Genomic DNA, 115343 nt, shown 5'->3' on the forward strand with positions numbered 1-115343 from the left:
GCGGACAAGGACGCCGACGGCATGCGCGAGCTGCGCTTCGAGACCGTGCCCGGCCTCGCGCTGCCCCCCGAGCTCCTCCCCCACCTGCACCAGCGCGAGGACGAGCCCGGACAGTACGTCCTGCGGGGAGCGCTCACGGCCTCCGACGTCGCCCAGTTGGCCTCCTGGTGGGACACGCAGGGCGTCATGCCGACGGCCATCTCCATGGCGCCGCGCTCCCTCGAGGACGTCTTCCTCGACATCTCCGGACGGAGCATCCGATGACGCCGGGCACGGTCCTTCCCGGTCGGCCGGGAACGGCGGCACCTCTCGTGGCGCGCGTCCTGCGGCACGGGGGCTACGAGGCGCTGGCGATGCTGCGCAACGGTGAGCAGCTCGTCCTGGCGATCGTGCTCCCGCTCCTGGCACTGACCGCCCTGGTCATCACGCCGCTGCTCGATGCGTACGGGCCCAACCGTATCGACGTCGCCGCTCCCGGCGTGCTCGCCCTCTGCACCATGTCGACAGCCTTCACGGGGCAGGGCATCGCGACGGGCTTCGACCGCCGGTACGGCGTCCTCCGCTTCCTCTCGACCACGCCGCTCGGCCGGTCGGGGCTGATTCTCGGCAAGGCCGTGGCCGTCGCCGCCGTCCTCGCCGTCCAGCTCGTGGTGATCGGCGGCGCCGCCCTGCTCATGGGCTGGTCGCCGCGGGTCGAGGGACTGCTCCCGGCGGCACTGCTGCTGCTCGTCGGGTCCGCGGCGTTCACGGCCCTCGGCCTGCTGGTGGCCGGCACGCTGCGCCCCGAGGCCACCCTGGCCGTCACCAACCTCGTGTGGATCCTGCTCGCGGCCGCGGGCGGGGTCATCATCCCGGCAGCGAGCCTGCCCGCCGCGGCCGAGCCGTTCGTCTCGGTCCTCCCGTCCGCCGCACTGGGCGACGGGCTGCGGAGCGCCCTCGTCGGCGGCACCCTCGATCCCATCGCGTGCCTGGTGCTCCTCGCCTGGGCCGTCCTCGCCAGTCTGGCGGCCATCCGCTGGTTCAAATGGAGCTGACCGTATGACCTTCCCCGTCCTCTCCCGCATCCCGGCCGCCCTCCCGCGCACGACGACGCCGCTCGTGCGCCGCCTGGCGGTCGCCTCCCTGGTCTCGCAGATCGCCATCGTGGTCACGGGTGGCGCGGTCCGGCTGACGGCATCCGGGCTCGGCTGCCCCGAGTGGCCGCGCTGCACCCCCGACTCGATCACCACCACGCCCGAGATGGGCCTCCACGGCGTGATCGAGTTCGGGAACCGGCTCCTGACCTTCGTGCTGGTGATCATCGCCGTCGCGATGATCGTCGCCGTGCTCGGCATGCGACGGGACCGCAAGGACCTCTTCCGCCTGTCGGTCGGACTCTTCCTCGGCATCCCGGCGCAGGCCGTGATCGGCGGTATCACCGTCTGGACGGGCCTCAACCCCTGGGTCGTGGGACTCCACTTCGTCGTGTCCATGGTCCTCGTCGCCCTCGCCACGGTGCTGCTCAACCGCGCCCGGCTCACCACCGAGGAGTACAGGGCGCACCGCGCGCCGGCCGCGCCGCTGCTCCTGCGCCGGTTGCTCGTCAGCGCGACGGTCCTCACCTCGGTCGCGGTGCTCCTGGGGGTCGTCGTCACGGGGTCGGGCCCGCACGCCGGGGATCACGGGGCCGCACGGAACGGACTGGACGCGCTCCTCGTGACGCGCCTGCACGCCCTCCCCGTGTACCTGCTCGTCGCGACCGTGGCGCTCGCCGTCGTCGTCGCCCACCGCGGCCGCGTCCACGAGAAGCTGCGCAAGGCCCTCGGCATGCTCGCCGTCGTCGTCGTCGTGCAGGGTGCCATCGGGTACACACAGCACTTCCTGCACCTGCCCGTCGCCCTCGTGGCGCTGCACATGCTCGGGGCGTCGCTCCTCATGGCGGCGGCGGTCCACGCGCAGTACACCGGCACGACGACGAAGCCGCCGCCGGGCACGAGCGCTCGCGCCGGCCTGCGGGAGTCCGTGGCGTAGGACCTGGTCCGGGCGTCCTGTCCTGCTCCGCCCGGCGGGTGCGTGGTCAGCGTCGTTCCCGGGGTTCGGTCGCAGTCACGGCTCCCGGCCGGCGTGTCGAGGATGGACACGCCGGACGGCCTGCGTCAGTCGTCGTGGAACTCCGCCTCGAGGAGGTCGAGGAGGCGCCCGAGTTCGCGCAGTTCGGAGCCCGGGCTGGGGAGCAGGGGCGGCCGCGGATCCCCAGCGGCGACACCGCAGGCACGCGCCAGCAGGTGCAGCCCGCTGATCTTGCGCAGTCCCGCCACGTGGTCCACGAGGGGCGCGAGGACGGAGCGCACGCGCTCGATCCCCGCCCGGTCCCCGGCGACGACGGCGGCACGGAGGCGCCCGTAGTACTCGGGCAGGAGCGCGGCGGGTCCGCTGTGCCAGGCATCCGCGGCGACCTCCCCGGTCATCATGAGCAGATCACCGCTCACCCCATGGCTGAAGCCGTCCGGTACCAGGGGTGCGAGCTCGGCATGCCGCGCGTTGAACGTCGCCGCGTCGGCTGCCGTGTCCTTGAACGCGACGACCTGCGGCAGGGCCGACAGTTCCGCGACGACGCGCAGCGAGTAGTCGAACTGCGTGGTGCCGGGGTTGTTGTAGAGGCAGACCGGCAGATCGGTGACGGCGCACACGGCGCGTACCTGCGCGAGGACCTCGTCATCGGTGAGGGGCACGTAGGAGACGGGCGAGAGCACGAGGCCGTCGGCGCCCGCCGCCTGCGCGTCCACTGCCGCGTCGAGGACCTCGCGCGTGCCGACGGAACTGATGCCCACGGCGACCGGGAGCCGTCGGTCCACCGCCTCGATGGCGGTCCGTGCCACCAGCGCGCGCTCCGACCGGTCGAGGTAGGCGAAGCTGCCCGACGAGCCGAGCATCGTGACGGCGTCGACGCCTGACGTTGCAAGACCGTCGACGAGTGCCCGGAGGTCGTCCTGGGCGACGGAGCCGTCGGCGGCGAACGGGGTGATGGGATAGGCGATGAGGCCGGTGAAGTCCATGCCAGCAAGCCTAGAGGGAGCAGGCTGCGTCTGCCGCCGCGCCGGGCGCCCATCCCCGGGGGAACGCCGGCCCGGGCCTGGGCTGCCGCGCCGGGTGCGTGATTCCGCCGGTTCGACCGCCGCGCCGGGCGCCCATCCCCGGGGGAACGCCGGCCCGGGCCTGGGCCGCCGCGCCGGGTGCGCGCCCGAAGCAGGAGGACACTCCGGGTTCAGGCGGTGGGAGGGCTCGGGCAGTCGCAGGGCTCAGGCGAGGACGGCGGATCCGACGAACGGGTCGATCGCGAGGGCCAGGAAGAGCACCGTCAGGTAGCTGATGGAACCGTGGAACACCTTCATCGCGGCCTTGCTGCTCAGTTCGCCCTGCTGCGCCAGCGAGTGCAGCCGGTGCGACTCGCGGATGAACCACGCGCCGCCGACGAGCGCGGCCACGGAGTACACCCAGCCGGCACCGGCGGGGATGAGCAGGAGCGAGCACGCCACCATGGCCCACGCGTAGAGGACCACCTGGACGGACACCACGCGGGCACCGGCGATGGCTCCGAGCATGGGGACGCTGGCGGCCCGGTAGTCGTCGCCGTACTTCATGGACAGCGGCCAGTAGTGCGGCGGCGTCCACAGGAAGATGATGAGGAACAGCACGACGGCGGGCCACTCGATCGAGTTGGTGACAGCGGCCCAGGCGATGAGGACGGGCATGCACCCGGCGGCTCCGCCCCACACGATGTTCTGGGACGTGCGGCGCTTGAGCACCAGGGTGTAGACCACCACGTAGAGGAAGATCGCGCCGACGCCGAGCATCCCGGCCAGCGGATTAGCCCCGAACCACAGGACGGCGATCGCCACGACGCCGAGGATCCAGGAGAAGACGAGGGCCTCACGCGGGGTGACCTCTCCCGTGACGAGCGGACGGTTCTCCGTGCGGTGCATGAGCTTGTCGATATCACGGTCGATGTAGCAGTTGAAGGCACCTGCGCTCCCGGCCGCGAGTGCGCCACCGACCATGGTGGCGAGGATCAGCCCGAGCGGCGGGAAGCCGCCCTGCGCGAAGATCATCGTGGGAAGAGTGGTCACCAGGAGGAGCTCGATCACGCGGGGCTTCGTCAGCGCGAGGTAGGCCTTCGCCTTGCGGCCGAAACCCTGACGGGCCTGCGGGGAACGTGCCGGAGCAGGAGCCTGCTGGGTCTTCACGAGGCAACACTTTCGTTTCTTCCGGAGTAAAAGACAACGCCATCATACCCTTTTACGGCGTGTAGAAATCGGCGCCGGGTCCTGTCCCCGCAGGCCTTGTGGCCCGCGAGGGGCAGCGTCGACTCCCGCATGTCCCGCGTGCGACGCCGAAGACGACCAGGACGACCGAAGACGACCAGGACGACCGAAGACGACCGGGACCGCCGGGACACCCGGACCTGCCTGAAGGATCCCGGTCGTGCGAGATCCCCCTGCCGCCCACCTGCTGTCGAGCCCGGCCGGCCGAAGTCGAGGGGCCGGGTGCCCGCCGCGCAACCCCTGCGGGGAAGGGATGACATTCTTCGCCACCCACGGTGCATCGCAGTCCGGAAGGGATAGTGTGGATTCGAAAGCCCGCTGTGGAAGCGCCTCCGGACCATGTCGTCCGGATTCAGTGCTGTCCCCGGTCGGGGCCGAACTTCGCAATTCAACGGTGAACGGCCAGCCCGACGGCGTGCCCAGAGGTACGCCGTCGCCAGCTAGGGTGCCGTTCCGGACAGAGAGGGGCCCGGAAACGTGGCGCAGACCCAAGAGCAGGAACTGACCTGGACCGAGCTCGACCAGAAGGCCGTGGACACGGTGCGCATCCTCGCGGCGGACGCCGTCGAGAAGGTGGGCAACGGACACCCGGGGACGGCGATGAGCCTCGCCCCCGCCGCCTACCTCCTGTTCCAGAAGCTCATGCGGCACGATCCGTCGGACCCCGAGTGGACGGGCCGCGACCGCTTCGTCCTCTCCCCCGGCCACACCTCGCTGACCCTCTACATCCAGCTCTACCTGTCCGGCTACGGACTGGAGCTCGATGACCTGAAGGCGCTGCGCACGTGGGGCTCCCTCACACCGGGCCACCCCGAGTACCGCCACACCAAGGGCGTCGAGATCACCACCGGCCCCCTCGGCCAGGGACTCGCGACGTCGGTCGGCTTCGCCTACGGCCAGCGGCGCCAGCGCGGCATGTTCGACGCCGACGCCCCCGCGGGCACAAGCCCGTTCGACCACACCATCTGGGTCATCGCCTCCGACGGCGATCTCCAGGAGGGCGTGACGGCCGAGGCGTCCTCGCTCGCCGGACACCAGGAGCTCGGCAACCTCGTGGTGATCTACGACGAGAACCACATCTCCATCGAGGACGACACGGACGTCGCCTTCACGGAGGACGTCCTCAAGCGCTACGAGGCCTATGGCTGGCACACGCAGCGCGTGGACTGGACGAAGACCGGTGAGTACGTCGAGGACGTCGCCGAGCTCTACTGCGCCCTCGTGGCGGCGAAGAACGAGACGTCCCGGCCGAGCATCGTCTCCCTGCGCACCATCATCGGCTTCCCGGCGCCGACCAAGCAGAACACCGGCAAGATCCACGGGTCGGCCCTCGGCAAGGACGAGGTCGCGGCACTGAAGGAAGCCCTCGGCTTCGACCCGCAGAAGCACTTCGACGTCGACCCGGAGGTCCTGGAGCACGCGCGCGGCGTGGTGCAGCGCGGCGCCGACGCGCAGAAGGCCTGGCGCGAGGGCTTCGACGCCTGGACGGCCGCACACCCCGACGAGACGGCCCTGCTCGAGCGCATCCAGGCGCGCACGCTCCCCGAGGGCTGGGAAGCGTCCCTGCCCACGTTCGAGGCGGGCAAGGACATGTCCACCCGCGCGGCATCGGGCAAGGTCCTCACGGCCATCGGCCCCGTGCTCCCGGAACTCTGGGGTGGCAGCGCGGACCTCGCGGAGTCGAACAACACGACCATCGAGGGCTCGCCGTCGTTCATCCCCGAGAGCCGGCAGACCAAGGCCTGGTCGGGCAACCAGTACGGGCGTGTCCTGCACTTCGGCATCCGCGAGCATGCGGCGGCGGCGATCGTCAACGGCATCGTCATGCACAGCAGCACGCGCGCCTTCTCGGGCACCTTCCTGATCTTCAGCGACTACCAGCGCCCGGCCGTGCGGCTCGGCGCCCTCATGGGCGTCCCGGCGATCTACGTATGGACGCACGACTCCATCGGCCTCGGCGAGGACGGGCCCACCCACCAGCCCGTCGAGCAGCTCTCCTCGCTGCGCACCATCCCCGGTCTCGACGTCGTCCGCCCGGGTGACGCCAACGAGGTGGCCGTCGCCTGGCGGACCATCCTGGAGAACACCGACAATCCGGCCGGCATCGTGCTGACGCGCCAGAACATCCCGACCTACGCACGCGGTGAGGGAGCAGCCGACGGTGACACGTTCGGCTCGGCCGAGGGCGTCGCGAAGGGCGGCTACGTGCTCGCCGAGGCGAAGAACGGCACGCCCGACGTCATCCTGATCGGCACCGGGTCCGAGGTGCAGCTCGCCGTCGAGGCGCGGGAGGCCCTCGAGGCCCAGGGCATCGCCGCGCGCGTCGTCTCGATGCCGTGCCTCGAGTGGTTCAACGCCCAGGACGCCGCCTACCGCGACAGCGTGCTGCCGCGCACGGTCCGGGCCCGCGTGTCCGTCGAGGCCGGCGTCTCGCAGAGCTGGACCGGGATCGTGGGCGACGCCGGACGCAGCGTGTCCCTCGAGCACTTCGGTGCTTCCGCCGACTACAAGACGCTCTACCGCGAGTTCGGCATCACCGCCGACGCCGTCGTGACAGCCGCCAAGGACTCCCTCGAAGCGGTCGCCGTCGATCCCCTGGCGCCCAACGGCACGGCGGCCCTGGGCTCGGGGCAGCGCGCCACCGAGACCGGCGACCAGCAGTAGCCGGCACTCCGCCCGGGCCGGGCACCGGCCCGGGAGGAGTCCCCTCCGTCCGACCCGTCCAGTACACATTCCGCGGAAGCGGAAAAGGAGCACACCATGACCGCATCACCCACCGCCGACCTCTCGGCCGCCGGCGTTTCCATCTGGCTCGACGACCTCTCCCGTGAGCGCATCAACTCCGGCGCCTTCAAGCACCTGATCGAGGACCTGGACGTCGTCGGTGTGACGACGAACCCGAGCATCTTCGCCGCGGCGCTGAAGAAGGGCGAGTCCTACGCCTCCCAGGTCGGGGCGCTCGCCGAGGCCGGCGCCGACGTCGACCAGGCCGTCTTCGACATCACCACGCACGACGTCGCCCAGGCCTGCGACATCTTCGCCGCGGAGGCCAAGCGCACGAACGGTGCCGACGGCCGCGTCTCCATCGAGGTGGACCCCCGCCTGTCCCGCGACACGCAGGGCACGATCGAGGAGGCCAAGCGCCTGCACGCCAAGGTGCAGCGCACCAACGTACTCATCAAGATCCCGGCCACCGTCGAGGGCCTCGAGGCCATCACGGAGACCCTGGCCGCCGGCATCAGCGTCAACGTCACCCTGATCTTCTCCCTCGAGCGCTACCGCGCCGTCATCAACGCCTTCCAGCAGGGCATCGAGCAGGCGAAGGAGAACGGCCACGACCTGACCAAGATCACCTCCGTCGCCTCGTTCTTCGTCTCCCGCGTCGATGCCGAGATCGACGGCCGGCTCGACGCGCTCGGGACCGAGGAGGCGACCGCGCTGAAGGGCAAGGCCGGGCTCGCCAATGCGCGCCTCGCCTACCAGATCTTCGAGGAGCAGTTCGCTACGGAACGCTGGCAGGTCCTGAAGGCGGCCGGTGCGAACGCCCAGCGTCCGCTGTGGGCGTCGACGGGCGTCAAGGACCCGAACCTCCCCGACACGCTGTACGTCACGGGCCTCGTCGCCGCGGACGTCGTCAACACCATGCCGGAGAAGACCCTCCTGGCCATGTCCGACCACGGCGTCGTCGAAGGGGACACGGTCACCGGGACGTACGACGAGTCCAACGAGCTCCTGAACCGGCTCGACGCGCTCGGGATCTCCTACGACGAGGTCGTCGACCAGCTCGAGACCGAGGGCCTCGACAAGTTCGTGGCCAGCTGGTCCGAGCTCCTCGAGACCGTCCAGACCGCCCTCGACGCCGCGAAGGGCTGATTCCCATGGGTTCATTCGCTCTCACCGCATCCGGCGATGCCCTCGCGGCCGTCGAATCAGCCGTACCGGCGCTCGTGCACGACCGCGTCGCCTCCCGCCTCATGGCGAAGGACCCCACCCTGTGGGGCGCCGACGCCGAGTCCGAGGCCTCGAAGCGCCTCGGCTGGATCGACCTCTTCGAAGGCTCCCGGGCCCTCCTGCCGGAGATCGCCGGGCTCCGTGCCGATCTCCAGGCCGAGGGCGTCGACCGCATCGTGCTCTGCGGCATGGGCGGTTCCTCGCTCGCGCCCGAGGTGATCACCAAGGAAGCCGGCGTCCGGCTCGTCGTGCTCGACGCGACGGATCCCGAGCAGGTCCGCGCGGCCCTCGAGGAGGACCTGCAGCGCACCGCCATCGTCGTGTCCTCGAAGTCGGGCTCCACCGTGGAGACGGATTCGCAGCGGCGCCTCTTCGAGCAGGCGTTCACCGACGCCGGCATCGATGCGGCCTCGCGGATCGTCGTCGTGACGGATCCGGGCTCGCCCCTCGAGGAGGCGTCCCGGAAGGCCGGCTACCGGAAGGTGTTCACCGCGGACCCGGAGGTGGGCGGCCGCTACTCGGCCCTGACTGCCTTCGGTCTCGTGCCGTCCGGCCTCGCCGGCGCGGATGTCGCCGCACTCCTCGACGACGCCGAGGACGCCGCCGAGTTCCTCGGTGACGACGTCGACGACAACGTGGGACTGCAGCTCGGCGCCGTGCTCGGAGGCACCACGCCCCTCCGCGACAAGATCGTGTTCGCCGACGCCGGTTCCGGCCTCCCGGGCTTCGCCGACTGGGCCGAACAGCTCATCGCGGAGTCGACGGGCAAGCTCGGCACCGGCCTGCTGCCGGTGGTCGCCTCCACGGGTGCTCCCGAGCTCGCCGACGTGGCCGACGACGTCCTCCCCGTCTTCCTGGCGCCGTTCGACGAGGCTCCCAGCGACGAGATGACGCGTGGCACGCGCGTCTCGGTCAGCGGCACGCTGGGCAGCCAGCTGTTCGTCTGGGAGTACGCCGTCGCCGTCGCGGGACGGCTCCTCGGCATCAACCCGTTCGACCAGCCCGACGTCGAGGCGGCGAAGACGGCCGCCCGCGGCCTGCTCGACGCCCAGCCGGAGCCCGTCCCGGCGGCCTTCGTCGACGGTGCCATCGAGGTACGCGGCGACGCCGGCCTGCTCGGCTCGTCCACCACGGTCGCCGACGCGCTGGAGGCCCTCCTCGCGGCCCTCCCGGCGAACGGCTACCTCTCCGTCCAGGCCTACCTCGACCGCCACCGCCAGGCGGCCCTCGAGGAGATCCGCTCGCCGCTCGCCCAGGCCACCGGCCGCCCGGTCACGTTCGGCTGGGGCCCGCGCTTCCTCCACTCCACCGGCCAGTACCACAAGGGCGGCTCGCCCATCGGCGGATACCTGCAGCTCACCGGGGCCGGCAGCACGGACCTCGCCATCCCCAACCGGCCCTTCACGTTCGGGGAGCTCATCTCCGCGCAGGCCGCCGGCGATGCACAGGTGCTCGCGGACCACGGCCGGCCCGTCGTCCGCCTGCACCTCACGGACCGGGCGGCGGGCGTGGACCAGCTACGCCGCGTCGTCGCCTCCCTCGCCTCGTCCGGGCAGTCCCAGCACGGGAACGGGTGAGCATGGCTGACGGTACGACGGCGCGGGCGGCCAACCCGCTCAGGGACCCCCGGGACAGGCGCCTGAGCCGGATCGCCGGGCCCTCCTCCCTGGTCCTGTTCGGCGTCACGGGCGATCTCGCCCGCAAGAAGCTCATGCCCGCCATCTACGACCTCGCCAATCGCGGGCTCCTGCCGCCGAGCTTCGGCCTCGTCGGCTTCGGCCGGCGCGAGTGGACCGACGAGGAGTTCGTGGAGCAGGTCCGCGAGTCCGTGACCCAGTACGCCCGGACGCCGTTCAACGAGACGGTCTGGGAGCAGCTCTCGGCGGGCATCCGCTTCGTCACGGGCAACTTCGACGACGACGAGGCCTTCAAGAAGCTGAAGGAGACCCTCGACGGCCTGGACGGGAGCAGGGGCGCCCGCGGCAACCACGCGTTCTACCTCTCGATCCCGCCCAACGCGTTCGAGGCGGTGTGCCAGAAGCTCTCCGAGCACGGTCTGGCGCAGCCCGACGACGGCCAATGGCGCCGCGTGGTCATCGAGAAGCCCTTCGGGCACGACCTCGAGTCCGCGCGCGAGCTCAACAGCATCGTCGAGGAGGTCTTCCCCCCGGACGCCGTGTTCAGGATCGACCACTACCTGGGGAAGGAGACGGTGCAGAACATCCTCGCGCTGCGCTTCGCGAACCAGCTCTTCGAGCCGCTGTGGAACGCCAACTACGTGGACCACGTGCAGATCACCATGGCGGAGGACATCGGGATCGGCAGCAGGGCCGGGTACTACGACGGCGTGGGCGCGGCCCGCGACGTCATCCAGAACCACCTGCTCCAGCTCCTCGCGCTCACCGCGATGGAGGAGCCCATCTCGTTCGACGCCGAGCACCTCCGGTCCGAGAAGGAGAAGGTCCTCGCGGCCGTCACCCTCCCGGCGGACCTCACCGGGCGCTCCGCGCGCGGACAGTACGAGGCCGGCTGGCAGGGCGGTGAGCGGGTCAACGGCTTCCTCGACGAGGACGGCATCCCCGCGGACTCCACGACGGAGAGCTTCGCCGCGCTCCGGCTCGACATCAACACCCGCCGCTGGGCCGGTGTCCCGTTCTACCTGCGGGCGGGCAAGCGCCTCGGACGCCGCGTCACCGAGATCGCGGTCGTCTTCAAGCGGGCCCCCAACCTGCTGTTCCGCGCCCACGACGACGGGGACTTCGGCCAGAACGCCGTCGTCATCCGCGTGCAGCCCGACGAGGGTGTGACCATCCGGTTCGGCTCCAAGGTGCCCGGCACCCAGGCCGAGGTCCGCGACGTCACCATGGACTTCGGCTACGGCCATTCCTTCACCGAATCCAGCCCGGAGGCCTACGAGCGGCTCATCCTCGACGTGCTCCTCGGAGAGCCGCCGCTGTTCCCGCGGCAGCAGGAGGTGGAGCTGTCCTGGAAGATCCTCGACCCGTTCGAGGAGCACTGGGCCACCCTCGACGGCCAGCCCGAACCCTACGTACCGGGCAGCTGGGGTCCCGCCTCCGCGGACGCACTGCTCGCCGCCGACGGACGCACCTGGAGGCGACCATGATCGTGGACCTGCCCGACACCACCACCTCGAGGGTGTCCAAGGAACTCATGGCCCTGAGGGACCGCGGGGGCGTGGTCGCGCTCGGACGGGTCCTGACGCTCGTCGTCATCACCCGGTCGGGCCACGAGGAGGAGGCCATCGACGCCGCCAACGAGGCGAGCCGCGAGCACCCGTGCCGCATCATCGTCCTCGCCGAGGGATCGGCCGACGAGCCGACGCGGCTGGACGGCCAGATCCGCGTCGGCGGCGACGCCGGGGCCTCGGAGGTCGTCGTCCTGCACGGCTACGGGGAGCTCGCCGACGAGAACGAGTCGCTCGTGTCGGCCCTCCTCCTCCCGGACGCCCCCATCGTCGCCTGGTGGCCGCACGGTGTCCCCCCGGCCGCCTCGCAGACCTCGATCGGCGGGATCGCGCACCGGCGGATCACGGACTCCGCCAACGAGGCCGATCCCACGGCCGCGCTGTTCAACATCAGCAGCACGTACACGGCCGGGGACACCGATCTCGCCTGGACGCGCCTGACCAACTGGCGCATCCAGCTCGCCGCGGTCCTCGACCAGCTCGAGGGGAACCAGCCCATCACCGCGATCATGGTCGAAGGCGCCTCCGACTCCCCCAGTACGGTGCTGCTCGCGGCCTGGCTGACGGAGGCCCTCGACGCCCCCGTCACCATCGTGGCCGGCCCGGCCGGCACGGGGCTGAAGCGCGTCCGCCTGACGAGGAGCGGCGGGGACATCGAGCTGCACCGCCCCGACCAGGACGTCGCGGAGCTGTACCAGCCGAACCAGCCGGTCCAGCACATCTCGCTGCCCCGTCGGGGCCTGCGGGACTGCCTCGCGGAGGAGCTGAGGCGCCTCGACCCCGACGAGGTGTTCGGAGAAGTGATCACGGAGGGCCTGGCCCGTACCAACCTGAGGAGTGTGCGCACGAGTGAGCGCTGAGCCGAAAGTCAGCATCCATCCCTCCCAGGCGTCCCTCGCGGCGGCCGTGGCGGCGAGGCTCATCACGCGCCTCGTCGACGTGCAGAGCGACCGCGGGACGGCGACCGTCGTCCTCACGGGGGGCTCGATCGGCACGGCTGCGCTGCTGGCGGTGGCCGAGTCGCCGGCGCACACCGCCGTCGACTGGGCCAACGTGCACTTCTGGTGGGGGGACGAGCGCTTCCTGCGGGCCGAGGACCCCGACCGCAACGCCGTACAGGCACGCGCCGCCCTCCTCGACCGTATCGGCGCCGACCCGGTGAAGATCCACGAGTTCGGGTCCAAGGACGAGTTCCCGGACGAGGACACGGCCGCCGTCGACTACGCGGAGCAGCTGTCCGCCGCGGCGCGGGCCGAACTCGTGGCGGACGCGGACGCCGCCCAGGTGGACCCGCGGCTCCCACGCTTCGACGTCCTCCTGCTCGGGGTGGGACCGGACGCGCACGTCGCCTCGCTGTTCCCCGAACTGGCGGGCATCCGGACCAAGGGCGCGACGACGGTGGGCGTACCCGACGCCCCGAAGCCGCCGCCGCAGCGCATCTCCCTGACCCTCGAGGCCATCAACACGGCGCAGGAGGTGTGGCTCTCGGTCAGCGGCAGCGACAAGGCCGGCGCGGTGGGTCTCGCCCTCGCGGGAGCGGGCCACGTGCAGGTGCCGGCTGCCGGCGCGAGGGGCGTCAGGAAGACCCTGTGGCTGATCGACCAGGACGCTGCGCAGAAGCTGCCCGGCCGCCTCATCGACCACGACGACGACGAGTCGTCGGACTGACGGCTCGGGCCGCCCGGCGGTCCCACGGAGAAGCCCCCGGTCCCTGCAGGGACCGGGGGCTTCGTCGTACGGGGTGCGGGGTCAGGCCTCGCCGGCGAACCGCTGGATGAGGCCGAGGGCCACGATGACGACTCCCCAGGCGAGCCCGAGGGCCACGGTGAACCGGTTGAGATTCCGCTCGGCCACGCCCGAGGACCCCATGCTCGAGGTCATGCCTCCACCGAACATGTCCGACATACCGCCACCACGCCCCTTGTGGAGCAGGATCAGCAGGGTCAGCAGGAGGCTGGTGATCCCGAGCAGGACGAGCAGGATGATACGAAGGATTTCCACGGGGCCCTTTCAAGGCTCGGTAGCCGCGGCCTGAAGCGGCCGGCGCACGGAACTAGTCTGTCACCAGATGCTGTTCGAACCTGACAATACTAGCAAACTCGGACACGTCGAGGCTCGCACCGCCGACGAGGACGCCGTCGACGTCACGCTCACGGAGGATGCTCGCGGCGCTCGCCGCCTTGACCGAGCCGCCGTAGAGGAGGCGGGTCCCGGACGCCGTGGCGTCGTCGAACAGCGCGCCGAGTTCCGCGCGGATGGCGGCGCACATCTCCTGCGCGTCGCCGGGGCCCGCGACCTCGCCGGTGCCGATGGCCCAGACGGGCTCGTAGGCGATCACGAGCGACGCGGCCTGCTCGGGCGTGAGCCCGGCGACCCCGCGACGCACCTGCTCGAGCGTGTGGTCGACGTGCGTCCCGGCCTGCCGGATCTCGAGGCCCTCGCCGACGCAGAGCACGGGCACCAGGCCGTGCCGGTAGGCCGCGTGCACCTTCCGGTTCGCCAGCTCGTCGGACTCGGAGTGGATGGTGCGGCGCTCGGAGTGCCCCACCAGCACGTACGTGCAGTCGAGCTTCGCGAGGAACTGGCCGGAGATGTCGCCGGTGTAGGCGCCGGAGTCCTCGGGCGAGAGGTCCTGTCCGCCGTGGACGAGCTGCAGGTCGTCGCCCTTGACGAGGGTCTGGACGCCGCGGAGGTCGGTGAACGGCGGGAAGACCGACACCTCGACGCGGGAGAAGTCGTGGCCCGCGTCGTCGAGGGTCCAGGCGAGCTTCTGCAGGAACGTGATGCCCTGCATGTGGTCCAGGTTCATCTTCCAGTTGCCCGCGATGAGCGGTCGGCGGTCGAAGGCGCCGTTGGTCGAGGTGGTCATCGTCCTACTCCATCTGTTCGTTCCAGGACGCGTCGGTCCTTGGCTGGTGGTCGTACGGCGGCGGGACCGGCGCGGCCTCGGCCGTGCGGGTCCCGCCGTTCCGGTGCGCGGGCTGCTAGTCGCGTGCGAGGGCTGTCAGCCCGGGCAGTTCCTTGCCCTCGAGGTATTCGAGGCTCGCGCCGCCACCGGTCGAGATGTGCCCGAACTGGTCGTCGGCGAAGCCGAGACCCCGCACGGCCGCGGCGGAGTCGCCACCGCCCACCACGGTCAGGGCGCCGTCCGCCTGCGCCTCGGTGAGGGCCTGGGCGACGGCACGGGTGCCGTCGGCGAAGGCGTCGAACTCGAACACGCCCATGGGGCCGTTCCAGAACACGGTCCGGGCCTCGGCGATGTTCGCGGCGAAGTCCGCACCCGTCACGGGACCGATGTCGAGCCCGATACCCGAGGCACCGTACGTCCCGGCAGCGATGGCGTCGGCGGCGACGACGCTGTGCCCGGCGTCGGCGGCGAACTTCTCCGCCACCACGATGTCCGTCGGCAGCACGAACTGCGTGCCGTCCCGCGGTCCGCGTTCGAGGTAGCCGCGGACCGTGTCGATCTGGTCCTCCTCGAGCAGGCTGGCGCCGACCTCGTGTCCCTGGGCGGCCAGGAAGGTGAAGACCATGCCGCCCCCGACGAGGATCCGGTCGGCGGTGCCGATCAGGTTCTCGATCACGGCGAGCTTGTCGGACACCTTCGAGCCGCCGAGGACGACGACGAACGGCCGCTGCGGGTCGGTCGTCAGCCGTTCGAGGACCACGAGCTCGGCACGGACCAGGTCGCCCTGGTAGGCGGGCAGCAGCGAGGCGATGTCGTACACGCTCGCGTGCCGTCGGTGGACCGCACCGAACGCGTCGTCCACGTACGCGCCGTCGTCGCCGGCCAGCTGGGCCAGCTCACGGGCGAACGCGGAGCGCTCGGCGTCGTCCTTGCTCGTCTCGCGGGCGTCGAAGCGCACGTTCTCGAGGACGAGCACCTCGCCGTCGGCGAGGGCCGCCGCTGCGGTCCTCGCCCCCTCGCCTGTGGTGTCGGGGGCGAGGGTCACCGGGAAGTCGGCGAGCTCCCGGAGCACATCCACGGCCGGCTCGAGCGAGTACTTCTCCTCGGGTGCGCCCTTGGGCCGCCCGAGGTGGGCCAGGACGATGACGGCGGCGCCCGCCTCGCTCAGCTTGCGCAGAACGGGGAGGGACGCGCGCACGCGGCCGTCGTCGGTGACCTTCAGCGAGGGCACCTCGCCCTCGAGGGGCACGTTGAGGTCGGAGCGCACGAGGACGCGGCGTCCCCGGACCCCTTCGGCGAGCAGATCGTCGAGCGTTGCGTAAGCCACGGGCGGGCCCGCCTAGGAGAGCTTGGCGGCGACGATTTCCGTCAGGTCCACCAGGCGGTTCGAGTAGCCCCACTCGTTGTCGTACCAGCCGACGACCTTGACCTGGTTGCCGATGACCTTCGTCAGGCCGGAGTCGAAGATGCACGACGCCGGATCCGTCACGATGTCCGAGGAGACGATCGGGGCCTCCGTGTAGGAGAGGTAGCCCTCGAGGGAGCCTTCGGCGGCGGCAGCCTTGTAGGCCGCGTTGACCTCGTCGACGGTCACCTCGCGCCCGACGGTGACGGTCAGGTCGGTGGCGGAGCCCGTGGGGACGGGCACGCGGATGGCGTAGCCGTCGAGCTTGCCCTTGAGCTCGGGCAGGACGAGGCCGATGGCCTTGGCCGCACCCGTGGAGGTGGGGACCATGTTGATCGCGGCCGCGCGGGCGCGGCGGAGGTCCTTGTGGGGGCCGTCCTGCAGGTTCTGGTCCGCGGTGTAGGCGTGGACCGTCGTCATGAGGCCGCGCTCGATGCCGAAGGAATCGTTGAGCACCTTCGCCAGGGGGCCGAGGCAGTTCGTGGTGCAGGAGGCGTTGGAGATGATGTGGTGGTTCTCGGGGTCGTAGTCGCCGTCGTTGACGCCCAGGACCACGGTGAGGTCCTCGTCGGACGCGGGAGCGGAGATGAGGACCTTCTTGGCGCCGGCGTCGATGTGCTTCTGCGCGTCCGCGGCCTTCGTGAAGAACCCGGTGGACTCGATGACGATGTCGACGCCGAGATCCGCCCAGGGCAGGTTCGCGGGGTCGCGCTCGGCCAGCACGCGGACGCGCTTGCCGTCGACCACCAGGTCGCCGCCGTCGACCTCGACGGAGGCCTTCAGGCGGCCGGTGACGGAGTCGTACTTGAGCAGGTGCGCGAGTGCCTCGGGGCTCGTGAGGTCGTTGACGGCAACGATCTCCAGGTCGGCGCCCTGCTCGAGGGCCGCGCGGAAGTAGTTGCGACCGATGCGGCCGAAGCCATTGATTCCAACACGAGTAGTCACTGGTTTCCATCTCCTTCATAGGTGGTGCCGCCTCGTGGACCCTTCTCGGGCGACTCCGGCGACGAATACATCTGGTACCGGGCACACCTTCGTGCCGAAATCGATCGGGTCCTGCAGGCTCCCCTGGGAGCTGTGGTGCGGGGCGGGAGCAGCGCGAGGGGTGCTCCCGGCTCCAACCTTACTCAGCACGCCCGGGCGGCACGCATCCCGGACGGCGGTTGCCGCGGACGGGTGGCCGTGGTGCCCGCCCTGTCCGCCCGCGGCGCGCGCTACGCTCCGGGCGTGAGGAGGACGGAGGCGCCGGTGCGTGCTGCCTGGAACCGGGTCTGGACGTCGGCCCAGTTCACGAGGTTCCACCACGCCTTGACGTAGTCCGGCTTCACGTTGACGTAGTCCAGGTAGAAGGCGTGCTCCCACATGTCGAGCATGAGCAGCGGGATGGTGCCCACCGGCACGTTGCCCTGCTGGTCGTAGAGCTGCTCGATGACAATGTTCTTGCCCAGCGGTTCGTAGGCCAGGACGGCCCAGCCCGACCCCTGCAGCGAGGTGGCGGCGGCCGTGAAGTGCGCACGGAACGCATCGAAGGAGCCGAAGGCGTCGTCCAGCGCCGCGGCGAGCTCGCCGTCGGGCTTGTCGCCTCCCTCGGGGGACATGTTCTTCCAGAAGATGCTGTGGTTGATCACCCCGCCGACGTGGAAGGCGAGGTCCTTGGAGAGCTTCGGGATGATCCCAAACTCGCCCTTCGCGCGGGCCTCGGCGAGTTGCGCGAGGGCGTCGTTGGCGCCCTTGACGTAGGTGGCCTGGTGCTTGGAGTGGTGGAGCTCCATGATCCGGCCCGAGATGTGCGGCTCGAGGGCCGCGTAGTCGTAGTCAAGATCCGGCAGTACGTATTCGCTCACGTAGTCCTCCATGTTGGTATCTCAGGTGCCCGCGCGGTCCGCCGCCCCCGTGGTACGGAGGGCAGACGGCTCGCTCGATGACAAGCGGGCTTGCTGTTCCATCCTATGCATTTCTTCACTCGTCGAGCATGTCCGCGGTCACATTCGCATCGGTCCCCGGGATCCCGATGTCGGACGCCCGCTTGTCGGCCATCGCGAGCAGCCGGCGGATGCGCCCGGCGATCGCGTCCTTGGTCATGGGCGGGTCGGCGAGGCGCCCGAGTTCGTCGAGGCTCGCCTGCTTGTGGGCGACGCGCAGCTCGCCGGCGTACCGCAGGTGCTCGGGGACGGTCTCGCCGAGGATCTCGAGGGCGCGCTCCACGCGCGCCCCGGCGGCGACCGCGGCCTGCGCGGACCGGCGCAGGTTCGCGTCGTCGAAATTGGCGAGGCGGTTGGCCGTCGCCCGCACCTCCTTGCGCATCCGGCGTTCCTCCCACACCATGAGCGCGTCGTGGGCGCCCATCCGCGTCAGGAGCGCGGCGATGGTGTCGCCGTCACGGATGACGACGCGGTCGATGCCGCGGACCTCGCGTGCCTTCGCGGAGATGTCGAGGGGCCCCGCTACACCGACGAGCGCGAGGGCCGACTCCGGGCCGGGGCAGGTGACCTCGAGGGAGGAGGACCGCCCGGGTTCCGTGAGCGACCCGTGCGCGAGGAAGGCCCCGCGCCAGACGGCCTCGGCGTCCGCCGTCGACCCGTTCACGACGGCGGACGGCAGCCCCCGGACGGGGCGGCCGCGGCTGTCGAGGAGTCCCGTCTGGCGCGCCAGGGATTCGCCGTCGCGCACCACGCGGACCACGTACCTGTTGCCCCGCTTCAGACCGCCGCCGGTGACCACGATGATCTCGCTGTTGTGGCCGTACACCTCGGCGATGGCCGCGCGCAGCCGGCGGGCGGTCGACGCGAGGTCCACCTCGGCCTCGATGACGATCCTGCCCGAGATGATGTGGAGGCCCCCGGCGAACCTCAGCAGCGCGGACACCTCGGCCTTGCGGACCGAGGACTTCTTGACGTCGAGGTGCGAGAGCTCCTCTTTGACGTCGGCGGTCAGGGCCACAGATGCACTCCTAGTTCTCCCCAAACATGTCGTTGTAGGACGTCGCCAGCCGGAGCGGGTCGTGGACGGGCTTTCCGGTCGAAGCTCCCACTGTACCGAAGACGGCGCGTCCCCCCATCCCGGCGACGGTCCGCTCGAACTCGTCCCGGTCGGCGATCACGGCGGGGTCCGCGAGCACGACGTCGACCGTGAAGTCGGGGGCGTACCGCGAGATGACGTGGAGGTGGTCCACGGCGCTCATGCCCTGGGTCTCCTTCGTGTCGTTGCTGAGGTTCATCGTGAGGCACCGTCTGGCCGAGGTGCGGCACAGGGCGTCCCTGAGCTCGGGGAGCAGCAGGTGGGGCAGCACGGACGTGTACCAGGAGCCCGGGCCGAGGATGACCCAGTCGGCCAGCTCGATGGCCTCCAGCGCGTCCTCGCACGCGGGGGCGGCGGGCGGCAGGAGCCGGACGTTGCTGACGTTGCCGGTCTCGGAGGCGACGGCGAGCTTCGCCTGGCCGGTGACGGTCGTGACCCGCAGCGCACCCTCCGCCTCGCTGAGGAGGTCCCCCTCGATGGTGAGGGGCACGCTGGCCATGGGGAGGACCCGCCCGCGGGCTCCGAGGAGGGCGCCGGCCCACTGGAGGCCTGCCACGGGATCCCCCAGCAGCTCCCACAGGGTGACGATCAGCAGGTTGCCCATGGCGTGGTCGTCCAGGGGGCTCTCGACGCCGTGGCGGGAGGTGAACCGGTGCTGCATCACGTCACGCCAGGTCCGGCCCCAGTCGGTGTCGTCGCACAGCGCGGCGAGGGCCATGCGCAGGTCCCCGGGAGGCAGGACCCCGAGTTCGTGGCGGAGCCGTCCGGAGGACCCCCCGTCGTCGGCGACCGTGACCACGGCGGTCAGCTCCTGCGTCAGGAGCCGCAGGGCGGAGAGGGACGCCGAGAGTCCGTGGCCGCCGCCGAGGGCGACGACGGCGGGCCCGCCGCCCGCATCACCCTGCCGCCGTGCGGACGGCGGGACGAGGGGAAGGGGCCCGGAGAGGACTCCCATCACTCACGTCCGAGGTCGCGGTGATGCGCGGCGACCTGCACTCCCGGCAGCTGGGCCAGGCGCTGCGCGATCTCCTCGGTCACGGCCACCGAACGGTGCTTGCCGCCCGTGCAGCCGACCGCGATGGTGGCGTAGTGCTTGTTCTCCCGGCGGTACCCGTCGAGCACGGGGACCAGGGCGTTGACGTACCGCTCGATGAAGTCGCCGGCCCCCTGCGCCCCGAGCACGTAGTCGCGGACCGGCGTGTCGAGGCCCGTCTGCGGACGCAGGACGGGCACCCAGTGGGGGTTCGGGATGAACCGGACGTCCGCCACGTAGTTGGCGTCCGCCGGGAGGCCGTACTTGAAGCCGAAGCTCATCACGTTGAGCCGCAGGACGATCGGGCCGGAGTCGGAGAACAGCTCGGTGACCTTGGTGGCCAGGGCGTGCACGTTGAGGTCCGTCGTGTCGATGACGTCGTCCGCCGAGTGCTTCAGCTCCTTCAGCACCTCGCGTTCGGCGGCGATCCCGTCGAGGATGCGGCCGTCGCCCTGCAGGGGGTGCGGGCGGCGGCCCTGCTCGAAGCGTCGCACCAGCACGGCGTCGTCGGCGTCGAGGAACAGCACCCGGTAGTTCACGCCGGCCGAGCGGAGGCCCTCGAGGGACGCCCGGATGTCACGGAAGAGCTCCTTGCCGCGCACGTCGACGACGACGGCCAGCTTGGGGATGGTCTCGGGTGTCCGCGCGACGAGTTCGGTGAGCGTGGTGAGCATCTGCGGGGGCAGGTTCTCGACGACGTACCAGCCGTGGTCCTCCAGGGCGTTCGCGGCGGTACTGCGGCCGGCCCCCGACATGCCGGTCACCACCAGCAGCTCGGATTCGGCGGGTTCGACCGGAGTCAGGCTCGTGGCCTCAGTCATCGTGGTGCATCCGTTCCGGATCGACGGGGCGTCCGGTCTCCCGGCCGGCCCTGGTGTGGTCTCCGCGACGCCTCCGGCCGCGCCTTCAGCCTAGCTAATCTTCGATGATCTCGCCCGTGGTCATGTTCACGGCCGGGGCGGGGGCGTCCTCCGGGGCGACCGCGAGCGAGGTGCGGATCGTCTCGGCCAGGGCGGGACCGACGCCCGGCACCTCGACGAGCTCCTCGACGGAGGCCGCCCGGATCTTCTTCACCGACCCGAAGTGCTTGAGCAGGGCCTTGCGCTTGGCGGGGCCCAGTCCTGCGACCTCGTCGAGCGCCGAGGCGGTCATCGACTTGCCGCGTTTCTGGCGGTGGAAGGTGATGGCGAAGCGGTGCGCCTCGTCGCGGATGCGCTGCAGCATGAACAGCCCTTCCGAGGCGCGCGGGAGGATCACCGGGAACTCGCTGTCCTGGATCCACACCTCCTCGAGCCGCTTGGCGAGGCCGATCACGAACACGTCGTCGATCCCGAGGTCCTCGAGGGCCCGGGAGGCAGCGGCCACCTGGGGCGGTCCGCCGTCGACGACGACGAGGTTCGGCGGGTAGGCGAACCGGTTGCGGGTGATCGCCGTCGTCGTGTCCTTCAGCGGCCCCCCGTCCGCGCCGGGCGGGTCGTCCACGGCCGGGTGCGGGAGGACCGACGCCTCGTCGTCGACGGGATCGACCTCCGGGTCGGGGGCGGCGGCGTCGCGCGCCGGGCCCGTCTTCCCGGCGAGGTAGTTGCGGAACCGGCGGTGGATGACGTCGTACATGGACGCCGTGTCGTCGCGTGCGGCGTCACCCGTGATCGAGAACTTGCGGTACTCGGACTTGCGCGGCAGGCCGTCCTCGACGACGACCATCGAGGCCACCACGTTGGTCCCCTGCACGTGCGAGATGTCGAAGCATTCGATGCGCATGAGCGGCTGGGGCAGGTCGAGGGCCTCCTGCAGCTCCTGCAGGGCGGTGGACCGCGTGGTGATGTCGCCGGCGCGGCGGCTCTTGTGCAGGCGCAGCGCCTCGGCGGCGTTCTGCTCCACCGTGCCCATCAGCGTGGCCTTGTCGCCGCGCTGCGGGACGCGCACGTCCACGCGGGCTCCGCGGAGCCCGCGCAGCCACTCGAGCATCTGGTCGGAGTTGCTCGGCAGCACCGGGACGAGCACCTCGCGCGGGATCTGCTCGTTGCTGCTGCTGCCCTCGCCGTAGACCTGCTGGAGCAGGTGCTCCACGAGGTCCGGGGTGTCCATGTCCTCGACCTTCTCGACGACCCAACCGCGCTGCCCGCGGATGCGTCCGCCCCGGACGTGGAAGACCTGGGCGGCGGCCTCCAGCTCGTCCTCCTTGAGTGCGAAGATGTCGGCGTCGGTGTCCTCGCTCAGCACGACGGTGTTCCGCTCGAAGACCCGGCGGAGCGCGGCGATGTCGTCGCGGAGGCGTGCCGCCGATTCGTAGTCGAGCTCCCGGACCGCCTCGGTCATCTTCCGTTCGAGCCCGGAGATGAACTTCTTGGCCTCGCCGGACATGAACTCGCAGAAGTCGCCGGCGAGGGCCCTGTGGTCCTCGGCGCTGATGCGGCCGACGCACGGGGCCGAGCACTTGTCGATGTAGCCGAGGAGGCAGGGCCTCCCGCTGCGTTCGGCGCGCTTGAACACACCGGCGCTGCACGTGCGGACGGGGAAGACGCGGATCATCGTGTCCACGGTCTCGCGGATGGCCTTCGCGGGGTAGAACGGCCCGAAGTAGCGCGTGTCCTTCTTCTTGTCACCGCGCATCACCTGGACGCGGGGGTACTTCTCCCCCATGGTGACGGCGAGGTAGGGGTAGGACTTGTCGTCGCGGAACATGATGTTGAACCGCGGATCGAACTCCTTGATCCAGGTGTATTCGAGCTGCAGCGCCTCGAGCTCGCTGCCCACCACGGTCCACTCCACGCTCGCGGCGGTGAAGACCATGCTGCGGGTCTTGGCGAGGAGGCCCTGCGGGTTCGCGAAGTAGGAGTTGAGGCGGGAGCGGAGGTTCTTCGCCTTGCCGACGTAGATGACCCGGCCGTGCTCGTCGCGGAATCGGTACACGCCCGGATCGAGAGGGATCTCGCCGGTCTTCGGACGGTACGTCACGGGGTTTGCCACGCCTCCAATCCTAGGTCCGGGCGGTGACATGCCCCGACCGCGGCGGCGCGGTTCCGCTCACCGCTGACGCCCGCCGCGGCGTCGGACGCGGACTACTCGGCAGCGGGGCTCTGGTTGTAGTGCGGCGCCCGTTCCTGGCCGGTGAGGGCGGCGATGCTGTCCATGATGGTGTCCGTGGCGTCGCGCCGTGCGGGCAGCGGATGCCCCGGTCCGGTCTTCGCGAACACGAGGGGGCGCCCGACGCGCAGGGTGAAGTGCTGGGGCCGGACGCCCTTCCTGCCCGCCGGCTGCAGCGCGTCCGTGCCGAGGAGTCCGACCGGCACCACGGGGGCGCCCGTGGTGAGCGCGAGCCACCCCACGCCGGTCCGGCCGCGGTAGAGCCTGCCGTCCCGTGAGCGGGTCCCCTCCGGATAGATGCCGACGCCGTCGCCCTGCTCGAGCAGGTCGAGGAGGGTCTTCAGCGCCTGCACGCTCGCGGCCTGCTGTCCCCGTTCGACGGGGATGGAGCCCACGCCCTCGAAGAACGACTTCATGAGGGCGCCCTTGATCCCCGTGCCCGTGAAGTACTCGGCCTTGGCGAAGAAGGCGACGGGCCGGGGCATGAGCGCCTGGACGAGGACGCTGTCGAGGAACGAGAGGTGGTTCGCGGCGACGATGAACGGGCCGTCCGCGGGCACGTGGTGCAGTCCCTCGACGGTGGGCCGGCAGAGCCCTGCGATGAGACCCCGGGTGGTGCTGCGCGTCAGGTCATAGACTCCCACCGAGCACCTCCAGGAGCTCGTCGGCGGACTGCACGACGGCGGCGGCGCCCGCGTCCTCCAGCTCGCCGGGGGCGGCGAACCCCCAGCCGACGCCGATGCACGGCAGGCCGTTCGCGGAGGCACCCTCGACGTCGTGGCGGCGGTCGCCGACCATCACGGCGGATCCGGCGGCGTCCGGGTGGCGGTCCAGGGCCGCCCGGATGATGGCTGCCTTCCCGTCCGCCGCCGTGGATTCGTCCCGCGGGGACCCGTGGACGGAGGCGAAGAGGTGCCGGAGCCCCTGCACGGCGAGGAGCTCCTCCGCGAGCCATTCGGGCTTCTGGGTGGCGACGGCCACCACGGCGCCCCCGCGGCTGAGTGCGTCGACGCACCGGGCGATCCCCGGGTAGGGCCGGCTCCGGGCCATGCCCGTGTCGACGTAGCCCGCGCGGTAGGTGTCGAGGACGTCCTGCACGCGGGTGCCGGGCACGCCGGCGAGCGAGGTGAGCGACCGCACGAGCGGAGGACCGACCATGGCCTGGAGGACGGCCTCGTCGGGCACGGGGAGCCCGTGGCGGCGCAGGGCCTCGCGTATGCCCCCCGTGATGGCTCCCGCCGGGTCGACCAATGTGCCGTCGAGGTCGAAGAGTATCAGCGAACGCATAGGTGCCACCGGGCAAGCTTGCCATAGCACCGGGAGGCCGGAGGGCATGCATGCCCTCCCGGGCATATCCGGGAGGGCGACGCCGGACTACACGGCCTTGGCGAAGATCTCCTTGAGGAAGGTGCCGGTGTAGCTCCCCTCGTTCCTGGCGACCTGCTCGGGCGTGCCCGTCGCGATGATCTGTCCGCCGCCGGACCCCCCGTCCGGTCCGAGGTCGATCACCCAGTCGGCGCTCTTGATCACGTCGAGGTTGTGCTCGATGGTGATGACGGTGTTGCCCTTGTCCACGAGTCCCTGCAGGACGAGCAGGAGCTTGCGGATGTCCTCGAAGTGCAGACCGGTCGTCGGCTCGTCGAGCACGTAGATGCTCCGGCCGTTCGACCGCTTCTGCAGTTCGCTGGCGAGCTTGACGCGCTGCGCCTCACCACCGGACAGGGTGGTCGCGGGCTGCCCGAGCCGCACGTAGCCGAGCCCCACCTCGACCAGCGTGTTCAGGTGCCGAGCGATCGGGCTGAACGCGGCGAAGAACTCGGCGCCCTCCTCGATCGGCATGTCGAGCACGTCGGCGATGGTCTTGCCCTTGTAGTGCACCTCGAGCGTCTCGCGGTTGTAGCGCGCACCGTGGCACACCTCGCAGGGCACGTACACGTCCGGGAGGAAGTTCATCTCGATCTTCAGGGTGCCGTCGCCGGAACAGGCCTCGCAGCGGCCGCCCTTGACGTTGAAGGAGAAGCGGCCCGGCAGGTAGCCGCGGACCTTGGCCTCCGTCGTCTCCGCGAAGAGCTTGCGGATGTTGTCGAAGACGCCCGTGTAGGTGGCGGGGTTCGACCGCGGCGTGCGGCCTATCGGGCTCTGGTCGACGTGGATGACCTTGTCGAGGTGTTCGAGGCCGTCGATCCGCTTGTGCCGGCCGGCGACCTGCTTCGCGCCGTTCAGCTTGTTGGCGAGGACCTTGTAGAGGATGTCGTTCACGAGGGTGGACTTGCCGGAGCCGCTCACGCCCGTCACGGCGGTGAGCACCCCGAGCGGGATCGTCGCGTCCACGTTCACGAGGTTGTGCTCGCGGGCGCCGACGACCTTCAGCTGCCGGGACCGGTCGATCTTGCGGCGCTTCGCCGGGATCTCGATCCTGCGGCGTCCCGAGAGGTAGTCGCCGGTCAGGGAGTTCTCGTTCGTCAGGAGGTCCTCGAGGAGCCCCGAGTGCACCACCTGGCCGCCGTGCTCCCCCGCGCCCGGCCCGATGTCGACGATCCAGTCGGCCTCGGCGATCGTGTCCTCGTCGTGCTCGACGACGATCAGCGTGTTGCCGAGGTTACGCAGCCGCGTGAGGGTCTCGATGAGCCGGCGGTTGTCGCGCTGGTGCAACCCGATGGACGGTTCGTCGAGCACATAGAGCACGCCGACGAGACCGGACCCGATCTGCGTGGCCAGGCGGATGCGCTGGGCCTCGCCACCGGACAGCGTGCCGGAGGCCCGCTCGAGGTTGAGGTATTCGAGGCCGACGTCGAGGAGGAAGGTCAGGCGCGCCTGGATCTCCTTGAGGACCTGGTTGGCGATCTGCGCCTCGCGTCCCGTCAGGACGAGGGTGTCGAGGAATTCCGCGCAGTCGCGCATCGGCATCGCTGCGACCTCGGCGATGGAGCGGCCGTTGATGAGCACGGAGAGCGATGCCGGGTTGAGCCGTGCGCCGCCGCAGGTGGGGCACGGGATCTCCCGCATGTACTCCTCGTAGCGGTCCCTCGCGTTGTCGGACTCCGTCTCCAGGTGCTTGCGCTGGATGTACTGGATGGCGCCCTCGAAGCCGGTGCTGTACTTGCGCTCGCGGCCGAAGCGGTTCTTGTACTGCACCACGACCTTGTGGTCCTTGCCGTACAGCGCGGCCTCGCGGGCGCGGTCGGGCAGCTTCCGCCAGGGGGTGGTGACGTCGAACTTGAGCTCGGCGGCGAGCCCTTCGAGCAGGCGCGTCCAGTACTCGGTAGTCGCCGTGCCGAGCGACCACGGGGCGATGGCACCCTCGGCCAGGCTCAGGTCCTGGTTGGGGACCACGAGCTCCTCGTCGACCTCGAGCTTGCTGCCGATCCCGGTGCAGGCCGGGCACGCGCCGAACGGGTTGTTGAAGGAGAACGAGCGCGGCTCGATCTCGTCGATGGCCAGCGGGTGCTCGTTCGGGCAGGCGAGGTGCTCGGAGAAGGCGTGGAGGCGCTTGGCGTCGTCCTCGGGGAGGTCGACGAACTCGGCGAGGACGCGTCCGTCGGCGAGCTTGAGCGCCGTCTCGACGGAGTCGGTGAGGCGCTGCTGGATGCCACCCTTGACGACGAGGCGGTCGATGATGACCTCGATGGTGTGCTTGTACTGCTTGCCGAGCTTCGGCGGATCGCTCAGCTGGATGAGCTTGCCGTCCACGCGGGCCCGCGAGTAGCCCTTGGCGGTGAGCTCCTGGAAGAGGTCCACGAACTCACCCTTGCGGGCGCGGACGACGGGCGCGAGGACCTGGAAGCGCGTGCCCTCGTCGAGCTCCAGGAGCTGGTCGACGATCTGCTGCGGCGTCTGCTTCGCGACGGGCTCCCCGCAGACGGGGCAATGGGGGCGGCCGACGCGCGCCCAGAGCAGGCGCATGTAGTCGTAGATCTCCGTGATCGTGCCCACGGTGGACCGGGGGTTCTTGCTCGTGGACTTCTGGTCGATCGAGACGGCGGGTGAGAGGCCCTCGATGAAGTCGACGTCGGGCTTGTCCACCTGGCCGAGGAACTGCCGGGCGTAGGCGGACAGGGACTCGACGTAGCGTCGCTGGCCCTCCGCGAAGATGGTGTCGAAGGCCAGCGAGGACTTGCCCGATCCCGAGAGGCCGGTGAAGACGATCATGGCGTCGCGCGGGAGGTCGAGGTCGACATTGCGCAGATTGTGCTCGCGTGCGCCCTTGACGATCAGCCGGGACAGGTCCTGGGGGGCCGGCGCCGGATTGTGGGCGTGCTGCTCGAGAGACTTTGCTGTAGACACCCATCCACTGTAGGTGAAAACCGCTTCGAAGACATATTCGAATAAGCGCTTTTCCGCGCTATCGTGGCGCGCCTGACGGCGCCGTTCACGCTCGGCGCAATGCCGCCCTGACCATGGCTACGGCCTCGCTCTCGGCCAGGCCCGTCGAATCCACCACGGCAGCGAACTCGTCCGCCGCCGCCGCCACCCGACGGCGTGCATCGTCTCCCCCGGCGGTGATGATCGTCCCGGCACGGCCTTTCGTCTCCACGGCCCCTGCCTGCTCCAGTTCGCGGTAGGCCCGGGCGACGGTGTTCGCCGCGATACCCAGGTGCGACGCCAGGCCGCGGACGGGTGGCAGCCGCGTGCCGACGGCGGCCTTCCCCGAGGCGGCCGCGGTGAGGATTGCCTGCTTGATCTGCTCGAAGGGAGGTGTCCTGCTGGCCGGATCGAGCTGCAACCACCGGGGGATGTCCTGCTCCACGCCCTGTGCCCCTTCCGGGAGGATCCGAACCGGCCGGGTGGCCGCGACGTACTCGAACCCTACCCGCCGTCCTGCCGGCGCGCGCCTACACTGTGCCCATGACCCAGCCCCTGCACGACCTCAGCGAACTCACGATCCGCAGCCTGTCCGTGTCCGAGATGGACAACAACGTGTACCTGCTGACCTCGAAGTCGACAGGCGCGCAGGTGCTCGTCGACGCCGCCGACGACGCCCCGGCGATCCTCGGCCTCCTCGCGGACGCGCAGGAGGACACGGACGCGGAGGCCCGCGTGGCCCTCATCATCACGACGCACTCGCACTGGGACCATGTGCGCGCGCTCGCCGGAGTCGCGGACGCGACGAAGGCGCGCACCGCCGCGGGGGTGGACGACGTCGAGGACATCGCCGTGGCGACGGACGTCCCGCTGCGGCACGGCGACGTCGGGTCCTTCGAGGGCTTCGAGCTCGAGGCGATCCACCTCCGGGGCCACACCCCCGGCTCCGTCGCGATCCTGTACCGGGATCCGCACGGCCCCGCGCACCTGTTCACGGGGGACTCGCTGTTCCCGGGCGGTATCGGCAACACGCAGGGCGATCCGGGGCGGTTCGCGTCCCTGTTCGACGACGTCGTCACCCGGGTCTTCGACCGCCTGCCCGACGACACCCTCGTGCACCCCGGGCACGGCAGGGGCACGACGCTCGGCGCGGAGCGGGGCTCCCTGGCGGAGTGGAAGCAGCGCGGCTGGTAGGACGGCCGGTAGGACGGACGGACGGACGGCACGGAGCGGCCGGTCGGAGGAACCTCTGCTCAGGCGGGCCGGTGCCCGACGGCGAAGATCCGGCGGAAGCCGAACACGGTGCCGTGCCCGCCCCTCGGGTACGCCCTCCGGAGCAGCTCCCCGTACCCGGCCTCGAACTCGGCGGCCTCCTCGTCCGACAGCACCTCCAGGACCGGCCGCAACGCGGTCCCACGCACCCAGCCCAGCACGGCGTCCTCCCCCGGCAGCACCTGCTGGTACGTCGTCTCCCAGACATCGGCCTCGAGGCCGGCAGCCAGCAACTGCGCCAGGTAGTCCGCGGGTTCCCCGACGGCGTCCTCGTGGCGGAGCACGCCGCGGAGCCTGTCCGCCCACCGGGGGCTCGCCGCGTGCTCGCGCATCAGGGCGTGGGACGGGGCCGAGAAGTTGCCCGGGACCTGGAGCGCGATCCACCCGCCCGCGGGGAGGGCTTCCGCCCAGGTGGTCAGGAGGTCCCGGTGGCCGGGTATCCACTGGAGGGCAGCGTTCGTGACGACGACCTCGTCGGAGCCCGGCCGGTAGTCGCGGAGGTCTCCCACGTCGAAGGCCAGGTTCGGGGGCGCCGGGCGGCGGCGGGCGGCCTCGATCATGTCCGCGCTGGAGTCGACCCCCCGCACCGTCGCGTCGGGCCACCGCTGCGCGAGCGCCTCGGTCAGGTCCCCGGGTCCGCAGCCGAGATCGACGACGCTCCGCGGGGAACCATGCTCGATCCGTCCCACGAGGTCGAAGAAGGGCCGACCGCGATGACCGGCGTGGCGGGCGTAGAGTCCGGGGTCCCAGCGCATGGTCCACCCTAACGCCCCCACCGGTAGGCTGAACGGACCATGAGGATCCAAGAGCACCTGCCCCGGCACGACGACGGCCGACTCACCGCGGACGCGGTCTACGAGGCCTTCACGGCCTGGGCGGTGTCCCGCGGCCTGGCCCTGTACCCCGCGCAGGACGAGGCCGCCATGGAGCTGGTCTCGGGCAACAACGTGATCCTGGCGACCCCGACCGGCTCGGGGAAGTCGCTGGTCGCCGTCGCGGCCCACCTGAAGTCCTTCGCGGAGGGACGGACGAGCTACTACACGGCACCGATCAAGGCGCTCGTGTCCGAGAAGTTCTTCGCGCTCTGCGACATCTTCGGGCCGGAGAACGTGGGCATGATCACGGGCGACTCGGGGGTGAACCAGGACGCGCCGATCATCTGCTGCACCGCGGAGATCCTCGCGAACCTCGCCCTGCGGGAGGGCGCCCTGGCCGACGTCGACACCGTGGTCATGGACGAGTTCCACTTCTACTCCGACCCTCAGCGGGGCTGGGCGTGGCAGGTCCCGCTGCTGGAACTGCCCCAGGCGCAGTTCCTCCTGATGTCCGCGACCCTCGGCGACGTCACGCGGTTCGAGAAGGACCTCACGGAGCGCACGGGCCGCCCGACGGCGACCGTCACGTCCGTCGAACGGCCCATCCCCCTGCACTTCTACTACGTCGAGACGCCCGTGCAGGAGTCCCTCGAGGAACTGCTGTCCACCCGGCAGGCGCCCGTGTACGTGGTGCACTTCAGCCAGGCGGAGGCGATCGAGCGGGCGCAGAACCTCATGAGCGTCAACGTCTGCACGCGCGAGGAGAAGGACCGCATCGCCGACCTGATCGCGACGTTCCGGTTCTCCGCGGGCTTCGGGAAGACCCTCAACCGGCTGGTCCGGCACGGCATCGGCGTGCACCACGCCGGCATGCTGCCCAAGTACCGGCGCCTGGTCGAGCAGCTCGCCCAGGCCGGGCTGCTCAAGGTCATCTGCGGGACGGACACGCTCGGCGTCGGCATCAACGTGCCGATCCGCACGGTGCTCCTCACCGCGCTCAGCAAGTACGACGGCGTCCGCACGCGGCTGCTCAACGCGCGCGAGTTCCACCAGATCTCCGGCCGGGCCGGCCGGGCCGGGTACGACACCGCGGGGACCGTGGTGGTGCAGGCGCCCGACCACGTGGTCGAGAACACCAAGGCCATGGCCAAGGCCGTCACCAAGTTCGGCGACGACCAGAAGAAGCTGCGCCAGGTGGTGCGCAAGAAGCCGCCGCAGGGTTTCGTCTCCTGGGGTAAGCCTACGTACGAGCGGCTCGTCGAGAGCGTCCCCGACCCCCTGACGTCGTCGTTCTCCGTCAGCCACTCCATGCTCCTGAACCTCCTCGAGCGGCCCGGGGATCCCTTCACCGCCACCAAGCGCCTCCTGACCGAGAACCACGAGACGCGCGCGTCGCAGCTGCGCCTCCTGCGCCGTGCCATCGGCATCTACCGTGAGCTCATCACGGCGGGCATCGTGGAGAGGCTGCCCGTCCCCGAGCCGGACGGCCGGCAGGTGCGGCTCAGGGTCCACCTGCAGGCCAACTTCGCGCTGAACCAGCCGCTCTCCCCCTTCGCCCTCGCCAGCCTCGAACTCCTCGACCCCGAGGCCCCGGGCTACGCCCTCGACGTCGTCTCCGTCATCGAGGCGACGCTCGAGAAGCCCCGGCAGGTGCTGAACGCGCAGGAGAAGAAGGCCCGCGGGGAGGCGGTCGCGGCCATGAAGGCCGAGGGCATCGACTACGACGCACGCATGGCACGCCTCGAGGAGATCGGCTACCCCAAGCCGCTCGAGGAGCTGCTGCAGCAGGCGTTCGACGTGTACCGCGCGTCGGCGCCCTGGCTGGGCGATTTCGAGCTCGCGCCCAAGTCCGTGGTGCGCGACATGTACGAGCGGGCCATGAGCTTCGGCGAGTACGTGGCGTTCTACTCCCTGACGCGCTCCGAGGGCATCCTCCTGCGCTACCTCGCCGACTGCTACAAGGCCCTGCGCCACACCGTGCCGGTCGAGGCCCTCCGCGAGGATCTCAGCGACATCATGGAATGGCTCGGCGAACTGGTCCGGCAGGTCGACAGCAGCCTCCTCGACGAGTGGACCCAGCTGTCCGCCGGGATCGCGCCGGGAGTCGCGGTCGACGCCGTGGAACTCCCCGAGGAGCCGCCGTCGGTCACGTCGAACGAGCGGGCCTTCCGCGTCATGGTGCGCAACGAGATGTTCCAGCGCGTGAAGCTGTTCGCCGACGAACGGGACGAGGCGCTCGGTGCGCTGGACGCGGACTCCGGGTGGACCGCGGACCGCTGGGCCGAGGCCCTCGACGGGTACTTCGGGGACTACGAGGACATCGACGACGGCCCCGAGGCCCGCGGACCTGCCCTGCTGCTCATCACCAAGGCCCCGGGCCTCTGGAGGGTGCGGCAGATCCTGAAGGACCCGGAAGGGAACGGTGACTGGGGCATCAACGCGGAGATCGACCTCCCGGCGTCGGACGAGGCGGGCACCCCGGTGGTCCGGATCCTCGGCGTGGGGGCACCGGTCGCCGCCTGAGCGGCTGCTCCGGCTTCGCTAGTCTTGGGTCATGTCCTCGATTCGCGCAGCACGCCCGGCGGACGTGCCGGTCATCCTCCAGCTCATCCACGACCTCGCCCTCTACGAGCGGGAGCCCGACGCGGTGAAGAACACCGTCGGGTCCCTGCAGGACGCGCTGTTCGGTGAGAAGCCCACGATCTACGCGCATGTGGCGGAGGCCGGCGGGCAGGTGCAGGGCTTCGCGCTCTGGTTCCTGAACTACTCCACCTGGGAGGGCGTCAACGGCATCTACCTCGAGGACCTGTACGTGCGCCCCGAGGCGCGCGGCGCAGGGCACGGCAAGGCCCTGCTGGCCGGCCTCGCGAGGATCGCCGCGGAGCGCGGGTACGCCCGCGTGGAGTGGTCGGTCCTCGACTGGAACGAGCCGTCCATCCGCTTCTACGAACAGCTCGGCGCACGGCCGCAGTCCGGCTGGAGCACCTTCCGGCTCACGGGCAGCGCGCTCGCCGACGTCGCGGCCCTGTGACATCCGCGCCTCCGCCGGGCACCGCGCCCGACGACGGTGACCACGTCGTCGGCAGGACCGCCGTCATGCGCGGTCTGCGGGCGACCGGCCACACCTTCCGCGTGCCGCTCGACCACGGGGACCCGGCGTCGGAGCCGATCGAGGTCTTCGCCCGCGAGTACTCGTCGCTCGAGCACAGCGACGAGGCTGCCGCCCGCCTGCCCTGGCTCCTGTTCCTGCAGGGAGGCCCCGGCGGCCGCGGTGTCCGGACCACGCAGCTCTCGGGCTGGATGAAGGCCGCCGCGAAGGACTTCAGGATCCTCATGCTCGACCAGCGGGGCACGGGACGCTCGACGCCCGCCGACGCCGCGACGCTCGCGGCACTGCCCTCACCGCAGGCCCGCGCGGACTACCTGGCCCACTTCCGGGCGGACGCGATCGTGGCGGACGCCGAACTGGTCCGCGCCCGGCTGCGCAGCGGCCCCTGGACGGTCTTCGGGCAGAGCTACGGCGGCTTCTGCACGCTCACCTACCTGTCGAAGGCGCCCGAGGGCGTCGAGCGTGCCCTCGTCACGGGCGGCCTCGCTCCCCTGACCGGCCATCCCGACGAGGTCTACCGGGCGACGTTCGCCCGGGTCGAGGAACGCAACCGGGAGTACTTCTCGTGGTACCCCGAGGACCGGGAGCTGACGACACGCGTCGCCCGCCACCTCGCAGCGGTGGAGGAGTTCCTCCCCAGCGGGGAACGCCTGACGGTGCGGCGCTTCCAGATGGTGGGCTCGTTCCTGGGCGGGAACACGAGGGTGCACGGCCTGCACTACCTGCTGGAGGACGCCTTCACCGCCGCACCCGACGGGCCCCGGCTGTCCGCGACGTTCCTCGAGCAGGTCCAGGGCATCGTGAGCCGGGCGTCGCAGCCGCTCTACGCCCTGATGCACGAGTCCATCTACTGCCAGGGCTTCGCGTCGGGCTGGTCGGCCGGGCGCGTGCTCGACGAGTACCCGCAGTTCCGCGACGACGCCGCGGAGATCCTGTTCACCGGCGAGATGGTGTACCCCTGGTACTTCGAGGAGGATCCCGCGCTGCGGCCGCTCCGCGACGTCGCGCACGTGCTCGCGGCGAAGGACGACTGGGGCAGCCTGTACGACGGCGATGTCCTCGCGACCAACACCGTGCCGGTCGCCGCCGCCGTCTACCGCCACGACATCTACGTCGACAGGGATCTGTCCCTGGCGACCGCAGCAGCGGTCCGCAGGCTCGAGGTGTGGGAGACGGACGAGTTCCACCATGACGGGATCGCCGACGACGGCGAGGCGATCTTCGAACGGCTGCTCGGGATGACGCGCGCCTGACCCACCGCGTCCGGTCGGTTCCGCAGGTCGGGCCGGAGGCCGGCGGGGCCGCCGACCCTGCGGGCGGACGGGTTGGTCGACCGTCGGGCGGTCGGGGCGGGCCGGCAGGTACGTTCGGCCGTCATACGCGGAAGGACCCCGCGTGGTGCGGGGTCCTTCCGGTGTGCGCTTCCCGGCCGGGGCCGGGAGCTAGCGGCGGGGTTCCTTCGCGCCGGCCTCGTCGGCCGCCTCGTCGAGTCCGTCGTCGACCGCGGAGGGCGTCCCGGTCGACGTGCCGGAACGCACGGCGGCCTTCTCGTCGGCCTTGGACTTGACCAGGCTGGCGATGACGGCGACCACGATCGTCGCGATGATCACGGCGAGGGACACGAACGTCGGGATCTCGGGGGCCCACTCGATGTGCTCGCCGCCATTGATGAACGGCAGTTCGTTGACGTGCATCGCGTGGAAGACGAGCTTCACCCCGATGAAGGCGAGAATCACCGAGAGGGCGTGCTTCAGGTAGATGAGGCGGGTCATCAGGCCACCGAGGAGGAAGTAGAGCTGGCGCAGGCCCATGAGGGCGAAGATGTTCGCGGTGAACACGATGAACGCGCTCTGCGTCAGGCCGAAGATCGCCGGGATGGAGTCGACGGCGAAGAGCAGGTCGGTGAGCCCGATCGTCACGAAGACGATGAGCATGGGGGTGAAGACCTTCTTGCCGTCGACGACGGTGCGTACCTTGTTGCCGTCGTAGGACTCGGACATCGGCAGGACGGACCTGAGCTTCGCGATCAGCTTGTTGTCCCCCGCGTGCTCCTCGTCCTCACCGGAGTCGGTGGCCTGCTTGTACGCGGTGTACAGGAGGAAGGCACCGAAGATGTAGAAGATCCAGCTGAAGTTCTCGATGACCGCCGCACCGAGCGCGATGAAGATGCCGCGCAGGATCAGCGCGATGATGATGCCCACCATCAGCACTTCCTGCTGGTACTTCCTGGGCACGGAGAACCGCGCCATGATGATGATGAAGACGAACAGGTTGTCGATGCTCAGGCTGTACTCGGTGATCCAGCCGGCGATGAACTGCCCGCCGTACTCCGGGCCCGTGAAGAAGAACATGAGGGCCGCGAACACGAGCGCGAGCCCCACGTAGAAGGCGACCCACAGGCCGGCCTCCTTCATGGAGGGCTCGTGGGGCCGCTTGACGACGAGCAGCAGGTCGAACAGCAGGATGATCCCGAGCACGACGAACGTGCCGATCTCGAACGCCAGGGGCAATGCGGGCATGGAATACCTTCCGGAGGGTGGAGTCGATCGCCGTAAGTCTCTCCGCCGCGGCACAGTGCCGTCTCGCCGCTACGTCCGGCAGGCCGACGATGCCCTGCGTGTTGACGTCCGTAGCGCTTGGGATACTCCCCTACGTCGGGTCAATGGTACCCGGGCGGACGAGAAGCGCGCGAATACCGTGCACGGGTTGTGTCGACACATCGTCCCTTGACGGGATCGTCGCGGTCCCCGTCGCCGGTCCGGACCCCAAGCGCACGGACCCTCCGATAGGACGACCCGCCGCCGACCCGACCGCCGCCCGGCCGACTCGCCCGGACCCTGCCCCGAGGAACGCCGTGGGCAGGGCCCGCGTCGGACCTCCGGTCAGGCGTGGCCGGCGGACTGCATCTGCCGGAGTTCCTTCTTCAGGTCGCCGACCTCGTCGCGCAGCCGCCCGGCCAGCTCGAACTGCAGCTCGGCCGCGGCCGCATGCATCTGGTCCGTGAGCTGCTGGATCAGGTCGGTCAGGTCCTCGGCGGGCACCGACGCGAGGCCCTCGTGCCGCCCGACGCCCTTCTTCGGCTTCCGGGACTTGCCTGCTTCCTCGAGCAGGGCGCGTGTGTCGGCGTCCTCGCGGTTGATGGTGTCGGTGATGTCCGCGATCCGCTTCCTGAGCGGCGTGGGATCGATGCCGTGCTCCAGGTTGTGGGCCACCTGGATCTCGCGGCGCCGGTTCGTCTCGTCGATCGCGCGCTCCATCGAGTCCGTGATGCGGTCCGCGTACATGTGGACCTCCCCGGACACGTTGCGTGCTGCGCGTCCGATCGTCTGGATGAGCGAGGTCGCGCTCCTCAGGAAGCCCTCCTTGTCCGCGTCGAGGATGCTCACGAGCGACACCTCGGGAAGATCGAGCCCCTCCCGCAGGAGGTTGATGCCGACCAGGACGTCGAAGGTCCCCATCCGCAGTTCCCGCAGCAGCTCCACCCGCCGCAGGGTGTCGACGTCGGAGTGGAGGTACTCGACCTTGACCCCGTGCTCGAGGAGGTACCCCGTGAGGTCCTCGGCCATGCGCTTCGTGAGCGTGGTGACGAGGACGCGCTCGTTGATCGCCGTGCGCTTCCGGATCTCGTCGAGCAGGTCGTCGATCTGCCCCTTGGTGGGCTTGACGACGACCTCGGGGTCGATGAGACCGGTCGGCCGGATGATCTGCTGCACGAAGCCGTCCGCCTTGCCCAGCTCGTACTTGCCCGGCGTTGCGGACAGATAGACCGTCTGCCCGATGCGGTCCTGGAACTCGTCCCACTTCAGCGGGCGGTTGTCCATGGCGGACGGCAGCCGGAACCCGTGGTCCACGAGGGTGCGCTTCCGTGACGAGTCGCCCTCGTACATGGCGCCGATCTGCGGGATGGTCACGTGCGACTCGTCGACGACCAGTAGGAAGTCGTCGGGGAAGTAGTCGAGCAGGCAGTGCGGCGCCGAGGCGGGATCACGGCCGTCGATGTGCCGCGAGTAGTTCTCGATGCCGTTGCAGAACCCCATCTGCTGCATCATCTCGAGGTCGTAGGTCACGCGCATGCGGAGGCGCTGAGCCTCGACGAGCTTGTTCTGCGACTCGAGTTCCGCCAGGCGCTGCTGCAGTTCGTCCTCGATGTCCTTGATCGCCCGCGTCATGCGGTCCTCACCGGCGACGTAGTGGGAGGCGGGGAACACGTACATCTCCTCCTCCTCCCGGATCACGTTCCCGGTCAGCGGGTCGAGCGTGTAGATGTTCTCCACCTCGTCCCCGAAGAACTCGATGCGCAGCGCGTGCTCCTCGTACATGGGGATGATCTCGACGGTGTCCCCGCGCACCCGGAATGTGCCGCGGTGGAAGTCCATGTCGTTCCGCGTGTACTGCATCCCTACGAACTGCCGCAGCAGCGAGTCACGGTTCATCTGGTCGCCGCGGTGCAGCGTGACCATCTTGTTGATGTACTCCTCGGGCGTCCCCAGCCCGTAGATGCAGGAGACGGTGGCGACGACGATGACGTCGCGGCGCGTGAGCAGGGCGTTGGTCGCGGAGTGCCGCAGGCGCTCGACCTCCTCGTTGATGGAGGAGTCCTTCTCGATGAAGGTGTCCGTCTGCGGGACGTAGGCCTCGGGCTGGTAGTAGTCGTAGTAGGAGACGAAGTACTCCACCGCGTTGTTGGGCAGCAGTTCCCGGAACTCGTTGGCGAGCTGCGCGGCGAGGGTCTTGTTCTGCACCATGACCAGGGTGGGGCGCTGGACCTGCTCGATCAGCCAGGCGGTCGTGGCGCTCTTGCCGGTACCGGTGGCGCCGAGCAGGACGACGTCCTTCTCCCCCGCGTTGATGCGCTCCGCGAGTTCCTTGATGGCGGTGGGCTGGTCGCCCGCGGGCGTGTACTCGCTGATGACCTCGAACGGAGCGACGACTCGCTTGATATCCTGCGCAAGACTCATGCCTCAACGGTAGTCGCTGCCGGCGACACTTCCACCAGGATCTGCTGGCGGCTGAACCCCTCGCGGCCCGGCCGCAGCGCCTCAGGCGGACGGCGGAGGACGGACCACGGTCACCGTGGCGTCGACGGCCGGATCGGCGGCGCGATGTACGGCCCCGCCGCCCACGCCGGACCCGTCCCCGGCGCGTCGGCCGCCCCGGACGCGGGGGTATCCCGCCAGCACCAGGGCCGCGGTGACGGCCGCGGCATCGGCGTCCGCCGCAAGGGTCACCTGCACGCCCGTCGGACCGTCGTCCGGCTCGCCGTCGGGAGGGCTGCCGGGCTCCACCGAGGCGCCGGGAGGGAGTACCGCGAGCAGCTTCGCCCGGATGCGCCGGCCCAGGCCGCTCGTGCCGGCGAGCCCGGCGGCGAGCGGGCCCGCCGGATCGGCGGCCGGGACGCCGGCGGACAGGTTGTCCCGGAACGGCACGATCCTGCGGTACCAGAGGGCGTCCGTCGCGGCGAGGAGCTCGTCCAGGGTCCCGTCGTTGGCGAGGACGGCATCGGCCTCCCGCAACCGCTCGGCGCGGGACGCCTGGGCGGCGATGCGGCGGCCGGCGTCGCCGGGATCCATGCCGCGGTTCCGGACCATCCGCCCCATGCGCTCCTCGTCCGGCGCGTCGACGACGACGACGAGGTGGAAGCGCGCCGCCTGGCCGGTCTCGACGAGTAGCGGGATGTCCTCGACCACGACGGCGTCCCCGGGCGCCCCGTCGACGATCGCCGTGGCCAGGGCCCGCACCCGCGGATGCACGATCGCGTTGAGCCGCTCCCGCGCGGAGGCATCGGCGAAGACCAGGGCACCGAGCGCGGGCCGGTCGAGCGCGCCGTCAGGGCCCAGGACGCCCCGGCCGAAGGCCGAGACGACCTCGTCCAGGCCGGGCGACCCCGGCGCGACCGCCTCGCGGGCCAGGAGGTCGGCATCGACGACCACCGCGCCGAGGTCGGCGAGGCGGCGGGCCACCACCGACTTCCCCGCGGCGATCCCTCCGGTCAGTCCGATGCGCAGCATGGGCCAACCCTAGCCCGGCGTCCCCCGCATCCGCTGTCAAGACCGCGCAGGAGCGACGGTCCCCGCGGGCGAGTGTCGGTGCCCCTGAATACGCTGAAGGCACCGCCGTCCCCGAGGAGTACCGTGACCATCACCCTGCACGACCTTCGATCGACCGCCGCCACCACCTTCGGCTGGGAGGACCTGCGCCCCGGCCAGGAGCGCGCCATGGAAGCGGTCCTCGAGGGCAGGAGCGTCCTCTGCGTCATGCCGACCGGCTCCGGGAAGTCGGCCATCTACCAGGTGCCCGCCCTGACGCTGCCCGGCGTCGCCGTCGTCGTCTCGCCGCTGATCGCACTGCAGCACGACCAGGCCGAAACGATCAACGAGACCTCGGGCTCCACCCGCGCCTACGTCATCAACTCGGGGATGACGAAGACCGAGCTCGACGCCGCCTGGGCGGCGGCAGCCGACCGCGACGAGGCGACGCGCGCGAAGTTCCTCTTCCTCGCACCCGAGCAGATCGCACGCGACGACGTCGCCGCACGGCTCCGCTCGCTCGACGTGTCGCTCGTGGTCGTCGACGAGGCGCACTGCGTCGCGTCCTGGGGCCACGACTTCCGGCCCGACTACCTGCAGCTGGGCCACCTGCTCAGGGATCTCAGGGTGCCGGTGGTCGCCCTCACCGCGACGGCCTCGCACCCCGTGCAGACGGAGATCACCGAACGGCTCCACCTGGCGGACCACGCGGTGATCGTGGAGGGCTTCGACCGCCCCAACCTGTCCCTGGACGTCGTCCAGCACGTCGACGGTGCCGAGAAGGAGCGTGCCGTCCGCGACCAGGTCCTGGCCCTCGAGGGACCCGGCCTCGTGTACACGGCGACGAAGAAGTCCGCCAACGCCCTCGCCGCGGAACTGCAGGAGCGCGGACGGCGGGCCGACGTCTACCACGCCGGGCGGCTCAAGAAGGAACGCCGGGCAGTGCACGAGGGGTTCCTCGACGGCTCCATCGACGTGGTCGTCGCGACGACCGCCTTCGGCATGGGCATCGACAAGCCGGATGTGCGCTTCGTCCTCCACGCGGACATCTCGGATTCCCTGGACAGCTACTACCAGGAGATCGGCCGGGGCGGGCGGGACGGGCTCGCGTCGAGGGCGATCCTGCACTACCGCCCGGAGGACCTGTCCCTTCGCCGCTTCTTCGCCGCGAAGTCCGTCAACCGCACCCAGCTGAGAGAGCTGTTCGCGCTCCTCGCCGTCCACGGCAAGCCCGTCAAGGCCAAGAAGCTGAGGGAGCTCTCCGGCCTGGCGCCCCGGAAGCTGGCAGGGCTCCTCAACCTGCTCGAGGCGTCCGGCGCCGTCGGCGACGGCGTGAAGGGTTACCGGGCGAGGAGGATGTCCACCTCGGACGCGGTGGCGGCGGCGGTGGAGCAGGCGGAGCGTCGTGAGCGCATCGACCGGTCGCGCGTCGACATGGCCCGCCGGTACGCGGAGACCAGGGGCTGCCGGCGGCAGTTCCTGCTGGCGTACTTCGGCGAGGAACTGCCGGAGGCCTGCGGCAACTGCGACAACTGCTCCCGGCAGGAGCAGGCCGGAACCGTGCCGGAGCCGGCCGGAGCGGGCGCCGACCCGCAGGCGGACGTCCCGTTCGAGGTCGACACCGACGTCGAACACCCCGAGTGGGGACGCGGGACGGTCATGGGCTACGAGGAGGGCATCATCACCGTACTGTTCGGATCGGTGGGCTACAAGACGCTCTCGACCGAGCTGGTCGAGGAGAAGGAGCTGCTCGCGACCGTCCCGTCCGGGAACTGAGGCGGACGGCGCGAACGGCTGTCGCTGTGCACCTCCTCGTGATCGCCCGTATCCGCTCCCGGAATGCGCATCCCGATGCAGCCGGGCCTGCTGGGTCCCCTGTGTATCCTGATACTCCGTACCCGATCGAATCCGCTCTGCTGCCGAGGCTGGAACTGTGACTTCACCCATCGAAGAACTGACGTTCGTCTTCGCCAGACTCAAGGGCCTCCTGCTGACCGAGGGCACGGCAGGGCGCGCGGTCGAGGATCTCGCCGAGGCCGTCAAGAGGTCGATCCCCGGATCGCTCGGAGCGGGTGTCTCCCTCATCGACGATCAGGGCCGCAGGCGGAGCACCGGGTACACCGACGACGTCGTCGCCGAAGCCGATGCGCTCCAGTACGCACTGAGCCAGGGCCCGTGCCTCACCGCCTGGGCCGCCGAGGACACGGTACAGATCGACGACGTCCGTTCGGACGACCGCTGGCCCCTCTGGCAGGAGGCCGTCCGGCATCTCCCCCTGCGATCGACCCTCAGTACGCCTCTCGTGCACAGCGGGAGGAGCATCGGCGCACTCAAGGTCTACTCCCCGTTCCCGTCGGCCTTCTCCCTGCACGATCGCCGGCAGCTCGTGCTCCTCGCGTCCCCTGCGGCGACGCTGCTCGGGAACGTCCAGCCGGACAGCTCCCCGGCTGCGGCGAGCAAGGCACTGCGCGACGCCCTCGACACGCGCGACCTCATCTCCACGGCCCGCGGCATGCTGATGGAACGGCAGGGGCTCGACGCCGACGCAGCGATGCGACGGATGCTGTCCGAGGCGTCGACCACGAGCGTGGACCTGCGGACGGTCGCGCAGTCCGTGATCAACGGCACCGCCGGCACCTCGTACTAGGGCGCTGCACGTGGAGAACCATCCGGACCACGAGTACCAGCGCATCCACCTCCTCCGGGCCATCCGCCACGCGCAGATCGACCCCGGTGAACTGTGGCTGCACTACTTCGGGCTGGCAGGTGATGCCGGGGAGTACGAGGTCGAGGCCTATCTGCACGGCTCCTTCACCCTCCCGCCCCTGCAGCGCGATCTGCTCGCGCATGCGGCGAACGAACTGATCGATCGCCTGCCCGCGCCGCCCCGCGCGCCGTACAGCACGGATCTCGTGGACGACGGCGGGACGGACGGTCACCCGGCGGACGACGGCGGGACGGACAGTCACCCGGCGGACGACGGCGGGACGGACAGTCACCCGGCGGACGACGGATCGGTGTCCGTCGCCTCCCCGGGGGAACCCGGCGGGACGTCGCTCGACTGGCTCCTCGGCACGAGGGCCGGAGGGGCCTCCGCCCCGAACGGTACCGGCAGCGGCGGCGGCAGCACCGGCACGAGTGGCACGAGTGGGACGGACGATACCGTCGACGGCAGGGACAGTACCGGCGCGGAGCGTCCGACGACGCACCTGCCCGACGGCCCGGACAGCCCGGGCGGTCCCGAGTCCGGTGCGGGCACCTCCTGACCGAAGGCGGGCCGGCACCTAGGATGGACAGGGTGATCCCGTTCAGCCTGGACCTCCTGCGCCGCCGTCCCGACATCGAGGCACAGGAACTCGTGGCCGTGGACGCAGCCGATCGGCTGCTCCTCGACACCGCCGCAGGTGGCCTCGGTCCCCACGGCCGCATCGCCACGATCAACGATGCCTACGGCGCCCTCACCCTCGGCGCGGCAGAACTGTCCGGCGCTCGCGTCCGCGCCTTCCAGGACGGCATCGTGCACGAGCGGGCCCTCGCGCTGAACGCCGCGGACCAGGGGATGCAGGGGTCCTACCGGTCCTGTCGGCTGGACGCCGAGCTGCTCGACGGCGTCTCCACGGTCCTGCTGCGTCTGCCCCGCTCCCTCGACGAACTGGACGAGATCGCCCGGACGATCGCGCAGTTCGCGCGTCCGGAAGTGCAGGTCCTGGCCACCGGCCGGGTCAAGCACATGACGCCGGCCATGAACACGGTGCTCGGCCGGTACTTCTCGGACGTCACAGCGGGTCTCGCCCGGCAGAAGTCCCGCGTGCTCGTCGCCACCGGTTCGCGGCCCGTCGGCGGGTCCTCCTTCCCGCGGGGCGCGCGGTACGACGTCGGCCTCGCCGGGCCTCTCGAGTTGCGCGCCTACGGCGCGACGTTCGGCGGCGCCGCCCTCGACCCGGGTACGCGGCTGCTGCTCCCCCACCTCCGCGGGCTGACGGACCCGACGGCCGGGCCCGATCCGGCGGAGGTCGTCGACCTGGGCTGCGGGAACGGGGCGATCGCCGCCTACCTCGCCCTCTGCCATCCCCGCCTGCGTGTCCATGCCACGGACCAGTCGGCCTCGGCGGCGGCGTCCACGCTCGCCACGGCGGCAGCCAATGGCGTGGCGGACCGTGTCAGGGTGAGCCGGGACGACGCCCTGTCGACGGTCCCGGACGCCTCGGCGGGTGTCATCGTCCTGAACCCGCCGTTCCACATCGGCAGCACCGTGCACGCGGGTATAGCCCATCGGCTCTTCGACGCGTGCGCCCGCGTCCTGGCGCCGGGAGGCGAGCTGTGGACGGTGTGGAACAGCCACCTCCGCTACCGGCCCGTCCTCGAGCGGGTCATCGGTCCCACACGCCAGCTCGACCGTTCGCCCCGCTTCACCGTCACCGTGTCGAAGCGCCGGTAGCCCGCGGGTCCCCGATACCCGAACCCGTCACGTCCGTGCCTTCTCCGCCCTGCACCCGGGCGACACACAGGGAGGGCCCCCGCCGATCGGCGGGGGCCCTCCCTGTGTCCTGCTGCGGGGTTCTGCTGTGATGCGGTGCTTACGCCCCGGTCAGCTTCTCGCGCAGTGCCGCGAGAGCCTCGTCGGAAGCGAGCGTTCCCGAACCGGAGTCCGCGACGACGGGCTCCGAGGAGTAGCTCGTCGAGTTCGACTCGACGGGCTCGTTCGCTGCAGCGGCGTCGTCGGACGCGTGCTGCACGACCTGCTTCTTGTGCGACTCCCAGCGTGACTGGGCCTCGGCGTACTGGGCTTCCCAGGCGGCGCGCTGGGTCTCGTAGCCCTCGAGCCATTCGTTCGACTCGGGGTCGAAGCCCTCGGGGTACTTGTAGTTGCCCTCTTCGTCGTACTCGGCGGCCATGCCGTAGAGCGCGGGATCGAACTCGGTGCTGTCCGCGTCGACGCCCTCGTTGGCCTGCTTGAGGCTGAGGGAGATGCGGCGGCGCTCGAGGTCGATGTCGATGACCTTGACGAAGAGCTCGTCACCCACGGAGACGACCTGCTCGGCCAGTTCCACGTGGCGGACGGCGAGCTCCGAGATGTGCACGAGGCCCTCGATGCCGTCCTCGACGCGGACGAATGCGCCGAAGGGGACGAGCTTCGTGACCTTGCCGGGCACGACCTGGCCCAGAGCGTGCGTGCGGGCGAAGGTCTGCCAGGGGTCTTCCTGCGTGGCCTTCAGCGAGAGGGAGACGCGCTCGCGGTCGAGATCGACCTCGAGGACCTCCACAGTGACTTCCTGTCCGACCTCGACGACCTCGGACGGGTGGTCGATGTGCTTCCAGGACAGCTCGGAGACGTGCACGAGGCCGTCGACTCCGCCGAGGTCCACGAAGGCACCGAAGTTGACGATCGAGGAGACGACGCCCGGACGGACCTGGCCCTTCTCGAGCTTGTTGAGGAACGTGGAGCGCACCTCGGACTGGGTCTGCTCGAGCCACGCACGACGCGACAGCACGACGTTGTTGCGGTTCTTGTCGAGCTCGATGATCTTCGCTTCGATCTGCTGGCCGATGTACGGAGCCAGGTCGCGGACACGACGCATCTCGACGAGGGACGCGGGCAGGAAGCCGCGCAGGCCGATGTCCAGGATGAGGCCACCCTTGACGACCTCGATGACGGTGCCGGTGACGACGCCGTCCTCTTCCTTGACCTTCTCGATGTCGCCCCAGGCACGCTCGTACTGAGCGCGCTTCTTGGAGAGGATCAGGCGGCCTTCTTTGTCTTCCTTGGTGAGAACCAGAGCCTCGACCTGATCGCCCACGGAGACGACGTCCCCGGGATCGACGTCGTGCTTGATGGAAAGCTCGCGGGAAGGAATGACACCCTCGGTCTTGTAACCGATGTCGAGCAGGACCTCGTCGCGGTCGACCTTGACGACGGTACCTTCGACGAGATCTCCGTCGTTGAAGTACTTGATCGTGGCGTCGATCGCTGCGAGGAAGTCCTCAGCGGTGCCGATGTCGTTGATCGCGACTACGGGGGCACCTTGCTTCTCGGTGGTGGTGATGGTCATGTAGTTGGGGCTCCGTTGTGGATGATGACTTGCTCCGGTCATGGCAGAGACCGCGATTCCGGCGGGGCCGGGAGCGGGTTCCGATGTCCGGATGTGGACGAAATGGAAAGAACCTCGAGAGGTTCGTGAGGAGTACTGCGCCCCACGGGCTTCCGATCTGCATCGGGACCCGACGAAGCGCACTACGCGCCTGCTCAGTCTAGCCGCGGGGTCCAACACCGTCAAAGCAGCGCGGAGCCCCCGCGACGTGGGCCACGGCCGCCCGCGGACGGGGGACCTGCGCCTAGAAGTGGGTGATGCAGTAGGGCTCCTGCGGGCGCCCGAAGAGGGAATCGAGCAGGGTCACGGCGTCGTCCGCGTGCGCGATCAGACCGCCGGCCTCCGCGAGTGTGGAGGCCTGCACCCCCCCGAGGTACAGCGAGCCGAGGGCGTTGGCGGTCAGCGTGGCGTCCGGCGCGGCCGCCGCCTCGGCGGGTGCCACCTGCGCGGCGCCGTCGACGACAGACAGGAGGTAGGTGCCGTCCACGAGGCCGTGATCGTCCACCACGTCCAGCACGATCCTGCCGCTGCCCCGGTACGAGCGCGTCCCGAGGGCCGCCGGCACGTCGAGCAGCCGGACCCACAGCACGTCGTCGGTGCCCTTGACCTGGTAGCAGCGCCGGTCGCGCAGGGCCCACGGCAGGACGTCGTCGCGCCGTGCACCGTCCCAGGTGATGCGCTCCACGAGGTCGAGCGAGCCGAGGTAGCGCCACAGCTCCAGGTAGGCCGACGGTGTGGAGGCGACGAGGTCCATGACCTTCATCGTGTACGGCGTCGTCTCCCAGCCGGCGAACCGGTAGCTGACGTAGCCCACCGGCTCCCCCGCGTCGTCGTAGTGCACGGCCATCCGCACCGCACGGTCGACCACGGGGCGTTCGCGGCCCCATTCGCCCGAGACGCGACGGGCGACGGCGTACTGCCGGGCGACGGAACCGAAGGTCACGGCCTGGAATTCGTCGAAGATCCTCTCGGCGAGGGCGACGGCGTGCTCCCGGGCGACCAGCGTCGTCGTGCCGGCCGCCGGGGCCGTGATCTCGAACCGTTCGCGGACGTCGACCTCGATGCTCTGCGTGAACGTGGCGCAGCCGAACCCGAAGCGACCGTAGATCGTGGCCTCGGAGGCCGTCAGGATCGCGAGCGGCAGTCCGCGATCCTTCGCCTCGCGCAGGTCCCGCATCATCATGGAGCGGAGGATCCCGCGGCGCCGGTGGGTGGTGCGGACGGTCACCGCGGTGATCTGGTGTGCGTCGAGCTGCGCCGCCCCGACGTTGAGCGGGTGGACCATGGTGCCGTAGGTGGCGACGGGCTGGTCGGCGCCGAGGGCCTCGGCGGGCTGGGCCCTGTCATGCACGCCCCACAGCACGCGCCCGTCCGCCTGATAGGCGGCCAGGTAGTGGACGAGGTCCTCGGGGTCGAGCGTCCCCTCGTGGAAGCCGATGCTCTCGGCGTCGAGCCATTTCGCGAAGCGGCCGTCCGCCGAGGCGTCCTCGTCGGCGCCGGGGGTGAAGGTGTCGGTCTGCAGGTCGGGGGTGTAGTGGCTCACACCTCACCACCCTAGCCGCGGCGGTCCCGGCCGACCAGAGCACGCCGTGGGCCCCACCCGACCCCGGCTAGTGCGCTGCCTCGTGCCAGCTGGCCCCCGTGCCGACCGACACGTCGAGCGGCACGGTGAGGTCGGCGGCACTGCCCATCTGCTCACGCACCAGCGCCTCGACCTCCTCGGCCTCACCCTCGGCGATCTCGAGCACGAGTTCGTCGTGCACCTGCAGCAGCATGCGGGAGGCGAGTCCGCGCGTGGTCAGGGCGTCGTCGACGCCGAGCATCGCCTTCTTGATGATGTCCGCGGCGGACCCCTGGATGGGCGCGTTCAGCGCCGCGCGCTCCGCCATCTCCCGGAGCTGCCGGTTGTCGCTGGAGAGGTCCGGCAGGTAGCGGCGCCGCCCCTCGATGGTGGAGGTGAAACCGTCCTTGCGTGCCTGCTCCACGATGCCGCGCAGGTAGTCGCGCACGGCCCCGAACCGCTCGAAGTAGTCGCGCATCAGGGTGCGCGCCTCGTCCACCGAGATGTTCAGCTGCTTGGAGAGCCCGAACGAACTCAACCCGTAGACGAGGCCGTAGGACATGGCCTTCACCTTCGAGCGCATGGCATTGGTGACCTCCTCCGGCGCCACCCCGAAGATGTGCGAACCCACGAACCGGTGCAGGTCCTCGCCCTCCTGGAACGCGGAGATGAGCCCCTCGTCGCCGGACAGGTGCGCCATGATGCGCATCTCGATCTGCGAGTAGTCGGCCGTCATCAGGCTCTCGAACTTCTCGCCGTCCCGGCCCCGCCCGACGACGAACACCTCGCGGATGCGGCGCCCCTCGTCGGAGCGGACCGGGATGTTCTGCAGGTTCGGGTTGGTCGAGGACAGGCGCCCGGTCGCCGCGATGGTCTGCAGGTAGGTCGTGTGGATGCGGCCGTCGTCGCCCGCGGCCTTCCGGAGGCCCTCGACGGTCTGGCGCAGCTTGGTGGCGTCACGGTACGCGAGGAGCTGCTCGAGGAACGGGTGCCCCGTCTTGGTGATCAGGTCGGTGAGGGCGTCGGCGTCGGTGGAGTAGCCCGTCTTGATCTTCTTCGTCCGCGGCAGTTCGAGCTCGTCGAACAGGACCGTCTGCAGCTGCTTGGGCGAGCCGAGGTTGATCTCCTTGCCGATGATCCGGAACGCCTCGGAGCCTGCGGCGCTGATGGTCTTCGAGAAGTCGTCGTAGAGCCGGTCGAGGCCGTCGAGGTCGACGGCCACGCCCGTCAGTTCCATGCGGGCGAGCACCTCGGCGAGCGGCAGTTCGAGTCCGCCGAGCAGCTGGTTGGCGCCTTTCTCGACGAGCTGGCCGGCGAAGTGCTCGCTGAGGCGCAGCGCGGCGTACGCGGCGACGACGGCGGGCGATGCGACGTCGTTCCCGCCGAGGTCCAGTGCCTGCTGGCCCGAGGAGTCGTTCGCCGACGCGGTGATGGACAGGCGCAGGTGGTACTGCGCGAGGTCGGCGAGATCGTAGCTGCGACGGTCGGGCTGGATGAGGTACCCGGAGATCGCCGTGTCGTCCACCTCCCCCGCGAGGTGGAGGCCCCGGGCGGACAGGAGCTTGAACACCGCCTTGAAGTCGTGGACGATCTTCGGCGCGTCCGTGGAGGCCAGCCAGTCCCCGAGGACCTTCTCCGCCTCGGCGTCGAGCGGCTCGAGCGGGATGAACGCCGCGTGCAGACCGGTGACGACGGCGATGCCGGCGACGTCCGTGGTGCCGGCCGTCGTCTCCGTCGCGAGGGCGACGGACGCCTGCGCCTGGTTGGTGGACCGGAACCACTGCGCGAGAGCCTCGGCATCCTCCAGCAGCACGTGCGGGGGCGCGCTCTGCTCGTCGCCCTCGTCCTCGGTCTCCTCCTCGCCGAACAGGTCGAACAGGCGCTTGCGGAGCGTGTTGAACTGCAGCGAGTCGAAGAGGTCCTCGACCGCCGGGCGGTCCGGGTGCTGCGACACCATCGCGTCGAGGTCGACCGGCAGTTCGAGGTCGGTCAGCAGGCGGTTGAGGCGCCGGTTCCGCTTCACGTCGTCGATGTTGGCGCGCAGCGAGTCGCCCACCTTGCCGCCGATCTTGTCGAGGTTCTCGAGGATGCCCTCGAGGCCGCCGTACAGCTTGATCCACTTAGCGGCGGTCTTCGGGCCCACGCCGGGGACACCCGGCAGGTTGTCGGCGCTCTCCCCCACCAGTGCGGCGAGGTCCGAGTACTGGTGCGGCGGCACGAAGTACTTCTCCTCGATGGCCTGCGCGTCCATCTGCGGGATGTTCGTCACGCCCTGCTTGGGGTAGAGCACCGTCACGCGGTCGTTGACGAGCTGGAAGGCGTCGCGGTCACCGCTGACCACCTGCACGTCCCAGTCCACCGCCGCCGCCTGGAAGGCCAGGGTCGCCAGGATGTCGTCGGCCTCGTACCCGTCGAGGGAGATGGTCGGGATGCGCATGGCCTCCATGACCTTGATGATCAGGTCCACCTGGCCGTGGAACTCCTCCGGCGTCTTGTTCCGCCCGCCCTTGTACTCCGTGTACTCCTCCGAGCGGAACGTCGGGGTGTCGAGGTCGAACGCCACGGCGACGTGGCTCGGCTTCTGGTCCTTGATGAGATTGATGAGCATCGCCGTGAACCCGTACACCGCGTTGGTGTGCTGCCCGGTGTCCGTGGAGAAGTTCTCGGGCGGCAGGGCGTAGAAGGCCCGGAACGCCATCGAGTGCCCGTCGATGACGAGAAGCCGGTTGCGCGATCCGTCGCTGCGCCGGGCCGGCGCCGGCGTCGCAGGGGAGGTCGCAGGGGAGGCCGCCGGGGAGGTCTCGGAGGGAGGGGCGACGGTCAGGGTGGCGGCGGGCTTGGCTGTTTCACTCACAGGTGCCAGCCTAGTTCCCATGACAGACAACCGCACCCGGCCCGACACCCCCTCCACCCCGTCCGAGGACCGGCTGGCCGAGCTGGTCGCCGCAGGCGTGCCCGCCGAGATGCACGGCTGGCTGGGGCGCTACGGCGTGGGCGCGCTCGCGGTCAAGATGGGCATCGTGTTCTCCGAGATGAGCGCCGAGCGGATGGTCGCGACGATGCCCGTCGAGGGCAACCAGCAGGTCGCCGGGATCCTGCACGGCGGGGCGCACGTGGTGCTGGCCGAGACCCTCGGCTCCTTCGCGGCCGGGCTCCACGCCGGACCGGACCGGCAGGCCGTCGGCATCGAGGTGGGGGCCACGCACCACCGCAGCGCCGATTCGGGGCTCGTGACCGGCACCGCCACGGCCATCCACCTGGGGCGGACCCTGACGACCCACGAGGTGGTCATGACGGACGAGCAGGGACGTCGGCTGTCGACGGCCAGGATCACGAACATGATCCGCGACGCCCGCGACTGACCGGCCCGCCGGCCGCTCGCAACCCGGCGTCCGGCGGGAGGTGTGACGCGGCGGGACGTGCGGTGGCCCCCGGGCAGGGCCGACGCCGGCCGGGACCGGATCCGGTCGACGGACAGGACGCACCGGACGCTGAGGAAGCGAGGCGACTCATGAACGAGGATCGGCACGACGGCCCGACCGATGCGCCGGCGGTTCCACCACCGGACCCACCACCGGACCCACCACCGGACCAACCCGTGATCGCGCCCCGGCCCCCATCAGCACCTGCGCCCGCGCCCGCGCGCGCTCCCTCACGGCCCACGGCCCTCCGGATCCGGGCGGCGAGCGCCCTGTCCCGGGCTGCGTCCCTGGGGCGCCGCGCCCCCCTGGCCCTCTCCACCCTCGCAGCCCTCTGGCTCCTGGCGCTGGGCACCGGTGCCCTGCCCGACGGACCACCCGACGCGCTGGCGCCGTCCGTCCTGTTCCACCCTGCGACCGCCGTGCAGAATCCCCTCTCCCTGCTGCTCTCCCTCGCCTGGGCTCCCGACCTGGCCGCCTATGCGGGTGCCGGCCTCGCCCTCCTGTGCCTCGGCATCCCCGCCGAGGCACGCCTGGGAACACGGCGCTTCGGCGCGGCCGTCGCCGGGACCCATCTCGTGGCGCTCCTCGGGGCGCTCGTCGTCGGCGCTGCGGCGGCTCCCCTGTTCCCGCGCTGGGCCGCGGACTTCGGCACCACGGTCCTCGGCGGCCCCGCCTTCGGCGCCCTCGGCGCCATGATGGCTGCGACCGCCGGGATGGGTCCTCTGTGGCGGCGGCGCCTGCGCGTCGTGGGGGTCCTGCTCCCCCTCACCCTCGTCCTCTACAACGGCGCCCTCATGTCGGTCGCCCTGCTCGTCGCCGCCACAGCCGGTCTGGCCGCCGGCCCTATCCTGCTCCGGCACCGCGTACGGCGTCCTGCCGCCCCCTCGATCAGGGAAGCGAGGGTACTCGTGGCGCTCGTGGGCGCCGCCGCCGCCGTCGGCCCCGCGCTCGCGGCCCTGTCCCCCCACGCGACAGGGCCCTTCGCCGTCCTCGGCTACCTGTTCACCGCGGTGGAGGGCGCGACGCCGGACGCCGTCCGCGACGCCTGCGAGCCGGGCGGCATCGTGCGGCAATGCGCCGAGGCGCAACTCCAGGCCCGTGCCGGCCTGGGCGGCGTCGTCATGTCCTGCCTGCCGACGGTGCTGCTCCTCATCCTCGCGGACGGCCTGCGGCGGGGACGCCGCTTCGCCTGGGCGGGGACGATCGTCGTGCAGTCGGGACTGGCACTGCTGTCCGTGCACACGTTCCTCGCGTTCCTGCGGCACGGTCCCGACGGCCGGCTCGCTCCCCTGCTCACGGGCGCGCGCCCCGAGCGGATCATCGCCGACCTCGTCGTGCCCGCGCTCCAGCCCGTCGTCATCGTGGTCCTCCTCGTGCTCGTGCGGAGGCTCTTCACCCTGCGGGCGGCTCCTGGCACCTACCGGTCCATCGGCCTGCGCGTGCTGGTCGCGCTGATCCTCGCGGCGGCCCTCTACGTGGGGGTGGGCCTCGCCGTCGCGCCCCAGTTCAGCCCCGCCGCCACCCTGCCCCTCCTCCTGGCCGACTTCCCCCAGAGGCTCCTCCCCATCGCCGTCACGCTGCGCGTCTACCCGGCCTTCCTGCCATCGGACAGCGCCGCGATCATCCTGTACGAGTGGATCGGGATCGCCTTCTGGGCCGTCGTCGCCACCCTGCTCCTGAGGTCCTTCCGGTCCGTCCGACGCACGGAGGACGACGACGACCGCGAGCGCGCACGCGCCATCGCCACGACCCACGGCAGCGGCTCGATGACGTGGATGGGCCTCTGGCCGGGCAACTCCTACTGGTTCTCCGACGCGTCCTACGTACCCTTCCGCGTCATCTCCGGTGTGGCCCTCACGCTGGCGGGCCCGGTGGGTCCGCCCTCCGACACCGGCCGGGCCCTGCGGGGCTTCTCCGACCACTGCCACGCCCAGGGGTGGACGCCGTGCTTCTACTCCGTGACCGCGCCCCTGGCCGACGCGCTCCGGACGGCGGGGTTCCGCCGCCTGCAGGTGGCCGAGGAGACCGTCCTCGACCTGGGATCGCTCGCCTTCACCGGCAAGAGGTTCCAGGACATCCGGACGGCCCTCAACCAGGCGCGGAAGAACGGCGTGCACAACGAGTGGGTGGACACCCCGAGGACCCCGCTCGTCATCCTCGACCAGATCCGGAGCATCTCGGAGGAATGGGTGGCGGACAAGTCCCTCCCCGAGATGGGCTTCACCCTCGGCGGCATCGACGAACTGCGTGATCCCGCGGTCCGGTGCTCCGTGATCATCGACGGCGAGCGCACGGTCCATGCCGTCGCGTCCTGGCTGCCGATCCACGAGGACGGCGAGGTCACCGGCTGGACACTGGACTTCATGCGGCGCCGCGGCGCCGGCTTCAAGCACAGCATCGAGGTGCTCATCGCGCAGGCCGCCCTGGACCTGCAGAGGGAGGGGTACGCGGAACTGAGCCTGTCCGGTGCACCCCTGGCGACGGCAGGCAAGGACACCGACGCCCCCGACGACCCGCTCAGCCGCGTCCTCGGCTTCGTCGGCCGGGTGCTCGAGCCCGTGTACGGCTTCCGGTCCCTCTTCGCCTTCAAGTCGAAGTTCGGCCCGCGCTACGTGCCGCTGTACCTCTGCTACGAGGACCCGGCCACCCTGCCGGCCATCGGACAGGCGATCACGCGGGCGTACGCCCCCGACGTGCGGGCCGTCGACCTGTGGAAACTCCTCACCACCGCGCCGCGCCGCGCGCGTGGATCGGACCGGCCGCCGGCCGCTCGAGCCGCCGCGGGGAGGACCCCGTGAACCCCCTCGACTGGGACTTCGTCGACGGGCCGGCACCCGTCCTGTTCGCCGTCCTCGGGGGTTCGGCCTTCCTGTGGCTGGCCGCCGGCGGCAGGCGATACCTGGTCCGCTCGGTGATGCCGTCCCTCCTGATCGGTGCGGTCGGCGGACTCGCCGTCTGGTTCGTCACCGAGGTGGTGCTGAACCTGTGGGGGGCGCCGCAGCCGTCCTGGTTCTACGCGCTCGGCGGCCTCGCGGTCGCCGGTGGGGTGCTGGCCGTCCGCAGGTTCGTGACTTCCCCGCGCTGGTGGCAGCGCTGCCTGACCGCCGTCGCACCCGTCCTGATCATCATCGCCGCGGCGGGTGGCATCAACGCCTACTACGGCTCCTTCCCCACCCTCAGGGCCGCGACCGGGGACAGCGACATCCCGGACCTCGGGACGGTCGACGCACCGGAGGACCCGGGGCCGCTCACCACCCTCGCCGACTGGACCGCTCCGAGCGACATGCCGGGGGCGGGGAAGGTGTACCGGACGACGATCCCGGGAACCGTCTCCGGGGTGGACGCCGGGCCCGCCTACGTCTACCTGCCGCCGGCGTACCTCGCCTCCACCCCGGCCGACGTACCCGTCCTGGTCCTGATCCACGGCGATCCCGGCGGCCCGCAGGACTGGATCACGGGCGGCGAGCTCCCCGCCGTGCTCGATGCCTACGCCGCCGCGCACAGGGGACTGGCACCGATCGCCGTGATGCCCGATGCGGCCGCCAGCACCGGCCCGACGCCGTCCCTCTGCCTCGACAGCAACTACGGGCACGCGGGCACGTACCTCGCCGAGGACGTCCCCGCCTGGGTGAGATCCACGCTGAGGGCGGGCACCTCCACGGACACGGCCTGGGCGATCGGCGGATTCTCGTACGGCGGCACCTGCGCCCTGACCCTCGCCACAGGGCATCCCGACGTCTATCCGACCTTCCTCGACATCTCCGGCGAGGCGGAGCCGACCATCGACGCCGGGCAGGATGCCCTGATCAGCAACTACTTCTCGGGTGATGCCGCGGCCTTCGCCGCCCAGAACCCCCTCGACGTGATCAGGACGAAGAAGCTCCCCGACACCGCGGGCATCGTCACGGTGGGCGCGGGCGACGCCTTCTACCGGCCCCAGGGCGAGGAGGTGGCCGCCGCGCTGCAGAAGGCCGGGGTGGACGTCCAGCTGCAGACCGTGCCCGGCGGGCACACGTGGGAGGCGTGGAGGGCCGGCCTGCAGGACAACCTCGACTGGCTGATGAAGCGCTACGGTGTCCTGCCGCAGTAGGACCGGAGCAGGGCGGCATCGGAGCAGCACAGGGCAGGAGCGGAAGCGGGGATTGCAAGTCCCTCGGGGACGCGCTGCCGGTTTGCCGCCGCTTCTGCGCCCTGCCTACCGTGAACCGGAGCGCCGGGACCGGCGCACGACGACCGACCACAGGACGGACCCCATGGCCGACAAGAAACGGAAGACCGTCGCCGCGCTCCTCGCGGCCGGCGCCCTCTTCCTCGGTGGCTGCGACCTCGGCACCCAGGACAGCGACAACTCCGGCACCGACACCGGGAACTACGACGACAACAACGGCATCGACACGGACCTCGAGGACGACGCCCGCGGGAACGACGACTAATGGCGGGGCGTCGTTCGGTCCTCCTGCGGGCGGCCCTGCGGGGGGCGGTGGCGGGCCTCGCAGGGACCGCCGCCATGACCGCGGGGGAGCTCGTGGAGCAGCGCCTGACGCACCGGCCCGACTCGCACGTCCCCGGGCGGACGCTGCGGATCCTCGCCGGCCGACCCACGAGCAACGCGGCCCGGTACCCGGGCTGGAACCATGCGATGCACTGGCTGACCGGAGCGACCCTCGGAGCCCTCCGCGGCATCTGGTCCGTGACGGGCATCCGCGGCCCCTCGGCGACGGCCGCCCATACCGTCGTCCGCCTCGCGTTCGACCAGACACTCGAGAACGCCACCGGAGCAGGCGCCGCGCCGCGCCTGTGGCCCGTGAGCGAGAAGGCCGTCGACTACCTGCACAAGGCGGTGTACGCACTGGTGACGGGGCTCGCCTCCGACGCGGTGAACGCGCCGGCCCTCGAGACCGATGCGGGCGCCCGGTCCCACTGAGGAGCGGCCCACCGGAGCCGGCCCCGGGGAGGCACCCCTCCTTCCCGCGTGTGCTCAGGCGTCCGCCGTCGTCGTGCCCTCCTGGATGTACCGACGGAGGTCGGCGGGCCGGAAGGGCTTGCGCAGGTATCGGTCCGCCCCGGCGTCGAAGCCCCGCTGCTCGTCGGACGGATCGGCCCGCGCCGTCAGCATCACGATGAAGGTCGTGGAGAAGCGCCGGATCCTCTCGGCCACCTCGAAGCCGTCGATGTCGGGCAGCCCCACATCGAGCGTGACGACGTCCGGCATCAGGCGCCGCACCATCTCCACGCCCGCGAGCCCCGCGGGCGCGGTGTGCACCCTGAACCCCGTCCCGGTCAGCACGGTGTGCAACAGATCGCGGACGTCGTCGTCGTCCTCGATGACGACCGCGGTGCGGGGTTGCTCGGTGCTCGGCATGGGCCCAAGTTTACTCCGGAGCACGTGCCGCGAGCGGTCGGGCGTCGGCCTGGGACTCGGGCCGGACCGTCGCCTCCACCGGCTCCCCGCCGCCCGCCGGCTGCACCATGACGGTCCGTACCGTGCCGGGCACCGCCGGGAAGGCGCCGATCATCAGGAGTTCGCTCGTCCCCAGGGTTGCCGCCGCAGCCCGTCAGGAGGAACAGCAGGACGGTGGCCGACAGCGCGCTCTTCTGGGTCTCCCGGTGGCCGGACCCCGAGGGCGCCGGCACGGAGTCAGGCCCGGCTCCTGCCGGACGCGGCGACGTTCCCTCCTGGTCTAGCAGCGCGGGCAGGTGGGCCGGCACAGCTGTCGACGTCGGAGCGGTGCGTTGACAGCGGGGGCGACGGCGGGGTTCAGGTGGGGTTCAGGTGCGGTTCCGTGCGCGGCTCGGCTGCACCCGCATCGGTTCTCCGGGCATCTTCGGGAAGTCCGGTGGGAAGGGCAGTTCACCGAGGCCGTCCTCGACGTCGCGGTCCCACCACGAGCGCAGCACGTCGATGCTTCCCGGTTCGTCGTGGAGGTGCGCCCAGGGATCGCCGATGGTGCGCAGCCGCTCCGGCACGGTCCCGATCGTGAAGGCGGCCGGGTCGACGCCGTCCAGTTCGTCCCACGTGACGGGGCAGGACACGGGAGCGTGCGGCAACGCCCTCGGACTGTACGCCCCGGCCATCGTGCGGTCGCGGTTCGCCTGGTTGTAGTCCACGAAGATGCGCTCGCCGCGCTCCTCCTTCCACCACGCGGTCGTCACGCGATCCGGCATCCTGCGCTCCAGCTCCCGGGCGGCGGCGATGACCGCGCGACGGACCTCGAGGAACTCGTGGACGGGTTCGACGGGCGAGAAGACGTGCAGGCCGCGGTTGCCCGACGTCTTCACGAAGCTCGCGAGCCCGGCCTCGCCGAGCACGGAACGGAGCTCGTGGGCGGCGGCCACGACGTCCGCGAAGGTCGTGCCCGGCTGCGGGTCGAGGTCGATCCGCAGCTCGTCGGGCAGGTCCGGGGCGCCCGCGCGGGACGCCCATGGGTGGAAGACGACGGTGTTCATCTGGATGGCCCAGACCGCCGCTGCGGGTTCGTCCAGGACGAGCTGGGGGTGGGAACGGCCGCTGGGGTAGGTGACCGTCACACTGCGGACGTAGTCCGGTGCACCCTTGGGCGGGTTCTTGCTGAAGAAGTGGTCGCCGTCCACGTCGCCGCCGAAGCGCTGCAGCGACACCGGCCGGTCACCGTTGGCGGCCAGGAAGGCGGGCGCGACGTCGATGAGGTACTGCGCGAGGTCGAGCTTCGTCAGGCCCGCCTGCGGCCAGAGGACACGGGACGGGCTGGACAGGCGGACGGGCCGGGGGCCGTCCGGTGAGTCGACGTCGAGGATCATCGCTTCGCTGGCCATGGGCCCAATGTACCCCGACCGCGCCGTGGCGCGACGCTCCTGCGGCTCGGCGCGGAGCACCGTCGATCCAACGGAGGAGTGACACCCTCCTCGCGGCGGAACGGGGAGAAATTTCCTGCACCCGGCTTCGCTCCCCCGACGTCGGTGATGGAGGAAGGTTGGACCAGGACGTCAGCCGGAGAGCAGGGAACGGATCATGGATGCCCACGCACAGAGGGAACAACTCACGCGGATCCTGATCGAGGAGGACCTGCATCTGTCGGAGGTGTGGCTGCGTTACTTCTCCCTCGGCGGGGAGGAGACCGAGGAACAGCTGATCCTGTACACGGTCGAGGAGGTCCAACTGGGCGAGGGACAGCGCGACCTGATCTCCATCGCCCTCCGCGAACTGGTGTCCGAGCGCCACGGAGCCACCGCCCGGGTCCCCCGAGCGGGGGATCGACCTCCGGCGATGTGACCCGGCAGGGCACCGGCCTTGAGGCCGACCTCCTGCCGGGTCGGGACTGCTGATCAGGGCACTCGGGCCCGCCTTCGAGAGTCGCTCGAGTCGAGCTCTCTAGTGGCGGCCACCATAGCCGTCATCACAGTCGAACCAGATCCTCTCGCTCTTCTCCCAGCCATTCTTGTCGTTGTTGTACCGGCTCTCCTTCTCACTCTTGCTGTAGGCCTGGTAACTCCTGTCGCAGTCGGCATTCCTGACCCGGTAATCGAAATTGCCGCCGCGATCCGGCCACACATAGCGCTCGTCGACTTTTTCCTGTTTGCCGTTGTGCTTGATCTGGACGACTTTGACGTAGACCTTCTCGCCGTCGTAGTCGTCGCCGGCAACCCTCAATCTGCCGTCGTCGACGTAGAGGGTCAGATCCGCGCCGTTGTCGCGGTCGTATCCGGAGGTTGCCACCTGGACGGGTGACGCGACGGCGGGTGCGGAGAGGCCCATGCCGGCCAGCAGGCCGAACAGGGTTCCTGCGACGAGGACGAACAGACGCCAACTCAGAGATTTCTTCATGATGGATTTCTTCCACGCATGCCGGGCTGAGGATGAGGATGGGTGTGTGCCGTGTGTTCGGCACGCCGCGGGCGGCTGTCCGGCGTTGCCGCCCGTTCATACCCGGAGCAGATACGCGCCGACTCACACCGGAATGGAGCGTCCACGCCCGGATTCCTCGCCCACGCTGCCTGCAGTTGCGATCTTCACATGCGGACTGCGCTTCCCCAGCCGAGCCATCCCAACACCGTCTCGCGGTGGACCACCATGCTAGACGACCACCGGCGATGAGAGAAGGGGGTAACCGGCCATCACGAGTGCGAATTCCGCGTGTCCGGGAACCGACGGCGGCCGCGACGACGTATCGTCCGCCGGACGACTCCCGATTCGTGGATGCGCTGTGCCCGAAGTGGGACTCGAACCCACACACCTCTCGATACTGCATTTTGAGTGCAGCGCGTCTGCCAATTCCGCCATTCGGGCCGTCCGCGCCCGGAGCTGGGGTGGGAGGCTGACTTCGTCCACCGCCGGTGCGCGAATCCACTCTACATGCCGATAGGCTGTTTCCGGGTACGCGGGGATGCGCTCCACGGACCCACCAGAACGCCACCGTGATCAAGGAGCAACAGTGTCTGAATCCACCGAATCCACGCCCGCCGGACCCGCACGCCGGGTCATCGTGGCCGAGGACGAGACGCTCATCCGACTCGACATCATCGAGATCCTGCGGGGCGAGGGCTACGAGGTCGTCGCCGAGGCCGACAACGGCGAGAAGGCCGTGGCGCTCGCCCAGGAGCACAAGCCGGACCTCGTGCTCATGGACGTGAAGATGCCGGTCATGGACGGCATCACGGCGGCCGAGCAGATCGTCAAGGCGCGGATCGCCCCCGTGGTCCTGCTCACCGCCTTCAGCCAGAAGGAACTCATCGAGCGCGCACGCGACGCCGGGGCGATGGCCTACGTGGTCAAACCGTTCACGCCCGCCGACCTCATCCCCGCCATCGAGATCGCGATGTCACGCCATGAGGAGATCAAGGCGCTGGAGGCCGAGGTCACCGATCTCCAGGAGCAGTTCGCCACCCGCAAGCTCGTGGAGCGCGCGAAGAGCCTGCTGACCACCAAGATGGGCCTCACGGAGCCCGAGGCCTTCCGCTGGATCCAGAAGACCTCCATGGACCGGCGCCTGAGCATGCGCGAGGTCGCCGAGACGATCATCAACCAGGTCAACTGAGGTCGGGTCGGCGAACCCGACCCGGGTAGGACGACGGAAGGACCCCCACCCGGGAAGGGTGGGGGTCCTTTCGTCGGATCAGGCTACTTCTTCTTGACGGGCCAGGGGCCCACGCCTTCCTTGATGTAGGACGTGTGGCCGTCTGGCAGCTGGCCGGCGTCCGTGATGTCGCCGACGCGGTGCACCTTGATGGAGTTCGTCGAGCCGGCCTGTCCGGGAGGGGAACCGGCGGCGATGACGACGAGGTCGTCCACCTCCACGAGGCCCTGCTCGAACAGCACCTTGTCCACCTGGGCCGTCATCTGGTCCGTGTGCTCGACGAACTCGACGAGCTTCGGCTGGATGCCCCAGATGAGGGACATGGCGTTCAGGGTGGACTGCACCGGGGTGAAGGCGAAGACCGGCTTCCTCGGGCGCAGCCGGGACAGGCGGCGCGCCGAGTCACCCGACTGGGTGAACGTGCAGATGTACTTGGCGTCGAGCTGGTCCGAGATCTCGACGGCCGCCCGGGTGATGGCTCCACCGCGGGTCTTCGGCTTGCTGCCGAGCGGCGGGACCCGCTCGAGGCCGTGGCGTTCGGTGGACTCGATGATGTCCGCCATGGTGCGGACGGTCTCCATCGGGTACTTGCCGACGCTCGTCTCGCCGGAGAGCATGACCGCGTCCGCGCCGTCGAGCACGGCGTTGGCACAGTCCGAGGCCTCGGCGCGCGTAGGACGCGGGTTGTCGATCATGGACTCGAGGACCTGCGTGGCGACGATGACGGGCTTGGCCCAGCGGCGGGCGAGCTCGACGGCACGCTTCTGCACGATCGGGACGTCCTGCAGCGGCATCTCCACGCCGAGATCGCCACGGGCCACCATGATGGCGTCGAACGCGTCGATGATCTCCTCGAGGGCGTCCACGGCCTGCGGCTTCTCGATCTTCGCGATGACCGGGACGCGGCGGCCTTCCTCGTCCATGATCTCGTGGACGCGCTTGACGTCGCCGGCGTCGCGGACGAAGGAGAGGGCGACCATGTCGACGCCGGTGCGGATGGCCCAGCGGAGGTCCTCCTCGTCCTTGTCGCTGAGGGCGGGGACGTTCACGGCGACACCCGGCAGGTTGATGCCCTTGTTGTTGGACACCATGCCCCCGACGACGACCTCGGTGGTGACCTTCACGTCGTCGACCGCCGTGGCGCGCAGCGAGACCTTGCCGTCGTCGATGAGCAGCATGTCGCCGACGCTGACGTCCTGCGGCAGCCCCTTGAACGTGGTGGAGGAGATCTCCTGCGTACCCTCGATGTCCTCGATGGTGATGGTGAAGACGTCGCCCGGGGAGAGGGCGTGGGGGCCGTCGGCGAAGCGGCCGAGGCGGATCTTGGGGCCCTGGAGATCGGCGAAGATGCCCACGGGCTTGCCGAGCTCCTCCGACGCGCGGCGGACGTTCTCGTAGGTGCTGGTGTGCACGGTGTAGTCACCGTGGCTCATGTTCATCCGGGCAACGTCGACGCCCGCCTCGAGCACTGCGAGGGTGTTCTCGTAACTGGCGATTGCGGGGCCGAATGTTGCAACGATTTTTGCGCGTCTCATGAACCTAGCCTAGTCGTGTTGGGGTCGTCGGGGTGATGTCGGTGGTGGTGGCAGGGGTGGTGCCGGGGGTGGTGCCGGTGCCGGTCAGAGGACGGCGATGGAGCGGTCGGTCGGGGCCACGGGCGCGGGCAGCCTCGTCGATCCCATGAGCCACTGGTCCACCGCCGCGGCGCACGCGCGGCCCTCCGCGATGGCCCACACGATGAGCGACTGGCCGCGGCCGGCGTCGCCCGCCGAGAACACGCCGGGGGTGTTGGTCATGTAGTAGCCGTCGCGTGCCACGTTCCCGCGGTCGTCGAACTCGGCGTGGACCTGCTCGGTGATGCCCGCGGGCTCGGCCCCCGTGAAGCCGAGGGAGAGGAAGACGAGGTCTGCCGGGATCTCGCGCTCGGTGCCGGCCTTGGGCACGCGGCGGCCGTCCACGAACTCCGTCTCCGCGACCTTGATGCCGCGCAGCACCCCGCCGTCGCCGACGAACTCGACGGTCGAGGCGAGGTAGCGGCGCTCACCGCCCTCCTCGTGGGCGCTGGCGATGTCGAAGAGCGTGGGGAACGTGGGCCAGGGCTGGTCCGGCCGGCGCTCGGACGAGGGCTGCTGCCCGATGGCGAGCGTCGTGACGCTCGCGGCCTTCTGCCGGTGCGCGGTGCCGAGGCAGTCCGCACCTGTGTCGCCGCCGCCGAGGATGACGACGTGCTTGCCCTCGGCGTGGATCTGGTCCTCGATGGCCTCGCCGGCCACGACGCGGTTGCCCTGCACGAGGTAGTCCATCGCGAAGTGGACACCCTCGAGGTCGCGGCCCGGGATGGGCAGGTCGCGCGGCACGGTGGCGCCGGTGGCGACGATGACGGCGTCGTAGCGCCGCTTCAGCTGCCCCCAGCTGATGTCCTTCCCGACGTCCACGCCGGTGCGGAACCGGGTGCCCTCGGCCTCCATCTGCTCGAGGCGGCGCTCGAGGTGGATCTTCTCCATCTTGAAGTCGGGGATGCCGTAGCGCAGGAGCCCGCCGATGCGGTCGTCACGCTCGTAGACCGCGACGGTGTGGCCGGCGCGGGTGAGCTGCTGCGCGGCCGCGAGGCCCGCGGGTCCGGAGCCGACGACGGCGATGGTGCGGTCGGTGAGCCGCTCCGGCGGGTGCGGTTCCACCCAGCCCTCCTCGAAGGCCTGGTCGGCGATGGAGACCTCGACCTGCTTGATCGTCACGGGCGGCTGGTTGATGCCGAGCACGCAGGACGACTCGCACGGCGCCGGGCAGAGCCGGCCCGTGAACTCCGGGAAGTTGTTCGTCGCGTGCAGCCGCTCGATCGCCTCCCGGCCCTTGTCGCGGAACGTGAGGTCGTTCCATTCCGGGATGAGGTTGCCGAGCGGGCAGCCCTGGTGGCAGAACGGGATGCCGCAATCCATGCAGCGGCCCGCCTGCGCCTTCAGGACGCCCTTCTCCTGCGCCTCGTACACCTCCTGCCAGTCCATGATGCGGACCGGCACGGGACGGCGCGGCTGGGTCTGGCGCTCGCGCACCTTCAGAAATCCGCGTGGGTCAGCCACCGGTTACCTCCAGGATCTTGGTCCATGCCTCTTCGCCGTCAGGATCGAGTCCCTGTTCTGCGGCGGTGGCACGGGCGTCCAGCACGGCGGCGTAGTCGCGCGGCAGGACTTTCGTGAATCGGGTGACGGTGTCGTCGAAGGACGTGAGCAGGGTCTCCGCGAGGGCCGACTCGGTCTCCTCGACATGGCGGATCAGCAGCTGCCGGACGATCTCGATGTCCTCGGCGTCGAGGTCGACCAGCAGGAGCTCCCCGTTCTCGAGGCTCTGCCGATTGACGCGGGCGCGGTCGAGGTCGAGCACGAAGGCCGTCCCCCCGGACATACCCGCACCGAAGTTGCGTCCGGTGCGGCCGAGGATCAGCGCCTGCCCGCCCGTCATGTACTCGCAGCCGTGGTCGCCGATGCCCTCCGCCACCGCGGTGGCGCCCGAGTTCCGGACGAGGAACCGCTCCCCCACCTGGCCGCGCAGGAACATCTCGCCGCTCGTGGCGCCGTAGCCGATGACGTTGCCGGCGATGACGTTGTGCTCGGCGTGGAAGGCGTTCGCGCGGTCCGGGCGGACGATGATGCGTCCGCCGGACAGGCCCTTGCCGACGTAGTCGTTGGAGTCGCCGAACAGCCGCAGCGTGACACCGGCGGGCAGGAAGGCGCCCAGCGACTGCCCCGCCTGGCCGGTGAGGGTCACGTCGATGGTGTTCCTGCCGAGGGTGTCCAGCCCGAACGTCCGCGTCACCTCGTGGCCGAGCATCGTGCCGACGGAGCGGTCGGTGTTGACGACGTCGAGCGAGATGCGGACCGGCGAGCGGTGGTGCAGCGCGTCGGCGCTCATCTCGATGAGCTTGTTGTCGAAGTGCTGGTCCAGTTCGTGGTTCTGCGGCAGCATATTCCGCATCGGCTCGCCGGAGTCGAACTCGTTGCCGCGCAGGATGGGGTCCAGGTCCAGGCCGTCGGCCTTCCAGTGCTCGATCGCCTCGCGGGAGTCGAGCAGCTCGCTGTGGCCGATGGCCTCCTCCAGGGTCCGGAAGCCGAGCTCCGCCAGGATCTCGCGGACCTCCTCGGCGATGAACTCGAAGAAGTTGACCACGAACTCCGGCTTGCCCGTGAAGCGGCTCCGCAGTTCAGGGTTCTGCGTCGCGACGCCCACCGGGCAGGTGTCGAGGTGGCACACCCGCATCATGATGCAGCCGGACACCACGAGCGGCGCCGTCGCGAAGCCGAACTCCTCGCCGCCGAGCAGGGCGGCGATGACGACGTCGCGCCCGGTCTTGAGCTGCCCGTCCACCTGCACGACCACGCGGTCGCGCAGACCGTTGAGCATGAGCGTCTGCTGCGTCTCGGCGAGCCCGAGCTCCCACGGGATGCCCGCGTGCTTGAGCGAGTTGAGCGGGCTCGCGCCCGTGCCGCCGTCGTGCCCGGACACCAGGACGACGTCGGCCTTGGCCTTCGTGACACCCGCGGCGACCGTGCCGATGCCCACCTCGGACACGAGCTTCACGTGGACGCGCGCGCTCGGGTTCGACCGCTTGAGGTCGTAGATGAGCTGGGCGAGATCCTCGATGGAGTAGATGTCGTGGTGCGGCGGCGGCGAGATGAGGGCGACACCGGGCGTGGAGTGCCGCGTGCGGGCGATCCACGGGTAGACCTTCTGGCTCATGAGCTGGCCGCCCTCGCCGGGCTTCGCCCCCTGCGCCATCTTGATCTGGATGTCGTCCGCGTTGGTCAGGTAGAGGCTCGTCACGCCGAACCGCCCGGAGGCCACCTGCTTGATCGCGGAGCGGCGCTCGGGGTCCAGCAGGCGCTCGACGTCCTCGCCGCCCTCCCCCGTGTTGGACTTGCCGCCGAGCCGGTTCATCGCGATTGCGAGCGTCTCGTGGGCTTCCTGGGAGATGGAGCCGTAGCTCATGGCGCCCGTGGAGAACCGTTTGACGACGGCGGAGACGGGCTCCACCTCGTCGATCGAGAGGGGCTCGCGGACGTCGCCGCGGAACTTCAGGAGCCCGCGGAGGGTCATGAGGTCCTTTGACTGGTCGTCCACGCCCCGCGTGTACGCCTTGAAGATGTCGTAGCGGCGTTCGCGCGTGGCGTGCTGCAGCCGGAACACGGTCTCGGGGTTGAACAGGTGGGGCGGGCCCTCGCGGCGCCACTGGTACTCGCCGCCGTTGTCGAGGCCGCGGTGCGGGTCCTCGATGCCGTCCTGCGGGTATGCGCTCTCGTGGCGTGCGGCGGTCTCGGCCGCGACGACGTCGAGCCCGACGCCGCCCAGCTGGGTCTGCGTGCCGTGGAAGTACTCGTCGACGAGCTCCTGCGCCAGCCCGAGCGCCTCGAAGGTCTGGGCGCCGCAGTAGGAGCTGACCGTGGAGATGCCCATCTTGGACATGATCTTCAGGACGCCCTTGCCGAGGCCCTTGATGAGGTGCGCGACGGCGGCCTCGGCGGTGACGCCGGTGATGTCGCCGTTGCGGACGAGTTCCTCGCAGCTCTCCATCGCCAGGTAGGGGTTGACCGCGGAGGCTCCGTAGCCGATCAGCACGGCGACGTGGTGGACCTCGCGGACGTCGCCGGCCTCGACCACGAGCGAGGTCTTGGTGCGGTTGGCGCTGCGCAGCAGGTGGTGGTGCACGGCGCTGGTGAGCAGGAGCGACGGGATGGGGGCCCACTGCGCGTTCGAATCGCGGTCGGAGAGCACCACGTACTCGACGCCGCGGTTCAGGGCGCTGGAGACCTGCTCGCAGATCTCCGCGAGGCGCGCGCGCAGGGCGGCCTCCCCGCCGTCGTGCCGGTAGAGGCCGCGGACGCGGACCGTCAGCCGGTCGCCGTCGTCGGTCTCGAGGTTGGCGATCTTCGCGAGCTCGTCATTGGTGATGACGGGGAACTTGAGGGCGATCTGCTTGGAGCGCACCTGACCGGTGGAGAGGAGGTTGCCGTCGGGTCCGATGGTGACGCCCATCGACGTGACGAGTTCCTCGCGGATCGAGTCGAGCGGCGGGTTGGTGACCTGCGCGAAGGACTGCACGAAGTAGTCGAAGAGCAGGCGCGGGCGCTTCGAGAGCACCGCGATGGGGGTGTCCGAGCCCATGGCGCCGAGGGGCTCCGCGCCGTTCTTCGCCATGGGGCCGAGGAGGATGCGCAGCTCCTCCTGCGTGTACCCGAAGGTGCGCTGGCGGCGGTTGATCGAGGCCTTGGTGTGGATGACGTGCTCGCGCTCCGGGAGATCCTCGAGCTGGATCAGGTTCTCCCGGACCCACTCGCCCCACGGGTTCGCGGCGGCGACCTCGGCCTTGATCTCCTGGTCCTCGATGAGCCGGCCCTCCTCGGTGTCGACGAGGAACATCTTGCCCGGGGAGACGCGACCCTTGCGGACCACCCGGGAGGGGTCGACGTCGAGCACGCCCACCTCGGAGGCGAGGATCACGAGCCCGTCCTCGGTGACCCAGTACCGGGCGGGGCGCAGGCCGTTGCGGTCGAGGACGGCACCGACGAGCCTGCCGTCCGTGAAGGACACGGCTGCCGGTCCGTCCCAGGGCTCCATGAGCATGGAGTGGTACTGGTAGAAGGCGCGGCGGGCGGGATCCATGGTGGCGTGGTTCTCCCACGCCTCGGGGATCATCATCATGATCGAGTGCGTGATGGGACGCCCGGAGAGGGTCAGGAGCTCGGCCACCTCGTCGAACGACGCGGAGTCCGAGGCGCCCGGCGTGCAGATGGGGTAGAGCTCCTCCGGGGAGTCGCCGAGCAGCCGGTTGGACAGCTGCGACTGCCGGGCCCGCATCCAGTTGCGGTTCCCCTTCACCGTGTTGATCTCGCCGTTGTGCGCGATCGTCCGGAACGGCTGCGCGAGGGGCCACGACGGGAACGTGTTCGTCGAGAAGCGCGAGTGCACGATCCCGAGCCGCGTCTTGAACCGCTCGTCCGAGAGGTCCGGGTAGAACGGCTCGAGCTGCGCCGTGGTCAGCATGCCCTTGTAGACGATCGTCTTCGAGGACAGCGAGGGGAAGTACACCCCGAACTTGTTCTGCGCGCGCTTGCGGACGCGGAAGGCCCGGGCGTCGAGGTCCGGAACGGCGCCGTCCGCGGGCGCCAGGAAGAGCTGCACGAAGTGCGGCATGCACGCGCGGGCCATCGCGCCGACGAGGTCCGCCACGATGGGCACGACGCGCCAGCCGAGGACGTCGAGGCCCTCGGCTTCGGCGATCGACTCGAGGCCGGCACGGGCCGTCTCCTCCTCCTTCGCCTCGGCGGGGAGGAACGCGGTGCCGACGACGTACGAGCCTGCCGCAGGGAGCGGGAAGTCGACGACGGCGCGGAAGAACTCGTCGGGGATCTGGGTGAGCAGGCCGGCGCCGTCGCCGGTGCCTTCGTCGGCACCCACGGCGCCGCGGTGCTCGAGGTTGCGCAGCGCGGTCAACGCGGCATCGACGATGTCGTGCCCGGGCTCGCCGCGCAGGGTCGCGATGACGGCGAGGCCGCACGCGTCCTTCTCGTTCTCCGGGTCGTAGAGACCCGTGGCCTCGGGGATGGAGGCGAATCGTGTGAAGGGTGACTCCACGGGCCCGTCGGTGGTCGACGTCGTTGCGGGATGCGTCCCGGTTGAGGTCTCTGGCGTTGCAGCAGTCATCAGATAAGGATCCTTCCCCCTTGATGGAGCGTCGGGAGGGGACAGCCTTGGCCCCGCGGGCGCCGCTAGGAGCGGCCACCGTCTATTGGTTCATCTACCCGCCTGCGCCGGCATCGCCCGGCGTTCTTGGCGGGCGGTCGCAGTACTCGTCCTGCGCCGGACGGGTCGGTTCGGTACGGACAGGAAGGTGATCCGGCCGTCGCACCGATAGTCCACAACTGTGTGGTGTTGCGTCCTTGGAGGGCGGTGGCCCGGGGACTGCTTGCGGGGACCTAATCCCGCGGCTCCGCTCGCGCGGGGCCCTGAGGAACGCGGGACGTTACTCGGGAGCCGTTGTTTCGGAAAGGTTACCACGGTCATTCCGCGCCCTCCGCGCCGTGTCCGACACGTGGCCACCTGTGGCCGAAGCGTTATCGGAGGCGGCCTGCGACCCGCTGCCGGCCGCCCCGGAGCGTTCCGGCGAGGCGTCGTGCGCGCCCTCGGACGGGCCGTCGGCGCCGTCCCCGGAAGCCTCCTGCGGCACGGCACCCGCGGGGCGCCCGGTGTCGTCGGCTGCCCGATCGTCACCGGTCCCCCGCGCCTCCGCGCGGTCTCCCGCCGTCCCGGCGTTGTCGGCGCCGGTGCCCGGTACTGCGCCGGTACCCGGGGCGTCGTCCGCGCCGTCGCCCGTACCGTCGCCCGTACCGTCGCCCGTACCGTCGCCCGTGCCCTTCGGCTCGCGCCCGGGCAGGTAGACCGACGGCGCGTCGTCGGCGCCGCGCCGGACCGAGAGGTAGACGAGGACTGCCAGCGACACGAGGAAGACGGCGATGCTCGTCCAGACGTTGAGCCGCTGGGTGACGCCGAAGAGGGTGACCATCTCGGCGTCGTCGATGCGGAGCGTCTCGATCCACACGCGTCCGAGCGTGTAGTAGGCCGCATAGAGCCAGAACATGCGCCCGCCGCGGAGGCGGAACCTGCGGGCGAGCAGGAGCAGGAGTGCCACGCCGGCGAGGTTCCACAGGAGCTCGTAGAGGAACGTCGGGTGGAACAGCGTGCCGGGTGCCTGGTCGGGCGGGAAATTCACGTTGTCGGCGTCGATCTCCAGGCCCCAGGGGAGCGTGGTGGGCGCTCCGAAGAGCTCCTGGTTGAACCAGTTGCCGAGCCGTCCGACGGCCTGCGCGAGCAGGACACCGGGTGCTGCCGCGTCGGCGAAGGCGGAGAGCTTCACGCCCGCGCGCCGCGCGCCGATCCACGCGCCGACGGCGCCGACGGCGATGGCGCCCCAGATACCGAGGCCGCCCTGCCAGATCTGCGGGATCCGGGCGAGGTCGCCCTCCGGCCCGAAGTAGGCGTCCGGCGAGGAGAACACATGGTAGAGCCGCCCGCCGACGATGCCGAACGGGATGGCCCAGATGGCGATGTCCCAGACGGCGTCCGCGTGCCCGCCGAAGGAGACGAAGCGCTTCTGCGTGAGGATGAGCGCGAGGATGATGCCGGCCAGGATGCACAGCGCGTAGGCGTGGATCGTCAGGGGGCCGAGACCGAAGCTCGCCCACTCGGCCGGGGGGCTGGGGATCGACGCTGCAAGGCGGGTCGCGGTCGCGGCGATCATGCCGGGACCTTCGACGTGCCGGTGCTGAGTTCGCGGGAGAGGTCGGCGACCGCGTCCACGCCGCCGTCGCGCAGCGCGGCCACGAGGGCCGTCCCGACGATGACGCCGTCGGCGTACGCGCCGATCTCCCGCACCTGGGCCGACGAGGAGACGCCGAGGCCGACGCAGACGCGTTCCGCGCCGGCCGCGTGGGCGGCATCGACGACGGCCCGGGCCGCGGCACCGACGGAGGTCCGGGCGCCGGTGACACCCATCACCGATACGGCATAGACGAAGCCCCTGCTCGCGTCGACGGTGTTCTGCATGCGCTGCGGTGATGTGGACGGTGCCACGAGGAACACGCGGTCGAGGCCGAGCTCCTCGGACACCGCGAGCCACTCGGACGCCTCGTCGGGGATGAGGTCGGGCGTGATGAGACCGGCGCCACCGGCGGCGGCCAGGCGCTCCGAGAAGGCCCGCACGCCCATGCGCATCACCGGGTTCCAGTAGGTCATGACGAGGACCGCGGCATCCGTCTCGCGCGTGATCCCTTCGACGACGTCGAAGATCCGGGGCACGGTGAAACCGTTCGCCAGCGCCTCGACCGTCGCTTCCTGGATCACGTGCCCGTCCATCACTGGATCGGAGTAGGGGATGCCGATCTCGATGAGGTCCACGCCGTTCCGCGCCATGGCGATGCCCGCGTCGATGGTGGTCCGGACGTCGGGGAAGCCGGCGGGCAGGTAGCCGATGAGCGCCGTCCGGCCCTCGCTCCGTGCCTTCTCGATGGCGGCCGCGGCCTTAGAGCCCCCGGCGGTGGACGGTCCTCCGGTGGACGTGGTCGTGGAATCCGGTGTCACAGCTGCTCACCCTCCTGGGCGATCTCCTGCTCGGCACTGTCGTCCGGGAGCAGGTCGAAGTAGCCCGCGGCGGTCGCCACGTCCTTGTCGCCGCGCCCCGAGAGGTTCACGACGATGATCCTGTCCGACGGCTGCTCCCCCGGCGCGAGGTCGGCGGCGAGGCGCCGGCCGACCTTCATGGCGCCGGCGAGGGCGTGCGCGGTCTCGATGGCGGGGATGATGCCCTCGGTCCGGCTGAGGAGCTTGAACGCCTCCATGGCCTCCGCGTCGGTGATGGGCTCGTAGTTCGCCCGTCCGATGTCGGCGAGGTAGGCGTGCTCGGGGCCGACACCCGGGTAGTCGAGACCTGCGGAGATGGAGTGCGACTCCATCGTCTGGCCGTCCTCGTCCTGCATCAGGTAGGAGCGTGCCCCGTGGAGCACACCGGGGCGCCCGAGGGTGATCGTCGCCGCGTGGCGGCCGGTCTCGACGCCGTCGCCACCGGCCTCGAAGCCGTAGAGGGCGACCTCGCGGTCGTCGAGGAAGCCGTGGAACATGCCGATGGCGTTGGAGCCGCCGCCGACGCAGGCGCACACGGCGTCGGGCAGCCTGCCCGCCTGCTCGAGGATCTGCTCGCGCGCTTCCTCGCCGATGACCTCGTGGAAGTAGCGGACCATCGCCGGGAACGGGTGCGCGCCCGCGGCCGTGCCGAGGAGGTAGTGCGTGGTCTCCACATTGGCGACCCAGTCGCGGAGGGCGTCGTTGATGGCGTCCTTCAGGGTCTGCGAGCCGTTGGTGACGGGGATGACCGTCGCGCCGAGCAGCTGCATGCGGGCGACGTTGAGCGCCTGGCGGCGCGTGTCCTCGGCGCCCATGTAGACGACGCACTCGAGGCCGAGGAGGGCCGCCGCCGTCGCGCTGGCGACGCCGTGCTGGCCGGCGCCCGTCTCGGCGATGACGCGGGTCTTGCCCATGCGCTTGGCGATCAGGGCCTGGCCGAGGACGTTGTTGATCTTGTGGGAACCCGTGTGGTTGAGGTCCTCGCGCTTGAGGAACACGCGGACCCCGCCGCAGTGCTCGGCGAAGCGCTGCGCCTCGGTGAGGAGGGACGGCCGGCCGGCGTAGTTCCTGTTGAGCTCGGTGACCTGCGCGGTGAACTCGGGATCGGCCTTCGCCTTCTCGAACGTGTCCTGCAGTTCGTCGAGCGCGGCGATCAGCGATTCGGGCATCCAGCGGCCGCCGTACGACCCGAAGTAGGGACCGGGGGCGTGGCGGAGGCTCTCGTCGTGGCTGAGGAACGCCTCGGCCGTTCCGGCGTCGATGGTGTCCGCTGCTCCGGCGTCCGTGCCGGGGCGGCCCGCGTCCTGGTGCATGTCGGTCATGGCGGAGTTCCTGTCCTGTTGGTCCTGGTCCGGGCGACGGTGCCGTCCGGATCCCTCGCGGACCGGCGGCGACCGGTCCTTCGTGCTGTCGCTGCGCCGACCCGCAGGGCCGCGCAGGAGTAACGTGTCAGGCGCGTGCGGTCACGCCCGGGGTCCCGACCGTGCGGTCTGCCCGCCGGAACGCCCCGATCGTGGTGGCTGGGTCGCTGTGGCGGACGAGTGCCTCCCCCACGAGGACGGCGTGCGCGCCGCTCGCGGCGTAGCCTGCGACGTCGTCGGCATCCCGCACCCCCGATTCGGCGATGACGACGGTGCCGGACGGGATGAGGTGTGCGAGCCGGCCGAAGACGTCCCGGTCGATCTCGAGGGTCTTCAGGTTGCGGACGTTGACGCCGATGATGGAGGCTTTCGCGGCAACGGCGCGGCGGACCTCCTCCTCGGTGTGCGTCTCGACGATCGCGGTCATACCGAGCCGGTGCGTCAGGCCGAGGAACGAGGCGAGTTTCTCGTCTGTGAGCGCCGCGACGATCAGGAGGACGACGTCGGCGCCGTGGGCGCGTGCCTCCCAGATCTGGTACTCGTCGATGGTGAAGTCCTTGCGGAGGACGGGCAGGCCCACTGCCGCACGGACGGCGTCGAGGTCGGCGAGGGACCCGCCGAAGCGCCGTTCCTCGGTCAGCACGGAGATGACTGCCGCGCCGCCGCGTTCGTAGGACGCGGCGAGGGCCGCCGGGTCGGCGATGTCGGCCAGCGCACCCTTGGACGGGCTGCTGCGCTTGACCTCGGCGATGACGGCCATCGTCCCGGGGCGCCCTGCGCCGAGGGCCGCGAACGCGTCGAGCGGGGCGGACGCCGCGAGGGCGGCAGCGCGGACGTCCTCGAGGGGACGCGCACGGCGGCGCTCCGCGAGGTCCTCCCGGACGCCCTCGATGATGTCGTCGAGGACCGTCATCTAGTGGCCGTTGTTCTTGAGCTTGGATCCACCCACGCCGTAGCCGATCTTGCGCAGGATGAAGCCGACGATCAGGCCGATGAACATGACCCCGATGCCTGCCCAGAACAGCAGCGTGCCGAAGTCCTTGTTGCCCTCCGTGCTGGCCAGGATGTAGGCGAAGGAGGCCACGGCGGCGCCGACCAGCATGATGAGCACGCAGGTCCAGGCGGCGGGGCTGTTGCCGTGACCGATCGTCTCGTCGCCCATCTGGGCGTGGTTCGCGGGGGTGTTGCGCGTCGCGGCGGCGCGGGTCTCGGATGCCATGGGAAATCTCCTTCGAACGGGTCTCGTTCCATTCTGCCATCGATGGGTCGTCGCGGCGGAACGGAGGCGGTGGGCCGTCGGCCGCGGCCGGGCGACGGCGGTCGGCACGACGGGTGGGGCGATGCCTGGGCGGGGCAGGCGTGTGGTGCGGGTGGGCCGTGCGTCGAGCGGCCTGGAAGGAGCCGTCGGTCAGCCCGTCGGATCGTTCCCGCGGGAGAGCTCGTCCCAGCTGTCGATCTCGTCCGCATGGGTGTTCGCGCGGCTGCTCCGCGGGGACTGCCCGCTCGGCTCCGGTTGCTCCGGCTTGCCGGACGCCCCATCGGCTTCCGCGGGTCCGGCACCTGCGCCGGACCGGCCGGGCGTGCCGGCGTCGGCCGCGGCGGGGTGGGAGCCGCCCGTTCCCGGGTCCGTGGTGACGCCGAGATCCGTCCCGACCGGCGGGACGACGCCGGGAGCCACGTCACCGGTCGACGGCGCAGGCGCGCCGGGCTGGAGGCCGCCCGCCGGGGCGCGGACGCCCCGGGCAGCGCCGGCGTCGTACCGCCGGTTCACGCCCCAGGTCCGGCCGGCCAGGAGCACCCACGGCGCCGCGAGGACCAGCAGGACGCCGGCTGCCACGGCGAGCCAGGGCAGCGCCGTGGCGGTCGCCTCGGCGCCCGCCGGGCCGCTGATCCCGATCGCCGTGCCGATGGCCGGCTCGGCCGCGCCGGACGGATCGAGGGCGACCGCGGCGGCCGACAGCACGATGCCGACGCCGGACAGCACGAGGATGACCGCGATGATCCACCGGGCCACGCGCCCTGCGATCGACACGGCGAGGGCCGCGGCGAGGGCCACGAGCGCGAACGCCGTGACGGGCGTGGAGGCGTCGCTGCCGGGGATGGTGAGGTCCGGTGTCTGGACGGCGTCCTGCGGCAGCCGCACGGTGAGCCAGGTCTGGGTGGTCGATCCGAAGGCGACCAGCGCGAGGACCACGATCCCGAGGACCACGACGCCGCGCCGGGTGAGCCGGCCGGGGGCCGGACGGTCGGGGGCGGGACGGTCGGCGCTCACGGCACGTCCGCCGTCGCGGGCCGCAGTCCGGCCGCGGTCAGCGCCGCCCGGAGTGGCGCCGCGGCCTTGTTGACCGTCTCGAGGGCCTCCGCCTCGAGGACGGAGTCCGCCACGATCCCGCCGCCCGACTGCACGTACGCCTTGCCGTCGCGCAGCAGGGCCGAGCGGATGGCGATGGCCATGTCCATGTCCCCGGCGAAGTCCAGGTACCCGACCACGCCGCCGTAGATCCCCCGCCGGTGCGGTTCCACCTCGTCGATGAGCCGCAGGGCGCGGGGCTTCGGGGCGCCGGACAGGGTCCCGGCGGGGAACGTCGCGGCGAGGACGTCGTACGCGGTCTTCGAGGGAGAGAGCCGGCCGACCACCGTGGATACGAGGTGCATGATGTGGCTGAACTTCTCCACCTCCATGAACTGGGTGACGTCGACGCTGCCCGGGAGGCAGACCTTCGAGAGGTCGTTGCGGGCCAGGTCCACGAGCATGAGGTGCTCGGCCTTCTCCTTGGTGTCCGCGCGGAGTTCGACGGCGAGGTCGCGGTCCTCCTCGGTGGTCCTGCCGCGTGGGCGCGATCCCGCGATCGGGTGCGTGATGACCTCGTCGCCCGTCACCGTCACGAGGGCCTCGGGTGAGCTGCCCACGATCGAGTAGCCCCGGCCGTCGGCGTCCTCGAGGCTGAAGAGGTACATGTAGGGGCTCGGGTTGGTGGTGCGCAGAATCCGGTACACGTCGAGGGCGGAGGCGTCGCACTCGATCTCGAACCGGCGGCTGATGACCACCTGGAAGACGTCGCCGTCCACGATCGCCCGCTTGCCGCGCTCGATCGCCCGCAGGTAGTCGGGTTCGAACCAGGACTCACGGACCCGGTCCATCGAGCGCTCGGCCGTCGGCGCGTCGGCGGCCATCACCGATACGGCCAGTTCGGCGGGCGCGACCAGCTTCGCGAGCATCGCACGGATGCGGGCGACGGCGTCCTGCCAGGCCTCGTCGACCCGCTCGTCGGTGCCGTCGAAGTTGACGGCGTTGGCGACGAGCGTGAGGGAGCCCTCCGAATTGTCGTGGATGGCCAGGTCGGAGACGAGGCACATCGCGAGCTCGGGCAGCAGCAGGTCGTCCTCGGGTGGGCTCGTGAGCCGTTCCCAGTGCCGGACCGCTTCCCAGCCCACGAACCCGACCATCCCGGAGGTGAAGGGGGGAAGGTCCTCGAACCGTTCGGTGCGCAGCGCCTCGACGGTGAGGCGGAGGGCCTCGACCGGGTCTCCGCCCACCGGGACACCCGCCGGCGGTTCGCCGAGCCAGTGCGCCTCGCCGTCGCGGGTGGTGAGCGTGGCGCGGGAGTGGGAGCCGATGAAGGAGTAGCGCGACCACACGCCGCCGACCGCCGCCGATTCCATGAGGAACGTCCCGGGCTGCCCGGCGGCGAGCTTGCGGTAGATGCCGATGGGCGTGTGTGCGTCCGCGAGCACCTTCAGGTGCACGGGAACCACGCGGCGGCCCTTCGCCAGCGCGCGGAACTCCTCGAGGGTGGGGCTGATGGTGCCCAGCTGCTGCATGGGGTCAGGATCCTTCGGGTTCGGGACGGTCGGCGGTCACGGCGGGGAGCGCACGCCCGTCGAAGCAGGTTCTCGTGCCGGTATGGCACGCGGCGCCTTCCTGGTCGACGGTGACCAGGAGGGCATCGCCGTCGCAGTCGAGGGCTACGCCCTTGACCCACTGGCGGTGGCCGGAGGTGTCGCCCTTGCGCCAGTACTCCGCGCGGGAGCGTGAGTAGAAGGTCACGCGGCCGCTCGTCAGGGTGCGTCGGAGGGCCTCCTCGTCCATCCAGCCGAGCATGAGCACCTCCTGCGTGTCGTACTGCTGCACGACGGCGGCGACGAGGCCCGCGTCGTCCTTCTTGAGGGCTTCGGCGATGGCAGGGTCGAGGGCCCGGCGCTCCTGGTCGGGCGGCCCGGCAGGGGACGTTCCGGACGAGGGCAGGGCAGGAGTGGAGGGAGGCATCACCCCTGATTCTAGTGCGGTCCCGGGGGCGTGCCCCCTCACCTGCCCCCGCCTGGGTGCAGCGTGCTATTTTCAGCTGTGATGCACTTCGTAACCCCGTCCCGCGAGGTCCTGGCCGAGACGCTCCTGGCAGCCGGCCCCGACGCCCCCACACTGTGCGAGGGGTGGCAGACGCGCGACCTGGCCGCTCACCTGTACCTGCGGGAGCACAGACCCGTGTTCAGTCTCGGGATGGTCATCCGGAGACTGGCACCCGTGACGGAGCGCGCCATCGGGGAGACGGCCGAGCGTGCGGCGTCCCCGGCGGGATACGAGGCCCTGGTGAACCGGTTCCTGGCCGGCCCACCCGCGCTGTCACCCATGCGCATCGGTTCGATCGACACGAGCACCAACCTCATCGAGTACTTCGTGCACACCGAGGACGTCCGCCGGGCCACGACGCGCTGGGCGCCGAGGGCGCTCGACGAGGACTACGCCGACGCGCTGTGGGAGGAACTCGTCAAGCGGGCGGCCATCCTCTACCGCGGGGTGGATCTCGGCATCGTGCTGGTGAGGCCCGACGGACCGAGGCACGTCGCCAAGCGCGCACCGGTGTCGGTGGCCATCGTCGGCGATCCGGGCGAACTGCTGCTCCACGCCCACGGGCGACGGCGGCAGGCGCTGGTCACGTTCGAGGGCCAGCCCGACGCCGTCGCCCTGCTCGAGAGCGCCGATGTAGGCCTCTGACGCCCGGGGCGGGTCACCAGCACCTGTCGGCACCTGTCCGTCCGGGCCGCCGCGCCGGGTGCCCAGAACCGTGGGAACGCCGCCCCGGGTCTGGGCCGCCGCGCCGGGTGCCCCCGGACGCCCTACCGGACGCACAACCGGGTCTGGGCCGCCGCGCCGGGTGCCCCCGGACGCCCTACCGGACGGGGAACCCCGCCTCGCGGATGGCCGCCTTGACCTGGGCGATGGCATCCATCGGACCGAAGTGGAAGACGGAGGCCGCGAGGACGGCGTCGGCTCCGGCCTGGACAGCCGGCGGGAAGTGCTCGGGCTTACCGGCCCCGCCGGAGGCGATCAGCGGCACACCGACGGCGACCCGGACGGCCCGGATGAGCTCGAGGTCGAAGCCCTCCTTGGTGCCGTCGGCATCGATCGAGTTGAGCAGGATCTCCCCCACGCCCCGGTCCGCGGCCTCCCTGGCCCAGGCGACGGCGTCGATCCCGGTGCCCCTGCGGCCCCCGTAGGTCGTCACCTCGAAGCCTGACGGCGTGCTGCCGTCCCGCGTGCGGCGCGCGTCGAGGGAGAGCACGAGGACCTGCGCCCCGAAGTGCGCGGTGATCTCGTCGATCACCGACGGGCGCGCGACGGCCGCCGTGTTGATCGACGCCTTGTCCGCACCGTGGCGCAGGAGGCGGTCGACGTCGGAGATCTCGCGGACTCCGCCGCCCACGGTCAGGGGGATGAAGACTTCTTCCGCGGTCCGCGCGACGACGTCGAAGGTCGTCTCGCGGTTGCCGGAGGAGGCGGTGACGTCGAGGAACGTCAGTTCGTCGGCGCCTGCGCGGTCGTACCGGTGGGCGAGCTCCACCGGATCGCCGGCGTCGCGCAGGTCCTCGAAGTTGACGCCCTTCACGACGCGCCCTGCGTCGACGTCCAGGCAGGGGATGACGCGGATGGCGACGGTCACGGCTGCCCCTAGATCCGGCAGGCGTGGATGGTGCTGACGAGGATGGCGCGCGCGCCGAGGTCGTACAGCTCATCCATGATGCGGTTGGTCCGGTTGCGCTTGACCATCGCACGGACGGCGACCCACTCGGAGTCCCGCAGCGGGGAGATGGTCGGCGATTCGAGTCCGGGCGTCAGGGCCGCGGCCCGGTCCACGAGTTCCGTGCGGATGTCGTAGTCCATCATCACGTACTGGCGTGCCACGAGGACGCCCTGCAGGCGCCGCAGCAGGACGTCGAGCCCTGCCGGTGCGTCCGAGCCGGCCCGGCCGATGAGGACGGCCTCGCTCTGCAGGATGGGTTCGCCGAAGATCTCCATGCCCGCGGCCCGCAGGGTGTTGCCGGTCTCCACGACGTCGGCGATCGCGTCGGCGACGCCGAGGCGCACCGAGGATTCGACGGCGCCGTCGAGCCGGACCACGGACGCGGTGATGCCGCGCTCGGCGAGGTAGTCGTTGAGGAGTCCCTCGTAGCTCGTGGCGAGCCTGCGGCCCTCGAGCTGGTCGACGGAGGAGAAGTCACCGACGGGACCGGCGAACCGGAAGGTGGAGGCGCCGAAACCGAGCTGCATGAGCTCCTCCGCCTTGACCTGCGCGTCGAGGAAGAGGTCGCGGCCGGTGATGCCGACGTCGAGCGTGCCCGAACCGACGTACACCGCGATGTCGCGGGGGCGGAGGAAGAAGAACTCGATCTCGTTCTCGGGGTCGACGAGCACGAGCTCGCGGGGGTCGCGGCGCTGGCGATAGCCGGCCTCGGCGAGCATGGCGGACGCGGCCTCGGACAGGGCGCCCTTGTTGGGGACTGCTACACGGAGCATGGGAGGAATCCTTCGGTGGAGGAGGAGAGGGCAAGCAGGGGCCGCGGGCGGGTGACGCCGGCGCGGCTACAGATGCTTGTAGACGTCCTCCAGGGTGAGCCCCTTCGCGAGCATGAGGACCTGCAGGTGGTAGAGCAGCTGGGAGATCTCCTCGGCGGCGTCCTCCGTGGATTCGTACTCGGCGGCCATCCAGACCTCGGCGGCCTCCTCGACGACCTTCTTGCCGATGCCGTGCACGCCGGAGTCGAGCTCGGCGACGGTCCGGGAGCCGGCCGGGCGGTCGGCGGCCTTCGCGCTGAGTTCCTCGAACAGGGATTCAAAGGTTTTCACCTCCCTAGGCTATCGGCTCGCCGGGCCGCCCCGGCCCGCGGCCGCCGTCGTGTGACGGACGCCTCCGGCAGCCTGCCGCCGTCGTCGGGCAGATCGCGCCCAGGACCCGCGTTCCGACCCTCCGGACCCGGGTCCCGGGCTACGGGGTCCAGGGGCGGAGGACGGCGGCCGTGGCGAGGGCCGCCGAGACCGCCTCGTAGCCCTTGTCCTCCGAGGAGCCGGGCAGGCCTGCGCGGTCGAGCCCCTGCTGCTCGGTGTCGCAGGTCAGCACACCGAACCCGACGGGCACGCCGGTGCTCACGCTCACGTCGGTGAGTCCCGACGTCGCCGCCTGGCACACGTAGTCGAAGTGCGGGGTGCCGCCGCGGATGACGACGCCGAGGGCGGCGACGGCGTCGACGTGCGGTGCGAGGCGCGCGGCGGCGACGGGCAGCTCGAAGCTGCCGGGGACGCGGATCACGGTGACGTCGGCCCCGGCGTCGGCAGCGGCACGGCGGGCGCCGTCGAGCAGGCCGTCCATGATCTCGGTGTGCCAGCTCGCGGCGATGATCGCGAGCCGGAGGGGTGCGCCCCCCGGCGTGGTCAGTGCGCTGATGTCGATGCTGGGTGCTCCGTGGCCGCTCATGGTTCTCCTTCGTTCGGTGGGACTGCGGTGGATGTTGCGGTCGATGGGATCGTTCAGGCGTGCCCGAGGTGTGCGACGAGGTCCTCGATGGAGACGAGCGGGATACCGTGCTCGTCGGCGAAGCTGCGGAGCGCGGGCAGGCGCATCATGTTCCCGTCGTCGTGCACCAGTTCGGCGATGACGGCGGCGGGCCGCTTGCCCGCGAGGACGCAGAGTTCGACGCCGGCCTCCGTGTGGCCCGGCCGCTCGCGCACGCCCCCCGGCGCGGCACGCAGCGGGAAGACGTGCCCCGGGCGGGTGAGGTCGCGCGGACCGCTGGCCGGGTCGGCGAGCACGCGCGCGGTCCGTGCGCGGTCGGCGGCACTGATCCCCGTGCCGACCCCGGCCGCAGCGTCGCACGAGACCGTGTACGCCGTGCCCTTGGAGTCCTCGTTCACCGCCGTCATCGGCGGCAGGAGGAGGCGGTCGGCGTCGTCCGCCCGCAGCGGCACGCACAGCACGCCCGAGGTCCAGCGCACCGTCCACCCGATCAGTTCCGGTGTCGCGTCCTCGGCCGCGAACACGATATCGCCCTCGTTCTCGCGGTCCTCGTCGTCCACGACGACGACGGGACGCCCTGCGGCGAGGGCGGCGATGGCGGCCTCGACCGGATCGAGCCGGACCGGCCCTTCGGCAGCGGCCGGGACGCGTGCCGTCACTGCGCCCCCCCGGCGTCCTGCCGCCGCGCGTCGGCCGCGGCGAAGCCGAGGAGCCGTTCGGCGTACTTGGCGAGCACATCCATCTCCAGGTTCACCGGGTCGCCCGGGGCCTTGGCGCCGAGGCCCGTCTCTCGGAGCGTCGTCGGGATGAGCCCGACCTCGAACCACTGCTCGGCGTCCTCCGCAGGGCTGACGGCGGTCACGGTCAGGGAGACGCCGTCGATCGCCACGGAGCCCTTCTCCGCCGCGTACCGGCCGAGCGTCGCGGGCAGCCCGAAGCGGAGCCGGTGCCATGCGCCGAGGTCCTCGCGCTCGAGCAGCACGCCGATCCCGTCCACGTGTCCCTGGACGACGTGCCCGTCCAGCCGGCCGCCGGCGGGTACGCACCGCTCGAGGTTGACCGGGGCTCCCGGCTCCAGCCCGCCCGTGGTGGTGCGGCGGAGGGTCTCGCCCATCACGTCGACCCCCACGCGGACGCCGTCGAGCGTGACGGCGGTGAGGCAGACGCCGTTGACGGCGATCGAGGCTCCCCGCGCGAGGCCCTTCCCTGTCTCCGGCGCCTCGACGACGAGGAGGCCGCTCTCGCCGTCGGGCGCGAGCTCGAGGGAGACGACGCTGCCCTGCTCTGACACGATTCCTGTGAACACTGGTACTTCCTTCGGATGGGGTTGCGGGAGGAGAGCCGACGCCGCGGTGGGAGGCCGCGTGAGCCTAGGGGGCGGAGGACGGGGGCCGCAGGTGCAGCCTCACGTCGGCACCGAGCCGGACGACGGCGGGGCCGCCGGCGTCGTCGGGCACCCACCGTGTCGCGCCGGGGAGGGTCTCGACGCCGAGGTCGGGGAACGCCGGCGCGCCGTCGCCGAGAATCAGGGGGGCGACATAGCTGAACAGTTCGTCGACCACGCCCTCCCGGAGGAAGGCGGAGGCGATCCGGGGGCCTCCCTCCACCAGGAGGTGGCGGACGCCCCGGGTGTACAGCCCGTCGAGGGCCTCGTGCACATCCCGGGTCGGCAGGTGCAGGAACCCCTGGCCGCGGATCGCGGCGGTGCCGGGCACGGCGGTGCGGCCCATGACGACGCGCAGGCCGCCACTCCGCGCCGACGCGGTCCCCGATGCTGCGGTTCCGGACCGCGCGGTGCCGGACGGCGCGGTGCCGGTGTGCGCGGTGCCGGTGTGCGCGGTCCCGACGTGTGAGGTGCCGGTGCGTGCGTCCCCGGACCGAACCGCACCCGGCCGGGCGGTGAGCCGCGGGTCGTCGGCGAGGACGGTGCCGGTGCCGACCAGGACGGCGTCGGCCAGCGCACGGATCCGATGGCCGTCGGCGCGGGCCTCGGCGCCGGTGATCCACTGGCTCGTGCCGTCCCGGGCGGCCACCCGGCCGTCGAGGGACTGCGCCGACTTCAGCGTGACGAAAGGACGCCGCACGGAGGTGGCAGCGGCCCAGCGCTCGTTCAGCTCCCGGGCGCGCGCGGCCTCGGGGCCCGCGACGCAGTCGACCCCCGCGGCGCGCAGCCTCTGCCCGCCTCCTGCCGCTGCACCGTTGACGTCGTCGGCCGCGTACACGACGCGGGCGATGCCGGCTTCGAGGAGCGCCGCACTGCACGGACCGGTCCGGCCGGTGTGGTCGCACGGTTCCAGGGTCACCACCATGGTGGCGCCCCGCGGGTCGTTGCCGCGTTCACGGGCATCGGCGAGGGCGGCGGGTTCGGCATGCGGTGTGCCCGCTCCCCGGTGGTAGCCCTCGCCGAGGACGGTGCCGTCCTCGGCGAGCAGCACGGCGCCCACGAGGGGATTGGCGCCCCGGACGCCGCACGCGGCGAGGTCGAGGGCACGCAGCAGCGCCGCCGACTCCGCCGGCGTCACCCCTTCGACCCCGTGCGCCGTGGTCCTCACCGGAGGGTCGGATCCGGGAGGAGCGTCTCGACGCCGGGCTTGGCCGTCCGCTGGGCGCGCGCCCACACGAAGAAGCCCACGAGCGTGAAGCCGCCGTAGAAGATGTACATGAAGGCGCTGGCGTAGTAGCCGGCGCTGAAGAGCAGCGGGACGCCCACGATGTCCACGGCGACCCACACGAGCCAGAACTCCACCCAACCCTTGGCCATGCCGTAGGTGGCGAGCAGCGACCCGACGAAGGTCCAGGCGTCGGCCCACACGGGCTCGTAGGAACCGAGCGTGCGGAAGAGCGGTGTCAGCGCCAGGGTGCCGAGAAGCAGGAAGGCGACCATCCCGATGCGCGCCCGGCTGCCGGCCCACTGCGGGACGACGGCCTGTCCCCCACGGTTCCGGCTGGCCTGCCACTGTCGCCAGCCGTAGATCGAGACCGCGATGAACATGACCTGGCGCCCGGCCTGCCCCAGCAGGTTTACGGCGCTCGCCGTTCCGAAGAGCGAACCGAGGAAGACCGTGAGGAGCAGGAGGTTGCCGATGATGCCGACCGGCCACGCCCAGACGCGGCGACGCATGCCACCGAACGCGCTGAGCAGGCCGAAGACGTTGCCCACCACTTCGCGGAGCAGGAGGGAGCCGTTGCCTACGGGGATGCGGGCTTCGAAGAGCCACTGCAGAAAGTCCATGCCGATCCTTCGCCGATACGACGGCTCCGGGGATGGAAGAAGGAGGGACGCGCTGCCGCGGCAAGGCCGTGACAGGGCCGTCACCCGTTCCCGGGCAGCGGCAAGTCCCTGCTGTGCGTGCTTCTCCCATCCAGACTTTGACTGTCGGTCCCGGAATTCCACCGGCTCAACCGTTCACTCACCGCGCGGGTGCGCAGCTCGTGGACGGGTCGCGGACTATAACCGCCGGTTCGGACTTACACCGACCCCGGAGCACATACTGCGCCGATTATTTCACACAGCGGCCACTCCCGCGGATGAACCGTCACAATTCGTCCGACAGCGATCAGCCCGGGGCGCCGACGGAAAGGGCGGGGCACCCGGGTGCCCCGCCCTTTCCTTGCGTGCCGGATTCGCCGGCGTGACGGTCAGGCCCCGGGCTCGGTCTTCGCGTCGGTCTTCGCATCGGCCCTCGGCTTCGCGTCCACGCCGGCTTCCTTGCGCTGCTGGGCCGTGATCGGCGCGGGCGCTGCCGTCAGCGGGTCGAAGCCGCCGCCGGACTTCGGGAAGGCGATGACGTCCCGGATGGAGTCGGTGCCGGCGAGCAGGGAGACCACACGGTCCCACCCGAGCGCGATCCCACCGTGGGGAGGCGCGCCGTACTTGAACCCCTCGAGGAGGAAGCCGAACTTCTCCTGCGCCTCCTCGGCACCGAGGCCCATGACGGCGAACACGCGCTCCTGGACGTCACGGCGGTGGATACGGATGGATCCGCCCCCGAGCTCGTTGCCGTTGCAGACGATGTCGTACGCGTAGGCCAGGGCGTTCTCGGGATCCGTGTCGAAGGTGTCGAGGAACTCGGGCTTCGGGGACGTGAAGGCGTGGTGGACGGCGGTCCACGCACCGCCGCCGACGGCGATGTCGCCGGCGGCGACCGCCGCGGACGCGGGCTCGAACATGGGGGCGTCGACCACCCAGACGAACGCCCAGTCGCCCTCCTTGATGAGTCCCGTGCGTCGTCCGATCTCGACGCGCGCGGCACCGAGGATCGCGCGCGACGACGTGCGGTCGCCGGCACCGAAGAAGATGCAGTCGCCGGGATTGGCGCCGGTCGCAGCTGCGAGGCCCTCCCGCTCGGCGTCGGTGAGGTTCTTGGCGACGGGACCGCGCAGGCTGCCGTCGTCGTCGATCAGGACGTAGGCGAGGCCCTTCGCGCCGCGCTGCTTCGCCCATTCCTGCCAGGCGTCCAGCTGGCGCCGCGGCTGCGACGCGCCGCCCGGCATGACGACGGCGCCGACGTACGGCGCCTTGAAGACGCCGAACCCGGTGTCCTTGAAGAAGTCGGTCAGCTCGGTCAGCTCGAGCCCGAAGCGGAGATCCGGTTTGTCCGAGCCGTACCTGGCCATGGCGTCGGCGTAGGTCATGCGGCGGATGGGCAGGGGGATCTCGACGTCGATGAGCTTCCACAGGGCGGAGACGAGCTGCTCGCCGAGGGCGATGATGTCGTCCTCCTCGACGAAGCTCGCCTCGATGTCGAGCTGCGTGAACTCGGGCTGGCGGTCGGCGCGGAAGTCCTCGTCGCGGTAGCAGCGGGCGAGCTGGTAGTACTTCTCGAACCCGCCGACCTGCAGGAGCTGCTTGAAGAGCTGCGGGGACTGCGGCAGGGCGTACCAGGAGCCCGGTGCCAGGCGTGCCGGCACCAGGAAGTCGCGCGCGCCCTCGGGGGTCGACCGGGTCAGCGTGGGCGTCTCGATCTCCACGAAGCCGTCCGCGTGCAGCAGTTCACGGGCGATCCGGCTGGCCTCGGAGCGCAGGCGCAGGTTGGCCTGGGGGCCCGGCCGGCGCAGGTCGAGGTAGCGGTGGCGCAGGCGTGCCTCCTCGCCGACCTCGACGTGCTCGTCGATCTGGAACGGCAGGGGGTCGGAGGTGTTGAGGATGGTCACGGTGTCCGCGATGACCTCGATCGCGCCCGTGGGAAGGGCGGGGTTCTCGTTGCCCTCGGGGCGCTGCCGGACCTCGCCGACGATCTGCAGGACGTACTCGTTGCGCAGGGTGGAGAACACGTCCTCCTCGCGGACGACGACCTGCGCGACGCCCGAGGCATCCCGGAGATCGAGGAACGCGACGCCGCCGTGGTCCCGGCGACGGGCGACCCAGCCCGCCAGGGTGACCGTTTGTCCTACGTGCTCGGGCCGAAGCGAGCCGAGTTCATGCGTGCGGAGCACAGCATTCCTTCCCACAGATACGTTCGATGAGTCGCAGGCGAGCGTCGCCTGCCTAGAGTTGGTGCAAACCCGAACAACTTTACCGGTCCGGTCCCCGGGGCCCGGACAGCCCCCGGGGCGGACGGGCACCGCGTCACGGGGCCGGGGAAACTAGGCGCTACGGAGCACGGCGCCACGGAGCACGGAGCACGGAGCACGGAGGAGAATCATGACCGACCAGCCCGGACTCCGCCGCGCGATGGGCGGCTTCGACGCGACGACGGTCGGCATCGGCGCGATGATCGGCGCGGGCGCGTTCGTCGTCTTCTCCCCCGCTGCCGCGGCGGCGGGGGCGCTGCTGCCCCTCGCGGTCGTCCTCGCGGGCTTCGTCGCCTACTGCAACGCTGCCGCGACGGCGTCACTCGCCGTCCGCTATCCCTCCAGCGGCGGGACGTACGTGTACGGCCGGGAGCAGCTCGGACCCTGGCCGGGGTTCGTCGCCGGGTGGGGTTTCGTCACCGGCAAGCTGGCCTCCTGTGCGGCGATGGCTCTCACGTTCGGTCTGTACGCAGCACCCGGGGCGGAGAAGGCTGCCGGTGTGGCCGCGGTCCTCGCGCTGACGGTGGTGAACCTCCTCGGGGTGACGCGGACGGCCCTGGCCACGCGCGTGATCGTCTCGCTCGTGGTGCCGGTGCTGGCGTTCGTCGTCGTCGTGGCGTTCACCTCCCCCGCAGCCACTCCCACCCGCGGCCCTGGCGGCGCGGGCCTCGGCGGCGTCCTGCAGGCCGCGGCCCTGCTGTTCTTCGCGTTCGCGGGCTACGCGCGCATCGCGACCATGGGAGAGGAGGTCCGTGAGCCGCGGCGGACCATCCCCGCGGCGATCTTCGGTGCCCTCGGGTTCACGCTCGTGCTGTACCTGCTCCTCGCACTCTCGCTGCTCCACGCCCTCGGGCCGGTCGGCCTCGCCGGGACGACGGCGCCGCTGCGGGCCGTCGTCGATGCCGCGACGCCGCCAGGGGCGGAGGGTGTCCTGTCCGCCGTGGTCACCGTGGCGGCAGCGCTGGCGAGCCTCGGCGCGCTGCTCGCCCTGATCGCGGGCGTGGGCCGCACGAGCCTCGCCATGGCGCGCGGTGGCGACCTCCCGCCGGCGCTGGCCCGCGTCTCCGTCCGCTACGCCGTGCCGTGGGTCGCGGACATCGTGTCGGCCGTCGTCGTCGTGCTTCTCCTGCTCGCCACGGACGTGCTGACCGTCGTCGGCTTCTCCAGCTTCGGCGTGCTGGTCTACTACGCGATCGCGAACGCCGCGGCCTACTCGCTCACCGACCGGCAGTGGTACGCGCCGCGCTGGCTGAACGCCGTCGGCGCCGTGGCCTGCCTCGTCCTGGCCTTCACCCTTCCGGCGATGTCGGTGCTCACGATGGTCGCGGTGCTCGCCGGAGGGGCCCTCGTGCGTGCAGCCGTCCTCGTGCACCGACGAGGGAGGTCCTGAGGCACACGTCCAGCCTGCTCGCCCGTCGTCGTTCCCGGGTTTCCCGCACTGCAGCGGGTGTCGCACGGGGACACGCCGATGCCGGGCACGCCGCGTCCGACAAGCGGGAACGACGGCCCGGTGCAGCGGCCGCGGTCGGCGTCGGCCACTCATGGTCCTGCGCACCCGGCGCGGCCGCCCAGATCCGCGCCGGAGAACCCCCGGCTCTGGGCACCCGGCGCGGCGGACCGGGCCGTCGGAGCCGTTCGGGCTTCGACGCCGTGCGGGTTATGACGCCGTCGTGACCACGGGTCGGAGGTCGTCCACGGGCGGCGTCCACGAGGCCGGATCCGCGGGGGCCTGCTCGCCGGACCGGATGTCCTTGACCTCGTGCCCGCCGTCCGCGGACGTGAACCACACGAAGGGGATGCCGCGCCGGTCGGCGAACTTGATCTGCTTGCCGAACTTCTCGGCGCTCGCCGCGACCTCCGCGGAGATCCCGCGACCACGCAGCGCCGCGGCGACGTCCTGCGCCTGCGACCACGCGTCGTCGTCGGCCAGGGTCACGAGCACTGCGGTGGGCACGGACCGGGAGACCGTCGCGAATCCCTGGCTGAGGATGCGCGAGACGATCCTCGTGACGCCGATGGACAGCCCGACGCCGGGGAACGTGCGGTTGCCCTTGCGGGCGAGGGCGTCGTAGCGGCCGCCGGAGCAGATCGAGCCGAGCGCCTCGTGCCCGTTCAGGACCGTCTCGTAGACGGTACCGGTGTAGTAGTCGAGCCCCCGGGCGATGCTGAGGTCGGCGACGACGCGGCCCGGCGCACGCCGTGAGGCCTCGCCGACCACCTGGCGCAGCTCCTCGAGGCCCTCCTCGAGGAGATCGTTCGTGACTCCGAGGGCGCGCACACGCTCCACGAAGGACGTGTCGGCGGTGCGGATGCCCGCGAGGTCGAGGGCGAGGCGCACCTGGTCGTCGGTCGCGCCCACCTCCTCGCGCAGCAGCGCTCCCACCTTGTCGGGGCCGATCTTCTCGAGCTTGTCGATGCTGCGGAGCACCGCGGCGGTGTCCTCCAGTCCGATGGCCCGGTAGAAGCCCTCTGCGAGCTTCCGGTTGTTGACGCGCAGCGTGAAGTCGGGGATGGGCAGGGCGCCGAGGGCTTCCACCACGGCGAGGGCCAGTTCGACGTCGTACCGGAACGGGAGGACGCCGTCGCCCACGACGTCGATGTCCGCCTGCGTGAACTCGCGCGCACGCCCCTCCTGCGGCCGTTCGCCGCGCCAGCACTTCTGGATCTGGAACCTGCGGAAGGGGAAGGCGAGGTGGCCCGCGTTCTCGACGACGTACCGTGCGAAGGGGACGGTGAGGTCGTAGTGGAGCGCGAGGCCGCTCTCGGAGGCGGATGCCTCATCGGCCTGGAGACGGGAGACCGCGTAGACCTCCTTGTCGATCTCGCCCTTGCGGAGGAGGTGCTCCACCGTCTCGACCGCGCGGGTCTCGATGCTGGAGAAGCCGTGCAGCTCGAACGTCCGCTGCAGCACCCCGAGCACGTGGAGCTCGATCAGGCGCTCCTCCGGGAGCCATTCGGGGAAGCCGGACAGTGATGCCTTGCGGGCCATGGGTAGGTCTCCTCCTGCGGTGGGGGCCGGTCGCCGTCGCGTGCGGCGTCGCGGACCGGTTCTGCGGCCTTCATCCTAGGTCCCGGTGGGAGCCTGCGGAAAAGCGGCTGCTCCGGCCGCCGCTCGGACGGATACGGCCCGCGCCATGCCGAGGATCGGGGGCCAGTGGGTAAAGTAACCTCAGGGCAGGTTCCGCGTTGCTCCGGCAGATCGGTGTGCGCTGAGGAGACTCGTTCGGCGGGCTCTTCCGCCGCTATCCGACGGACCGGGTCGATAGACTCCTAGACCCAGCATGAAATGGCCCCGGCGTTGCTCACGGCCATCCGACGAGCGAAAGACTTCTAGCGGTGACAGACAGTCAGCAATCCGACGAAACGACCATCGGCCAGGACTCGCAGCAGGACGCTGCGGCAGGCGATGACGCCAGCATGTCCGCGTCCACAGCTTCCGCCCCGGGACCGGGCGCGCCTGCGACCGGCGTCCAGGACACGGAACCCGTGATGCCTGCGGTCGCCGCTGAGCACAGGACGGATGCCCCGGCAGCCGACGCCGCGGGGACCCCGGAGGCCGAGGCGTCTGCCGCAGTAGAGCCCGAAGCCGCTCCTGGCGCCGGCGGACCGGCCGACGTCGAAGCGCCGGCATCGGCGGGCGAAGCAGCCACGGAAGCACCCGCGGAAGTACCCGCGGAAGTACCCGCGGAAGCATCGGACGGAACGGACGCCGCCTCGGAGAACACCGAGTCGACCGGCGCTCCCGTAGACGCCGCCGGAACACCGCAGGCGCCCGCCGAAGCAACGGGCGCTCCCGTAGACGTCGCTGAAGCACCCGAGGCAGTCACGAACGCCGCCGGCCGGCCCGAGGCGCCGATCGGATCCAGCGACGACGTCCCGGCAGGCCCGGCGGCGGAATCCCCCGAGGGCGACGACGCGACCCGTGCAACCGGTGACACCGCTGCGGCCGAGCCGTCGGTCCCGCTAGCCGCCGAGCCCGCACCGCTGAGCACGCCGTCGCCGAGCACCGCCCCTCCGCGCCCGCCGCTGCCCACCGCCATGGCACCCCGCCCCGTCAAGAAGAAGGCCCAGCCCCTGGCGGCCCCGCCGGCACACAGCACGTCCCTCGAGGAAGCCGGCAGGTTCGCCCGCGTGGAGGAGGACGGCCACGTCTTCCTCCTGGTCGACGGCGCCGAGCACCCGGTGGGCCAGTACCCCGACGCGACCCGCGAGGAGGCACTGTCCTACTTCGTCCGCAAGTACGACGACGTCGTGAGCCAGGTCGCCCTCCTCGAGCAGCGCGTCCAGGCCAAGGCGCCGTCGTCGGACATGGCCAAGACCGCGAAGCACCTGCGCGCGCAGGTCGGCGAACGCAAGATGGTCGGTGACGTGCTCACGCTCGAGGCGCGCATCGAGGCCCTGCTCGGGGAGATCAGCGGCCTCGAGAAGTCGGAGCGGGCAGCACAGGACGCCCTGAAGGCGAAGGAGCTCGCCGCCCGCGAGGCGATTGTCGCCGAGGCCGAGGAACTCGCGGGACGCGACCCCTCCACGGTCCAGTGGAAGGCGAGCAGCACCCGCATGAACGAACTCTTCGAGCTGTGGAAGGCGGCGCAGAAGGCCGGTCCGCGGCTCGGCCGCGGCACCGAGGACGCCCTGTGGAAGCGCTTTCGGTCCGCACGGACGGTGTTCGACCGCCACCGCCGCGCCTACTTCTCCCAGCTGGACAGCGACAACGCCGAGGCGAAGCAGGCCAAGGAAGCGCTCATCCGCCGTGCCGAGCAGCTCTCCGACTCGACGGACTGGGGCTCGACCGCCGCCGAGTACCGCCACCTCATGGACGAGTGGAAGTCTTCGAAGCGTGCCAGCCGCAAGGACGACGACGCCCTCTGGGCCCGCTTCCGCGCCGCCCAGGACCGCTTCTTCGAGGCCCGCAAGGCCGCGAACGAAGCCGTGGACGAGGAGTACTCGGGCAACCTGACGGCCAAGGAGGCACTCCTGAGGGAGGCCCAGCAGATCCTGCCCATCAGGGATCTCGCTGCCGCCAAGAAGGCGCTGCAGTCGGTGCGTGACCGCTGGGACGAGGCCGGCAAGGTCCCGCGGGCAGACATGGGCCGCATCGACGCGGGCCTCCGCAAGGTGGAGGACGCCGTCAGGGCTGCCGACGACGAGCACTGGACGAAGACGAACCCCGAGACCAAGGCGCGCACCAACAGCGCGCTGAGCCAGCTCGAGGCGACCATCGCGCAGCTCAAGGACGACCTCGCCGACGCGGAGCGCGCAGGCAACGCCAAGAAGATCGCCACTGCCAGGGAGGCGCTCGCGGCGCGCGAGCAGTGGCTCGAGATGCTGCAGCGGTCGGCCCAGGACTTCTCCTAGGCGAGCAGGCCTCCCCGGGAGGCCTGCTCGCGGGCGGAGAGGCAGTGGCTCGAGAGGCCGCGGCGGTCGGCCCGGGACGTCTCCTGGGCGAGCCGGCCTCCCCGGGAGGTTTGCTCGCGGGCGGAGAGGCAGTGGCTCGGCGGGCCGCGGCGGTCAGCCGTGCACTCCCGGCCGCGGGTCAGCTCCCCTGCGCCGTCCGCCCGTGTCGTGCGTCCTGCCCGTGCCCGCGGGCTTTGTCCACATCGGCAGCGGAGGCCTTCTCCGGTCTTCCCGGGGTGAGGATGCTGGGACGATGGCTCCCCTGGACAGTGCCCACGGCTCGGCTCCTCCGGAGCGCGTCCTCGGCGCGGCCGGGCAGGCCGTCACCTCCACGGGCGGGGCGATCTTCCACCCCGGCGAGATCTTCTCCTCCGCGGAGCTGCAGGGCATGCGGCTCGACGGGCTGGTGCGCCTCGTCATCGGCGACTCGTACCTCCGCAGCGACTTCAGGGAGGATCCTGCCACGCGGGCGCAGGCCGCTGTTCGCAGCATTCCCCGCCCGATCCGGCCGCGCGTCGCGCTCGGCCGCTCCTGCGCGGCCTGGGTCTACGGCTGCGCTCCGCCGCCCACACTGATCAGCCTCGTGACGGACCACCGGCGCCGCACCACGGCGCTGCCGCCCTTCACGCCGGCGGTCATGCACCAGGTGGCGCTCGGTCCGTTCGACGTCAACCTGGTCGGCGGGGTGTCCGTGACGACGCCGCTCCGCACGGCCCTGGACATCGCCGTGCACGGCGAGGAGCGGGATGCGGTGCCGATCCTCCGGGCGATCGGCAGGGCCGCCGACCTGGGCTGTCCCCTGCGCCTCGTCGAGGCGGCCCTCGTCAACACCTCGCGCGTGCCGGGCAAGGCCCGGGCCCTCATGCGTCTGCGCGTCGCCCGGCATCCGCCGCGGGACCACCGGGTATGACGGCGGACCCGTCAGGGGCGTCGCTGGGAGCCCGTCGTCCGGTACACGTCGAAGACGCCGTCGATGCGGCGCACCGCGCTGAGGATGTGGCTCAGGTACTTCGGGTCCCCCATCTCGAACGCGAAGCGCGACATGGCCACCCTGTCCGAGGACGTGTTCACGTTCGCCGCCAGGATGTTCACGTGGTTCTCGGCGAGCACGCTCGTCACGTCCGAGAGCAGGCTCTTGCGGTCGAGGGCCTCCACCTGAATCTCCACGAGGAACACGCTCGACTGCGTCGGGGCCCACTCGACCGGCACGATCCGGTCCGGCTGGTCCCGCAGCTCCTGCACGTTGCGGCAGTCGCTCCGGTGCACGGAAACGCCGGAACCGCGCGTGACGAACCCGATGATCGGGTCCGGCGGCACGGGCGTGCAGCAACGGGCCAGCTTGACCCACACGTCGCCCACCCCCCGGACCGTGACGCCCGAGTCGGAGAACTTCGGCCGGCGGGGCTGGGAGGCGACGGCCGTCTCCGCGATCTTGTCCTCGGCGTCCTCGTGGCCGCCCATGAGGGCCACGAGGTGCTCGATCACGTTCTGCGCGGAGGTGTGGCCGTCCCCGACGGCGGCGTAGAGCGCCGAGATGTCCTGGTGCCGGAGCTCCTGGGCGACCGTCAGCAGGGCGCTGTGCGTCATCATGCGCTGCAGCGGGAGGTTCTGCTTCCGCATCGCGCGGGTCAGCAGCTCCTTGCCCTTGTCGATCGCCTCCTCGCGGCGCTCCTTCGTGAACCACTGCCGGATCTTGTTGCGCGCGCGGGGGCTCTTGACGAAACCCTGCCAGTCCTGGCTGGGCCCGGCGCCCTCGGCCTTGGAGGTGAAGATCTCCACCCAGTCGCCGTGGTTCAGCTCGCTGTTGAGCGGCACGAGTTTGCCGTTGACCCTTGCACCGATGGTCCTGTGGCCCACCTCGGTGTGGACGGCGTAGGCGAAGTCGACCGGTGTCGAGCCGGCCGGGAGCGCCATCACCTCCCCCTTGGGCGTGAAGACGAAGACCTCGCGGGCGTTGATCTCGAACCGGAGGGAGTCGAGGAACTCGTCGGGGTCCGACGTCTCCTGCTGCCAGTCGACGAGGCTCCGCAGCCAGCCCAGGTCGCCGTTGTCGGCGGCCTCGGGCGGCTTGCCGCCGTTCTTGTACTTCCAGTGCGCCGCCACACCGTACTCGGCACGGCGGTGCATGTCGTGCGTGCGGATCTGCACCTCGACGGGCTTCCCGCCGGGGCCGATCACCGTCGTGTGCAGCGACTGGTACATATTGAACTTCGGCATCGCGATGTAGTCCTTGAACCGCCCGGGCAGGGGGTTCCACCGCGAATGCAGGGAGCCGAGCGTCGCGTAGCAGTCCCGCACGCTGTCCACCAGGACGCGGACGCCCATCAGGTCGTGGATGTCGTCGAAGTCCTTACCCCGGACGATCATCTTCTGGTAGATCGAGTAGTAGTGCTTGGGGCGGCCGGTGATCGTCGCCTTGATCTTCACGGCCCGGAGGTCTTCCTCGATCTGGTTGCGGACGAGGCTGAGGTGCTTCTCCCGCTCGGGGGTCCTGTCCCCCACCATCCGGACGATCTCCTCGTACACCTTCGGGTGAAGTGCGGCGAAGGACAGGTCCTCGAGCTCCCACTTGATGGTGTTCATGCCGAGGCGGTGGGCGAGGGGCGCGAAGATCTCGAGCGTCTCCCTGGCCTTCTTCGCCGAGGAGGCGGGCGAGACGAAGCGCCACGTGCGGGCGTTGTGGAGCCGGTCGGCGAGCTTGATGACGAGGACGCGGATGTCCTTCGCCATCGCCACGACCATCTTGCGGACCGTCTCTGCCTGCGCGGCGTCCCCGAAGGACACCTTGTCGAGTTTCGTGACGCCGTCCACGAGCATGGCGACCTCGGGCCCGAAGTCGCGCTTCAGCTCGGCCAGGGTGTACGAGGTGTCCTCGACCGTGTCGTGCAGGAGGGCGGCGGCGAGGGTGGTGCCGGTCATACCGAGTTCGGCGAGGATCGTGGCGACGGCCACGGGGTGCGTGATGTACGGGTCGCCGCTCTTGCGTGTCTGCCCTTCGTGGCTCCGCTCCGCCACGAGGTAGGCGCGCTGGATCAGGTCGAGATCCTCCCGCGGGTTGTTCGCGCGGACGGTGCGGAGCAGGGGCTCGAGGACCGGCGAGTACCCCGAGGAACCGCGGCCGGTGAGGCGGGCGATGCGCGCGCGCGTCCGGCCGCGCCGCCCGGGAGCCACCTGGTCGGCACTCGTCGCCGAGGGCGCGGAGGTGGGCGATTCCGGCTGTACCAGCCCGCGGCCGGGGCCCGGGCGCGGCACGTCGGTGGTGAGCTGACCGGGGACCCCGGGCACCGCAGCGCCCTGGTCCTCTCCGGGATTCACCGCTTCAGCCATGTGCAGTTCCTCAATCTTCATGCGGGACCCGGTAGGGATCCGTCGCGCCGCAGGTTCTGCGGCAGCTTCAAGTCTAGCGGGGCTTCGAACGGCCTCAGCCGCAGGAGGCCCGTGCGGGCCCCTGCGGCTGAGGGTCGTGCTGCGGCGTCGGTGCGCGCCGTGGATCCGGTGCGGCGTGCGCCCGGTGTCAGGCGGAGGCCGCTTCCAGCGAGCGTCGGTTCAGGACCTTCTTCTCCTGCTTCCTCAGCTCCGGTTCGTTCAGTCGCAGCGCCGCGTACAGCGGAGCCGCGATGAAGATGGTGCCCAGGGTGCCGAGGATGATGCCGATGAACAGGGCCAGCGAGAGGTCCTGGAGCGTGCCCGCCCCGAGCAGGAACGAGCCGATGAACAGGATCGACGCGACCGGCAGGATCGCCACCACCGAGGTGTTGATCGACCGGACGAGCGTCTGGTTGACGGCGAGGTTGACCTGTTCGGCGAACGTGCGCTTGGTCGAGATGGTGACGTCGGCGGTGTTCTCCCGGATCTTGTCGAAGACCACCACCGTGTCGTAGAGGGCGTAGCTGAGGATGGTCAGGAAGCCGATGATCGCCGACGGGGTCACCTCGAAGTCGCTCAGCGCGTACAGGCCGGCGGTGACCACCATGACCACCACGAGCGCCGCCATCGCGGCCAGCGCCATCTTCCAGGTGCGGAAGTAGATCGCCATCAGGATCGCGGCGAGGAGCACGAACACGCCGAAACCGATCAGGGCCTGGCGGCTGACGTCCTCGCCCCAGGTCGGACCGACGAAGCTGGAGGTCACCTGGTCCTCGCCCACGCCGTACCCGCTCACGAGGTTGTCGCGCACGCTGAGCGTCTGGTCGTCCGAGAGGCGCTCGGTCTGGATGCGCATCGTGTCCGCGGCGATGTTGGTGACCCGCGGGACGGCGTCGGGCACGACGTCGGTGACCGCCTTCTCGCCGACCGCGGCATCGGTGTTGTCCGTCGCGGAGACCGTGAACTCGGATCCGCCCCGGAAGTCGATGCCGAGGTTGAAGCCGCCCTTGACCACCGGGATGATGATCGAGATCAGGAGGGCGATGCCGGCGATGAGGAACCACAGGTTCCGCTTGGCGACGAAGGGGTAGGAGCGCTTGCCCGAGTACAGCTCGTTGCCGAACGTGGCGAAGTTCGTGCGGCTCATTCGTTGGTCTCCTTCTGGGAACCGGTGCGCCCGGCGGCGGTGGAACCGGTGCGCGCGACGACGGAGGACTCCGGGCGGTCGGCGACGGCGGACTCGGTGCGCCCGGCGACCGATGACCCGGTGCGCCCGGCGAGAGCCTTCTCCTGCTCCGCGCGACGGCGCTCGGCGATGGTCAGGCGCCGCTCGGCCTCGGCCGAGGCCCCCTTGTTCCTGGTACGGGCGACGGCGACGGGCGCCTGGCCCGGTTCACGCAGCCGACCTGCTCCGCGGTAGAGCGGGATACCGCCGAGGCGGCGCGGGTCGAGCCCGGACCAGGGATGGCCCTCGCCGAAGAACTTCGTCCTGGCGAGGAGGCGGAGGACCGGGTGCGTGAACATGAACACGACGACGAGGTCGGCGATCGCCGTGAGCCCGAGGGTGAACGCGAACCCGCGCACGTTGCCGACGGCGACGAAGTAGAGCACGAGGGCGGCGAGCAGGTTCACCGCCTTGGAGGCGAGCACCGTCCGCTTGGCCCGGCGCCAGCCGTTCTCCACGGCGGAGACGAGACCGCGTCCGTCACGCAGTTCGTCGCGGATGCGTTCGAAGTAGACGATGAACGAGTCCGCCGTCTGGCCGATGGCGACGATGAGGCCGGCCACGCCGGCCAGGGACAGGCGGTAGTTCTCCGTCCAGCCGAGGATGCAGATGGCGAGGTACGTCAGGACGCCCGCGACGACCAGCGAGGCGATCGTGACCAGGCCCAGGAGCCGGTACTGGAACATCGAGTACGCGGCCACGAGCAGGAGGCCGATCAGGCCGGCGACGAGGCCGAGCCGCAGCTGGTCGGCGCCGAGGGTCGCGGAGATCTGCTGCTCGCTCTGGATCTCGAAGCTGATCGGCAGGGCACCGTACTTCAGCTGCTCCGCCAGGGCGGCCGCCGACTCCTCGGTGAAGTTGCCGGTGATCTGCGGGTTGCCGTCGGGGATGACGGCGTTGGTCGTGGGAGCCGAGACGATGCGCCCGTCGAGGACGATCGCGAACTGGTTGCGGGGATCGCCCTGGCCGAGCGCGTACAGGCGCTCCGTGACCTCTCGGAAGGTCTCGGTGCCCTCGTCGTTGAAGTCGATCGTGACGGCCCAGGTGTTGAGGGTCTGGCCCTGCGCGCTGCGCTGCAGGCCGTAGCTGGCCGTCGAGATGTCGGTTCCCGGGACCTCGACGGGTCCCAGGATGTACTTGCCCTGCGTGTCGGGCTCGCAGGCGACCATGGGCTGGTCGGCGGGCGCGGGCTCCTCGGCGGGCTCGAGGGCCGCCGGGTCGAGGCAGTCGAGCGCCTCGAACTGCTTGTAGAGCTCCGGCGTGATCCAGTTGGGGTCGCTCGCGTCCTGGGGCTCGGCGGCCGGCGTGGGCAGCTGGTCGTCGGGCGTGGGTGTCTCCGCGGCCGCCGCCTGGCCGGGGCCTCCGGCGAGGACGGGGCGGAACTCCATCTGCGCGGAGGCCTGGATGAGGTCACGCGTCTGGGGGTCCGGCGTGCCGGGCAGCGACACGATGACGTTCTGGCCGGACTGCGTGTTGATCTCGGCCTCGGCGACGCCGGAGCCGTCCACGCGCTGGCGGATGATCTCGACGGCCTGGTCCAGCTGTTCGGGCGTGATGTCGCTGCCGCCCTGGACGCGGGGGGCGAGGATCATCTGCGTGCCGCCCTCGAGGTCGAGGGCCAGGCGGGGGCTCCAGCTCGCGGTGCTCCAGTAGGATCCCGCTCCCAGCAGGATCGCGAGCAGTGCTGTCAATGCGCCCAGCCAGACAAGTGTCCGCTTGGCTGCCGTCCCGGGACCGGTACGAGGCATGATGGATGTCCTTATTCAGTGGCGCGTCTCGGGCGCCGGGTCGATGCTGACGGGCGCCGGCTGAGTACCGGCGCCCTGCGGAATGCTAGTGGTCGGGGTTCGCCCTGGGATCGCGGTTCTCCCGGGCGGCTTCGCGGTTCAGGCGTTCCCGGGTCTCTTCGGGGCTCTCGACGCCGGACGCAGCGCCTGCGGTTCCCGCGGCGGTGGACCCGGAGGTCGGTGTGCGGTCCGGGACGTCCCCGCTGAGCGACGACGCGTCGTCGGGCACCGTGGTGCCGTCGACGGCGGCGTCGCTGGATGTGACGGCATCGGTGGAATCGGTGGAGTCGGTCGCGTCGCCGACGACGGCGGGTTCCTGCTGCACCACCTTCGACAGGGCCTGCGTGTGGACGGTCGCGAGGTTGCCGGGCGACAGTTCGAGGACGGCCTTGTTGTTCTCCTGGTCGATCGAGACGATCGTGCCGTAGAGCCCGAACTGGGTCATGACCTCCGTGCCGGGCTCCATCTGCGTCCGCATCTCCTTGACCTGCTGCTGCGTCTTCCGCTGCCGCCGGAACATGGTGAAGATCAGGAACGCCAGCGCCAGCGGCAACAGGAGCGAGAAGATGTCGAAGGCTGGAGCATCTCCTGAGGCGTTCTGGGCGACTACGTGTGCAAGCACTGGGATTCCGTTCCTGGGACTGGGTGTGGCGGCAGCATTGTGCCCCGGCACACATGAGAGAACACCAGTGTAAAGGGGAATTCTGGGCGCCCGGCGCGTCAGGACTCCGGCTGGGCCCAACTGTCAAGCGCGGATTCGGTGTCCAGCAGCGATTCCGGTGCGACGGAGAAGAGGTCCTCGGGCATCGCGGCCGCGACGTTCTGCGGCATTTCGAGGCCGAGGTGCTTCCAGGCGGCCGCCGTCGCGATCCTGCCACGCGGCGTCCGGCCGAGGAGCCCCTCGCGGACGAGGTAGGGCTCCGCGACGGTCTCCACCGTCTCGGGCTCCTCCCCCACCGCGATCGCCAGGGTCGACAGGCCCACGGGCCCACCGTTGAACTTGGTGATGAGCGCCGTCAGGACGCCGCGGTCCAGGCGGTCGAGGCCACGGGCATCCACCTCGTACATGTCGAGCGCAGCGCTCGCCGAGCGGGCGTCGATGAGGTCGACGCCGTGCACGAGCGCCCAGTCCCGCACACGGCGCAGCAGGCGGTTGGCGATACGCGGCGTGCCGCGCGAGCGGCCGGCGATCTCGGCGAAGGCAGCGGAGCTCACCTTCATGTCCATGAGCATGGCGGAGCGCCGGAGCACCAGTTCGAGTTCCTCGGTGGAGTAGAACTCGAGGTGACCGGTGAAGCCGAAGCGGTCACGGAGCGGACCCGGCAGGAGTCCGGCACGCGTGGTGGCGCCTACGAGGGTGAAGGGCGGCAGTTCGAGCGGGATCGCCGTGGCGCCCGGACCCTTGCCCACGATGATGTCGACCCGGAAGTCCTCCATGGCCATGTACAGCATCTCCTCGGCCGGCCGGGACATGCGGTGGATCTCGTCGAGGAAGAGCACCTCCCCGTCGGTGAGCGAGGAGAGGATCGCTGCGAGGTCCCCCGCGTGCTGGATCGCCGGCCCCGACGAGATACGGAGCGGCGCGTTCATCTCCGAGGCGATGATCATGGCGAGCGTCGTCTTGCCGAGGCCCGGGGGGCCGGAGAGCAGCACGTGGTCGGCGGTGCGCCCGCGCATGCGGGAGGCCTCGAGGACGAGGGAGAGCTGCCGCCGGACGCGCTGCTGCCCCACGAAGTCGTCGAGGTTCTTGGGGCGGAGCGCCGCCTCGATGGCGCGATCCTCCGGATCGGCCGCGGGCGCTACGACCGTCGCCTCCTCGGGCTGCTGGTCCGTCATGATCCCACCTTCGCCCGAGCCGAGCTCCGCGCGCCGTCCTGGCCGAGCCGGCGCAGCGTCAGCTTCAGGATCTGGCCCACGTCGCCCGTCGCCGCGACCTCGGGCGCGTCGGCGACGGCGGCGTCGATCGCCGCCCCGGCGTCCTTCTCCGACCAGCCGAGGCCCATCATGGCGGTGAGGACCTGCCCCTGCCAGGTGCGTGCGGGCACGCCGGTCTTCGCCTCGAGGGGCACGAGCTTCCCGGCGAGTTCGAGCACGATGCGCCGGGCACCCTTCGGTCCGATACCGGGGACCTTGCTGAAGGCCTTGTCGTCGCCCGACGACGCCGCGACGCGGATCGCCTCGGGCGTGTGCACGGCGAGGACGGCGAGGGCGAGCCGGGGTCCGACGCCGCTGACGGCGAGGAGCGTCTCGAAGACCTCCCGCTGGTCGGCGTCCTCGAAGCCGAAGAGCGTCATCGAGTCCTCGCGCACGATCATGGCGGTGGCGACGGAGGCCTGCTCCCCCACGCGCAGTCCCGCGAGGGTCTGGGGGGTCGCCTGGACCTGCATGCCGAAGCCGTTGACGTCGAGAACGGCGGAGTGCAGGCCCACGTGGGTCACTGTTCCTCGCAGGGAACTGATCATGTAGAGCTCCAGGGCAGATGCGGGTCGGCCGGGCGGTCACCCGACGTCGAACATACGTTCTAATGTCCAACGGTACCGGGGTCTGGCCGTCCGATCGAGTCGCCACACCGGGAAGTGCAGCGCGGCAGGGCGACGGGGCGACGCTGTCGCGGGGCCGGCGCTACCGTCGTCGCGCGCGTGCCTCCGCCTCGGCCCAGATGCGCTGGGCGGGGGTGACCGTGCCGCCCGATGCGGCTGCGCCCTGCTGCCCCACTCCCCTGCGCCAGGCATGGGTTATCGCGAGGGCCAGGGCGTCGGCGGCGTCGGCGGGCCGGGGCGCCGTCTCGAGCCGGAGGATCTTCGTCACCATCTTCGTGACCGCGGCCTTGTCCGCCTGCCCGTTGCCGGTGACTGCGGCCTTGACCTCGGTGGGGGTGTGGAGCGCCACGGGGATGCCGCGCCGCGCGGCGGAGACGATCACGACGCCGGACGCCTGCGCCGTCCCCATCACGGTGCTGACGTTGAGCTGGCTGAAGACGCGTTCCACCGCGAGGACCTGCGGCTGGTGCAGGTCGAGCCACGAGTCGACGGCCTCCGAGATGACGAGGAGCCGCTCGTCGAGGCTCCTGCCGGCCTCGGTGCCGACGACGCCCACCGCGACGAGCGTGGAACGCCGATTCGGTTCGATGTCGACGACGGCGAGGCCGCACCGGGTGAGGCCCGGATCGACGCCCATGACGCGGTAGGTCATGGCGTCACCCGTCCCCGGAGGCGGGACGCAGGGAGAGCTGCGATGTCAGTCGTCGTTCTCGAGCTCCGCCAGGACCTCGTCCGGCAGGTGCGCGTTCGAGTAGACGTTCTGCACGTCGTCGAGCTCCTCGAGGGCGTCGACGAGCCTGAGGAACTTCCGTGCGCCGTCGGCGTCGAGGGCGACCTGCATGGACGGTACGAACTCGACGTCGTCGGTCTCGTACTCGATGCTGCTCGCGTCGAGCGCCGCGACGACGGCCCGCAGGTCCTGGGGCTCGGAGACGATCTCGAACGTGTCGGCCGACTCCTTGACCTCGTCGGCACCGGCGTCGAGGACGGACATGAGCAGTTCGTCCTCGGTGAGGCCGTTCTTCGGCAGTGTCACGACACCCTTGCGTGCGAACAGGTAGGCCACGGAGCCCGGATCGGCGATGGTGCCGCCGTTGCGGGAGATGCCGAGGCGCACCTCGGAGGCCGCACGGTTCTTGTTGTCCGTGAGGCACTCGATCAGCAGGGCGGACCCCTGGGGGCCGCGGGCCTCGTACATGATCGTCTGGTAGTCCACGGCCTCGCCGAGCAGGCCGGCCCCGCGCTTCACCGCACGGTTGATGTTGTCGATGGGCACGGAGGTCTTCTTGGCCTTGGAGACGGCCAGTTCGAGGCCGGGGTTACCCGCGACGTCGGCACCGCCGGCCCGCGCCGCGACCTCGATGTTCTTGATCAGCTTCGCGAAGGACTTCGCGCGCTTGGCGTCGATCGCGGCCTTCTTGTGCTTGGTTGTTGCCCATTTGGAGTGCCCCGACATGCTTACGCTTCTCCTCTGATCATCCGGATAAAGAGTTCGTGGACCCGCCGCTCGCCCGTGACCTCCGGGTGGAAACTCGTGGCCAGCAGGTTCCCTGAACGCACTGCGACAATTCTAGCGACCGGCTCCAAGTCGGTCCCGGTGCCGCCCGAGGCGCGGGCCGGCGTCCCGTCCGGGCCGCGGGTCGGGGGGCCGTCGGAGGGGCCCGCCTGGGGCGTCTCGGCGGCGGGCACCTGGGCCAGGACCTCGACGTCGGCGCCCACCTTCTCCACCCACGGTGCGCGGATGAAGACGGCCCGCATCGGCTCGTCCCCGGCGACGGAGCCGGTCGCCGCGAGTCCCGCGAACGCGAGATCGGTCTCGAAGGAGTCGCGCTGGCGGCCGAAGGCGTTGCGCCGCACCACCATGTCGAGGCCGCCGAAGGTCTGCTGGGGGTCGCCGTTCCGGTCGGTCGCGGGGTCGGCGATGACGTCGGACAGCAGGATCATGCCCGCGCACGATCCGTAGACCGGCAGGCCGCCCGCGATCAGTTCGCGCAGCGGTCCGGCCAGGCCGAACGTGCGCGTCAGTTTGTCGATCGCGGTCGACTCCCCGCCGGGGAGGATCAGGCCGTCGACCGCGGCGAGCTCCGACGCCCGCCGGACAGGCACGGCACGGCCCCCGAGGGATTCGATGGTCGCGATGTGCTCGCGGACGTCGCCCTGCACGGCGAGCACCCCGACGACGACATCCCGGCCGCTCCGACGCGCAGCGCCGGCGGATCCGGCCACCTGCGGACCGGCCCCGGACGATGAGCGCGACACAGCCGACGCCGTGCCGGTCGCCGTGCCGGACGCCGTGCCGGACACGACGCCGGACAGGGGGACGGACTCCGGGGAGGAGGGGGAAGTCATACCCCGATTCTAGGCCGTCGCCGCCCTGCCGCCCCTGCCGGCGGGCGACGGCGTGAGCAGCGCCTCGCCACCGCGTCCCGGGATGGCAGCCGGGCCTGCGATAATTTGGAGGCATGAATCCCCTTCCAGTCCTCGTGGGCAAGGCCGTGCGCATCGCCTCCCGCCTGCGCGGCGGCGGCTCCGCGCTCCCGGGCCTCGTGGTCGAGCGCCTCGACCCCCGCTTCATGGGCCGCGCGCTGTCCACCCTCCCGCACGGCGTCGTCGTCGTCAGCGGGACGAACGGCAAGACGACCACCACGAAGATGGTGGTGGAGCTGCTCGAGGGCCAGGGCCTGAAGGTCTTCACGAACCGCACGGGCAGCAACTTCACGCGAGGGGTCGCCGCAGCACTCCTGGGCGACGTCGACTGGCGGGGGCGCCTCGACGCCGACGTCGCGGTCCTCGAACTGGACGAGGCACACGCCGTGCACTTCGTGAAGCTCGTGCCGCCGAGGTACTCCCTCCTGCTGAACGTCCTGCGCGACCAGCTGGACCGCTTCGGCGAGATCGATGCGACCACGCGCCTGCTCGAGCGCATCGCCCTCGCGACCACCGGGACTGTCGTGCTCAACCGCGAGGACCCGCGCGTCGCGGGCCTCGCCTCCTCCGTCACGACGGCGGAGGTCGCCTACTTCGGCCTCGACGCATCGCTGCGGAGCACCTTCCCGAACGACGACGAGCTGCGCGGCGCCGAGGGCATCGCGCCCGCCTCCGCCCTGCCGGCCGACGTCGTCCTCCGCTCGGTCGACGGCAACGCGGCATCCTTCGAGGTGGACGGTACGACGACGCACACCGACCTGCGCCTGCGCGGCGTCTACAACATCTTCAACGCCGCGGCGGCCCTCGCTGCGGCCCGCGCGGTCCTCGGCGGGACCGCCGACACCGCCAGGCTCTTCTCCTCCCTGGCCGCCGTGGAGCCCGCATTCGGACGCGGCGAGAGCCTCGTCGTCGACGGCCAGGCCCTCGAGCTGGTCCTCGTCAAGAATCCCAGCGGGTTCCGGCTCGGCCTGAAGTCCTTCGACCCCGCAGGCTGCGCGACGATGATCGCGATCAACGACAACTACGCCGACGGGCGCGACATGTCCTGGCTCTGGGACGTCGACTTCGACTCGCTCGGCCTCGGTGGCGTGGACATGGTGAGCGGGGTCCGCGCCTACGACATGGCGCTGCGACTCAAGTACGACGACGTCCGGGTGACCGCCGTCGAACCCGACATCACCGATGCCCTGAAGCAGTTCGTCCTGGGCTCCGCGGGCAGGCCCAAGCGGATCTTCTGCACGTACACGGCCATGCTCGCGGTACGCCGCGAGCTCTCCAAGATCACGAAGGTCGAGGTGGTCTCCTGATGAGTGACGCCCCATCCGCCGGCGCCCTGAGCGAGGCACCCGCCGACCCGTCGAAGGGCACCCTGCGGATCCTGCAGCTGTACCCGCGCGAGATGAACATCTACGGCGACTACGGCAATGTGCTCGTCCTCAAGCGGCGCCTCGCCTGGCGCGGCTACGGCGTCGAGATCCTGGAGCACAACGCCGGGGACGAGTTCCCGGACGACGTCGACATCGTCATCGGCGGCGGCGGCCAGGACAGCGGGCAGGTCGTCATCCAGGACGATCTGCAGGCCATCGCCCCGACGCTCCGCGACCTCGCGGAGGACGGCACGCCGATGCTGCTGATCTGCGGTCTCTACCAGTTGTTCGGCAACGTCTTCCGCACCCATGACGGGACCGTGATCCCGGGCATCGGCGTGCTGGACCTCGAGACGCGCGGCGGGACGGAGCGGCTGATCGGCAACGTCGTCGCCACGAGCGAGGAGTTCGGCGAGATCCACGGCTACGAGAACCACAGCGGCCAGACCTTCCTCGGGGACGGACTCAGGCCCCTCGCGACCGTCGTCAAGGGAGCAGGCAACAACGCACAGGAGAAGCACGAGGGCGCCCGCTACAGGAACATCGTGGCGAGCTACCTGCACGGCTCGCTGCTGCCGAAGAACCCCGCGATCGCCGACTTCCTGTTGCGCACCGCGGCCGAGCGGAAGTTCGGCGTGTTCGACGACGGCGGCGTGGACGACTCGCTCGCCGACCTCGCGCGGCAGCACGCCGGGGCGAGACCCCGGTAGGGACAGCACCCCGGCCCGTCAAGGGGCCACGGCGCCCCGACGCGCCCTGGAGCCCTGCCGGTAGCGTTCCGTCCGTGGGCCCCGGCCGGGGCCCACGACCCATCGGACCCCCACTCGGGTCCGCGGAAGGAGCGTCATGGCCAAGGGAGTAGCAACCGTCTGGGTACCCGTCGAGGACATGGGCAGGGCCCTCGCCTTCTACCGGGACACCCTGGGACTGACCGTCACGATGGAACAGACGGACTGGAGCACGGTCGACGCCGGCGGGCTGACCATCGGCCTCAACGCGCGGGAGAACACCCACGGCGGCCGCGGCGGCGGCGCCGTCATCAGCTTCGAGCCCGACGGGTCCATCGAGGACGAACTCGGGCGCATCTCGTCCCGGGGCGGCGGGTCCGTCGAGGGCGAGATCAGCGAATACCCCTGGGGGCGGATCCTGCCCTTCAAGGACAGCGAGGGCAACGACCTCCAGCTCTACTCGCCCCCCACCGGGGGCTGAGCCCGGCAGGGGTCGTCATCCGGGAGGGGTAGGCAGGGTCAGTACGACGGCGGATGTGCGGCCTGCACCTGTTTCCTAGGGTGGGAGCATGACGCATCAGATGATCACGCCGCCCCTCCCCGCACCGCCCTCCACAGGACTGCCGGACGTCCTCACCGCCGTCGCGACTGCAGGCTGGTACGCGCTGCCCGACTACATTCGCAGTCGTGCGGCGCGCGGTGCGGTGAAGACCGGGATCCTGCTGGCGAGCGCCGCGTACGGTTCCCGGGTGGTGAAGCGACGGCCGCCACCGGCGCAGGACGGTCGGCCTCCCGCCGAGACGCCGCACCCGCGGCGGACGACGTGCCCCGGCGGACGCCGGCTCCGTTGCGGCGCCTCGCGGTCCTGGGCGCGGCGGCGGTGGCCGTCGGGTCCATCGCAGCGGTGACCGTCGGAATGGAACGTCTCGTCCACGGATTCGGTGAGAGGCTGTCGGACCGCGGCGTGCGCCTGCCCCATACGCGCGTCGGAATCGCCCTCGGCGTGCTGAGCCTGGCGGCCACCCTGGCCGGTGACGCGCTGGGGGATCGGCGCAGGACGCCGGCCGGCGACAGCACGGATGCGGAGCAATAACGGTCGGAGCGGACCTGCCCAGGTCCGGACGCAGGGGACGCCCACGTCCAGGACGACGACGGGACCCGCCGTCCGCAGGGCAGGGGTCGCCTGCGATCCGTCGACGACGCCGCAGTACCGCTGTCCGCCGTCCCGTACACGGGCGAGGCTGCCCACGCGGACGGGAGCATCGCCCGAGGAGCGGACGAAGAAGGCTCCCGCCGGAGCGGGAGCCCTCGTCGGGGTCAGGGGATGTCGCTCCTCGCGGCGTCCCTGGTCAGTTCGCGGGCATCGTAGTCCGTCAGGAACTCCTGCCGTTCCAGCGTCCGCACGCTGTCCTTGACCGCCCTCACGTACGCCCCGTGGTTCCGGTACAAGCCGTCGAGGACCTCCTGGGACAACGGCCGCTCGTACCCGGCGATGAAGCAGAAGGACGCCCCGGTCGCCGTGCCGAACCAGGTGCTGGTCGGCGCGTCGAGGAAGGGAGAACGCAGGCCTCCCTGCACGTTGCCGAACTCGTCCAGCACGGGTGCGCCGTCGCGCACGAGGATCGGCTCCGCGCGCGGTGGTGCGATGCCTTCGCGTACCCACAGGTCCAGGTTCCGGAGCGCAGCGTTGAAGAAGATGGAGCTCGGGAACCTGCTGCGTGGCCCCTCGTTGCAGGACGCCGGCGGTACGGCGCGCCCAGCAGCGAGGATGTCAGCAGATGATGCCGAGAACGTCAGTTCGTCGGGCGTCGCGTGGCCGGCTCCCGCCATCTCGTAGTGCCGGTACTGGTCGCCGGGTGCATCACTGTCCGCGCGGCGGGATCCGATGCCGAGCAGGTAGTCCGACTGCGACATCATCCGCATGATCGGCACGCCGACGTCCTTGAACTGGCGGCGCGCATCGGCGGCGGGCGGTGCCGGCTCGCACTGGTTCATGGGGTAGGCGCCGGCGAAAGCGCCACCGGCGACGGCGACGATGTAGGCGTCGTAGATCGGCTCACCGTCGGACTCGACGACGAGCGGATGCACGCCGTTGATGTAGTTGACGAGGAAGCCGCCCGTCTGGGAGTAGCCGAATCCGTAGGCGTGTTCCACCCGCGTGTTACGGGAGCCGTAGCGCAGCGGGTTCGCGTCGTCGTCGCTCCGCAGCCATGCGCCGACCTGCGAGTAGATGTCCCAGATGAGGCCGTTCTCCGTGGCCCGCGACGAATCGGAGGCCACCGTGGCGCAGTTGCCCGGGTCGGTCGACGGGAGCGGGTTCTCGAAGGACAGCGACGCGTACCGCTCGGGGTCGAAGTTCTTGAGCGCCTCGACGGCGATCGGCTTGGCGGTGATCCCCACCCAGGCGTCGCCGTTGGCCACGATCTGCTCCTGGGCCACGGCCCAGCCGATGTTGAGGTCGAACAGGTTGCTCGGGTTGAGCATCTCGACCACCACGTTGCCGCTGAACTCCCGGCCCTTCGCCGGCTTCCGGACGAGCACGCGGGTCGTGTACGGGGCGTCGGCGGTGCGGACCTGGGCGGGACCCTGTGCGGGCCAGGTGTAGACGTTGGACGTGCCGCTGACGAGGTACTCCTCCTCCGTGTAGCCGAGGTCGCCGAGGTCCTGCGGGACCTCCTGGTGGTCGGCCGCACCGAAGGGGTAGGACTCGGCCGAGGAAGCCAGCGGGCCTTCGACGGCGGGGATCGGCGTCGTTCCGTCCGGTTCCGCAGCCGCGACGACGGGCCCCCGTGGAGGTGGTTCCTTCGCGGTCGCAGGGACGGCGGACACACCGAGGCCGGTGAGGGCGAGCGACAGCGACAGCAGGATGGATGTTCGGGAACGCATGCTCATGGGTTCTCCTTCTCGGAACCGGGCTGCGCTGCCCGGCGTGCTCCGCGGCACACCGGCGTCGGTGCCGGGTGCGCGCCGCGCCACCGATGTCCCGCTCGGGACCCCCATCAACATCGGGCGGCGAAGCATTCCGACCCTAGGTAGCGCCTACGCGCAGGGTCAAGGGTGATGCGGGAAAGTGCAACAACGTGCAAAAGTTAGTTCCCATGAGCAACCCTTTCCTCGCGCCGAGCACCCTCGCCTACCAGCTGCCGCCGTTTGCTGCCATCCGGGACGAGCACTACCTGCCGGCCTTCGATGCCGGTTTCGCCGATCACCTAGCCGAGATCGAGGGCATCACCGGCTCCGCCGAGGCGCCGACGTTCGAGAACACGCTCGTCGCCCTCGAGCGCGCGGGGAGCACCCTCGACCGCGTGTCCCGCGTGTTCTTCAGCAACTCGGTCAGCCATGCCACCCCCGCCATCCAGGAGCTCGAGCAGCAGGTGGCTCCGCGCCTCGCCGAGCACGAGGACAACATCAAACTCGACAGGGCCCTGTTCGAGCGGATCCGCCAGGTGCCGGTCGACGGGCTCGACGACGAGTCCGCGCGGCTCGTCGAGGAATACCTCCGCAGTTTCGTCCGCGCAGGCGCCGAGCTCGACGACGACGCACAGGCCACGCTCCGCGGGCTCAACTCCGAGCTGTCGGCACTCAGCACCGAGTTCTCGCAGAAGCTCATGAAGGACACGAACGACTCCGCTCTGCTGCTCGGGACCGCCGGCGAACTCGACGGTCTGTCCGCCGACGCGATCTCGGCCGCCGCCTCCGCGGCCGCGGACGCCGGGCACGAGGGCAAGTACCTCCTGACGCTCATCCTCCCGACGGCACAGCCCGCCCTGGAATCGCTCACGAACCGGGACGTCCGCCGTCGTCTGCACGAGGCATCCGTGAACCGCGGAGCGCGCGGCAACGACGCCGACACCCTCGCGATCGCCACCCGCATGGCGACGCTCCGCGCGGAGCGTGCCGCCCTCCTCGGGTTCGACACGCATGCCGCCGCCGCGACCGACAGCCAGACCGCGCCCTCGCTGGACGCGATTCTGGCCCGGATGCGTGAGCTGGCTGCTCCCGCCGTCCGCAATGCGCGCGCCGAGGCCGCCGAGCTGGAGGCCGAGGCAGGCCACCCGATCGAGCCGTGGGACTGGGCCTACTACGCGGCGAAGGTCAGGAAGGCGAAGTTCGACGTCGACATGGACGCCCTGCGCCCCTACTTCGAACTCGAGCGTGTCCTCCAGGACGGCGTGTTCTACGCCGCCAACCGCCTGTACGGCCTGACGTTCACGGAGCGCCCGGACCTCGAGGGCTACCACCCCGACGTCCGCGTGTGGGAGGTCTTCAACGGGGACGGATCCGGGCTCGGCCTGTTCCTCGGCGACTTCTACACCCGCGACACGAAGAGCGGCGGAGCCTGGATGAACTCCTTCGTGGACCAGTCGGCCCTCGAGGACACACGCGCCGTCGTCGTCAACAACCTGAACGTCTCGAAGCCGGGAGCGGGCGAACCGACGCTGCTCTCCTACGACCAGGTGGTCACCACGTTCCACGAGTTCGGGCACGCCCTGCACGGCCTGTTCTCCGACGTGACCTACCCGCTGTTCGCCGGGACGTCGGTGCCCCGCGACTTCGTCGAGTACCCCTCGCAGGTCAACGAGATGTGGATCCTCTGGCCCGAGATCGTCGCCAACTACGCGCGCCACCACGAGACCGGGGCGGCACTCCCCCAGGCCGTCATCGACCGCATCCATGCCGCCGGGGCGTGGGGCGAGGGCTTCGAGACGACCGCGTACCTCGGCGCCACGCTGCTCGACCTCGCATGGCATTCCATCCCCGCGGGCACCGTCATCGAGGACCCGCTGGCCTTCGAGGCAGCTGCGCTCGCCGACGCGGGCGTCGATTTCGCGCCCGTCCCGCCGCGCTACCGCACGTCCTACTTCAAGCACATCTTCGCGGGCGGGTACGCGGCGTCGTACTACGCGTACATCTGGAGCGAGATGCTCGACGCCGACACGGTGGAGTGGTTCAAGTCCTCGGGCGGCCTCACCCGCGGGAACGGCGACCACTTCCGGCGCGAGCTGCTCTCCCGAGGCAACAGCATCGATCCGCTGGAGGCGTTCCGTCGGTTCCGCAAGCGGGACGCGGACCTCCACCCGCTGCTCGTACGCCGCGGCCTGGCATGAGTCCGGCCCCGGACCGCACGACATGGTGACCATAGCCCAGTGCCAGCGGCTGCACGCTGCCTGGTGCGCCGCGCTCGCGGCGGCCACGGGCGGGAAGACGTTCTCCACCCACGGCTGCACCTGGGTCTGGCTGCCGGCCCGGCGTGAACTGATGATGATGTTCCCCGAGGCCGTCACGGCCTCGGCCGTCCGGCCCGCGCTGGCGGAGGGAACGAGGCTCGGCGCGACGACCGCCCGGGTATGGCTCAACGGCGCCGTGGACGCCGTCGAGCTCGGATCCCTCGGCTTCGCGCCCGGCTGGCAGCCGTGGTGGATGGCTGCGCCGGTGTCCGCCGTCGTCCGATCCGGGGACGACGGCGCCGTGCTCACCGACGAGGTCCCGGACTACTCGGGGCCGCTGGAGCAGGAGCTGCGGGTGGTCCGGTCGCAGCCCCGACATGCCTGGCATGCTGTGACCCGGGACGCCGAGCGCGGCAACGTCTCGGGTGCCGCGTACTCGTTCTACCCGTCCGGCGTGGCCGGGCTGAGCGGGCTCGGCGGCATCCATCAGCTCGAGGTCCTCCCCGCCTACCAGCGCCGCGGACTGGCCACAGCACTGCTGAGCACGACGGCGCGGGCGGCGAGCGAGGCCGGCGCGGTGCACCTGGCGGTGAACGCCACTCCCCACGGGTACGAGTTCCTCTCGCGGCGTGGCTTCACCCTGCTCGGTCGCGGCAGGACCTGGTCGCTGGACCTCTGAACGTTGCACCGGCGTCGCTACTGTGGGTGGATGACGATCGACCTCCGCCCCTTCCCTCCCGCAGCCGCGGATGAAGCGGCCACGCTGACCGGGTTCCTGGACTATCTGAGGGCGACGGTCGTCCTCAAGGCCCGGGGGCTGAGCGACGCCGACGGGGCCCGGCGGATACTGCCCCCCCCCACGACGGCCTCCGGGATCGTCCGCCATCTCGCCCGGGTGGAACGAAGCTGGTTCCACGACGACATCGACGGCGACACCGACGGCCCCTGGGCCCGGTCGAGGCGGGACAGGGCGTGGGAGTTCGGGGTCACCGCCGAGGACAGCCTGGACGACATCCTGCTCGACTACGCCGAAGCGTGTGCGGAGTCGAGGCAGGTGCTGGCGGGGCACGGCCTCGATGACCCGTGCCTCGGGACGTCGAAGGAGCACAACGTCCGCTGGGTGCTCGTCCACATGATCGAGGAGACCGCGCGCCACTGCGGCCACCTCGATGTCATCCGCGAGCTGCTCGACGGCACGACAGGCCAGTGACCCGTTCCGCCGCTGCTTGACCCTGCCCCTGGGGCCGGGTGGAAGCTCGACGCGTGGCAGGACCGCCACGACGACGACGCAGGAGGTTCCGGTGCCACTGATGGGCCGGGGGGATCTCAGCCGCCGCACGCGCCTGAGCAGCAAGGCGCTGCGCCTGTACGCCGTCCGCGGACTGCTGCGGCCCGCACGGGTGGATCCGCAGAACGGCTACTGGTACTGCGGCGCCGAGCAGGAGGCCGAAGCGCGACTCATCCTCCTGCGCGGGCTGGACATGCCGCTGGACCGGATCGCCGCCGTCCTGACGGAGCACCCCGATCGGCGCGCGGACCTGCTCGCCCACTACTGGGCCGGCGCCGAAGCGACCCGACTCGCCCAGCGGCACCTGGCGTCCTCCGTGATGTCGCATCTCGCACAGGGAAAGGAAGAGCAGATGGACGTACGGACGAGGACCTGCGACACGATGACCTACGTGACGGAGCGCAGGCGCCTGCGGCCGGAGGAGATCCCGGACGTCATCCGCTCATCGTGCGATCGTCTCGCGCGGGTGGCCGAGGAGTTCGGCGGCTGGGCGGGCCCGTTGACCACGATCTACCGGAGCCCCGTCAACGACGACACCGATGGCGTCGTCGAGAACGCGATCCCGGTGCGCAGCGGGGTCCTGCCCTCCGATGTGCCCGGCGGGACGAACATCCTGGTCGAGGCCGCCGGCGAAGTGGCCTATGTGCGCATCACGCAGGCCGAGGTGATGTCTCCGCAGATCCTGACGGCCTACGAGGAGGTCTACGCCTGGCTGTCGCGCGAAGGTCTCACGCCCTCGCTCCCTCCGCGGGAGATCTACTTCGCCCCTTTCGACGATGCGCACCCGGAGGCCGAGGTCTGCGACATCGCCGTGCCCTTCCTCAGGTAGGTCCGGGTCGTGCCGGTCGCGAGGACCGCAGCCGAGACGGCTGCGTTCCTCGACGGTCCCGTGGACTACCTGGTGCTACCAGCCGCGCTCTGCGAGACGGTGGGGCTGCGGGATCTCGTCGACGTTGATGCCGACCATGGCCTCGCCCAGACCGCGCGACACCTTGGCGATCACGTCGGGGTCGTCGTGGAACGTTGTCGCCTGGACGATGGCGTTCGCCCGCTCGGCGGGGTTGCCGGACTTGAAGATGCCGGAGCCGACGAACACGCCGTCCGCGCCGAGCTGCATCATCATGGCGGCGTCGGCGGGGGTCGCGATGCCGCCTGCGGTGAACAGGACCACGGGCAGGCGGCCGGCGGAGGCCACCTCCTTCACGAGCTCGTACGGCGCCTGCAGTTCCTTCGCGGCGACGTACAGTTCGTCCTCCGCCATCGAGGACAGCCGGTTGATCTCCGAGCGGATCTTGCGCATGTGCATCGTGGCGTTCGAGACGTCACCGGTTCCGGCCTCGCCTTTCGACCGGATCATCGCCGCGCCCTCGTTGATGCGCCGCAGCGCCTCGCCGAGGTTGGTGGCGCCGCAGACGAAGGGGACGGTGAACTTCCACTTGTCGATGTGGTTGGTGAAGTCGGCGGGCGTGAGGACCTCGGACTCGTCGATGTAGTCGACGCCGAGGGACTGCAGGACCTGCGCCTCGACGAAGTGGCCGATGCGCGCCTTCGCCATCACCGGGATGGAGACCGTGGCGATGATCTTGTCGATCATGTCCGGGTCGCTCATGCGGGAGACGCCACCCTGCGCGCGGATGTCGGCGGGTACCCGTTCGAGCGCCATCACGGCGACCGCACCGGCGTCTTCGGCGATGCGTGCCTGCTCGGCGGTGACGACATCCATGATGACGCCGCCCTTGAGCATCTCGGCCATCCCGCGCTTGACCCGGTTGCCGCCGGTCTGAGCTGTGGTTGCCGAACGGTCTTCAACGGTGGACACGATTTGCCCCTAAAGGTAGATAAAAGCTGACCCTCCATGATACGACGCAGGGCGGCTCCGCCCGTGCCGCCGACGGCGCACCGTCGTCCGCCGTCACGCCGACCGCGGCCATCGCGGACCGCCACGCCCGTGGTGCGTCGGCACGGCCTGTCGGGGTCCATCGGCGCCGCCTGACATCACGAATCCCGCGGAGCATCCTGCCACAACGGGACGGACATGGCGCCGGCAGCGACCAGGGGCTCGACGTCGAGGGATGTCACCGTCTCGGGGATGCCACGCTCCCTCCACTCGCAACCCACCTGCAGGGCCGGCGCGGGAGGCGTCGGCCAGATCCAGTAGTAACGCGCCCAGGAGTCCATGTCGACGACGGGACGCGACATCCCGTCCATGACAGGCCCTTCGACCTCGTCCTGCATGGACTCGACGCGGGCCCAGGGCGAGTCGTCCTGCGTGGTGACTTTTCGTCCGTCGCTGAAACCGACACCCCAGCGCAGGCCGTCGGGCTTGAAACGTTCGTCCAGCTGGCCCCGGCCGTGGGCACGCTCGAGGTAGGAGAAGATGCGACGGCGGGCCTGCCGTCCGGGCTCGCGCACGCGGACGACGAGTTCCACCGCCATCCCCTCCCTGTAGCACCGGACAGCCCCGAGGGAGACGACGGTGGTCGGGGAACGGCCGATCTCGACGTCGAGGAGCACGACGCCGTACTTCTCGTGCCAGGGCGGCCCTGTCCATGCCGGCGTATCGAACGGCGGGAGATAGTCGTCGTCGTCGAACGCACGGACCTGCTGCTCCTCGAAGAACGGTGTTGTCATCGGCTCCCCCGCCGTGGAAATGAGTAGGACCCAAGGCTAAGCCGCCCGACCTCCGGGCACCACGGCCGGTCGTGGTCCGGGCACCACGGCCGGTCGTGGCACGTCACGACCGGTCGGTCATGGTCCGGGCACACGGTCGAGGTCCGGGCACCACGGCCGGTCATGGTCCGGCACCACGCCCGATCGTGGCACGTCACGACACGTCACTGCCGGTGCAGGCGCGCCACATCGGAAGCCGCTTCGACCTCCGTACCGATAGCCCCGCAGGGTCCAGGTGGCCTACCTGTCGGCGGTCGCTGGTCGGTCGGTCGCCGAATCCCGTCGTTCGAGTTCGTCCTGCACGCGGTCCAGTCCGTCGGACCAGGGGGAGGAACGGATACGGCCGGCCGTTCCCGGCGCGCACGGCGGCGACGCACCGCGCTGCAGCAGGAGCAGGTCCCGGTCCGAGACGATATGCAGGTCGACCGGTAGCCATCCGGTTCGCTGGATCATGGCGTGCCCTTCCGTGGTCGTCGATGCTCGTTGTCGGGTAGACGGAGGGACGCGCCTCGATTCATCGGCGCGTGGCACCGGGGAGGTGCATCCCGCACGTCCTCACCCTTGATGGGCCACGCGGTCCGACCCCGCCACTCCTCGGCAGCTTCCCCCGCTGACGCTCGGTCCGACCGTCAGCGTTCGAACCTCAGCCTTGGTGCAGGATTGCCTCAGCGCGTCCATCCGACGAATCTCCGTTGATAGCTTCGGGAGCGACACCTGCCGCCGCGGCAGACCCTTGCCGGACACCAGCGGACAGCAACGTCACCAAGCAGCTGGGGAGCTTGCTCATGCACTCACGCGACCGGGAAGAACTCATCGTCGACAACCTGCCACTGGTCGGGTACCTCGTCTCCATCCTGTGTGCCCGCGCCACGCACCTCTCGAGGGACGACCTCGCATCGGTGGGCGCGATCGCGCTCATCACCTCGGCGGATTCGTTCGACGCCTCGCTCGGCGTGCCCTTCGGCGCCTATGCACGTCGGCGCATCACGGGCGCCTTCGCGGACGAGCTCCGCTCCAACGATTGGGCGCCGCGGTCGGTACGACGCCGTATCGGCGACACCCTTGCGGCGCAGGAGACGCTGGCTGCGTCACTGGGGAGGACACCGACCGTCGGCGAGCTCTCCATGACGCTCGGCGTGAGTCGGCAGGAGGTCCACGCGGCGCTCGACGACGCCGGTCGCTCGCTCCAGACACTGGACGAGTCGGTGCTCGACATCGTTCCCGCCGAGGACCAGCTGCCCGAGGCCTCACTGCTCGCCGCCGAGCAGGTCCGCCACCTGCGGACGGCCGTGACGCACCTGCCGGAGCGGATGCGCCACATCGTCGAGCAGGTGTTCTTCGAGGGCAGATCGGTGACGGAGATCGCAGCGGAACTGGGCACCACCCACTCGGCGGTGTCGCAGCAGAAGTCCGAAGCACTGAGGCTACTGCAGGACGGCCTGGCGACGCACTACGCCGACCACGGCGACATCGCGTCCACCCCCGTGTCCAGGATCTCGCCGAAGCGCCGCGCCGAATATCTCTCGACCCTCGGCGCTGCACTGACTCCCCTGCGCGACAGCGCGACGGCCCTCGCTGCCGGCCGCCCTGCCTTCGCCTTCGCGTCCTGACCCGTCATGCCCCGAACCGCCGCGCCCTGACGCCACCGGACGAAGCAATCGGTCGCGGAGAAGCCCCTGAGCCGCCACCTCGGAGTGCTGCCTATCCCGGCGAGACCCACCCTGCCTTCGCCTTCGCGTCCTGACCCGTCACGCTTATCCGCCACCAAGCGACGCCGGGGAGAAGCATGAGCCGACCTGCGCTGGAGGAGCCTCGGTCAGAAGGGTGGGTCGTCGTTCTCGGTCGTGTAGGTGCGTCCGCCGGCGGAGGTGGCCGTGAGCACGCCCGGTCGGGGCTGGTCGTAGTGCCACAGGCCCTCGCTCTTGAACGCGTGGTGCTTGCGGCACAGGTGGGCGAGATTGTCGGCGTCCGTCGGGCCGTCATGTGCCCATGGTCGGGTGTGGTCGAGTTCGCAGCGTGCAGCGGGGATGCTGCAGCCGGGATGTCGACAGGTCCGATCGCGGACGCGCAGCCACTTCTTCAGGTCTGCCGGCACGGTATAAGTGGTGCGGCCGACACTGAGCACCGCCCCGGTCTCGGGATGGGTGAGGAGTCGGGTGAACGACGGCGCATGGGCGGCGAGCCGACGGGCGAGTTCGGCCGGGATGGGGCCGTAACCCTCGAGCAGGGCGGGGGCGTCGTCCACGCCCAGCAGCGACAGGACCGGCACCGTCACGTTGATGTGTGCCCTCAGGCCATCGGGGAGCGGGGTCGCGCCGGACGGCCCGGGCGGAGGAACGAGCGAGTCAGGACCACCCTGGCGGTCCGTGCTGGAGCCGGAGGCCCAGGCGGCACCGGCACCGGCACGCACATCGGCACCGGTACCCGGGCCGCGACCGTCGCAGGGCAGGAGCAGGTCGACGAACACGTCGGTCCGCAGTTGGGCGAGGGTGCGGGCCTCCGCGGGGCGCTGCAGGTGACGTGCGGCAGCTGTGAGGTGCGCGTCGATCGCCGAGGCCGACGTGGCGGGCAGGTACACGCTGAGCCAGGCCATCGCGTCGTCGGCCGGGTCCATGTCGACCCGACGTCGGGCTTCGGCGGAGCGCGCACGCTCGTCGAGGACCTCCGGGTGGTGACGGTTCCGTAGCCGCCGCGCCTGATAGGCGAGCTTCGTCGTCGTCGTGCGCATCGCGACGGGCAGCAGGGCGCCTTCGACTGCCGACGCTGCTTCCGGCGGCACTCCGGCGTACTCGTGCACCAGGGCGGCGGCATGGGACCAGGAGATCCGGCCCGAGCGCAGGGCGGCGAGGGTGTTCGGATGGTAGCCGCAGAGGACCCGCGCCTGCTGGACCAGCAGGAAGGCGCTGCGCTCGGACGTCCGCAGGAGACAGGCCACCTCGGAAGCCGCGAGGGTGTCGCCCAGGTTCCCGCCGCGACGCCGGCTACCCGGGAACTCCCTGTCCTGGACCTTGCGCTCCATCAGCACCCGGACTCGCTCGACGACTCCCACGATCGAGGCCTCCAGCCCCGCCTTCTCCGCCTCCAGACCGGCGAGCTCGGCGAGGGCTTCGTCGAGCTCGTCCAGGTGCTGCACCGCCGTTTCCATACCTCATCATCCCGTGCGCCACCGACAGAATAGGGTGCGTACGCGGCCCTCCGAAGGGAGCTCTCACCGCCCCTGCACACGGCAAGGGATCCATGCGCCTCACCGACGCCGCCCTACCAGCGGTCCGGCAGCGGGCCTCGGCTCCGCGGACGACAGCGGCACCGACCAGCGGCGCCCGTCCGGCAACTACTCGCCGGACGCGTCCCGCGACGCCCCGGACGGATCCGACGACGCTCTCGGGGTTTCGAGGGACTGTCGCCGCACGGTCCTGATCCGCTGGAACACCGTGACCAGGCTCGCCGCCGCAAGGATCACGAGGACCACCAGCAGCACGCCCTCCGGCAGGCCGAGACCCGTCAGCCCGGTGACCACGAGGACGGAGACCAGGCGCTCGGCCCGCTCGGCCAGTCCCACGTTCGCCGTGAAGCCGAGCGACTCGGCCTTGGCCCGTGCGTAGGAGACGAGCATGCCGAGCACGAGGCAGGCCAGGGCGGCGATGGCGACCGCAGGGTTCCGGCCGCCGGTGAAGAACCACACGGCCACGCCGGCGAACAGCGCGCCGTCGGCGATGCGGTCGAGTGTGGAGTCGAGGAAGCTGCCCCAGGACCCGCTGCGCCCCTCGAGGCGCGCCATGATCCCGTCGACGACGTCGGAGAACACGAAGAGCGTGATGAAGACTGTGCCCCAGAACAGCTGGCCGAGCGGGTAGAACACGAGTGCGCCGCCGGCCACGCCGAGTGTGCCGACGATGGTCACGGCGTCGGGTGTCACACCCCAGGCGAGCAGCCTGCGGGCCAGCGGGGTGAAGAGGCGGGTGACGAAGCCACGTGCGTACCTGTTCAGCATCAGGAGGCCGAT

At 70.8% G+C, this 115343-nt stretch carries 101 protein-coding genes, 1 tRNA gene and 1 riboswitch (2 of these 103 only partly in view); of the genes, 38 read left to right on the forward strand and 64 right to left on the reverse strand.

Annotated features, from left to right (window positions below; translation table 11 throughout):
* The 3 genes in view from ACX80K_RS03025 to ACX80K_RS03035 are tightly spaced (at most 4 nt apart) and all read left to right on the forward strand, a layout consistent with a single transcriptional unit that may run on beyond the window.
* Positions 1-264 carry the end of an ABC transporter ATP-binding protein gene (locus tag ACX80K_RS03025; protein WP_459270378.1) on the forward strand. 687 nt of this gene lie to the left of the window's left edge, so the window shows 264 of its 951 coding nt (coding positions 688-951); its start codon lies off the left edge, out of view; the stop codon is at positions 262-264.
* Positions 261-1034: an ABC transporter permease gene (locus tag ACX80K_RS03030; RefSeq protein ID WP_459270379.1), complete on the forward strand. Its 774-nt coding sequence runs from the start codon at positions 261-263 to the stop codon at positions 1032-1034. The genes ACX80K_RS03025 and ACX80K_RS03030 overlap by 4 nt, the downstream gene beginning before the upstream one ends.
* A gap of 4 nt (positions 1035-1038) precedes the next feature.
* Positions 1039-2010 (forward strand): COX15/CtaA family protein, encoded by a 972-nt coding sequence (locus ACX80K_RS03035; protein ID WP_459270380.1) that lies wholly within the window; start codon positions 1039-1041, stop codon positions 2008-2010.
* Between the two features lie 125 nt (positions 2011-2135).
* Here the strand turns inward: ACX80K_RS03035 and ACX80K_RS03040 are convergent, their stop codons facing one another.
* Both ACX80K_RS03040 and ACX80K_RS03045 read right to left on the reverse strand, forming a co-directional pair.
* Positions 2136-3035, reverse strand: a complete 900-nt coding sequence (locus tag ACX80K_RS03040) for a dihydrodipicolinate synthase family protein (protein ID WP_459270381.1) — start codon at positions 3033-3035, stop codon at positions 2136-2138.
* A 243-nt stretch (positions 3036-3278) separates the two neighbouring features.
* Positions 3279-4223 carry a heme o synthase gene (locus ACX80K_RS03045; protein ID WP_459270382.1) on the reverse strand — a complete coding sequence of 315 codons (945 nt, stop codon included), beginning with the start codon at positions 4221-4223 and terminating at the stop codon, positions 3279-3281.
* Between the two features lie 555 nt (positions 4224-4778).
* On the opposite strand from ACX80K_RS03045, the gene tkt reads away from it, so the two are divergent.
* The 6 genes from tkt (at position 4779) to pgl (ending at position 13125) form a co-directional block, all read left to right on the forward strand.
* Positions 4779-6965 carry a transketolase gene (tkt, locus tag ACX80K_RS03050; protein WP_459270383.1) on the forward strand — a complete coding sequence of 729 codons (2187 nt, stop codon included), beginning with the start codon at positions 4779-4781 and terminating at the stop codon, positions 6963-6965.
* A 96-nt stretch (positions 6966-7061) separates the two neighbouring features.
* A complete protein-coding gene (gene tal / locus ACX80K_RS03055) occupies positions 7062-8174 on the forward strand; it encodes a transaldolase (protein ID WP_459270384.1) in 1113 nt (370 codons plus the stop codon).
* A gap of 5 nt (positions 8175-8179) precedes the next feature.
* Positions 8180-9829 (forward strand): glucose-6-phosphate isomerase, encoded by a 1650-nt coding sequence (locus ACX80K_RS03060; protein WP_459270385.1) that lies wholly within the window; start codon positions 8180-8182, stop codon positions 9827-9829.
* A gap of 2 nt (positions 9830-9831) precedes the next feature.
* A complete protein-coding gene (zwf, locus tag ACX80K_RS03065; RefSeq protein WP_459270386.1) occupies positions 9832-11376 on the forward strand; it encodes a glucose-6-phosphate dehydrogenase in 1545 nt (514 codons plus the stop codon).
* Entirely contained in the window at positions 11373-12317 is a 945-nt protein-coding gene (locus ACX80K_RS03070) for a glucose-6-phosphate dehydrogenase assembly protein OpcA (RefSeq protein ID WP_459270387.1), read from the forward strand. The genes zwf and ACX80K_RS03070 overlap by 4 nt, the downstream gene beginning before the upstream one ends.
* Positions 12307-13125, forward strand: coding sequence for a 6-phosphogluconolactonase (gene pgl, locus ACX80K_RS03075; RefSeq protein WP_459270388.1), 819 nt, complete (start codon positions 12307-12309; stop codon positions 13123-13125). Before ACX80K_RS03070 ends, pgl begins: the two co-directional genes overlap by 11 nt.
* An 81-nt stretch (positions 13126-13206) precedes the next feature.
* Here pgl and secG read toward each other — a convergent pair whose 3' ends face one another.
* From secG to ACX80K_RS03140, 13 genes are all read right to left on the reverse strand, one after another.
* Positions 13207-13458, reverse strand: coding sequence for a preprotein translocase subunit SecG (gene secG, locus ACX80K_RS03080; RefSeq protein WP_104179598.1), 252 nt, complete (start codon positions 13456-13458; stop codon positions 13207-13209).
* Between the two features lie 52 nt (positions 13459-13510).
* On the reverse strand, positions 13511-14326 hold the full coding sequence (gene tpiA, locus ACX80K_RS03085; RefSeq protein WP_459270389.1) for a triose-phosphate isomerase: 816 nt from the start codon (positions 14324-14326) through the stop codon (positions 13511-13513).
* Positions 14327-14441: 115 nt separating this feature from the next.
* The gene (locus ACX80K_RS03090) at positions 14442-15692 is read right to left on the reverse strand and encodes a phosphoglycerate kinase (protein ID WP_459270390.1); all 1251 of its coding nucleotides are present in this window, start codon (positions 15690-15692) and stop codon (positions 14442-14444) included.
* Between the two features lie 12 nt (positions 15693-15704).
* The gene (gene gap / locus ACX80K_RS03095; protein WP_104179595.1) at positions 15705-16715 is read right to left on the reverse strand and encodes a type I glyceraldehyde-3-phosphate dehydrogenase; all 1011 of its coding nucleotides are present in this window, start codon (positions 16713-16715) and stop codon (positions 15705-15707) included.
* Between the two features lie 269 nt (positions 16716-16984).
* Positions 16985-17614 (reverse strand): superoxide dismutase, encoded by a 630-nt coding sequence (locus ACX80K_RS03100; RefSeq protein WP_459270391.1) that lies wholly within the window; start codon positions 17612-17614, stop codon positions 16985-16987.
* Positions 17615-17729: 115 nt separating this feature from the next.
* Complete coding sequence (gene whiA, locus ACX80K_RS03105) at positions 17730-18710, reverse strand: DNA-binding protein WhiA (protein ID WP_459270392.1); 981 nt, start codon at positions 18708-18710, stop codon at positions 17730-17732.
* A gap of 10 nt (positions 18711-18720) precedes the next feature.
* Positions 18721-19743 (reverse strand): gluconeogenesis factor YvcK family protein, encoded by a 1023-nt coding sequence (locus tag ACX80K_RS03110; protein ID WP_459270393.1) that lies wholly within the window; start codon positions 19741-19743, stop codon positions 18721-18723.
* A complete protein-coding gene (gene rapZ / locus ACX80K_RS03115) occupies positions 19743-20642 on the reverse strand; it encodes an RNase adapter RapZ (RefSeq protein WP_459270394.1) in 900 nt (299 codons plus the stop codon). The genes ACX80K_RS03110 and rapZ overlap by 1 nt, the downstream gene beginning before the upstream one ends.
* A gap of 94 nt (positions 20643-20736) precedes the next feature.
* Positions 20737-22791, reverse strand: a complete 2055-nt coding sequence (gene uvrC / locus ACX80K_RS03120; protein ID WP_459270395.1) for an excinuclease ABC subunit UvrC — start codon at positions 22789-22791, stop codon at positions 20737-20739.
* A 92-nt stretch (positions 22792-22883) separates the two neighbouring features.
* Positions 22884-23552, reverse strand: a complete 669-nt coding sequence (locus ACX80K_RS03125; protein ID WP_459270396.1) for a lysophospholipid acyltransferase family protein — start codon at positions 23550-23552, stop codon at positions 22884-22886.
* Positions 23539-24195: an HAD hydrolase-like protein gene (locus ACX80K_RS03130; protein WP_459270397.1), complete on the reverse strand. Its 657-nt coding sequence runs from the start codon at positions 24193-24195 to the stop codon at positions 23539-23541. Before ACX80K_RS03130 ends, ACX80K_RS03125 begins: the two co-directional genes overlap by 14 nt.
* 87 nt (positions 24196-24282) lie before the next feature.
* Positions 24283-27192 carry an excinuclease ABC subunit UvrA gene (uvrA, locus tag ACX80K_RS03135; RefSeq protein ID WP_459270398.1) on the reverse strand — a complete coding sequence of 970 codons (2910 nt, stop codon included), beginning with the start codon at positions 27190-27192 and terminating at the stop codon, positions 24283-24285.
* Between the two features lie 85 nt (positions 27193-27277).
* Positions 27278-27655 (reverse strand): GntR family transcriptional regulator, encoded by a 378-nt coding sequence (locus ACX80K_RS03140; protein ID WP_459270399.1) that lies wholly within the window; start codon positions 27653-27655, stop codon positions 27278-27280.
* Positions 27656-27753: 98 nt separating this feature from the next.
* On the opposite strand from ACX80K_RS03140, the gene ACX80K_RS03145 reads away from it, so the two are divergent.
* Positions 27754-28404 carry an MBL fold metallo-hydrolase gene (locus tag ACX80K_RS03145; RefSeq protein WP_459270400.1) on the forward strand — a complete coding sequence of 217 codons (651 nt, stop codon included), beginning with the start codon at positions 27754-27756 and terminating at the stop codon, positions 28402-28404.
* 59 nt (positions 28405-28463) lie between these two features.
* On the opposite strand, the gene ACX80K_RS03150 is transcribed toward ACX80K_RS03145, so the two are convergent.
* Complete coding sequence (locus ACX80K_RS03150; RefSeq protein WP_459270401.1) at positions 28464-29237, reverse strand: trans-aconitate 2-methyltransferase; 774 nt, start codon at positions 29235-29237, stop codon at positions 28464-28466.
* A 39-nt stretch (positions 29238-29276) separates the two neighbouring features.
* On the opposite strand from ACX80K_RS03150, the gene ACX80K_RS03155 reads away from it, so the two are divergent.
* The 3 genes from ACX80K_RS03155 to ACX80K_RS03165 all read left to right on the forward strand — a co-directional run bounded on the left by ACX80K_RS03155 (position 29277) and on the right by ACX80K_RS03165 (position 33659).
* Positions 29277-31820 carry a DEAD/DEAH box helicase gene (locus tag ACX80K_RS03155; RefSeq protein ID WP_459270402.1) on the forward strand — a complete coding sequence of 848 codons (2544 nt, stop codon included), beginning with the start codon at positions 29277-29279 and terminating at the stop codon, positions 31818-31820.
* A 31-nt stretch (positions 31821-31851) separates the two neighbouring features.
* Positions 31852-32328, forward strand: coding sequence for a GNAT family N-acetyltransferase (locus ACX80K_RS03160; protein ID WP_459270403.1), 477 nt, complete (start codon positions 31852-31854; stop codon positions 32326-32328).
* A gap of 65 nt (positions 32329-32393) precedes the next feature.
* A complete protein-coding gene (locus ACX80K_RS03165) occupies positions 32394-33659 on the forward strand; it encodes an alpha/beta fold hydrolase (RefSeq protein ID WP_459270676.1) in 1266 nt (421 codons plus the stop codon).
* Between the two features lie 189 nt (positions 33660-33848).
* Here ACX80K_RS03165 and ACX80K_RS03170 read toward each other — a convergent pair whose 3' ends face one another.
* The 3 genes from ACX80K_RS03170 to coaE all read right to left on the reverse strand — a co-directional run bounded on the left by ACX80K_RS03170 (position 33849) and on the right by coaE (position 38414).
* On the reverse strand, positions 33849-34925 hold the full coding sequence (locus tag ACX80K_RS03170) for a TerC family protein (RefSeq protein ID WP_459270404.1): 1077 nt from the start codon (positions 34923-34925) through the stop codon (positions 33849-33851).
* 363 nt (positions 34926-35288) lie between these two features.
* Complete coding sequence (gene uvrB / locus ACX80K_RS03175; RefSeq protein ID WP_459270405.1) at positions 35289-37364, reverse strand: excinuclease ABC subunit UvrB; 2076 nt, start codon at positions 37362-37364, stop codon at positions 35289-35291.
* Positions 37365-37445: 81 nt separating this feature from the next.
* The gene (coaE, locus tag ACX80K_RS03180) at positions 37446-38414 is read right to left on the reverse strand and encodes a dephospho-CoA kinase (RefSeq protein WP_459270406.1); all 969 of its coding nucleotides are present in this window, start codon (positions 38412-38414) and stop codon (positions 37446-37448) included.
* A gap of 123 nt (positions 38415-38537) precedes the next feature.
* On the opposite strand from coaE, the gene ACX80K_RS03185 reads away from it, so the two are divergent.
* The 4 genes from ACX80K_RS03185 to ACX80K_RS03200 all read left to right on the forward strand — a co-directional run bounded on the left by ACX80K_RS03185 (position 38538) and on the right by ACX80K_RS03200 (position 42870).
* Positions 38538-40208, forward strand: coding sequence for a RecQ family ATP-dependent DNA helicase (locus ACX80K_RS03185; protein WP_459270407.1), 1671 nt, complete (start codon positions 38538-38540; stop codon positions 40206-40208).
* 157 nt (positions 40209-40365) lie between these two features.
* The gene (locus ACX80K_RS03190; RefSeq protein WP_459270408.1) at positions 40366-41079 is read left to right on the forward strand and encodes a GAF and ANTAR domain-containing protein; all 714 of its coding nucleotides are present in this window, start codon (positions 40366-40368) and stop codon (positions 41077-41079) included.
* A gap of 10 nt (positions 41080-41089) precedes the next feature.
* Positions 41090-41698, forward strand: a complete 609-nt coding sequence (locus ACX80K_RS03195; protein ID WP_459270409.1) for a hypothetical protein — start codon at positions 41090-41092, stop codon at positions 41696-41698.
* A gap of 23 nt (positions 41699-41721) precedes the next feature.
* Positions 41722-42870: a class I SAM-dependent methyltransferase gene (locus ACX80K_RS03200; protein ID WP_459270410.1), complete on the forward strand. Its 1149-nt coding sequence runs from the start codon at positions 41722-41724 to the stop codon at positions 42868-42870.
* A 139-nt stretch (positions 42871-43009) separates the two neighbouring features.
* Here ACX80K_RS03200 and rpsA read toward each other — a convergent pair whose 3' ends face one another.
* The 3 genes from rpsA to polA form a co-directional block, all read right to left on the reverse strand.
* Entirely contained in the window at positions 43010-44482 is a 1473-nt protein-coding gene (gene rpsA / locus ACX80K_RS03205) for a 30S ribosomal protein S1 (protein ID WP_459270411.1), read from the reverse strand.
* Positions 44483-44765: 283 nt separating this feature from the next.
* On the reverse strand, positions 44766-46064 hold the full coding sequence (locus ACX80K_RS03210) for a GNAT family N-acetyltransferase (RefSeq protein ID WP_459270412.1): 1299 nt from the start codon (positions 46062-46064) through the stop codon (positions 44766-44768).
* A 67-nt stretch (positions 46065-46131) separates the two neighbouring features.
* Positions 46132-48780, reverse strand: coding sequence for a DNA polymerase I (gene polA, locus ACX80K_RS03215; protein ID WP_459270677.1), 2649 nt, complete (start codon positions 48778-48780; stop codon positions 46132-46134).
* 175 nt (positions 48781-48955) lie between these two features.
* On the opposite strand from polA, the gene ACX80K_RS03220 reads away from it, so the two are divergent.
* The 5 genes from ACX80K_RS03220 (at position 48956) to ACX80K_RS03240 (ending at position 54428) form a co-directional block, all read left to right on the forward strand.
* Entirely contained in the window at positions 48956-49444 is a 489-nt protein-coding gene (locus ACX80K_RS03220) for a hotdog fold thioesterase (protein ID WP_459270413.1), read from the forward strand.
* A 149-nt stretch (positions 49445-49593) separates the two neighbouring features.
* Entirely contained in the window at positions 49594-52302 is a 2709-nt protein-coding gene (locus tag ACX80K_RS03225; RefSeq protein ID WP_459270414.1) for a bifunctional lysylphosphatidylglycerol flippase/synthetase MprF, read from the forward strand.
* On the forward strand, positions 52299-53594 hold the full coding sequence (locus tag ACX80K_RS03230; RefSeq protein WP_459270415.1) for an alpha/beta hydrolase: 1296 nt from the start codon (positions 52299-52301) through the stop codon (positions 53592-53594). The genes ACX80K_RS03225 and ACX80K_RS03230 overlap by 4 nt, the downstream gene beginning before the upstream one ends.
* Positions 53595-53757: 163 nt before the next feature.
* Entirely contained in the window at positions 53758-53937 is a 180-nt protein-coding gene (locus ACX80K_RS03235; protein WP_459270416.1) for a hypothetical protein, read from the forward strand.
* Positions 53937-54428: a hypothetical protein gene (locus ACX80K_RS03240; protein WP_459270417.1), complete on the forward strand. Its 492-nt coding sequence runs from the start codon at positions 53937-53939 to the stop codon at positions 54426-54428. The genes ACX80K_RS03235 and ACX80K_RS03240 overlap by 1 nt, the downstream gene beginning before the upstream one ends.
* 54 nt (positions 54429-54482) lie before the next feature.
* Here ACX80K_RS03240 and ACX80K_RS03245 read toward each other — a convergent pair whose 3' ends face one another.
* From ACX80K_RS03245 to ligD, 3 genes are all read right to left on the reverse strand, one after another.
* The gene (locus ACX80K_RS03245; RefSeq protein WP_459270418.1) at positions 54483-54866 is read right to left on the reverse strand and encodes a response regulator transcription factor; all 384 of its coding nucleotides are present in this window, start codon (positions 54864-54866) and stop codon (positions 54483-54485) included.
* Positions 54867-54876: 10 nt separating this feature from the next.
* Positions 54877-55020 carry a hypothetical protein gene (locus tag ACX80K_RS03250; protein WP_459270419.1) on the reverse strand — a complete coding sequence of 48 codons (144 nt, stop codon included), beginning with the start codon at positions 55018-55020 and terminating at the stop codon, positions 54877-54879.
* Positions 55021-55273: 253 nt separating this feature from the next.
* The gene (gene ligD, locus ACX80K_RS03255) at positions 55274-56296 is read right to left on the reverse strand and encodes a non-homologous end-joining DNA ligase (protein ID WP_459270420.1); all 1023 of its coding nucleotides are present in this window, start codon (positions 56294-56296) and stop codon (positions 55274-55276) included.
* A gap of 196 nt (positions 56297-56492) precedes the next feature.
* Here ligD and ACX80K_RS03260 point away from each other — a divergent pair, with 196 nt between their 5' ends.
* Positions 56493-56753 (forward strand): hypothetical protein, encoded by a 261-nt coding sequence (locus ACX80K_RS03260; protein WP_459270421.1) that lies wholly within the window; start codon positions 56493-56495, stop codon positions 56751-56753.
* 99 nt (positions 56754-56852) lie between these two features.
* Here the strand turns inward: ACX80K_RS03260 and ACX80K_RS03265 are convergent, their stop codons facing one another.
* Both ACX80K_RS03265 and ACX80K_RS03270 read right to left on the reverse strand, forming a co-directional pair.
* The gene (locus ACX80K_RS03265; protein ID WP_459270422.1) at positions 56853-57305 is read right to left on the reverse strand and encodes a hypothetical protein; all 453 of its coding nucleotides are present in this window, start codon (positions 57303-57305) and stop codon (positions 56853-56855) included.
* Positions 57306-57685: 380 nt separating this feature from the next.
* A tRNA-Leu gene (locus ACX80K_RS03270) sits at positions 57686-57767 on the reverse strand.
* A gap of 145 nt (positions 57768-57912) precedes the next feature.
* On the opposite strand from ACX80K_RS03270, the gene ACX80K_RS03275 reads away from it, so the two are divergent.
* Positions 57913-58515 carry an ANTAR domain-containing response regulator gene (locus ACX80K_RS03275; RefSeq protein WP_459270423.1) on the forward strand — a complete coding sequence of 201 codons (603 nt, stop codon included), beginning with the start codon at positions 57913-57915 and terminating at the stop codon, positions 58513-58515.
* Positions 58516-58598: 83 nt separating this feature from the next.
* Here ACX80K_RS03275 and pyk read toward each other — a convergent pair whose 3' ends face one another.
* From pyk to hisI, 11 genes are all read right to left on the reverse strand, one after another.
* Entirely contained in the window at positions 58599-60089 is a 1491-nt protein-coding gene (gene pyk / locus ACX80K_RS03280; protein ID WP_459270424.1) for a pyruvate kinase, read from the reverse strand.
* 84 nt (positions 60090-60173) lie between these two features.
* Positions 60174-61631, reverse strand: a complete 1458-nt coding sequence (locus ACX80K_RS03285; RefSeq protein ID WP_459270425.1) for a glutamate synthase subunit beta — start codon at positions 61629-61631, stop codon at positions 60174-60176.
* Entirely contained in the window at positions 61624-66246 is a 4623-nt protein-coding gene (gltB, locus tag ACX80K_RS03290; protein WP_459270426.1) for a glutamate synthase large subunit, read from the reverse strand. Before gltB ends, ACX80K_RS03285 begins: the two co-directional genes overlap by 8 nt.
* Positions 66247-66565: 319 nt before the next feature.
* The gene (gene lgt, locus ACX80K_RS03295) at positions 66566-67840 is read right to left on the reverse strand and encodes a prolipoprotein diacylglyceryl transferase (protein ID WP_459270427.1); all 1275 of its coding nucleotides are present in this window, start codon (positions 67838-67840) and stop codon (positions 66566-66568) included.
* The gene (gene trpA / locus ACX80K_RS03300) at positions 67837-68679 is read right to left on the reverse strand and encodes a tryptophan synthase subunit alpha (protein ID WP_459270428.1); all 843 of its coding nucleotides are present in this window, start codon (positions 68677-68679) and stop codon (positions 67837-67839) included. The genes lgt and trpA overlap by 4 nt, the downstream gene beginning before the upstream one ends.
* Entirely contained in the window at positions 68676-70031 is a 1356-nt protein-coding gene (gene trpB / locus ACX80K_RS03305; RefSeq protein ID WP_459270678.1) for a tryptophan synthase subunit beta, read from the reverse strand. Before trpB ends, trpA begins: the two co-directional genes overlap by 4 nt.
* A gap of 136 nt (positions 70032-70167) precedes the next feature.
* Entirely contained in the window at positions 70168-70992 is an 825-nt protein-coding gene (gene trpC, locus ACX80K_RS03310) for an indole-3-glycerol phosphate synthase TrpC (protein WP_459270429.1), read from the reverse strand.
* Entirely contained in the window at positions 70993-71241 is a 249-nt protein-coding gene (locus tag ACX80K_RS03315) for an HGxxPAAW family protein (RefSeq protein ID WP_459270679.1), read from the reverse strand. It lies immediately after the preceding gene.
* A 246-nt stretch (positions 71242-71487) separates the two neighbouring features.
* Positions 71488-72351 (reverse strand): Trp biosynthesis-associated membrane protein, encoded by an 864-nt coding sequence (locus tag ACX80K_RS03320; RefSeq protein ID WP_459270430.1) that lies wholly within the window; start codon positions 72349-72351, stop codon positions 71488-71490.
* Entirely contained in the window at positions 72348-73901 is a 1554-nt protein-coding gene (locus ACX80K_RS03325) for an anthranilate synthase component I (RefSeq protein WP_459270431.1), read from the reverse strand. The genes ACX80K_RS03320 and ACX80K_RS03325 overlap by 4 nt, the downstream gene beginning before the upstream one ends.
* Positions 73902-73905: 4 nt before the next feature.
* Positions 73906-74346, reverse strand: coding sequence for a phosphoribosyl-AMP cyclohydrolase (hisI, locus tag ACX80K_RS03330; RefSeq protein ID WP_459270432.1), 441 nt, complete (start codon positions 74344-74346; stop codon positions 73906-73908).
* Between the two features lie 81 nt (positions 74347-74427).
* Between hisI and ACX80K_RS03335 the strand changes: the two genes are divergently transcribed.
* The gene (locus ACX80K_RS03335; protein WP_459270433.1) at positions 74428-75072 is read left to right on the forward strand and encodes a TIGR03085 family metal-binding protein; all 645 of its coding nucleotides are present in this window, start codon (positions 74428-74430) and stop codon (positions 75070-75072) included.
* A gap of 175 nt (positions 75073-75247) precedes the next feature.
* Here the strand turns inward: ACX80K_RS03335 and hisF are convergent, their stop codons facing one another.
* The 9 genes from hisF to aspS all read right to left on the reverse strand — a co-directional run bounded on the left by hisF (position 75248) and on the right by aspS (position 83302).
* Positions 75248-76018 (reverse strand): imidazole glycerol phosphate synthase subunit HisF, encoded by a 771-nt coding sequence (hisF, locus tag ACX80K_RS03340; protein WP_459270434.1) that lies wholly within the window; start codon positions 76016-76018, stop codon positions 75248-75250.
* An 8-nt stretch (positions 76019-76026) separates the two neighbouring features.
* Positions 76027-76872: an ATP phosphoribosyltransferase gene (gene hisG, locus ACX80K_RS03345; protein ID WP_459270435.1), complete on the reverse strand. Its 846-nt coding sequence runs from the start codon at positions 76870-76872 to the stop codon at positions 76027-76029.
* A 66-nt stretch (positions 76873-76938) separates the two neighbouring features.
* The gene (locus ACX80K_RS03350; protein WP_104179555.1) at positions 76939-77202 is read right to left on the reverse strand and encodes a phosphoribosyl-ATP diphosphatase; all 264 of its coding nucleotides are present in this window, start codon (positions 77200-77202) and stop codon (positions 76939-76941) included.
* A 139-nt stretch (positions 77203-77341) separates the two neighbouring features.
* Positions 77342-77827: a 6,7-dimethyl-8-ribityllumazine synthase gene (gene ribH / locus ACX80K_RS03355; RefSeq protein ID WP_459270436.1), complete on the reverse strand. Its 486-nt coding sequence runs from the start codon at positions 77825-77827 to the stop codon at positions 77342-77344.
* Positions 77828-77880: 53 nt separating this feature from the next.
* Entirely contained in the window at positions 77881-78525 is a 645-nt protein-coding gene (gene ribB, locus ACX80K_RS03360; RefSeq protein ID WP_459270437.1) for a 3,4-dihydroxy-2-butanone-4-phosphate synthase, read from the reverse strand.
* Positions 78522-79172, reverse strand: a complete 651-nt coding sequence (locus tag ACX80K_RS03365) for a riboflavin synthase (protein ID WP_459270438.1) — start codon at positions 79170-79172, stop codon at positions 78522-78524. The genes ribB and ACX80K_RS03365 overlap by 4 nt, the downstream gene beginning before the upstream one ends.
* Before the next feature lie 64 nt (positions 79173-79236).
* A complete protein-coding gene (gene ribD, locus ACX80K_RS03370; protein ID WP_459270439.1) occupies positions 79237-80418 on the reverse strand; it encodes a bifunctional diaminohydroxyphosphoribosylaminopyrimidine deaminase/5-amino-6-(5-phosphoribosylamino)uracil reductase RibD in 1182 nt (393 codons plus the stop codon).
* A complete protein-coding gene (pnuC, locus tag ACX80K_RS03375; RefSeq protein ID WP_459270440.1) occupies positions 80415-81098 on the reverse strand; it encodes a nicotinamide riboside transporter PnuC in 684 nt (227 codons plus the stop codon). The genes ribD and pnuC overlap by 4 nt, the downstream gene beginning before the upstream one ends.
* 114 nt (positions 81099-81212) lie before the next feature.
* Positions 81213-81357, reverse strand: a riboswitch (FMN riboswitch).
* A 148-nt stretch (positions 81358-81505) separates the two neighbouring features.
* On the reverse strand, positions 81506-83302 hold the full coding sequence (gene aspS, locus ACX80K_RS03380) for an aspartate--tRNA ligase (protein WP_459270441.1): 1797 nt from the start codon (positions 83300-83302) through the stop codon (positions 81506-81508).
* A gap of 208 nt (positions 83303-83510) precedes the next feature.
* Here aspS and ACX80K_RS03385 point away from each other — a divergent pair, with 208 nt between their 5' ends.
* A complete protein-coding gene (locus tag ACX80K_RS03385; RefSeq protein WP_459270442.1) occupies positions 83511-84770 on the forward strand; it encodes an APC family permease in 1260 nt (419 codons plus the stop codon).
* A 267-nt stretch (positions 84771-85037) separates the two neighbouring features.
* On the opposite strand, the gene hisS is transcribed toward ACX80K_RS03385, so the two are convergent.
* Complete coding sequence (gene hisS / locus ACX80K_RS03390) at positions 85038-86369, reverse strand: histidine--tRNA ligase (protein WP_459270443.1); 1332 nt, start codon at positions 86367-86369, stop codon at positions 85038-85040.
* Between the two features lie 347 nt (positions 86370-86716).
* Between hisS and ACX80K_RS03395 the strand changes: the two genes are divergently transcribed.
* Both ACX80K_RS03395 and ACX80K_RS03400 read left to right on the forward strand, forming a co-directional pair.
* Positions 86717-88735 (forward strand): DUF349 domain-containing protein, encoded by a 2019-nt coding sequence (locus ACX80K_RS03395; protein WP_459270444.1) that lies wholly within the window; start codon positions 86717-86719, stop codon positions 88733-88735.
* 292 nt (positions 88736-89027) lie between these two features.
* Positions 89028-89684 (forward strand): hypothetical protein, encoded by a 657-nt coding sequence (locus tag ACX80K_RS03400; RefSeq protein ID WP_459270445.1) that lies wholly within the window; start codon positions 89028-89030, stop codon positions 89682-89684.
* Positions 89685-89695: 11 nt separating this feature from the next.
* Here the strand turns inward: ACX80K_RS03400 and ACX80K_RS03405 are convergent, their stop codons facing one another.
* The 9 genes from ACX80K_RS03405 to pdxT all read right to left on the reverse strand — a co-directional run bounded on the left by ACX80K_RS03405 (position 89696) and on the right by pdxT (position 100041).
* The gene (locus tag ACX80K_RS03405; protein ID WP_459270446.1) at positions 89696-92101 is read right to left on the reverse strand and encodes a RelA/SpoT family protein; all 2406 of its coding nucleotides are present in this window, start codon (positions 92099-92101) and stop codon (positions 89696-89698) included.
* Between the two features lie 187 nt (positions 92102-92288).
* Positions 92289-93287, reverse strand: a complete 999-nt coding sequence (gene secF, locus ACX80K_RS03410; RefSeq protein ID WP_459270447.1) for a protein translocase subunit SecF — start codon at positions 93285-93287, stop codon at positions 92289-92291.
* On the reverse strand, positions 93284-95113 hold the full coding sequence (secD, locus tag ACX80K_RS03415) for a protein translocase subunit SecD (RefSeq protein ID WP_459270448.1): 1830 nt from the start codon (positions 95111-95113) through the stop codon (positions 93284-93286). Before secD ends, secF begins: the two co-directional genes overlap by 4 nt.
* Positions 95114-95198: 85 nt before the next feature.
* Positions 95199-95774, reverse strand: coding sequence for a preprotein translocase subunit YajC (gene yajC, locus ACX80K_RS03420; protein WP_459270449.1), 576 nt, complete (start codon positions 95772-95774; stop codon positions 95199-95201).
* 98 nt (positions 95775-95872) lie between these two features.
* Positions 95873-96988 carry a Holliday junction branch migration DNA helicase RuvB gene (gene ruvB, locus ACX80K_RS03425; RefSeq protein WP_459270450.1) on the reverse strand — a complete coding sequence of 372 codons (1116 nt, stop codon included), beginning with the start codon at positions 96986-96988 and terminating at the stop codon, positions 95873-95875.
* Positions 96985-97614, reverse strand: a complete 630-nt coding sequence (gene ruvA, locus ACX80K_RS03430) for a Holliday junction branch migration protein RuvA (RefSeq protein WP_459270451.1) — start codon at positions 97612-97614, stop codon at positions 96985-96987. Before ruvA ends, ruvB begins: the two co-directional genes overlap by 4 nt.
* Before the next feature lie 160 nt (positions 97615-97774).
* Positions 97775-98344 carry a crossover junction endodeoxyribonuclease RuvC gene (gene ruvC, locus ACX80K_RS03435; protein ID WP_104179543.1) on the reverse strand — a complete coding sequence of 190 codons (570 nt, stop codon included), beginning with the start codon at positions 98342-98344 and terminating at the stop codon, positions 97775-97777.
* A 45-nt stretch (positions 98345-98389) separates the two neighbouring features.
* The gene (locus ACX80K_RS03440) at positions 98390-99148 is read right to left on the reverse strand and encodes a YebC/PmpR family DNA-binding transcriptional regulator (RefSeq protein ID WP_459270452.1); all 759 of its coding nucleotides are present in this window, start codon (positions 99146-99148) and stop codon (positions 98390-98392) included.
* Between the two features lie 2 nt (positions 99149-99150).
* Positions 99151-100041 (reverse strand): pyridoxal 5'-phosphate synthase glutaminase subunit PdxT, encoded by an 891-nt coding sequence (gene pdxT / locus ACX80K_RS03445; RefSeq protein ID WP_459270453.1) that lies wholly within the window; start codon positions 100039-100041, stop codon positions 99151-99153.
* Positions 100042-100154: 113 nt separating this feature from the next.
* Between pdxT and ACX80K_RS03450 the strand changes: the two genes are divergently transcribed.
* From ACX80K_RS03450 to ACX80K_RS03470, 5 genes are all read left to right on the forward strand, one after another.
* Complete coding sequence (locus ACX80K_RS03450; RefSeq protein WP_459270454.1) at positions 100155-101426, forward strand: MurT ligase domain-containing protein; 1272 nt, start codon at positions 100155-100157, stop codon at positions 101424-101426.
* The gene (locus ACX80K_RS03455) at positions 101426-102196 is read left to right on the forward strand and encodes a type 1 glutamine amidotransferase (protein WP_459270455.1); all 771 of its coding nucleotides are present in this window, start codon (positions 101426-101428) and stop codon (positions 102194-102196) included. The genes ACX80K_RS03450 and ACX80K_RS03455 overlap by 1 nt, the downstream gene beginning before the upstream one ends.
* A gap of 136 nt (positions 102197-102332) precedes the next feature.
* Positions 102333-102695 carry a VOC family protein gene (locus ACX80K_RS03460; RefSeq protein ID WP_459270456.1) on the forward strand — a complete coding sequence of 121 codons (363 nt, stop codon included), beginning with the start codon at positions 102333-102335 and terminating at the stop codon, positions 102693-102695.
* Between the two features lie 88 nt (positions 102696-102783).
* Positions 102784-103122: a hypothetical protein gene (locus ACX80K_RS03465; protein ID WP_459270457.1), complete on the forward strand. Its 339-nt coding sequence runs from the start codon at positions 102784-102786 to the stop codon at positions 103120-103122.
* An 8-nt stretch (positions 103123-103130) separates the two neighbouring features.
* Positions 103131-103307, forward strand: coding sequence for a hypothetical protein (locus ACX80K_RS03470; protein WP_459270458.1), 177 nt, complete (start codon positions 103131-103133; stop codon positions 103305-103307).
* 224 nt (positions 103308-103531) lie between these two features.
* Here the strand turns inward: ACX80K_RS03470 and ACX80K_RS03475 are convergent, their stop codons facing one another.
* Complete coding sequence (locus ACX80K_RS03475; protein WP_459270459.1) at positions 103532-105106, reverse strand: alpha/beta hydrolase domain-containing protein; 1575 nt, start codon at positions 105104-105106, stop codon at positions 103532-103534.
* A gap of 206 nt (positions 105107-105312) precedes the next feature.
* Between ACX80K_RS03475 and ACX80K_RS03480 the strand changes: the two genes are divergently transcribed.
* From ACX80K_RS03480 to ACX80K_RS03495, 4 genes are all read left to right on the forward strand, one after another.
* Entirely contained in the window at positions 105313-107322 is a 2010-nt protein-coding gene (locus ACX80K_RS03480; RefSeq protein ID WP_459270460.1) for a M3 family metallopeptidase, read from the forward strand.
* A 22-nt stretch (positions 107323-107344) separates the two neighbouring features.
* Positions 107345-108061 carry a GNAT family N-acetyltransferase gene (locus ACX80K_RS03485; RefSeq protein WP_459270461.1) on the forward strand — a complete coding sequence of 239 codons (717 nt, stop codon included), beginning with the start codon at positions 107345-107347 and terminating at the stop codon, positions 108059-108061.
* Positions 108062-108091: 30 nt separating this feature from the next.
* On the forward strand, positions 108092-108592 hold the full coding sequence (locus ACX80K_RS03490) for a DinB family protein (protein WP_459270462.1): 501 nt from the start codon (positions 108092-108094) through the stop codon (positions 108590-108592).
* A 100-nt stretch (positions 108593-108692) separates the two neighbouring features.
* Positions 108693-109499 (forward strand): MerR family transcriptional regulator, encoded by an 807-nt coding sequence (locus ACX80K_RS03495; protein WP_459270680.1) that lies wholly within the window; start codon positions 108693-108695, stop codon positions 109497-109499.
* A gap of 75 nt (positions 109500-109574) precedes the next feature.
* On the opposite strand, the gene pdxS is transcribed toward ACX80K_RS03495, so the two are convergent.
* The 3 genes from pdxS to ACX80K_RS03510 form a co-directional block, all read right to left on the reverse strand.
* A complete protein-coding gene (gene pdxS, locus ACX80K_RS03500) occupies positions 109575-110489 on the reverse strand; it encodes a pyridoxal 5'-phosphate synthase lyase subunit PdxS (protein ID WP_104179533.1) in 915 nt (304 codons plus the stop codon).
* 176 nt (positions 110490-110665) lie between these two features.
* The gene (locus ACX80K_RS03505; RefSeq protein ID WP_459270463.1) at positions 110666-111301 is read right to left on the reverse strand and encodes a hypothetical protein; all 636 of its coding nucleotides are present in this window, start codon (positions 111299-111301) and stop codon (positions 110666-110668) included.
* Positions 111302-111580: 279 nt separating this feature from the next.
* Positions 111581-111793: a hypothetical protein gene (locus ACX80K_RS03510; RefSeq protein ID WP_459270464.1), complete on the reverse strand. Its 213-nt coding sequence runs from the start codon at positions 111791-111793 to the stop codon at positions 111581-111583.
* A 332-nt stretch (positions 111794-112125) separates the two neighbouring features.
* On the opposite strand from ACX80K_RS03510, the gene ACX80K_RS03515 reads away from it, so the two are divergent.
* Positions 112126-112950: a sigma-70 family RNA polymerase sigma factor gene (locus tag ACX80K_RS03515; protein ID WP_459270465.1), complete on the forward strand. Its 825-nt coding sequence runs from the start codon at positions 112126-112128 to the stop codon at positions 112948-112950.
* 206 nt (positions 112951-113156) lie between these two features.
* Here the strand turns inward: ACX80K_RS03515 and ACX80K_RS03520 are convergent, their stop codons facing one another.
* From ACX80K_RS03520 to ACX80K_RS03530, 3 genes are all read right to left on the reverse strand, one after another.
* Positions 113157-114473: an HNH endonuclease gene (locus ACX80K_RS03520; RefSeq protein ID WP_459270466.1), complete on the reverse strand. Its 1317-nt coding sequence runs from the start codon at positions 114471-114473 to the stop codon at positions 113157-113159.
* A 198-nt stretch (positions 114474-114671) separates the two neighbouring features.
* The gene (gene pgsA, locus ACX80K_RS03525) at positions 114672-115331 is read right to left on the reverse strand and encodes a phosphatidylinositol phosphate synthase (protein ID WP_459270467.1); all 660 of its coding nucleotides are present in this window, start codon (positions 115329-115331) and stop codon (positions 114672-114674) included.
* Positions 115331-115343, reverse strand: the 3' end of a protein-coding gene (locus ACX80K_RS03530; RefSeq protein ID WP_459270468.1) for an HIT family protein. The gene runs 605 nt beyond the window's last position; the window shows 13 of its 618 coding nt (coding positions 606-618); the start codon falls outside the window, past its right edge; the stop codon is at positions 115331-115333. Before ACX80K_RS03530 ends, pgsA begins: the two co-directional genes overlap by 1 nt.

The sequence above is a fragment of the Arthrobacter sorbitolis genome (assembly GCF_054510995.1).

Bases quoted from the DNA above. Each gene is read 5' to 3' on its own strand.
- ACX80K_RS03260 (WP_459270421.1), top strand. From the start codon at position 56,493: ATGGATGCCCACGCACAGAGGGAACAACTCACGCGGATCCTGATCGAG.
- ACX80K_RS03470 (WP_459270458.1), top strand. From the start codon at position 103,131: ATGGAACGTCTCGTCCACGGATTCGGTGAGAGGCTGTCGGACCGCGGC.
- secF (WP_459270447.1), bottom strand. From the start codon at position 93,287: ATGAGCCGCACGAACTTCGCCACGTTCGGCAACGAGCTGTACTCGGGC.
- ACX80K_RS03250 (WP_459270419.1), bottom strand. From the start codon at position 55,020: ATGATCGGCGCCTTCCCGGCGGTGCCCGGCACGGTACGGACCGTCATG.
- gltB (WP_459270426.1), bottom strand. From the start codon at position 66,246: ATGACTGCTGCAACGCCAGAGACCTCAACCGGGACGCATCCCGCAACG.
- ACX80K_RS03160 (WP_459270403.1), top strand. From the start codon at position 31,852: ATGTCCTCGATTCGCGCAGCACGCCCGGCGGACGTGCCGGTCATCCTC.
- ACX80K_RS03405 (WP_459270446.1), bottom strand. From the start codon at position 92,101: ATGGCTGAAGCGGTGAATCCCGGAGAGGACCAGGGCGCTGCGGTGCCC.
- trpB (WP_459270678.1), bottom strand. From the start codon at position 70,031: ATGCACCAGGACGCGGGCCGCCCCGGCACGGACGCCGGAGCAGCGGAC.
- ACX80K_RS03265 (WP_459270422.1), bottom strand. From the start codon at position 57,305: ATGAAGAAATCTCTGAGTTGGCGTCTGTTCGTCCTCGTCGCAGGAACC.
- ACX80K_RS03490 (WP_459270462.1), top strand. From the start codon at position 108,092: ATGACGATCGACCTCCGCCCCTTCCCTCCCGCAGCCGCGGATGAAGCG.
- ACX80K_RS03030 (WP_459270379.1), top strand. From the start codon at position 261: ATGACGCCGGGCACGGTCCTTCCCGGTCGGCCGGGAACGGCGGCACCT.
- ACX80K_RS03495 (WP_459270680.1), top strand. From the start codon at position 108,693: ATGGGCCGGGGGGATCTCAGCCGCCGCACGCGCCTGAGCAGCAAGGCG.
- polA (WP_459270677.1), bottom strand. From the start codon at position 48,780: ATGGCGTTCCGGGCCTTCTACGCCCTGCCGCCCGAGAACTTCTCCACG.
- ACX80K_RS03245 (WP_459270418.1), bottom strand. From the start codon at position 54,866: ATGCCGAGCACCGAGCAACCCCGCACCGCGGTCGTCATCGAGGACGAC.
- ACX80K_RS03315 (WP_459270679.1), bottom strand. From the start codon at position 71,241: ATGGGCGACGAGACGATCGGTCACGGCAACAGCCCCGCCGCCTGGACC.
- ACX80K_RS03150 (WP_459270401.1), bottom strand. From the start codon at position 29,237: ATGCGCTGGGACCCCGGACTCTACGCCCGCCACGCCGGTCATCGCGGT.
- zwf (WP_459270386.1), top strand. From the start codon at position 9,832: ATGGCTGACGGTACGACGGCGCGGGCGGCCAACCCGCTCAGGGACCCC.
- ACX80K_RS03480 (WP_459270460.1), top strand. From the start codon at position 105,313: ATGAGCAACCCTTTCCTCGCGCCGAGCACCCTCGCCTACCAGCTGCCG.
- ACX80K_RS03440 (WP_459270452.1), bottom strand. From the start codon at position 99,148: ATGTCGGGGCACTCCAAATGGGCAACAACCAAGCACAAGAAGGCCGCG.
- pdxT (WP_459270453.1), bottom strand. From the start codon at position 100,041: ATGACTTCCCCCTCCTCCCCGGAGTCCGTCCCCCTGTCCGGCGTCGTG.
- rapZ (WP_459270394.1), bottom strand. From the start codon at position 20,642: ATGACTGAGGCCACGAGCCTGACTCCGGTCGAACCCGCCGAATCCGAG.
- ruvA (WP_459270451.1), bottom strand. From the start codon at position 97,614: ATGATCAGTTCCCTGCGAGGAACAGTGACCCACGTGGGCCTGCACTCC.
- ACX80K_RS03450 (WP_459270454.1), top strand. From the start codon at position 100,155: ATGAATCCCCTTCCAGTCCTCGTGGGCAAGGCCGTGCGCATCGCCTCC.
- lgt (WP_459270427.1), bottom strand. From the start codon at position 67,840: ATGATCGCCGCGACCGCGACCCGCCTTGCAGCGTCGATCCCCAGCCCC.
- ACX80K_RS03465 (WP_459270457.1), top strand. From the start codon at position 102,784: ATGACGCATCAGATGATCACGCCGCCCCTCCCCGCACCGCCCTCCACA.
- hisG (WP_459270435.1), bottom strand. From the start codon at position 76,872: ATGCTCCGTGTAGCAGTCCCCAACAAGGGCGCCCTGTCCGAGGCCGCG.
- ACX80K_RS03400 (WP_459270445.1), top strand. From the start codon at position 89,028: ATGGCTCCCCTGGACAGTGCCCACGGCTCGGCTCCTCCGGAGCGCGTC.
- ACX80K_RS03475 (WP_459270459.1), bottom strand. From the start codon at position 105,106: ATGAGCATGCGTTCCCGAACATCCATCCTGCTGTCGCTGTCGCTCGCC.
- ACX80K_RS03110 (WP_459270393.1), bottom strand. From the start codon at position 19,743: ATGGGAGTCCTCTCCGGGCCCCTTCCCCTCGTCCCGCCGTCCGCACGG.
- ACX80K_RS03510 (WP_459270464.1), bottom strand. From the start codon at position 111,793: ATGATCCAGCGAACCGGATGGCTACCGGTCGACCTGCATATCGTCTCG.
- ACX80K_RS03040 (WP_459270381.1), bottom strand. From the start codon at position 3,035: ATGGACTTCACCGGCCTCATCGCCTATCCCATCACCCCGTTCGCCGCC.
- pnuC (WP_459270440.1), bottom strand. From the start codon at position 81,098: ATGGACTTTCTGCAGTGGCTCTTCGAAGCCCGCATCCCCGTAGGCAAC.
- pgsA (WP_459270467.1), bottom strand. From the start codon at position 115,331: ATGCTGAACAGGTACGCACGTGGCTTCGTCACCCGCCTCTTCACCCCG.
- trpC (WP_459270429.1), bottom strand. From the start codon at position 70,992: ATGACGGTCCTCGACGACATCATCGAGGGCGTCCGGGAGGACCTCGCG.
- coaE (WP_459270406.1), bottom strand. From the start codon at position 38,414: ATGCTGCGCATCGGACTGACCGGAGGGATCGCCGCGGGGAAGTCGGTG.
- ACX80K_RS03485 (WP_459270461.1), top strand. From the start codon at position 107,345: ATGGTGACCATAGCCCAGTGCCAGCGGCTGCACGCTGCCTGGTGCGCC.
- hisS (WP_459270443.1), bottom strand. From the start codon at position 86,369: ATGGCCCGCAAGGCATCACTGTCCGGCTTCCCCGAATGGCTCCCGGAG.
- ACX80K_RS03155 (WP_459270402.1), top strand. From the start codon at position 29,277: ATGAGGATCCAAGAGCACCTGCCCCGGCACGACGACGGCCGACTCACC.
- ACX80K_RS03235 (WP_459270416.1), top strand. From the start codon at position 53,758: ATGGCCGACAAGAAACGGAAGACCGTCGCCGCGCTCCTCGCGGCCGGC.
- ACX80K_RS03170 (WP_459270404.1), bottom strand. From the start codon at position 34,925: ATGCCCGCATTGCCCCTGGCGTTCGAGATCGGCACGTTCGTCGTGCTC.
- rpsA (WP_459270411.1), bottom strand. From the start codon at position 44,482: ATGACCATCACCACCACCGAGAAGCAAGGTGCCCCCGTAGTCGCGATC.
- ruvC (WP_104179543.1), bottom strand. From the start codon at position 98,344: ATGACCTACCGCGTCATGGGCGTCGATCCGGGCCTCACCCGGTGCGGC.
- pyk (WP_459270424.1), bottom strand. From the start codon at position 60,089: ATGAGACGCGCAAAAATCGTTGCAACATTCGGCCCCGCAATCGCCAGT.
- ACX80K_RS03325 (WP_459270431.1), bottom strand. From the start codon at position 73,901: ATGCAGCAGCTGGGCACCATCAGCCCCACCCTCGAGGAGTTCCGCGCG.
- ACX80K_RS03070 (WP_459270387.1), top strand. From the start codon at position 11,373: ATGATCGTGGACCTGCCCGACACCACCACCTCGAGGGTGTCCAAGGAA.
- ACX80K_RS03385 (WP_459270442.1), top strand. From the start codon at position 83,511: ATGACCGACCAGCCCGGACTCCGCCGCGCGATGGGCGGCTTCGACGCG.
- hisI (WP_459270432.1), bottom strand. From the start codon at position 74,346: ATGCCTCCCTCCACTCCTGCCCTGCCCTCGTCCGGAACGTCCCCTGCC.
- ruvB (WP_459270450.1), bottom strand. From the start codon at position 96,988: ATGACGGACCAGCAGCCCGAGGAGGCGACGGTCGTAGCGCCCGCGGCC.
- ligD (WP_459270420.1), bottom strand. From the start codon at position 56,296: ATGGCCAGCGAAGCGATGATCCTCGACGTCGACTCACCGGACGGCCCC.
- ACX80K_RS03060 (WP_459270385.1), top strand. From the start codon at position 8,180: ATGGGTTCATTCGCTCTCACCGCATCCGGCGATGCCCTCGCGGCCGTC.
- ACX80K_RS03515 (WP_459270465.1), top strand. From the start codon at position 112,126: ATGCACTCACGCGACCGGGAAGAACTCATCGTCGACAACCTGCCACTG.
- secD (WP_459270448.1), bottom strand. From the start codon at position 95,113: ATGCCTCGTACCGGTCCCGGGACGGCAGCCAAGCGGACACTTGTCTGG.
- ACX80K_RS03035 (WP_459270380.1), top strand. From the start codon at position 1,039: ATGACCTTCCCCGTCCTCTCCCGCATCCCGGCCGCCCTCCCGCGCACG.
- ACX80K_RS03460 (WP_459270456.1), top strand. From the start codon at position 102,333: ATGGCCAAGGGAGTAGCAACCGTCTGGGTACCCGTCGAGGACATGGGC.
- ACX80K_RS03335 (WP_459270433.1), top strand. From the start codon at position 74,428: ATGCACTTCGTAACCCCGTCCCGCGAGGTCCTGGCCGAGACGCTCCTG.
- ACX80K_RS03165 (WP_459270676.1), top strand. From the start codon at position 32,394: ATGCGCGGTCTGCGGGCGACCGGCCACACCTTCCGCGTGCCGCTCGAC.
- ribH (WP_459270436.1), bottom strand. From the start codon at position 77,827: ATGAGCGGCCACGGAGCACCCAGCATCGACATCAGCGCACTGACCACG.
- tal (WP_459270384.1), top strand. From the start codon at position 7,062: ATGACCGCATCACCCACCGCCGACCTCTCGGCCGCCGGCGTTTCCATC.
- ACX80K_RS03200 (WP_459270410.1), top strand. From the start codon at position 41,722: ATGGACAGGGTGATCCCGTTCAGCCTGGACCTCCTGCGCCGCCGTCCC.
- ACX80K_RS03145 (WP_459270400.1), top strand. From the start codon at position 27,754: ATGACCCAGCCCCTGCACGACCTCAGCGAACTCACGATCCGCAGCCTG.
- ACX80K_RS03505 (WP_459270463.1), bottom strand. From the start codon at position 111,301: ATGACAACACCGTTCTTCGAGGAGCAGCAGGTCCGTGCGTTCGACGAC.
- uvrB (WP_459270405.1), bottom strand. From the start codon at position 37,364: ATGAGTCTTGCGCAGGATATCAAGCGAGTCGTCGCTCCGTTCGAGGTC.
- tpiA (WP_459270389.1), bottom strand. From the start codon at position 14,326: ATGACCACCTCGACCAACGGCGCCTTCGACCGCCGACCGCTCATCGCG.
- ACX80K_RS03220 (WP_459270413.1), top strand. From the start codon at position 48,956: ATGACAGACAACCGCACCCGGCCCGACACCCCCTCCACCCCGTCCGAG.
- ACX80K_RS03455 (WP_459270455.1), top strand. From the start codon at position 101,426: ATGAGTGACGCCCCATCCGCCGGCGCCCTGAGCGAGGCACCCGCCGAC.
- ACX80K_RS03240 (WP_459270417.1), top strand. From the start codon at position 53,937: ATGGCGGGGCGTCGTTCGGTCCTCCTGCGGGCGGCCCTGCGGGGGGCG.
- ACX80K_RS03225 (WP_459270414.1), top strand. From the start codon at position 49,594: ATGAACGAGGATCGGCACGACGGCCCGACCGATGCGCCGGCGGTTCCA.
- ACX80K_RS03130 (WP_459270397.1), bottom strand. From the start codon at position 24,195: ATGCGTTCGCTGATACTCTTCGACCTCGACGGCACATTGGTCGACCCG.